The 114,213-nt window shown below is 62.0% G+C and carries 101 protein-coding genes and 1 pseudogene (2 of these 102 running past the window's edge); 46 read left to right on the top strand and 56 right to left on the bottom strand.

From position 1 onward, the window contains the following. The 9 genes from CHEJ32_RS26215 to CHEJ32_RS27700 form a co-directional block, all read right to left on the bottom strand. On the bottom strand, window positions 1-634 hold the 5' portion of the coding sequence (locus CHEJ32_RS26215; protein ID WP_051469601.1) for a tripartite tricarboxylate transporter substrate binding protein. The gene continues 332 nt to the left of window position 1, outside the view; the window shows 634 of its 966 coding nt (coding positions 1-634); its start codon is at window positions 632-634; the stop codon falls past the left edge of the window. A gap of 68 nt (window positions 635-702) precedes the next feature. Next, window positions 703-1,800 (bottom strand): dipeptidase, encoded by a 1,098-nt coding sequence (locus CHEJ32_RS0111020; RefSeq protein ID WP_028033935.1) that lies wholly within the window; start codon window positions 1,798-1,800, stop codon window positions 703-705. A gap of 130 nt (window positions 1,801-1,930) precedes the next feature. After that, window positions 1,931-2,875: a LysR family transcriptional regulator gene (locus CHEJ32_RS0111015; protein ID WP_011581183.1), complete on the bottom strand. Its 945-nt coding sequence runs from the start codon at window positions 2,873-2,875 to the stop codon at window positions 1,931-1,933. A gap of 191 nt (window positions 2,876-3,066) precedes the next feature. Next, the gene (locus CHEJ32_RS0111005) at window positions 3,067-4,152 is read right to left on the bottom strand and encodes a DUF917 domain-containing protein (protein WP_028033934.1); all 1,086 of its coding nucleotides are present in this window, start codon (window positions 4,150-4,152) and stop codon (window positions 3,067-3,069) included. Continuing rightward, the gene (locus CHEJ32_RS0111000) at window positions 4,149-5,267 is read right to left on the bottom strand and encodes a DUF917 domain-containing protein (protein WP_028033933.1); all 1,119 of its coding nucleotides are present in this window, start codon (window positions 5,265-5,267) and stop codon (window positions 4,149-4,151) included. The genes CHEJ32_RS0111005 and CHEJ32_RS0111000 overlap by 4 nt, the downstream gene beginning before the upstream one ends. Next, window positions 5,260-6,816, bottom strand: a complete 1,557-nt coding sequence (locus CHEJ32_RS0110995) for a hydantoinase/oxoprolinase N-terminal domain-containing protein (RefSeq protein ID WP_028033932.1) — start codon at window positions 6,814-6,816, stop codon at window positions 5,260-5,262. The genes CHEJ32_RS0111000 and CHEJ32_RS0110995 overlap by 8 nt, the downstream gene beginning before the upstream one ends. Before the next feature lie 23 nt (window positions 6,817-6,839). Continuing rightward, window positions 6,840-7,412: an FMN reductase gene (gene msuE, locus CHEJ32_RS0110990; protein ID WP_028033931.1), complete on the bottom strand. Its 573-nt coding sequence runs from the start codon at window positions 7,410-7,412 to the stop codon at window positions 6,840-6,842. An 84-nt stretch (window positions 7,413-7,496) separates the two neighbouring features. Further along, complete coding sequence (locus tag CHEJ32_RS0110985) at window positions 7,497-8,867, bottom strand: LLM class flavin-dependent oxidoreductase (protein WP_028033930.1); 1,371 nt, start codon at window positions 8,865-8,867, stop codon at window positions 7,497-7,499. A 96-nt stretch (window positions 8,868-8,963) separates the two neighbouring features. Further along, window positions 8,964-9,896: an AroM family protein gene (locus CHEJ32_RS27700; RefSeq protein ID WP_028033929.1), complete on the bottom strand. Its 933-nt coding sequence runs from the start codon at window positions 9,894-9,896 to the stop codon at window positions 8,964-8,966. Between the two features lie 304 nt (window positions 9,897-10,200). On the opposite strand from CHEJ32_RS27700, the gene CHEJ32_RS24445 reads away from it, so the two are divergent. The 7 genes from CHEJ32_RS24445 to CHEJ32_RS0110945 all read left to right on the top strand — a co-directional run bounded on the left by CHEJ32_RS24445 (window position 10,201) and on the right by CHEJ32_RS0110945 (window position 17,929). Continuing rightward, complete coding sequence (locus tag CHEJ32_RS24445; protein ID WP_051469600.1) at window positions 10,201-11,823, top strand: ABC transporter substrate-binding protein; 1,623 nt, start codon at window positions 10,201-10,203, stop codon at window positions 11,821-11,823. 110 nt (window positions 11,824-11,933) lie between these two features. Further along, window positions 11,934-12,944, top strand: a complete 1,011-nt coding sequence (locus CHEJ32_RS0110970; RefSeq protein ID WP_028033928.1) for an ABC transporter permease — start codon at window positions 11,934-11,936, stop codon at window positions 12,942-12,944. Continuing rightward, window positions 12,944-13,792 carry an ABC transporter permease gene (locus CHEJ32_RS0110965; RefSeq protein ID WP_028033927.1) on the top strand — a complete coding sequence of 283 codons (849 nt, stop codon included), beginning with the start codon at window positions 12,944-12,946 and terminating at the stop codon, window positions 13,790-13,792. Before CHEJ32_RS0110970 ends, CHEJ32_RS0110965 begins: the two co-directional genes overlap by 1 nt. 2 nt (window positions 13,793-13,794) lie before the next feature. Further along, window positions 13,795-14,760: an ABC transporter ATP-binding protein gene (locus tag CHEJ32_RS0110960; protein WP_028033926.1), complete on the top strand. Its 966-nt coding sequence runs from the start codon at window positions 13,795-13,797 to the stop codon at window positions 14,758-14,760. Beyond that, window positions 14,757-15,743, top strand: coding sequence for an ABC transporter ATP-binding protein (locus tag CHEJ32_RS24440; protein WP_084032765.1), 987 nt, complete (start codon window positions 14,757-14,759; stop codon window positions 15,741-15,743). Before CHEJ32_RS0110960 ends, CHEJ32_RS24440 begins: the two co-directional genes overlap by 4 nt. Next, a complete protein-coding gene (locus tag CHEJ32_RS0110950; RefSeq protein WP_028033925.1) occupies window positions 15,740-16,558 on the top strand; it encodes a creatininase family protein in 819 nt (272 codons plus the stop codon). The genes CHEJ32_RS24440 and CHEJ32_RS0110950 overlap by 4 nt, the downstream gene beginning before the upstream one ends. Before the next feature lie 153 nt (window positions 16,559-16,711). Beyond that, window positions 16,712-17,929, top strand: coding sequence for an ROK family transcriptional regulator (locus tag CHEJ32_RS0110945; protein ID WP_028033924.1), 1,218 nt, complete (start codon window positions 16,712-16,714; stop codon window positions 17,927-17,929). A 6-nt stretch (window positions 17,930-17,935) separates the two neighbouring features. Here CHEJ32_RS0110945 and CHEJ32_RS0110940 read toward each other — a convergent pair whose 3' ends face one another. Both CHEJ32_RS0110940 and CHEJ32_RS0110935 read right to left on the bottom strand, forming a co-directional pair. Next, window positions 17,936-18,862, bottom strand: coding sequence for an ROK family protein (locus tag CHEJ32_RS0110940; protein WP_028033923.1), 927 nt, complete (start codon window positions 18,860-18,862; stop codon window positions 17,936-17,938). 15 nt (window positions 18,863-18,877) lie between these two features. Beyond that, window positions 18,878-19,894 (bottom strand): SIS domain-containing protein, encoded by a 1,017-nt coding sequence (locus CHEJ32_RS0110935; RefSeq protein WP_028033922.1) that lies wholly within the window; start codon window positions 19,892-19,894, stop codon window positions 18,878-18,880. A 279-nt stretch (window positions 19,895-20,173) separates the two neighbouring features. Here CHEJ32_RS0110935 and CHEJ32_RS0110930 point away from each other — a divergent pair, with 279 nt between their 5' ends. From CHEJ32_RS0110930 to CHEJ32_RS0110910, 5 genes are all read left to right on the top strand, one after another. Next, the gene (locus CHEJ32_RS0110930) at window positions 20,174-21,223 is read left to right on the top strand and encodes an ABC transporter substrate-binding protein (protein WP_028033921.1); all 1,050 of its coding nucleotides are present in this window, start codon (window positions 20,174-20,176) and stop codon (window positions 21,221-21,223) included. 23 nt (window positions 21,224-21,246) lie between these two features. Then, the gene (locus tag CHEJ32_RS0110925; protein ID WP_051469599.1) at window positions 21,247-22,359 is read left to right on the top strand and encodes an ABC transporter ATP-binding protein; all 1,113 of its coding nucleotides are present in this window, start codon (window positions 21,247-21,249) and stop codon (window positions 22,357-22,359) included. A 21-nt stretch (window positions 22,360-22,380) separates the two neighbouring features. Beyond that, window positions 22,381-23,259, top strand: coding sequence for an ABC transporter permease (locus CHEJ32_RS24435; protein ID WP_051469598.1), 879 nt, complete (start codon window positions 22,381-22,383; stop codon window positions 23,257-23,259). Between the two features lie 11 nt (window positions 23,260-23,270). Further along, window positions 23,271-24,056 (top strand): ABC transporter permease, encoded by a 786-nt coding sequence (locus CHEJ32_RS0110915; RefSeq protein ID WP_034658205.1) that lies wholly within the window; start codon window positions 23,271-23,273, stop codon window positions 24,054-24,056. A 69-nt stretch (window positions 24,057-24,125) separates the two neighbouring features. Beyond that, complete coding sequence (locus CHEJ32_RS0110910; protein WP_028033918.1) at window positions 24,126-26,456, top strand: FAD-dependent oxidoreductase; 2,331 nt, start codon at window positions 24,126-24,128, stop codon at window positions 26,454-26,456. Between the two features lie 161 nt (window positions 26,457-26,617). Here CHEJ32_RS0110910 and CHEJ32_RS0110905 read toward each other — a convergent pair whose 3' ends face one another. The 3 genes from CHEJ32_RS0110905 to CHEJ32_RS0110895 all read right to left on the bottom strand — a co-directional run bounded on the left by CHEJ32_RS0110905 (window position 26,618) and on the right by CHEJ32_RS0110895 (window position 29,351). Next, window positions 26,618-26,890 carry a hypothetical protein gene (locus CHEJ32_RS0110905; protein ID WP_028033917.1) on the bottom strand — a complete coding sequence of 91 codons (273 nt, stop codon included), beginning with the start codon at window positions 26,888-26,890 and terminating at the stop codon, window positions 26,618-26,620. Window positions 26,891-27,131: 241 nt separating this feature from the next. Further along, window positions 27,132-27,506, bottom strand: coding sequence for an IS3 family transposase (locus tag CHEJ32_RS26715; RefSeq protein WP_198023850.1), 375 nt, complete (start codon window positions 27,504-27,506; stop codon window positions 27,132-27,134). A gap of 372 nt (window positions 27,507-27,878) precedes the next feature. Then, the gene (locus CHEJ32_RS0110895; protein WP_084032774.1) at window positions 27,879-29,351 is read right to left on the bottom strand and encodes a glycosyl transferase family protein; all 1,473 of its coding nucleotides are present in this window, start codon (window positions 29,349-29,351) and stop codon (window positions 27,879-27,881) included. Between the two features lie 142 nt (window positions 29,352-29,493). On the opposite strand from CHEJ32_RS0110895, the gene CHEJ32_RS0110890 reads away from it, so the two are divergent. From CHEJ32_RS0110890 to CHEJ32_RS0110865, 6 genes are all read left to right on the top strand, one after another. After that, window positions 29,494-31,596, top strand: a complete 2,103-nt coding sequence (locus tag CHEJ32_RS0110890) for a TonB-dependent receptor domain-containing protein (protein WP_084032762.1) — start codon at window positions 29,494-29,496, stop codon at window positions 31,594-31,596. A 26-nt stretch (window positions 31,597-31,622) separates the two neighbouring features. Next, a complete protein-coding gene (locus CHEJ32_RS0110885; protein ID WP_034658203.1) occupies window positions 31,623-32,366 on the top strand; it encodes a siderophore-interacting protein in 744 nt (247 codons plus the stop codon). A 36-nt stretch (window positions 32,367-32,402) separates the two neighbouring features. Continuing rightward, window positions 32,403-33,317 carry a siderophore ABC transporter substrate-binding protein gene (locus tag CHEJ32_RS0110880; protein ID WP_028033912.1) on the top strand — a complete coding sequence of 305 codons (915 nt, stop codon included), beginning with the start codon at window positions 32,403-32,405 and terminating at the stop codon, window positions 33,315-33,317. 106 nt (window positions 33,318-33,423) lie between these two features. Further along, window positions 33,424-34,374 (top strand): ABC transporter permease, encoded by a 951-nt coding sequence (locus CHEJ32_RS0110875; protein WP_028033911.1) that lies wholly within the window; start codon window positions 33,424-33,426, stop codon window positions 34,372-34,374. A gap of 28 nt (window positions 34,375-34,402) precedes the next feature. Further along, the gene (locus CHEJ32_RS0110870) at window positions 34,403-35,332 is read left to right on the top strand and encodes an iron chelate uptake ABC transporter family permease subunit (RefSeq protein ID WP_051469597.1); all 930 of its coding nucleotides are present in this window, start codon (window positions 34,403-34,405) and stop codon (window positions 35,330-35,332) included. Then, window positions 35,329-36,081, top strand: a complete 753-nt coding sequence (locus CHEJ32_RS0110865) for an ABC transporter ATP-binding protein (RefSeq protein ID WP_028033909.1) — start codon at window positions 35,329-35,331, stop codon at window positions 36,079-36,081. The genes CHEJ32_RS0110870 and CHEJ32_RS0110865 overlap by 4 nt, the downstream gene beginning before the upstream one ends. Window positions 36,082-36,144: 63 nt before the next feature. Here CHEJ32_RS0110865 and CHEJ32_RS24430 read toward each other — a convergent pair. The 5 genes and pseudogenes from CHEJ32_RS24430 to CHEJ32_RS0110850 all read right to left on the bottom strand — a co-directional run bounded on the left by CHEJ32_RS24430 (window position 36,145) and on the right by CHEJ32_RS0110850 (window position 40,999). After that, a pseudogene (locus CHEJ32_RS24430) lies at window positions 36,145-36,634 on the bottom strand (DUF6065 family protein). Continuing rightward, complete coding sequence (locus tag CHEJ32_RS27910) at window positions 36,631-36,879, bottom strand: DUF6065 family protein (RefSeq protein ID WP_256375668.1); 249 nt, start codon at window positions 36,877-36,879, stop codon at window positions 36,631-36,633. Before CHEJ32_RS27910 ends, CHEJ32_RS24430 begins: the two are co-directional and overlap by 4 nt. Window positions 36,880-36,886: 7 nt before the next feature. Beyond that, entirely contained in the window at window positions 36,887-37,399 is a 513-nt protein-coding gene (locus CHEJ32_RS26210; protein WP_051469596.1) for an autotransporter domain-containing protein, read from the bottom strand. Next, window positions 37,360-39,606 carry a hypothetical protein gene (locus CHEJ32_RS27115; RefSeq protein WP_051469595.1) on the bottom strand — a complete coding sequence of 749 codons (2,247 nt, stop codon included), beginning with the start codon at window positions 39,604-39,606 and terminating at the stop codon, window positions 37,360-37,362. Before CHEJ32_RS27115 ends, CHEJ32_RS26210 begins: the two co-directional genes overlap by 40 nt. A 748-nt stretch (window positions 39,607-40,354) precedes the next feature. Next, window positions 40,355-40,999 (bottom strand): TetR family transcriptional regulator, encoded by a 645-nt coding sequence (locus CHEJ32_RS0110850; protein WP_028033908.1) that lies wholly within the window; start codon window positions 40,997-40,999, stop codon window positions 40,355-40,357. Between the two features lie 242 nt (window positions 41,000-41,241). On the opposite strand from CHEJ32_RS0110850, the gene CHEJ32_RS0110845 reads away from it, so the two are divergent. Both CHEJ32_RS0110845 and CHEJ32_RS24420 read left to right on the top strand, forming a co-directional pair. Next, complete coding sequence (locus CHEJ32_RS0110845; protein WP_034658202.1) at window positions 41,242-42,468, top strand: efflux RND transporter periplasmic adaptor subunit; 1,227 nt, start codon at window positions 41,242-41,244, stop codon at window positions 42,466-42,468. A 13-nt stretch (window positions 42,469-42,481) separates the two neighbouring features. Next, the gene (locus CHEJ32_RS24420) at window positions 42,482-45,646 is read left to right on the top strand and encodes an efflux RND transporter permease subunit (RefSeq protein ID WP_051469594.1); all 3,165 of its coding nucleotides are present in this window, start codon (window positions 42,482-42,484) and stop codon (window positions 45,644-45,646) included. 588 nt (window positions 45,647-46,234) lie between these two features. Here the strand turns inward: CHEJ32_RS24420 and CHEJ32_RS24415 are convergent. Continuing rightward, window positions 46,235-47,269 carry a prolyl oligopeptidase family serine peptidase gene (locus CHEJ32_RS24415; protein WP_156936669.1) on the bottom strand — a complete coding sequence of 345 codons (1,035 nt, stop codon included), beginning with the start codon at window positions 47,267-47,269 and terminating at the stop codon, window positions 46,235-46,237. 567 nt (window positions 47,270-47,836) lie between these two features. Here CHEJ32_RS24415 and CHEJ32_RS0110825 point away from each other — a divergent pair. Genes CHEJ32_RS0110825 through CHEJ32_RS0110815 form a run of 3 tightly spaced genes read left to right on the top strand, consistent with a single transcriptional unit; the run spans window position 47,837 to window position 51,126 of the window. Then, window positions 47,837-48,400: a TRAP transporter small permease subunit gene (locus CHEJ32_RS0110825; RefSeq protein ID WP_028033905.1), complete on the top strand. Its 564-nt coding sequence runs from the start codon at window positions 47,837-47,839 to the stop codon at window positions 48,398-48,400. Then, window positions 48,397-49,956, top strand: coding sequence for a TRAP transporter large permease subunit (locus CHEJ32_RS0110820; RefSeq protein ID WP_028033904.1), 1,560 nt, complete (start codon window positions 48,397-48,399; stop codon window positions 49,954-49,956). Before CHEJ32_RS0110825 ends, CHEJ32_RS0110820 begins: the two co-directional genes overlap by 4 nt. Window positions 49,957-50,010: 54 nt before the next feature. Beyond that, complete coding sequence (locus CHEJ32_RS0110815; protein ID WP_028033903.1) at window positions 50,011-51,126, top strand: TRAP transporter substrate-binding protein; 1,116 nt, start codon at window positions 50,011-50,013, stop codon at window positions 51,124-51,126. A 361-nt stretch (window positions 51,127-51,487) separates the two neighbouring features. Here the strand turns inward: CHEJ32_RS0110815 and CHEJ32_RS24410 are convergent, their stop codons facing one another. Beyond that, a complete protein-coding gene (locus CHEJ32_RS24410; RefSeq protein ID WP_245261068.1) occupies window positions 51,488-52,537 on the bottom strand; it encodes a LysR family transcriptional regulator in 1,050 nt (349 codons plus the stop codon). 72 nt (window positions 52,538-52,609) lie between these two features. Between CHEJ32_RS24410 and CHEJ32_RS0110800 the strand changes: the two genes are divergently transcribed. The 3 genes from CHEJ32_RS0110800 to CHEJ32_RS24405 all read left to right on the top strand — a co-directional run bounded on the left by CHEJ32_RS0110800 (window position 52,610) and on the right by CHEJ32_RS24405 (window position 55,744). After that, window positions 52,610-53,239 carry an N-acetyltransferase family protein gene (locus tag CHEJ32_RS0110800; protein ID WP_371179798.1) on the top strand — a complete coding sequence of 210 codons (630 nt, stop codon included), beginning with the start codon at window positions 52,610-52,612 and terminating at the stop codon, window positions 53,237-53,239. After that, window positions 53,236-54,414, top strand: coding sequence for an MFS transporter (locus CHEJ32_RS0110795; RefSeq protein WP_028033900.1), 1,179 nt, complete (start codon window positions 53,236-53,238; stop codon window positions 54,412-54,414). The genes CHEJ32_RS0110800 and CHEJ32_RS0110795 overlap by 4 nt, the downstream gene beginning before the upstream one ends. A 73-nt stretch (window positions 54,415-54,487) precedes the next feature. After that, the gene (locus CHEJ32_RS24405) at window positions 54,488-55,744 is read left to right on the top strand and encodes an MFS transporter (RefSeq protein ID WP_051469592.1); all 1,257 of its coding nucleotides are present in this window, start codon (window positions 54,488-54,490) and stop codon (window positions 55,742-55,744) included. 57 nt (window positions 55,745-55,801) lie between these two features. Here CHEJ32_RS24405 and CHEJ32_RS0110785 read toward each other — a convergent pair whose 3' ends face one another. Further along, window positions 55,802-57,154 carry a PLP-dependent aminotransferase family protein gene (locus tag CHEJ32_RS0110785; RefSeq protein ID WP_028033899.1) on the bottom strand — a complete coding sequence of 451 codons (1,353 nt, stop codon included), beginning with the start codon at window positions 57,152-57,154 and terminating at the stop codon, window positions 55,802-55,804. A 445-nt stretch (window positions 57,155-57,599) separates the two neighbouring features. Here CHEJ32_RS0110785 and CHEJ32_RS0110775 point away from each other — a divergent pair, with 445 nt between their 5' ends. Continuing rightward, window positions 57,600-58,406, top strand: a complete 807-nt coding sequence (locus CHEJ32_RS0110775; RefSeq protein WP_051469591.1) for a methyltransferase, TIGR04325 family — start codon at window positions 57,600-57,602, stop codon at window positions 58,404-58,406. Between the two features lie 48 nt (window positions 58,407-58,454). Here CHEJ32_RS0110775 and CHEJ32_RS24400 read toward each other — a convergent pair whose 3' ends face one another. Genes CHEJ32_RS24400 through doeA form a run of 3 tightly spaced genes read right to left on the bottom strand, consistent with a single transcriptional unit; the run spans window position 58,455 to window position 61,567 of the window. After that, window positions 58,455-59,195, bottom strand: a complete 741-nt coding sequence (locus CHEJ32_RS24400; RefSeq protein ID WP_245261066.1) for a GntR family transcriptional regulator — start codon at window positions 59,193-59,195, stop codon at window positions 58,455-58,457. A 16-nt stretch (window positions 59,196-59,211) separates the two neighbouring features. Next, window positions 59,212-60,372 carry an acetylornithine deacetylase gene (gene argE, locus CHEJ32_RS0110765; protein ID WP_028033896.1) on the bottom strand — a complete coding sequence of 387 codons (1,161 nt, stop codon included), beginning with the start codon at window positions 60,370-60,372 and terminating at the stop codon, window positions 59,212-59,214. A 10-nt stretch (window positions 60,373-60,382) separates the two neighbouring features. After that, complete coding sequence (gene doeA / locus CHEJ32_RS0110760; RefSeq protein WP_028033895.1) at window positions 60,383-61,567, bottom strand: ectoine hydrolase DoeA; 1,185 nt, start codon at window positions 61,565-61,567, stop codon at window positions 60,383-60,385. A gap of 180 nt (window positions 61,568-61,747) precedes the next feature. On the opposite strand from doeA, the gene ehuB reads away from it, so the two are divergent. The 11 genes from ehuB (at window position 61,748) to CHEJ32_RS0110705 (ending at window position 73,664) form a co-directional block, all read left to right on the top strand. After that, the gene (ehuB, locus tag CHEJ32_RS0110755) at window positions 61,748-62,602 is read left to right on the top strand and encodes an ectoine/hydroxyectoine ABC transporter substrate-binding protein EhuB (RefSeq protein WP_028033894.1); all 855 of its coding nucleotides are present in this window, start codon (window positions 61,748-61,750) and stop codon (window positions 62,600-62,602) included. 99 nt (window positions 62,603-62,701) lie between these two features. Next, window positions 62,702-63,367: an ectoine/hydroxyectoine ABC transporter permease subunit EhuC gene (gene ehuC, locus CHEJ32_RS0110750; RefSeq protein ID WP_028033893.1), complete on the top strand. Its 666-nt coding sequence runs from the start codon at window positions 62,702-62,704 to the stop codon at window positions 63,365-63,367. A gap of 2 nt (window positions 63,368-63,369) precedes the next feature. Then, the gene (gene ehuD, locus CHEJ32_RS0110745; RefSeq protein ID WP_028033892.1) at window positions 63,370-64,038 is read left to right on the top strand and encodes an ectoine/hydroxyectoine ABC transporter permease subunit EhuD; all 669 of its coding nucleotides are present in this window, start codon (window positions 63,370-63,372) and stop codon (window positions 64,036-64,038) included. Further along, the gene (ehuA, locus tag CHEJ32_RS0110740) at window positions 64,038-64,859 is read left to right on the top strand and encodes an ectoine/hydroxyectoine ABC transporter ATP-binding protein EhuA (RefSeq protein ID WP_034658198.1); all 822 of its coding nucleotides are present in this window, start codon (window positions 64,038-64,040) and stop codon (window positions 64,857-64,859) included. Before ehuD ends, ehuA begins: the two co-directional genes overlap by 1 nt. Continuing rightward, entirely contained in the window at window positions 64,856-65,863 is a 1,008-nt protein-coding gene (gene eutB, locus CHEJ32_RS0110735; protein WP_028033890.1) for a hydroxyectoine utilization dehydratase EutB, read from the top strand. Before ehuA ends, eutB begins: the two co-directional genes overlap by 4 nt. After that, window positions 65,853-66,845 (top strand): cyclodeaminase, encoded by a 993-nt coding sequence (locus CHEJ32_RS0110730; protein ID WP_028033889.1) that lies wholly within the window; start codon window positions 65,853-65,855, stop codon window positions 66,843-66,845. Before eutB ends, CHEJ32_RS0110730 begins: the two co-directional genes overlap by 11 nt. Before the next feature lie 109 nt (window positions 66,846-66,954). After that, on the top strand, window positions 66,955-67,443 hold the full coding sequence (locus CHEJ32_RS0110725; protein WP_028033888.1) for an Lrp/AsnC family transcriptional regulator: 489 nt from the start codon (window positions 66,955-66,957) through the stop codon (window positions 67,441-67,443). Window positions 67,444-67,571: 128 nt separating this feature from the next. Next, window positions 67,572-69,056, top strand: a complete 1,485-nt coding sequence (locus tag CHEJ32_RS0110720) for an NAD-dependent succinate-semialdehyde dehydrogenase (RefSeq protein WP_028033887.1) — start codon at window positions 67,572-67,574, stop codon at window positions 69,054-69,056. Between the two features lie 30 nt (window positions 69,057-69,086). Then, window positions 69,087-70,457 carry an aspartate aminotransferase family protein gene (locus tag CHEJ32_RS0110715; RefSeq protein ID WP_028033886.1) on the top strand — a complete coding sequence of 457 codons (1,371 nt, stop codon included), beginning with the start codon at window positions 69,087-69,089 and terminating at the stop codon, window positions 70,455-70,457. Between the two features lie 771 nt (window positions 70,458-71,228). Then, window positions 71,229-72,383: an ABC transporter substrate-binding protein gene (locus CHEJ32_RS0110710; protein ID WP_028033885.1), complete on the top strand. Its 1,155-nt coding sequence runs from the start codon at window positions 71,229-71,231 to the stop codon at window positions 72,381-72,383. An 87-nt stretch (window positions 72,384-72,470) separates the two neighbouring features. After that, on the top strand, window positions 72,471-73,664 hold the full coding sequence (locus CHEJ32_RS0110705) for a diaminopropionate ammonia-lyase (RefSeq protein ID WP_028033884.1): 1,194 nt from the start codon (window positions 72,471-72,473) through the stop codon (window positions 73,662-73,664). 34 nt (window positions 73,665-73,698) lie between these two features. On the opposite strand, the gene CHEJ32_RS0110700 is transcribed toward CHEJ32_RS0110705, so the two are convergent. From CHEJ32_RS0110700 to CHEJ32_RS0110595, 22 genes are all read right to left on the bottom strand, one after another. Beyond that, window positions 73,699-74,451, bottom strand: coding sequence for a GntR family transcriptional regulator (locus CHEJ32_RS0110700; RefSeq protein ID WP_028033883.1), 753 nt, complete (start codon window positions 74,449-74,451; stop codon window positions 73,699-73,701). Window positions 74,452-74,617: 166 nt separating this feature from the next. Then, entirely contained in the window at window positions 74,618-75,829 is a 1,212-nt protein-coding gene (locus tag CHEJ32_RS0110695; RefSeq protein WP_028033882.1) for a 2Fe-2S iron-sulfur cluster-binding protein, read from the bottom strand. Continuing rightward, entirely contained in the window at window positions 75,826-76,659 is an 834-nt protein-coding gene (locus CHEJ32_RS0110690; RefSeq protein ID WP_028033881.1) for a xanthine dehydrogenase family protein subunit M, read from the bottom strand. The genes CHEJ32_RS0110695 and CHEJ32_RS0110690 overlap by 4 nt, the downstream gene beginning before the upstream one ends. Continuing rightward, on the bottom strand, window positions 76,656-79,049 hold the full coding sequence (locus tag CHEJ32_RS24395; RefSeq protein ID WP_051469589.1) for a xanthine dehydrogenase family protein molybdopterin-binding subunit: 2,394 nt from the start codon (window positions 79,047-79,049) through the stop codon (window positions 76,656-76,658). The genes CHEJ32_RS0110690 and CHEJ32_RS24395 overlap by 4 nt, the downstream gene beginning before the upstream one ends. A gap of 141 nt (window positions 79,050-79,190) precedes the next feature. Beyond that, window positions 79,191-80,576 carry an NAD(P)(+) transhydrogenase (Re/Si-specific) subunit beta gene (locus tag CHEJ32_RS0110680; protein WP_028033880.1) on the bottom strand — a complete coding sequence of 462 codons (1,386 nt, stop codon included), beginning with the start codon at window positions 80,574-80,576 and terminating at the stop codon, window positions 79,191-79,193. After that, the gene (locus CHEJ32_RS0110675; protein WP_028033879.1) at window positions 80,573-80,884 is read right to left on the bottom strand and encodes an NAD(P) transhydrogenase subunit alpha; all 312 of its coding nucleotides are present in this window, start codon (window positions 80,882-80,884) and stop codon (window positions 80,573-80,575) included. The genes CHEJ32_RS0110680 and CHEJ32_RS0110675 overlap by 4 nt, the downstream gene beginning before the upstream one ends. Before the next feature lie 59 nt (window positions 80,885-80,943). Then, window positions 80,944-82,077 carry an NAD(P) transhydrogenase subunit alpha gene (locus CHEJ32_RS0110670; protein ID WP_028033878.1) on the bottom strand — a complete coding sequence of 378 codons (1,134 nt, stop codon included), beginning with the start codon at window positions 82,075-82,077 and terminating at the stop codon, window positions 80,944-80,946. Between the two features lie 173 nt (window positions 82,078-82,250). Beyond that, on the bottom strand, window positions 82,251-83,534 hold the full coding sequence (locus tag CHEJ32_RS0110665; protein WP_028033877.1) for an ArgE/DapE family deacylase: 1,284 nt from the start codon (window positions 83,532-83,534) through the stop codon (window positions 82,251-82,253). Between the two features lie 37 nt (window positions 83,535-83,571). Then, complete coding sequence (locus tag CHEJ32_RS0110660; protein WP_028033876.1) at window positions 83,572-84,528, bottom strand: LLM class flavin-dependent oxidoreductase; 957 nt, start codon at window positions 84,526-84,528, stop codon at window positions 83,572-83,574. A 19-nt stretch (window positions 84,529-84,547) separates the two neighbouring features. Next, entirely contained in the window at window positions 84,548-85,315 is a 768-nt protein-coding gene (locus tag CHEJ32_RS0110655) for a 3-oxoadipate--succinyl-CoA transferase (protein WP_028033875.1), read from the bottom strand. Further along, on the bottom strand, window positions 85,308-86,273 hold the full coding sequence (locus tag CHEJ32_RS0110650) for a CoA transferase subunit A (protein ID WP_028033874.1): 966 nt from the start codon (window positions 86,271-86,273) through the stop codon (window positions 85,308-85,310). The genes CHEJ32_RS0110655 and CHEJ32_RS0110650 overlap by 8 nt, the downstream gene beginning before the upstream one ends. Before the next feature lie 36 nt (window positions 86,274-86,309). Beyond that, entirely contained in the window at window positions 86,310-87,806 is a 1,497-nt protein-coding gene (locus tag CHEJ32_RS0110645) for a pyridoxal-phosphate dependent enzyme (protein WP_028033873.1), read from the bottom strand. A 98-nt stretch (window positions 87,807-87,904) separates the two neighbouring features. Continuing rightward, window positions 87,905-90,310 (bottom strand): 5-amino-6-(D-ribitylamino)uracil--L-tyrosine 4-hydroxyphenyl transferase CofH, encoded by a 2,406-nt coding sequence (gene cofH / locus CHEJ32_RS0110640; protein ID WP_028033872.1) that lies wholly within the window; start codon window positions 90,308-90,310, stop codon window positions 87,905-87,907. Between the two features lies 1 nt (window position 90,311). After that, on the bottom strand, window positions 90,312-90,986 hold the full coding sequence (cofC, locus tag CHEJ32_RS0110635; protein WP_028033871.1) for a 2-phospho-L-lactate guanylyltransferase: 675 nt from the start codon (window positions 90,984-90,986) through the stop codon (window positions 90,312-90,314). Continuing rightward, window positions 90,983-91,975, bottom strand: coding sequence for a 2-phospho-L-lactate transferase (cofD, locus tag CHEJ32_RS0110630; protein ID WP_028033870.1), 993 nt, complete (start codon window positions 91,973-91,975; stop codon window positions 90,983-90,985). The genes cofC and cofD overlap by 4 nt, the downstream gene beginning before the upstream one ends. Further along, the gene (gene cofE / locus CHEJ32_RS0110625) at window positions 91,972-92,742 is read right to left on the bottom strand and encodes a coenzyme F420-0:L-glutamate ligase (protein ID WP_028033869.1); all 771 of its coding nucleotides are present in this window, start codon (window positions 92,740-92,742) and stop codon (window positions 91,972-91,974) included. The genes cofD and cofE overlap by 4 nt, the downstream gene beginning before the upstream one ends. A 3-nt stretch (window positions 92,743-92,745) precedes the next feature. After that, on the bottom strand, window positions 92,746-93,411 hold the full coding sequence (gene npdG, locus CHEJ32_RS0110620; protein WP_028033868.1) for an NADPH-dependent F420 reductase: 666 nt from the start codon (window positions 93,409-93,411) through the stop codon (window positions 92,746-92,748). Window positions 93,412-93,549: 138 nt separating this feature from the next. Continuing rightward, complete coding sequence (locus tag CHEJ32_RS0110615; RefSeq protein WP_028033867.1) at window positions 93,550-94,266, bottom strand: ABC transporter ATP-binding protein; 717 nt, start codon at window positions 94,264-94,266, stop codon at window positions 93,550-93,552. Further along, window positions 94,259-95,053 carry an ABC transporter ATP-binding protein gene (locus tag CHEJ32_RS0110610; RefSeq protein WP_028033866.1) on the bottom strand — a complete coding sequence of 265 codons (795 nt, stop codon included), beginning with the start codon at window positions 95,051-95,053 and terminating at the stop codon, window positions 94,259-94,261. The genes CHEJ32_RS0110615 and CHEJ32_RS0110610 overlap by 8 nt, the downstream gene beginning before the upstream one ends. Then, entirely contained in the window at window positions 95,053-96,114 is a 1,062-nt protein-coding gene (locus CHEJ32_RS0110605) for a branched-chain amino acid ABC transporter permease (protein ID WP_028033865.1), read from the bottom strand. The genes CHEJ32_RS0110610 and CHEJ32_RS0110605 overlap by 1 nt, the downstream gene beginning before the upstream one ends. Next, window positions 96,111-96,983, bottom strand: a complete 873-nt coding sequence (locus CHEJ32_RS0110600) for a branched-chain amino acid ABC transporter permease (RefSeq protein ID WP_028033864.1) — start codon at window positions 96,981-96,983, stop codon at window positions 96,111-96,113. The genes CHEJ32_RS0110605 and CHEJ32_RS0110600 overlap by 4 nt, the downstream gene beginning before the upstream one ends. Window positions 96,984-97,517: 534 nt before the next feature. Further along, window positions 97,518-98,111 carry a TetR/AcrR family transcriptional regulator gene (locus CHEJ32_RS0110595; RefSeq protein ID WP_028033863.1) on the bottom strand — a complete coding sequence of 198 codons (594 nt, stop codon included), beginning with the start codon at window positions 98,109-98,111 and terminating at the stop codon, window positions 97,518-97,520. An 83-nt stretch (window positions 98,112-98,194) separates the two neighbouring features. On the opposite strand from CHEJ32_RS0110595, the gene CHEJ32_RS0110590 reads away from it, so the two are divergent. The 7 genes from CHEJ32_RS0110590 (at window position 98,195) to CHEJ32_RS0110560 (ending at window position 105,032) form a co-directional block, all read left to right on the top strand. Beyond that, window positions 98,195-98,980 carry a crotonase/enoyl-CoA hydratase family protein gene (locus CHEJ32_RS0110590; RefSeq protein WP_034658196.1) on the top strand — a complete coding sequence of 262 codons (786 nt, stop codon included), beginning with the start codon at window positions 98,195-98,197 and terminating at the stop codon, window positions 98,978-98,980. Window positions 98,981-99,182: 202 nt separating this feature from the next. Then, the gene (locus CHEJ32_RS0110585; protein ID WP_028033861.1) at window positions 99,183-100,868 is read left to right on the top strand and encodes a sulfatase-like hydrolase/transferase; all 1,686 of its coding nucleotides are present in this window, start codon (window positions 99,183-99,185) and stop codon (window positions 100,866-100,868) included. Window positions 100,869-100,876: 8 nt separating this feature from the next. Next, complete coding sequence (locus tag CHEJ32_RS24390; RefSeq protein ID WP_034658195.1) at window positions 100,877-101,749, top strand: RibD family protein; 873 nt, start codon at window positions 100,877-100,879, stop codon at window positions 101,747-101,749. Beyond that, window positions 101,734-102,714 carry a zinc-binding alcohol dehydrogenase gene (locus tag CHEJ32_RS0110575; protein ID WP_034658194.1) on the top strand — a complete coding sequence of 327 codons (981 nt, stop codon included), beginning with the start codon at window positions 101,734-101,736 and terminating at the stop codon, window positions 102,712-102,714. The genes CHEJ32_RS24390 and CHEJ32_RS0110575 overlap by 16 nt, the downstream gene beginning before the upstream one ends. Window positions 102,715-102,733: 19 nt before the next feature. Next, the gene (locus CHEJ32_RS0110570) at window positions 102,734-103,138 is read left to right on the top strand and encodes a 6-carboxytetrahydropterin synthase (protein ID WP_028033859.1); all 405 of its coding nucleotides are present in this window, start codon (window positions 102,734-102,736) and stop codon (window positions 103,136-103,138) included. Next, window positions 103,135-104,172 (top strand): glycosyltransferase family 4 protein, encoded by a 1,038-nt coding sequence (locus CHEJ32_RS0110565; RefSeq protein WP_028033858.1) that lies wholly within the window; start codon window positions 103,135-103,137, stop codon window positions 104,170-104,172. The genes CHEJ32_RS0110570 and CHEJ32_RS0110565 overlap by 4 nt, the downstream gene beginning before the upstream one ends. Next, window positions 104,169-105,032 carry a hypothetical protein gene (locus tag CHEJ32_RS0110560; RefSeq protein ID WP_028033857.1) on the top strand — a complete coding sequence of 288 codons (864 nt, stop codon included), beginning with the start codon at window positions 104,169-104,171 and terminating at the stop codon, window positions 105,030-105,032. The genes CHEJ32_RS0110565 and CHEJ32_RS0110560 overlap by 4 nt, the downstream gene beginning before the upstream one ends. Here CHEJ32_RS0110560 and CHEJ32_RS0110555 read toward each other — a convergent pair. The 4 genes from CHEJ32_RS0110555 to CHEJ32_RS0110540 form a co-directional block, all read right to left on the bottom strand. After that, a complete protein-coding gene (locus CHEJ32_RS0110555; RefSeq protein ID WP_028033856.1) occupies window positions 105,005-105,763 on the bottom strand; it encodes an FkbM family methyltransferase in 759 nt (252 codons plus the stop codon). The two genes, CHEJ32_RS0110560 and CHEJ32_RS0110555, sit on opposite strands and share 28 nt — an antisense overlap. After that, window positions 105,750-106,478 carry a bifunctional 2-polyprenyl-6-hydroxyphenol methylase/3-demethylubiquinol 3-O-methyltransferase UbiG gene (locus tag CHEJ32_RS26205; RefSeq protein WP_198023849.1) on the bottom strand — a complete coding sequence of 243 codons (729 nt, stop codon included), beginning with the start codon at window positions 106,476-106,478 and terminating at the stop codon, window positions 105,750-105,752. Before CHEJ32_RS26205 ends, CHEJ32_RS0110555 begins: the two co-directional genes overlap by 14 nt. Then, window positions 106,465-107,238, bottom strand: coding sequence for a CDP-alcohol phosphatidyltransferase family protein (locus CHEJ32_RS0110545; RefSeq protein WP_028033855.1), 774 nt, complete (start codon window positions 107,236-107,238; stop codon window positions 106,465-106,467). Before CHEJ32_RS0110545 ends, CHEJ32_RS26205 begins: the two co-directional genes overlap by 14 nt. A 192-nt stretch (window positions 107,239-107,430) precedes the next feature. Then, window positions 107,431-108,537, bottom strand: a complete 1,107-nt coding sequence (locus CHEJ32_RS0110540) for an RHE_PE00001 family protein (RefSeq protein ID WP_028033854.1) — start codon at window positions 108,535-108,537, stop codon at window positions 107,431-107,433. A gap of 241 nt (window positions 108,538-108,778) precedes the next feature. Between CHEJ32_RS0110540 and CHEJ32_RS0110535 the strand changes: the two genes are divergently transcribed. Then, entirely contained in the window at window positions 108,779-109,945 is a 1,167-nt protein-coding gene (locus tag CHEJ32_RS0110535; RefSeq protein ID WP_028033853.1) for a site-specific integrase, read from the top strand. 18 nt (window positions 109,946-109,963) lie between these two features. On the opposite strand, the gene CHEJ32_RS0110530 is transcribed toward CHEJ32_RS0110535, so the two are convergent. From CHEJ32_RS0110530 to repA, 5 genes are all read right to left on the bottom strand, one after another. After that, the gene (locus CHEJ32_RS0110530) at window positions 109,964-110,482 is read right to left on the bottom strand and encodes an RES family NAD+ phosphorylase (RefSeq protein WP_028033852.1); all 519 of its coding nucleotides are present in this window, start codon (window positions 110,480-110,482) and stop codon (window positions 109,964-109,966) included. Continuing rightward, window positions 110,479-110,844: an antitoxin Xre/MbcA/ParS toxin-binding domain-containing protein gene (locus CHEJ32_RS0110525; RefSeq protein WP_028033851.1), complete on the bottom strand. Its 366-nt coding sequence runs from the start codon at window positions 110,842-110,844 to the stop codon at window positions 110,479-110,481. The genes CHEJ32_RS0110530 and CHEJ32_RS0110525 overlap by 4 nt, the downstream gene beginning before the upstream one ends. 125 nt (window positions 110,845-110,969) lie before the next feature. Further along, window positions 110,970-112,175, bottom strand: a complete 1,206-nt coding sequence (gene repC, locus CHEJ32_RS0110520) for a plasmid replication protein RepC (RefSeq protein ID WP_028033850.1) — start codon at window positions 112,173-112,175, stop codon at window positions 110,970-110,972. Window positions 112,176-112,332: 157 nt separating this feature from the next. After that, window positions 112,333-113,295 (bottom strand): plasmid partitioning protein RepB, encoded by a 963-nt coding sequence (repB, locus tag CHEJ32_RS0110515; protein ID WP_028033849.1) that lies wholly within the window; start codon window positions 113,293-113,295, stop codon window positions 112,333-112,335. Window positions 113,296-113,374: 79 nt separating this feature from the next. Further along, window positions 113,375-114,213, bottom strand: the 3' portion of a protein-coding gene (gene repA, locus CHEJ32_RS0110510) for a plasmid partitioning protein RepA (RefSeq protein ID WP_028033848.1). Its footprint extends 364 nt past the window's final position; only the last 839 of its 1,203 coding nucleotides appear in the window; its start codon lies off the right edge, out of view; its stop codon occupies window positions 113,375-113,377.

Here is a 114,213-nt window from a genome sequence, read left to right as displayed (position 1 = left end):
CGCCGGACATCATCACGTGACCGCCCGCGACCGCAATGTTGCCGGGACCATTCCCGCTGTAGTCGACCGGCTTCACCGTCTGGGGATCGATGCCCGCCACGGAGAAAAGTCCTTGGGTTACGAGATCGGAATAGGTGGATCCACCAAGCCGGACATAAGTGAAGCTTCCGGGATTGTTCTTGATGAAGTCGACCATGTCGCTGACGCTGTTCCAGGGGGAATCGCCCTTGACCATGATGAGCGCGCCCTGGGCGGCCATGAGAGGGCCATAGGTGCGCGCCTCCAGATCGACCGGGTTGTCGGGTATGGTCGCCTTGATCGAGCTCGTCGCGGGTGTTTCCAGAAGAAGAGTATAGCCGTCGGGCGCTGCCCGCATCACCGCCTCGATCCCCGGCAGCTGGTTGCCGCCCGGCATGTTGACGACGTTCACCGGCACGCCCAGTTCGCGCGACATGATGCGCGCGGCGATGCGCGCGATCGCGTCCGACCCGCCGCCCGGAGCGTAGGCGACGATGATTTCGATCGCGCGCTCCGGCCAGGCCGCTTGGGCCGGCAACACGGAAAGGCCGGCCAGCGCCGATATGAACAACAGCGAAAAGCAGCGCCGCAGCCGGTTGAGAATGGATGTGTTCATCGCATTGTTCTCCTCACGAATTCCCCTTGTCGGTTTTTGTGACGGTCAGGTTAACCCTGCCTTCCCCTCTAGTCCTTCCACACTGCGCTGTAGACGCGCATCCAGTTTCCCCCGAGTATCTTTATGATATCGCCTTCGGCATAGCCGCGTTTGTGGAGCCCGCGGCTGAGGTTCAGCATTTTGGCATGGCTGTCCAAACCCGCCGGATAAGGATCGTAGCGATCGGTAGGCCCGACGCCGAACACCTCCGGATGACGCAGTCGCGTGGTGCGCAGCACCGAGTCGCGCGTAAGCTCCAGGGTACGCGCCAGATGGGAGGACATGTCGGAAGCAATTCCCACATGGTCTATGCCCATGATCTCGACGGCGTGGTCGATATGGTCGATGACGTCCTCGACGGTGGAGGGCTGCACGACATGCGTCTCCGGATCTCTCTTCACGAGGCAGGGGAAGAAGGGAATGCCTGCCAGTCCACCCGTGTCAGCCACCGCCTTTAACATGTCGTCGGGTTTATTGCGCCCGAAGGCGCGCGCAAGGGCATATGCACCCGAATGGCTGGCGACCACGGGCGCCTTGGAAAACTTCAGCGTGTCCCAGGATGTCGCCGGCCCGCAATGGGAGATGTCTAGCAGAATGCCGAGCTCGTTGCATTTGCTCACCACCTCGATGCCAAAATTGCTCAGCCCCGGATCGTTGCGCTCGCAACAGCCGGCGCCGATGAAGCCCAGATTGTTGTATGTCATCTGGAATACGCGCAGGCCCAGCTCGTAGAAAATCTCCAGATCGGCCAGCCGGTCTGCAATCGGCTTGGGATTTTGGAAGAAGGGAACCATGCCAATCTTGCCGTCCCGCTTGCAACGCTCGATATCGGCCGCACGCGTGCAAAGGGCCATCCGATCGCTATTGCGCGAAATGAGAGCCTTCAGGTTGCGGAAATTCGCGATCGCGCCGGAGAAATCGGTTTCGTCGGAAGAGAGCGTCGCGTTCCCGCCTGTCACGCCGCCCTTAAGGAAAGCGTCGATTTCCTCCTCGGGCGCCTTGTAGAAGCCGAGCATCGGGAAGGCACCGTCGAACACGATCGCCTTTTCATGCAGTCTAAGGATGTTCAAATCCTCATCGGCGGACAATTCGTAGTACGACATCACTCCCTCTTGCGGCTGCTGCATCTCGAATTCCGACCGGAACCCATATTGGAGTTCACTCCAAGCTGGAGCATTTCGCCAATGCATTGAGGCACGGGGTTATGCCTGAAGTGTATAGCCATCCTCCATTAGCGCAGCAAAAGTGCCCTCTGACCTATTCGGCAGCCGCCTTCTGAACGTTGACGCCGAGTTCGGTAATATATCGGCGGGTTTCCCGGAACAGCTCGCGGGCGGAAGGAGAGAGCGTATGCCCGCGCCTGAAATAGGCGCTGAACGAGCGGTGGATGAAGTTCCAAGGGCCGCGCAGCGCTACAAGCTCGCCGCTGAGCAGTTCGTCCCTTACGACCACGGATGGAATCGCGGAGATCCGGTCGGTGCTCTTCACCAGAGCGACGATCGCTGTAAAGAGCGTCGTTTCGACCGGGAACGCCGGCACGTCGTGTCCTTCGTTACGGAAGAAATTCTCCAGGCGGCTGCGCAGGTCGAGCCCCTCCGTAGGCAGGATCCATTTGCACTGGACGATATCGCGCACGGACAGGGACGAAAGCTTGGTAAGAGGATGGCCCGGGCGGGCAATGACCACGAGCGTGTCGGTGAAAAGTTCCTGCTGCAGGATGTCCCGCGCCTGCTCCTCGGGGCTCATGAGGGCCATGACGAAATCGTATTTGCCGCTCCGCAATCCCTCGAGCAGGGCGGGTTTGCGGTCCTCGACGAATTCGATGGTCAGATGCGGCCAGCGCGGGACAAACCGGGCAAGCACCTGCGGGACGATCTTGTTTGCCACCATGGCCGTCGAGCCGATGCAGATCTTGCCCGCGCCGGCTCCGGTGGCAGCCTCAATTTCCGCCAAGGCTTTCCTGAAGTCGCTCTCGATGCTCTGGAGGAAAGGGAGCATCGCTTTGGTGTATTCGGATGGCGTCACGCCATGTGCGGTTCGTTGAAGCAGAGGCACCCTCAGCCGGTCCTCCAGCCTTTTGATGCTTCTGGTCAGCGTGGGCTGGGTGGTGTTCAGCTCCTGAGCGGCCCGATTGATGCTGCCACACCGGACCACCGCCAGCAACTCCAAGAGCTGCGCCACGGGGATGCTTCTGAGGTTCATTGGCTCGCCTCCTCATGCTGGCAAGGAAACCAATGAAACCACAATTTCGCGCGGAGCGCGCCTTTCATCAGCAGGCCTCCCAGGCGCACCTTGATCGGGGTGGCGTTCACAGCCAGGAAGATCATCGTCAGGCCGCCATTATGATCGGGCGGATCAAGCACGTCGTCGGCGCCGATCCGGCGCCTCGGACATCAGGACAGGCTGTGTAACGGCGCGTATTCGTGATTGTAGCCGAAATAGGCGGGACCGACGAGATCGAGCCCGGCCGGCGTCCGCCACTGCTCGTCGCAGGGCAGGCCAATCATCGTCACGGCCAGGCCATAGCGGAGCTGCTCCGTGGTCACCGGAAGGCCTCCGTCGGCGTCGAGCGCACAGATCAGGTCGGGCGTTATCGCCATCGGGGCGCCATCGTCGCCTCGGCAAATCAGGAATTCGTTCTGGAAATCGACGCGGAAGCTCTTCCCCTCGTCCGCTTCCATCCCCTTGAATAGCGCCTGCCCGCGCGCAAATCCGCCTACGGTCCGCCGGTCTATATCGGCGACCCGGCCGGAAAACAGGCGCTTGCCGCCAAGACGCCTGATCAGCGCCTCTGCGGGATTGCGGTGTGCATTCCGCTCCGCCGATATCGTCTCGCCGATCTCCTTGATAAGCGACAGGGTGTGGCGAAGGATGCCGCGCTTCACCTCTGCCCCGCTCATCGGGTAGAGCGCCACCAGGGCCGCTCCCCCCATTTCCACGGTCTGGCATCGGGCGAGACGCTCCGTCCAGCGGTTGGAGATCGCGTTGATGATGGAGCTGTTGCCCTTGTCGTCGGCCAGCACCATGGGCGTTGCCGAAACGCTGTGCATGGTGAAGGACACCATTTGCAGTTCCGGGAAGGCCCGGCCCATCCCGTCGCCGTCGATCAGCGGCAGGCCGGTGGCGGAGGCGACGGCGAAGGGAATTGTCGAGTTGAGCCCGCCGGCCTCGATGCAGATCAGCGCGTCGGCCCTGCGCCCGAGAAAGGCCTCGAGCTGCGCCAGGGCGGAACCGGCCTCCGATCCGTTGGGTAGCTTCTCCACCATTACGGTCGGCGCGCCCATCATGCACACTGGCAGGCAAAGCCAGTCGTCCTCGACGTCGTCGGGCGAAATCACCGTCACCGGCCCCTTCTCCGCCATCACGGACTGCGCCATCAGCTTGCCGATATACGGGTCTCCACCGCCGCCCGTGCCTAGAAACGCACCGCCCGTCGCGATCGCTTCCATGTCCTGCGGCATCACCTGGAATGATGTCATCGAGCCACCCTCTCCCGTTCCTGCTCGCACATTGGCCTGTAATCGATCCCTTCAAGGCCGAATCCCTTGGGGCCGACCACCTCCAGCGCCGCTTCGGAGCGGAGCAACGGGTGGCATGGAAGGGCGAGAACGGCCACCCGCTGGCCATAGCGAAGCATCTCGGTGGTGATGGCCTCGCCGCTGTCCACGTCGAGAATCACGATGAGGTCGGGAACGACCACTTCGACCGCGCCATTGCGCAGGAACACGAGGTTTTCGTTCTGGATGAGAACCGAGCCCTCGTCTCCCTCGTACTGATCGAAGCCGGTAAGGTGCACCTTGCCTCTCACGAAGCCGCCGGCGATCGTACGGCTGACATCGGCGATCTTCCCCCGGAAGACCATTCTCCCATTTTCGCTCTCGCATATGGCGCAGATCGGATCAGCATGCGCGCGCCGCGCCGTCAGGACGGCTTCGCCGAGTGCCATGGCCCGGCTGTAAGAGCCGGGGATGGCGAACTGCTTCAGGAATTTTCCCGACATTGGCGCGCTTGCAAGCGTCGACGCGCCGCCCTGCGCCACGACGCAGGCCCGCGCCATGGTCTCGTGCCATTTTTCCGAGGCCGCGTGCTCGAAGATCACCACATTCCCATGCAGGTCGCACATCACGCTGGGCGTCGACCGATGGCCGTATATGGAGTAGGTCGTCATCTGCATCTCGGGGAAGGCGCGGCCCATCCCGTCGCAGTCGACGACGGGGAGCCCGGCCGCGGAAGCGGTGATCAGCGGCTCCATCGCGTTCTGCCCGCCGATCTCCTCGCAGGCGACCGCATCGACGGAAATGCCGAGCCGCTCTTCCAGCGCCCGGATGCATCTCAGTCCTTCCTTCCCCTCCTTGATCCGCTCATGCGAGACGAGCGGCGCGCCGATGCCGCCCAGGGAAACGACGACGGCATCGTCGGGAAGCGTCTCGAGCGGCACGATCCGCATCTTGAAGCCCTGCCGCAGCGCCTCGCGGGCGCGCAGCTTGCCGATATAGGGATTGCCACCGCCGCCGGTCCCGAGGATCGCGGCGCCGATCTCAAGCGCATCGATCTTCCGCTCGTCGAGAAGAAAGCCGCTCGTCCGTTCAAGCATGTACGCCATCCATCTCGCCGACCACCTTCACATGGATGCGGGTGGCATTGCCGGGAAGATACGCGAGCGGCACGTCCTCGCGTTCGATGACGGTGATGGTCGCCGGCGCGGCGCCGGAGCGCATCGCCTTCTCGCGCGCTTCCTCCTCCGCCTGTTTCAGGCAGGTCTCGCGGGTGAGCCCGTTGGCGAGCGAGAAGATGCGGTCCACCTCGCCGCTCACCTGCGCGATCGCAGCCCCCACCGCGTTGGCGACGGCGAAGTTCTCCGGACGGATTACGCGCAGGTCGCCGAGCCTCTCCGGCATGAGGATGGAGCCGCCGCCCACCGCGATCACCGGTATCGGCTCAGGCGAGATGCGGCTGCGCTCCACGCCCCGTTCCAGCATCTGAACGATCTCGGCCAGAGCCTCGCCGACGAGTTCGCCGGAAAGCGAGGCGACCGCTGCGGGATTGCCGATCGATGCGCGGCCGGCTGCGACGGCGATATCGGTCGCCGTCAGCGTTCCGCCGCCGAACACCAGCGCCTCCTTCGTGATGCGATAGCCCACGGATTGCGGCCCGACGCTTGTCGCTCCGCCTGTCCCGCGGACGAGCGAGCCACCGCCCAACCCGATGGAGAAGACGTCAGGCATGCGGAAATTAGTGCGTACACCGCCTATATCGACCACCGTCGATGCCTGGCGCGGGAAGCCGCGCTGGATAGCCCCTATGTCCGTGGTCGTACCGCCGATATCGACCACGATGGCATCGCTTTCCCCTGTGAGGAAGGCTGCCCCGCGCATCGAATTGGTGGGTCCGGATGCGAAGGTGAGGACCGGGAATTCCCGCACCATTTCGGCGCCCATCAGCGTGCCGTCGTTCTGGGTGATGAAGAAGGGGCAGCTGAGCCCTGCCGCCTGGAGCGCCCTTCCGAAGGCATCGACCGTGCGGCCGCTGAGCTCGAGCAGGCTGGCATTCATGATCGCCGCGCTCTCGCGTTCGAGCAAGCCGATGCGGCCGATATCGCTGGAGACGACCACTCGCAGGCCGGGGCAGCGCTTCATGAGGTGGTCGCGAGCCGCCGTCTCCATGGCCGCGTTGATCGGGCTGAAGACGGAGGTAATCGCTGCGGCCTTCAGTTCCTTGGCGCTTATGTCCGCGGCGATCCGGTCAAGCTCATCGATGTCGAGCGGAGCGATCTCGCGGCCGTCGAATTCATAGCCGCCGCGCACCAGGTAGCGATGCCCGCCGACGGTCTGGCGCAGATCCTCCGGCCAGTCCACCATCGGCGGCAGGCAGGCGGTGGCCGGCAGGCAGAGACGGATCGCCGCCACCGGATTGACGTGCTTGCGCTCGATCACGGCATTGGTGAAATGCGTGGTGCCGATCATCACATGCGTGATCTTCGAGCGCTCCACGGCGGCCTTGGAGATGGCCGCCTCCATCGCCTCGATCACGCCGCTCGTGACATCCTCGGTGGTCGCGGCTTTCACACCGGCAAGGACGGACCGGCCGGCCATGATGACCGCATCCGTGTTCGTCCCTCCGACATCGATTCCCAATCGGTACATCTGTCCTGGTCCCAGTTGCCGCCCTACGCCCAGCGCTTCTCAGCCGGGTCTGTCTCAAAGGGGATGCGATGCTTGATAAGGTTCGAGAGCTGCCGGCACGCCATCACGCATCTCTGCTTCGTCTGCTCGTCCATCAGTTCGCCGTCCTTGAAGTCCGTATCCGACGCATAGACGGCGAGCGGCACGCTGGAGGCGCCGAAAAACCCGAAGAGCGGCCGCATCTGATGCTCCACCATCAGCGCATGGCGCTGGCCGCCGCCTGTGGCGGCGATCAGGACCGGCCTTTCCATAAGGCTGTTGGGGTCGAGAAGGTCGATCAGGTGCTTGAAGAGGCCACCATAGGAGCCTTTATAGACCGGGCTGGCGACGACCAGCCCGTCGGCGGACTCGATATCCTGCAGTATCCGCTGGAGTTTCGGCGATGCATCCGAGCGGAAGAGGCAGGTGCCGAGATCCGGCATGAGATCGAGCACGTCGTAGACGGCGTTTGCGCCGCCGCATTGACGCGCCGTTTCGGCGACAAGGCTGGTTACGAGCGCCCGTGTCTTGGAAGGCCGGCGTATGTTTCCCGCCAGACCGATGATCTTTCTTGTCAAACCGCTTTTCCTTCAAACTCTTGGGAGACGCGTTTGGCGTGATGGAGAATCCATCACCCGAGGAGAATGCGTCGGGTCCCCGCCCTATTCTGCCGCATCGGGCTTTGCGTTTCGGCCATCGCGGGCGAGCGCGTGGCGCGTATGCGGCCACGACAAGCCCAGATGCTCACGCAGCGTGCTGCCTTCGTACTCCCTGCGGAAAAGACCCCGCCGCTGAAGTTCGGGAATGACGAGATCGACGAAATCGGAGAGGCTGCCCGGCAGCGCCTGCGGCATGATATTGAAGCCGTCGGCAGCTTCGGAGGTGAACCATTCCTCCATCTGGTCGGCGATCTCCTTCGCCGTGCCGATGACGAGATTGTGCCCGCGCGTCCCGGCGATCCGCGTATAGAGCTGGCGGATCGTCATGTTCTCTCGCGCGGCCGTGTCCTTCAGCACCTTCAGCCGGCCCTTGCCGGTGTTGTTGTCCGGCAGGTCCGGGAAGGGGCCGTCGACCGGATACCCGGAAAGGTCGTGGCCGGCCATGGACGACAGGAGGCCGAGGCCGACAACAGGATCGATGAGATCCTGCAGTTCCTGGAACTTCGCCTGCGCTTCTTCCCGCGTGCGGCCGACGACCGGGGAAAGGCCGGGCATGATCTTCAGATCGTCGGGCGAGCGGCCCACCTTCCGCACGCGCTCCTTCAGCTCTTTGTAAAAGGCGATTCCGTCGGAGAGAGCCGGCTGCGCGGTGAAGACCACGTCGGCGCACCAGGCGGCGAGATCCATGCCCGCTTCGGAGGAGCCCGCCTGCACGATGATGGGGCGGCCCTGCGGCGTGCGCGGCACGTTGAGCGGCCCGCGGACGGTGAACCGTTCGCCCTTATGGTTGAGCATATGGAGCTTTTGCGGGTCGAAGAAGCGCCCTCCCTCCTTGTCGAGGATCAGCGCGTCATCTTCCCAGCTGTCCCACAGGCCGATGACGATCTCGGCAAATTCGCGCGCCCGCGCATAGCGGTCGGCATGCGCCAGGTGGACGTCGAAGCCGAAATTGTAGGCCTCGGCCTCGTTGGCCGAGGTGACGAGATTCCAGCCCGCCCTGCCCCCGCTCAGATGGTCGAGGGAAGCATATTTCCGCGCCACGTTGTAAGGCTCGTTGAAGGTCGCAGTGGCCGTCGCCACCAGCCCGATCCGCTCCGTGACCGCCGCGAGCGCCGAAAGCAGCGTGATCGGCTCGAAATAGGCGGCGCGTGACGAGCGCCCGTCGGACTCAAGCTCCCGGTCCCAGATACCCGCATTGTCGGCGAGGAACATCATGTCGAACTTGCCGCGCTCGGCGATCTTCACCACCCGGATGTATTCCTGGAGGTCGATGCCGGCGTCCGCCTTCACGTCGGGATGACGCCAGGCGGCGATATGCTGGCCGGTCGCGGTCAGGAACGCCCCAAGCTTGATCTGTGCGCCCGCTTTCCTCATGACACCTCCCTGGGTGGACCTTTCGAAGCTGCCGAAGCGTAGATGAAAGCCACCTGCCGCAAAATACGTGCCGGCACGTAGGAGGCGAAGAACAAGCTAGCCCGGGTTCTCGATCATGGCGCGGCGGATGAGCTGCATCGCCGTCGTCGCGTTGTACTTGGCCATGGCGCGGGAACGGTGGATCTCGACAGTGCGGTGGCTGATGCCGAGCTGCTTGGCGATTTCCTTGTTGGAACGGCCTTCCAGCACGAGCGAAAGCACTTCCTGTTCGCGGCCGGTGAGCGGCTCTTCCGGCCGCGGCAGGCGCTTCACCAGGTCGAGCTCGCTCGCCTGTGCAAAGCCGTGATGGGCGGTGCTTCCCATCTCCATGAGCCGAAGGTGGAACGCCCCGGCGATGACGCGCCGGGCCGTGACCACCGGCTTGTGCGATTCGCGCGCCAGTTGCTGGGCCATCTCCTTCGTGTAGCCGACCGAATGCATAAGGATGAAATCGACGTCCTTGAGCAGGAGCGCGGTCTCGTCGATGCGGTTTGCCTCGCCGGAATAGGCCACGGTCTGGTAGTTCTGGATGAGGATGCCGTAGTCATGGAGCGTCACCGGATCGGAGGCCTGTTTCCGCAGGGGAAAAACGATGCCGAGCTGCGCCGTGCCGAGGATGAAGGAGGCAATCCACTCATCCACCGCCAACTGGCCGTGAATGAGCGGCGTGACTGTCTCGAACTTGCGGAAGATGCCGCTGGCGAGCAGCACGAGCAGATCGTGCCCCAGCCGGTCGACCTGCGCGATCACGATATCCAGCCGCCTGTGGATGAAATCCGATGAGACGACGACCTGTTCGCCGCCGGTAAGCCGCGTCACCAGTGGCGTGTCGCGCGGCGAACGCGGCGGCTCGATTTCATCCTCGGCAAGGCCGTCCAGCGCCCCGATTTCCGTGTAGTCGATTGGTTCGCGGATATGCTCCAGCACTTCCGAAATGAGCTCCGGACGCGGTGACTGGCCGAGCGTTATGAAGCAAACCCGCTTTTTCATACCAGGCAATCACACGACATCTTGGACCGGACGCTCCATTTAGCCTCTTTTGGCATCATTGTTTTCGGCCGAGTATAGACATTGCCTGGGCCCCGTCCATCGTGCCAACGAATGCCGGTTGTAAGTGCTGCCACGTATTCTTCGACCCGCACCGGCTTGATAAGTTTGCAGGATCGAGGCACGTGCCCTGGAGAACGGTCGCGCCCGACAAAGCCATAAAGGGCAGCCGGATGCGGTGCCTCTCGTTGAGGCGAGACTTGCTTCCGTTCATGCTGGCGATTTGAGCTTGAGAAGGGGAACAGGAATGTCAAATTTCACGCTTACGCGCAGACATCTTCTGGCGACCACCGCCTCGGCCGGCTTGGCGCTTGGCCTGGGACCGATCATGCCAGCCGCCGCGGCGGCGGAAAAGCGCACGCTGCGGCTTGCCGACGGCAATATCGGCCAAGCGGACCCGCATAAGCCCGTCGATTTTCCCGGCTCCATCCTCATGTTCAATCTCTACGACTTCCTCGTGCGGCCGCTGCCGCGCGGTGAGCTGGAACCCTCGGTCGCGCAATCGTGGGAGATCTCAGAGGACGGCAAGACCTATACCTTCACCATTCGCGACGGCATCAAATTCCACGACGGCTCGACGCTGACGGCGGAGGATGTCGTCTTCTCCGCCAACCGCATGATCACGATGAAACGCGGCTATGCATTCCTGTTCTCGGCAGTGGAATCGGTCGAGCAGGAGGGCAACAAGGCTGTCTTCAAGCTCAAGGAGCCGTTCTCGCCTTTCCTCGCCGCCCTGGTGCGCCTTGCCATCGTCAATAAGAAACTCGTCATGGCCAATCTGAAGGATGGCGAGTTCGGCGAATTCAAGGACTATGGCGGGGCGTTCCTGAGCAGCGCCGACGCCGGCAGCGGCCCCTACAGGATCGTCACGCACGACTCGCAGAGCGAGACCGTGATGGAGATTTATCCTGACTATTTCGCGGGCTTCGCTTCCAATCCGCCGGAGGTTATCCGCTCGAAATTCAGCGTCGAGGCGGTTGCCGTGCGGCAGCTCATGCCGCGCCGCGAGATCGACCTCACACGCCTTCCGCTGCCGCCCGAGATCGTGCTGGCGCTGTCGAAGTCCGAGGGAATATCCATCGGCCAGGACCGCAAGCCCAGCATCTTCCATTTCAAGATGAACACCCGCAAGGCGCCGCTGGACGACGTCAATGTCCGCAAGGCGATCGCGCTCGCCTTCGACTACGAGCAGCTCTACGGTCTTCTTCAGGTAGCCGGTCAGCAGCAGGGCATTCCGATCCGCGGCCCCATCCCGGCCGACGTGCCGGGCTACGACCCGGACGTACCTCTCTTGAAGCGCGACATCGAGGCCGCCAAGGCCGCCCTTGCGCAGTCCAAATATGCGGGACAGCAGCACGAGTTCGATCTCGTTTGGTTCAAGGGCATGGCGCTGCAGGAAAAGTTCGCGCTGCTTCTGCAGGCCAATTTGGCGGAGCTTGGTATCAAGGTGAACATCACCTCCGCTCCCTGGCCTCAGATCGTCGAGATGGCCACCAGCCCGGAGGCATCGCCCCACCTCGCCTGCGTGGCAACGTCGCTCTCTACCACGGATGTCGATTCCATGCTCTGGGGCGAGTATCACAGCTCGTCAGCCGGCACCTATCTTTCGATGCACTGGCTGCACATGCCGGAGATCGACGCCGCGCTCGAGAAGGGCCGCCAGATCACGGACGCGGCGGAACGGCATGAGCTCTACAAGGAGCTTGCCAAGACCATCGCGGACCAATACCCCTCGGTCTTCATGTATCAGGGAACGGATCTCGTCGCGTTCCAGAACTACCTGAAGGCGCCCGGCTTCGTCGATCCGGCCGCGTCGATCCCGATCATGGCCGGCAATTACCGGTACGACAAGATGACAATGGACGTTTAACGGGTACGGCGTGGGCGCGGCTTCTCCTGCCCACGCCGCCGCGAGTCCACCGATGGGCGGGCCGCCACCTGGAATGGAAGATTGGCCAGACAGTTGAGCATATGCATGGCATGACGAAATTCCTGCTCGGCCGGCTCGTGAGCGGCGTGATCGTCATAGTCGGCGTTTCGATCTTCATGTTCTTTCTAGCCCGCGTCATCCCCGGCGATCCTGCCCGGCTGGCGCTCGGTCCCGAGGCGAGCGCCGCGCAGGTCGAGGCCATGCGCCAGCAGATGGGCTTCCATGAACCTTACGTCGAGCAATATCTGCGCTTTGTCGGCGGCGCGGTGAATTTCGATTTCGGGCGTTCGCTCTATACGGACAATCCGGTCTCGCAGGACATTGCCGCCACCTTTCCGGCCACGCTGGAGCTGGTGATCTTCGCCGGCCTCGCCATGACGCTCATAGGCGGCGCCATGGGCATCGCCAGCGCCCACTTCAAGGACCGCTGGCCCGACAATTCGGCGCGCATCCTCTCGCTGCTCGCGGTCGCCATGCCCAATTTTGTGTGGGCGCTGTTCCTGATGCTGATCCTGTCCTTCTGGCTCGGCGTCCTGCCGCTTACCGGGCGGCTGTCCGAAAGCCTGGCCGCTCCCCCCGCCTTCACCGGCCTCTATACGGTCGACGCCCTCATCGCCGGCGAGTGGCAGGTATTCCTCGATGCGCTCGCGCATATCGTTCTGCCCGCCGTGGCGCTGTCCCTTCCCGGGCTCGCCCAGATATCGCGCCTGACCCGGACCAACATGGTGGACAGCTACGACCGGCCCTTCGTGGAGTTCGCCCGCGCCTACGGCTTTCCCGAGCGCTCCATCGCGCTCAAATGGGCGCTGCGCCCGGCCATCATCCCGACGCTGATGATTCTCGGCATGCAGATCGTCGCCCTGCTCGGCAACGCCTTCATCGTCGAGACGATCTTCCACTGGCCGGGCATGGCGAAATACGGCGTCAACGCCATCGTTCGCAAGGACCTCAACGCCATGGTGGCGGTCGTCATGTTCATTTCGGTCTTCTTCGTCCTGATCAACATGCTCATCGACACCCTTGTCTCCTTCATCGACCCGAAGATCAGGTTGAAGGCGTGATGCAGCCAAATCCGAAATGGCGCGCGTGGCGCCGCTTTGCCCGCAACCGCCTGTCGGTCCTCGGCATGGTGCTGATCCTCCTCGTCATCTTCAGCGCCGTCTTCGCGCCTTTCATCGCGCCTTACCCGGAGCATGCGGGCGTAGTGGTGAATTTCGCCGACGCCAACAAGCCGCCGAGCGCCCAATACTGGCTCGGCACCGACAGTGTGGGCAGGGACGTGCTGAGCCGCATCATCTTCGGCTTCCGCAATTCGCTGATTCTGGGCCTGGCTGTCGTCTCATTGGCGATCTCCGTCGGGACCATCGTCGGAATCACCGCCGTCTATCTCGGCGGCAAGGTGGAAATCGTGCTGATGCGCATCACCGACGTTTTCCTCGCCATTCCCTCGCTCGTTCTCGCTATGGCCATCCTCGGCATTGCAAGGCCCTCGCAGATGCTCGCCATGATCGCCATGGCCGTCGCCTGGTGGCCGTGGCATGCGCGGCTCGTCTACGGCATCGTCCGCTCGCTCAAGCACGAGGGGTTCGTCACCGCCGCGGAAGTCGTCGGCGCCTCGCGCATAAGGGTCATGTTCGGCGAGCTTCTGCCCAATTGCGCGCCCAACCTGCTCACCAAGGCGAGCCTCGACATGGGCTTCGTCATTCTGCTCGGCGCGAGCCTGAGCTTCCTCGGCATGGGGGCTCCGCCGCCCACGCCGGACCTCGGCACGATGGTCTCGGAAGGGTCCCAGTATCTCCCGGACATTTGGTGGCTCTCGGTGACGGCGGGGCTTGCGATCTTCATCGTCGTCCTCGGCTTCAATCTCGTCGCCGACGGCTTGCGCGACCTCTTCGATATTGTTGGGTAGGCATGCACGAACTTCTTCACATCAGCAACCTAAACCTGACCTTCGAGACCCATGACGGGCCAGTCCATGTGTTGCATGGCGTCGATCTTTCGGTGGGCGCGGGCGAGCGCGTGGCGTTGGTGGGGGAATCGGGTAGCGGCAAGTCCGTGACGGCACGTGCGATCATGGGGCTCCTGCCCGACCGGCGCGTGCGAATCGCGGGCCGCATCGGCTTCGAGGGCGCCGATATCCTGCGCGAGCCCCCTGCCCGCACCAAGGCGCGGCGCGGCCGCGACATCACCATGATTTTCCAGGACCCGATGGCCGCCCTCAACCCGGTTTTCAAGATAAGACAGCAATTTACGGCGGTGCTGGATCGTGTCGACCGGCGCCTGACGGGGCAGGAGGCGGAGGAGCACATGCGCGCCGCGCTGCGCGACGTCTCGATCGTCGACCCCGGGCGCGTGCTCGACAGCTACAGCTTTCAACTGAGCGGCGGCCTCAATCAGCGCGTCATGATCGCGATGGCCCTGGCGAGCCGGCCGAAGCTGCTCATCGCCGACGAGCCGGGCACCGCGCTCGATGTCACGGTGCAGCAGCAGACCCTGAACATCATGGGCAACCTGTCGCAAGCCTACGGCACGGCGATCTTGTTCATCTCCCACAATCTCGGCGTCGTTCGCAAATTCGCCGACCGCGTCTGCGTAATGTATGCGGGGCGGATCGTCGAGAGCGCGCCGACGGATGCGCTTTTCGCCGATCCGCGCCATCCCTATACACGCGCCCTGCTCGCCTCGGTGCCGCGGCTTTCCTCGGACCGGTTGCCGGAGCCGATCGAAGGCTCGGTGCCGGACCTCAGCAAGCTTGCCGAAGGCTGCCCCTTCCGTCCGAGATGCCAGCTCTCTCGGCCCGAATGCGACGCTCCGGTGCCGATGCGGCGGGATGCCGGCCGCAGCGTCGCCTGCATCCACGAGGCGAGCGCGGCATGACCGAGCCGCTGCTTGAGATACGCGGAGCCGCGAAGACCTTTCACGTCGGCAGCGCCGAAGTGAAGGCTCTGAAGGGCGTCGATCTCTCAGTCGGCAAGGGCGAGACGGTCGCCATCGTCGGCGAATCCGGATCGGGCAAGACAACGCTCGCCAATCTCGTCCTCGGCATCGAAAAGCCGTCCGCCGGCGAGATCGTCCTGGCGGGCAGGCCATTATCAGGCCGGCGCTCGAAGGCGGACCGCCGGCAGATCGGCCTCGTGCAGCAGAACCCTTATTCCACGCTCAACCCACGCAAATCCATCGGCCAGGCGATCGGATTGCCGCTCTCGGTCCACAATCTCTGCCGCCGCTCCGAACGGCGCCGGCGGATCGGCGAACTTCTGGAGAAGGTGGGCCTACATCCCGACCTGCAGGACCGTCGGCCGCTTGCGCTTTCGGGCGGGCAACGGCAGCGTGTGGCCATCGCCCGCGCTCTCGCCACGGATCCGGAGCTGTTGGTGCTCGACGAGCCCACCTCCTCGCTCGACGTCTCCGTGCAGGCGCATATCCTGCGGCTTCTGAAGGAGCTGCAGGAGGAGCTCGGCCTCACCTATCTCTTCATCACCCACGATCTCAGCGTCGTGCGCGTGCTCGCCAGCCGGGTGATCGTGATGTATCGCGGCCTCGTGGTGGAAGAAGGCGCCGTGGCGGAGGTGTTTTCGCAGCCGCGCCACCGCTATACCCAGCAGCTCCTGGCCTCCATCCCCACCATTTCGGCGGAGGACGACCGCCTGAAGCCCGACTGGCCGTGGGAGGCCGACGTGGACAGCATGGAAATCGTGGAGGCCGGCTGCCCGTTCCGCCCGCGCTGCCCGTTCGCGCTTCCCGCCTGCGCCGACGGGACACCGGTCCTGGCTGGTCCCGCGCATCACCTCCACGCCTGCCTAAACCCAAACGGCGCCAAAACACGCAAATCGAGCCTGGAGCTAATGGCCGGCCAATGAAGAAGCATCTGCTAAAAGATATGAGTTTCGTGGAATTCCGCGAGCGCATGGCGGAGGATCCGGTCATTCTCATTCCCCTCGGCAGCCAGGAGGAACAGGGGCCGCACGCGCCCATGGGCGACTTCATGCTGTCGGAGCGCCTTGCGGCCGCGGTCGCCGAACGCTCCGGAGCGATTGCCGCCCCCACCATTCCCTTCGGCTATGCCGATGTCTTCCGCGGCATGGCCGGCGGCATCCAGCTCCGGCCATCGACCTTCTGCGCGCTCCTCGAGGACACGATCAGCGCCTTCCTTGACCATGGCCTGCGGCGCATCGTTCTGTTCAACGGCCATACGGGCAATGCCGGCCTGATCGACCAGACCGTGCGCGAACTGAAGATCCGCACCGGCCTGATCGTGCCCTCCATCAACATCTGGAAGGCCATACCGCACGAGCTCTGGACGCGGCTGCACGGCGATCTTGCCGAGCGCGCCGGCGGCCACGGCGCCGACCCGATCACCTCGGTCTACTGGCATTATTTTCCCGAGCTGATGCGGCCCGATCTTCAACAGACGAGCGAAGCCATGAAAGCGTTCGGCCAGGAGACGGTCGGCCTGTCGGCGATATCCTTCCAGGAGTGCGAGGTGGCCGTTCCGCTCGATGCTCTGGATGTCAATCCGCACGGCCTGATTGGCGGCAACTCGCGGCTGTCCAATGCCGAGATCGGAGCGGCCTTTGCAGAGCACATCATCTCCTTCGCCGCGGATTTCATAAAATATTTCCGCAGCTGCGATCCTGCCGATCTTCGTTCTGCCCCCAGCGTTTTGCCCGACTGAGGGCGTCAGCCGCCCGCACTCCCTCCTAACAGGATTTCCCGACGCAGCGAAAGTAGCGCTGCCTGGATGGCCGTGCATCCGAGTCGGGCGGCGTGTGTTGAGCGTCCTTCGTTCGGACTATGCTCCAGGCGATGGATTTAGTATCAGAGCGTAATGAATGTATTCGGAACCAATGTCGATCACGGCCAGCGCTTCAACCGGCGCCTCGTGCTCGATATCATTCGGCTCCACGGTCCCCTGTCTCGGGCGGAGATCGCCCGGCGGACGGGTCTTGCACCACAGACGATCTCGAACATCGTCGACATGCTGCTCGATTCAGGTCTTGTGATGGCCCAGGGGCGGCGGACGGGTGGCCGGGGCCAGCCGCCTGTCGATCTCGTGATCAACCCGGAAGGCGGCTTCACGGTCGGCGTTTCCTTCGACCATCGTGATCTCGTAGCAGTGATCGTCGATCTTTCCGGGCGGATCAAAGGGCAGATGCAGGCCAAATTGAGCTCGGCTCCGCCGGAGGTCGTGCTGCCGACGATCGAGGCTACCGTGCGTAGCCTGATCTTCGCGAGCCGGATCAGCAGCGACCGGGTTTGGGGCGTGGGCGTGGTGACACCTTCGGTGTTCGTGAACGGCACCCTCGTCCCCCTAGGCCCAACAGTGGTTTCGGCATGGGAGAATTTTCCGTTGCGGCAGCGGCTGGAGTCGCGCCTGGAACTTGCTGTCCATGTGGACAATGACGCAACGGCGGCGGCCGTCGGCGAGAAGCTTTATGGCGTCGGCCGCAGCCTCAGCGACTTCTTCTACATCTTCATCGGCGCGGGCATCGGCTCCGGCATCATCGCTGGGGGCCGTCCAATGCGTGGCGGCCATGGCAATGCCGGCGAAATCGGCCATGTGGTAACGACCACCGGCGGCCGCCCCTGCTCCTGCGGCAATCAGGGCTGCCTTGAGCGCTATGTTGCGCTCACATCGGCCCAGAGCGCCATTACCGGACGACCGGAGGGAAGCGAGGAGGTCGACGTTCCGCTGCTGCTGCAGGCGCTCGAACGCGGCGACCCGAAGCTCAAGGCCTGGCTCCAGGAGGCGGCGAGCCAGCTGCGCACGGCGATCGTAACTGTCGAAAACCTGCTCGACCCACAGGCTGTCGTGATCGGGGGCAGCGTTCCCGAACCGCTGCTCAATGCGCTCATCGAGCTCACCATGCCGCTTCCACGGACACTCACCAGCAGGCACGGCGAGCAGCAGCCGCGCCTGATCAAGGCGCAATCCGGCTTCGAAGCTCCAGCTCTCGGCGCCGCCGCGCTCGCAGCATTCGAGAACATCGCCCCGGATTTCTCGATCCTCTTCAAACGCGACCAGTTGACGGGCACGAACGCGTGACGATGTTCAGCGCTGGGCGGTAGCCGCTGCTCGATTGAACCCGGCAGCGTGCGCCGCGGCCCCAATCATCCCGGCGCGATTGCCGAAATCAGCGCGGCAGACCACCAGCCCCTCGAGAAGCAGCGGCCATGTGAAGACGGGCAGGTGCCGCCGCACGGGCTCGAGCAGCATTTCGCCCGCGGCTGATACGCCGCCGCCAATGATACACGCCTCAAGATTCACCGCATTTGCGATAAGACCGATCGCCTGGGCGAGCCGCAGCGCGACCGCGTCGACGGCGCGGCGGGCAATCTCGTCCTCCGGCAACCGCTCGAACAAGCTTCGCACGTGGTGGATATGACGATCCCCTCCGAGGGCGCGGTAGATACGGATGAACGATGGAGCGGCGGCGAAGGATTCCAGCGTTCCGGGCAGGCCACGCCCATTCCTAGGACCGTCCTTGTCGAGCACCATCGCACCGAACTCAGGCGGCTCACCGTTAGGGCCGAGCTTCGGGCGTCCATCCACCACAACGCAGCCGCCGATCCCCGTACCGATCGTGATCACAGCGAAGGTTTTGCGGCCTCTGCCGGCGCCGAATTGCAGTTCCGCCATCGCCGCCGCGACGCCGTCGTTCATCACCGTGACCGGAAGATCGAGGCGCTCGCGCAGGGAGGTGACGATCCCGCGCCCGGCAAACAGCGGGATGTTCCCGCCGCCATCGCGCAAAGATCCGGTCCGCGGATCGGGAAAACCTGGCATGGCAAGCCCTACGGCCAACGGCCGGCCGGATTCACCGGCGATCTCCTTGATCGCAGCGCAAACCGCATGGCAGAGCATTTCGTAATCGGGGAGGCTCTTCATGACGACCGCGCGCTCGGCAAGAACGTGGTCGCGGCCGTCCGTTGCGCCGATCTTGATGGAACTGCCGCCGATATCGATGCCGATGAACACGGAATGCTCCCGAACCTAGTTGAGCTTGATCGCAAGCGCCCTGGAAAGGTCGGGATAGCGCATCGTGTCCGGCGACATGCCGCGCCTTGTCGCGAGCTCAAAGGCGAGCCATTGCGCCGGGGCGATCGCGTAGACCGGCTGCAGATCGGCCGGACAAGTGATGATCCCTTCCGGCCAGTCGAACGGTGAAGGCTCCCGCCCTAGATTGACGAGCAGGGCGCGCACGCCGCGCTCCCGCATCACCTCGGCCGCGTGGCGCGCTGTCCGCCCCTCCGCCTCGCCTGCGACAATGAAGATCGCGAGGCTCAGGGGTCCCAACCCATGCAACCGGCCGTGCAATGTTTCCTCTATAGGAAAGGCAGCCGTCGGGAGCCCGGCCACTTCTGCGACCTTCAGCGATGATTCGAGCGCTGTCGCGTAATGAGCGCCGCTGCCCGCAAAAAGCAGGAAATCGAGGCCATCCGCCTCCTCCGCGAGCCTTGCCGCAGCGTTCCGGGAGCGCGCCAGGAATTCCCGGTAATCCTCCGGCCGGAACGCCTGCATGGCGGCGCGGCGCGGTGAAAGCCCCAGCAAGGCAGCGACTGAGCCCGCATAGCCCTTGGTTTTCGGCCCGATGGTCTCGCCCGCCGCGGGGATGAAAAGCGTGGGAAGGCTGAGACGGGCAATGGGACTCTCCCTTTCTGCCGTTAGAACCAACACGTCGAGCCCGCTTTCTGCGGCGCGTCGCGCAGCCACCACGCTTGTCGCACTGGTCCCGATTTGGGAGAGCACGATCGCTGCACTACCCTCCGGCAGCCCGCGGGACAGTCGCTCGATGAACTCGGTGGGGCCGATCACATGGGGCATAGTCGATGCGCTCTCGAAACGGCCTTGCACGGCCAGCAACGCGTGGCGGGAGCTGCCGGAACCCACCAGGAAGAGATGCACCGCCGAACGTTCCTTCCAGGGCGGCCGGCAATCAAGGCCCGCCTGCAATGCCTCCGAGACCACCTGCGGCTGCTCGGCAATGAAGGCTTCCATTTTGGTCGGCATCGCCATTCCTATAAACTTATCTGATGGAATTAATCTTTCGCGCGTTGCGCTCGCCATCCGGCGCCTATGGCTGGAACGATGATATTTCAACGCATAAGAGCCAGATTATTCATTTCCAGACCGCCATTCTCTTGCAAGACGACATATCCCATGATTTAATCCATTGACAAGAATTAAATCGCAGGCCGGACGGCACGGACGGCAGCGATCATCGAGCGCTTGGGCTCGGCGTTCGACACGAGCTCTCCCCGTGCGCTTGAGCTTCATAGGAGGGGAATCATGAAGCACCTTCTCGCAACCGCCGCATTGACCAGCATTCTGGCGCTTGCTTCCTTCGGCTCCTGGGCGCAGGGCGAGCCGCCCAAGCCGGAATATCTTGTCGTCAACCATTCCGGTGGCGTGGAGGGCGAAATCCTTCGCAAGGCCTTCTTCAACACCTTCGAGGATGAAACCGGCATCAAGATCCGCGACGTGAACCAGGAAGGGTTCGGCAAGCTGCAGGCGATGATCGAAACCGGCAATATCGAATATGACGTGACGAGCTTCGGCATCTACGATGCGCTGCGGGCCTGCGAACTCGGCTTTCTGGAGCCGATCGCCCCCGAGATCGTCGACCGAACCGATTTCGTCGACCACGCCAAGCTGCCCTGCGTCTTCTCCTATACAGTGGCGACCACCGCCAAGGCCTATCTCGAAGAAACCTTTCCCAATGGCGGGCCCAAGACCTGGGCAGATTTCTGGGACGTGGAAAAATTCCCTGGGCCGCGCGGCATGCTGAACGAGCCTTTCGACAATCTGGAATTCGCACTTATGGCGGACGGAGTGTCTCCCGACCAGCTATACCCCCTCGACCTCGACCGCGCCTTCCGCAAGCTCGACGAGATCTATCCGAATGTCGGCGTATGGTGGAGCTCTGGCGCGCAATCGGCGCAGATCCTGATCGACAAGGAGGTTGCGGTCTCGACCGGTTGGAACGGCCGCTTCTATGCAGCGATCCAGAAGGGGGCACCGCTCAAGATCGAGTTCACGCAGGCCATGATCAACGGCGGCGCGTGGGGCATTCCCAAAGGAGCCAATAACGCGTATTGGGCCCAGCATCTGCTTGCCGTGATGGCGAGGCCGCAGAACCAAGCGATCATGTCCGAGGCCTTCGGTTACTCGGGAACGAACAAGAAGTCGATCGACCATGTGCGCGACGACATCAAGCCGCTCCTGCCGGGCCATCCGAACAATTCCGCCACCCTCGTGCAGACCAATCTCGAATGGTGGCGCGACCACAGCGAGGAAGTCGTCGAGCGCTGGAATGCCTGGATGCTGAGCAAGCAATAATAACGGAGAGGGGCGGAGCCGGCATGACCGTAGCTATCGAAGGCCTCGCTGCCAGCAGTGCGCGTGACACATCCTTGCGCATTCTGGACGTCTCCAAGAGCTTTGGCTCCGCCTTGGTTCTCGAGGATATCTCGCTCGACGTCGCGTCTGGCGAGTTCCTCACCATCCTCGGCGCGAGCGGCTCAGGCAAGACGACGCTTCTCAAGATCATCGCCGGCTTCGAGGATGTCGACCGGGGCCGCGTGCTCGTGAGCGGGGTGGATATAACCGATCTGGCGCCCGCCCGGCGCAACATCGGCATGGTTTTCCAGAACTATGCACTGTTTCCGCATATGACGGTGGCCGAGAACATCGCGTTTCCCCTGGAAATGCGAAAGCGCGGGCGGGACGAGATCAGCCAGCGTGTCGCCGAGGTGCTGCGGCTGGTGGAGCTCGAGGAATTTTCCACGAGGCGCCCAAGGCAGCTTTCGGGCGGTCAGCAGCAACGCGTGGCTCTCGCCCGCGCCATCGTCTTCAATCCCGATATCCTGCTCCTAGACGAGCCGTTCGGCGCTCTCGACCGAAAGCTGCGCGAGACCATGCAGCTCGAAGTGCGCCGCCTGCAGCAGAAGCTGAAGCTCACCACGATCTTCATCACCCATGATCAGGAGGAGGCGCTGATCATGTCCGACCGCATCGCCGTGTTCGGCAAGGGCACGGTGGAGCAGGTGGGCACGCCGCGGGAGATCTACGATCGGCCAACGAACGCCGCCGTCGCCGATTTCATCGGAGAATCCAACCTTCTAGACTGCCGTATCGAGACGAGCGGCAGCCGGCATTGGCTGAAGCTACCCTTTGACCACGCCATTCCGGTCGACGGAGGAAAGGCTGGTGGGGAATTCGGGCCGGGCGCCGTGAAGGTCTTGATCCGCCCGGAAAACCTGCGCCTCGTTGCGCCCGGAGAGGCTGGGACGCCCGCCGGGCGGGTGGACGAGATCGTCTATCTCGGCATGTCCACCAAATACCGAATCGTGCTGCCCGATGGCACATCGCTCCTTGCACGCGCGAGCGACCGGTCCCGCGCCTGGGACCGCGGCGAGACGGTGGGCATCGAGATTTCCATCGACGATTGCCGCCTCGTGCCGGTTCGCGGCTGAACTCAGGGAAAGGCGGGCGAGGTGGCAAGCGAGATTTCCGGTGCCGCAGGGACCTTCGTGGGGAATGCCCGCCGCTTCCGCCCGCGCCGCTTCGCCGGCCTGCTGCTCGCCGCTCCCGCGATCGCCTATCTCGCGCTCTTCTTCGTCCTGCCGATGGCAGAGGTGATCGGCCGCAGCCTCGCCGGCTCTCCCCTCACCTCCTACGAGAAGGTGCTGACGAACGGACTCTACCGCGGCGTCTTCATCCAGTCGGCCTCGATCGCCCTGCAGGTCACGGTAATCGACCTTATCATCGCCTACCCGCTCGCCTTCTACGTCACGACACTATCGCGGCGGGCGCGGCTCGTGGCGTTCTTCTTCATACTCCTCCCCTTCTGGTCGAGCCAACTCGTCAGGACCTATGCCTGGACGATCATTCTCGGCCGCAACGGCCTCATCAATCAGCTCGTGCTCGCGCTGGGCCTCGTCGAGGAGCCGCTTACCCTGCTCAACACGCGCTTTGCCGTACTCCTCGGCTCAGCGCATGTGATGCTGCCTTTCATGGTGCTGCCGCTCTATGCGAGCATGGCCAAGATAGACGGTGACCTTCTCAAGGCCGCCTCCCTCTTCGGCGCCAATGGCTGGAACATCTTCCGGCGGGTGCACTTGCCGCTCTGCCGCAGCGGCATCGCGGCGGGCGCCACGCTCGTCTTCATCCTCACGCTTGGTTCCTTTACCACGGCCGCCGTGCTGGGCGGCGGACGCGTGATGATGATCGCGCTCCTGATCGAGCAGCAGGTGCGCACCGTGGTGAACTGGACGATGGCGAGCGCACTCGCAACCGTGCTACTCGCCGTTACGATCATGCTCTACTGGGCCTGCGACCGCGTGCTGCGCGGACGCGCCGTGGACGAAAGCTGAAGGAGGCCTATATGCGCCGCCGCTTCTCCCCCGGCCGGATCGCCCTGACGCTCTGGGCCTATGCCAGCTTCTTCTTCCTGGTGGCGCCGATGCTCGTCATCGTGCCGCTCTCCTTCACCGACGCCAATTATCTTACCTTTCCGTCGCCCGGCTATTCGTTCAGGTGGTACGAGAAATTCTTCACCGACGGCGCCTGGATCGATGCGACGTTGCTCAGCCTCCGCATCGGGCTGATGGCGACCGCCGCCTCCCTCTTCCTCGGAACGGCTCTCGCCCTGGCGATCGTGCGCGAGAAGGTGCCGGGCGCGGCGCTCATGCAAAAAGCCTTCACCGCCCCGATGATCGTGCCCGTCATCGTCTATTCCGTAGGGATATACTATCTGTTCGCCGGCTGGCGCTTCACCGGCAACGCGACTGCGATCGCGGCCGCCCACACCATCCTCGCGCTCCCCTATGTGGTGATCATCGTCACGGCGGGTCTGCGCGAATTCGACAGCACGCAGGAACTCGCCGCCTACGGCCTCGGCGCGGGGCGATGGGCGACGATCACCCGCATCGTACTGCCGCAGATAGCGCCCAGCATGCTCTCAGCCGCGCTCTTCGCCTTCATCACATCATTCGACGATCTCGTCGTGGCGCTCTTCCTTTCAGGCTTCCAGCCGACCCTGCCGCAGAAAATGTTCGAGAACATCAAGATCGACGTGGATCCCACAATCTCCGCGGTCTCCGTCCTGCAGATCGCGTTTATCGTGCTGATCGGCATCATGGTGCTGTTTTGGAACAGGCGCGTGCCTTAGCCCCTTGCCCTCGGTTGCAAGGGCCGATATTTAAATCTATTCAGTGGATTAATTTTGGAGCAGAGAGCCATGAAGGACACGGCGCGGGTTGTGGTTATCGGCGGCGGCGTGATCGGGTGCAGCGTACTTTACTACCTCACCCGCATGGGCTGGACCGATGTGGTTCTCCTGGAGAAAAACGAGCTCACGGCCGGGGCCACTTGGCATGCGGCCGCGAACACACTGCTTTCGGACGATTCGCCAGCGCTCAACCGCATCAACATGCTGAGCCAGAAGCTCTATCGCGCGTTCGAGCAGGAAGAAGACGAGTCCGTGGGCTTTCATAAGGCGGGCTGCCTCAGGGTCGCCCGCACACCGCAGATGCTGGAGAGGCTGAAGGCCAAGCAGCGGATCGCCCATTATACCGGCATCGATTACGAGATCCTCGGCCGCGAGGGGCTCGGCGAGAGGAATCCGCTTCTCAACCTCGACAAATATATCGGCGCCTCCTGGGCACCTGATGAAGGCTACATGGACCCGAGCCTCGCCACGCACGCGTTCGCGCGGGCCGCCCGCGCAAGGGGGGCGCAGATCTTTCGCCATACTAAGGTCGAGAGCCTAGCACAGCGGCCGAGCGGGGAATGGCTGCTCATCACCGACAAGGGCGAGATCGCCGCCGAGCACGTGATCATCTGCACGGGAATGTGGGCGCCGGAGCTTACCCGCTCTTTCGGCTACGAGTTGCCGATGGTAACCATCGAGCGGCAATATCTCGTGATGGAGGACCTGCCGGAGGAGTACCAGAACCTTGGCTTCGAGATTCCGCTCACCCACGATTTCGCGGCACCCTTCTACGTCCGGCAGTTCGGGCGGGGGCTGGTCGTCGGCGTCCATGACCAGCATACGGTCTATTGCTTCGAGAACGGCATTCCGCCCACCTTCGGCCAGGAGCTATTTCCGATCGACCTCGACCGCGTGTCGATCAGCCTCAACGAGGCGCTGTCGAGCGTGCCGGTGCTGGAGCGGATGGGCGTGCGCAGCGAGGTTTGCGGCCCGACGAGCCGTACGCCGGACTTGAATGGCATGCTGGGCCCCCTCGCCGGCTTCCGCAATCTCCACGTGGCCGTTGCCTGGGCGAGCGGCATCACCCAGGGCGCGGCCATCGGCTTCCTCGCCGCGGAATGGATCGTCGAGGGGGAGCCCAGCCTCGACACGTCCCCCATCGACGTGAGCCGCTTCGGGCCCTATGCCAACAAGCGCTATGTGCGCGCGGTTCTGGAGAAAGGCCACAATTTCGGCACGACCGACACCAACACGGCGGCCGAGCGCCAGGCGGGCCGCCCGGGCCGCGTCGGGCCGCTCTACCATGCCCACAAGGCGAAAGGCGCCCACTTCGGCGTGCGCCTTGGCTGGGAGGTACCGCTATGGTTTCCGGACAACGCCGACGCCGGTGCGGAGGGCGACGCGCAGGAATGGAGCGCGATCGCCAATGAGGCGCGCCGGCTGCTTGGCGGCGTGGGGCTTTGCGACCTCACGGGGTCAGCAAAATTTGAGGTCGCGGGTCCGGGCGCAGCCGCGTGGCTTGAGCGGCTCTCCAGCGGCGGGTTGCCGGAAACCGGCGCCGCTGCGACAGCAGCTTTCCTCAACCATCGCGGCGCCATCGCGGCGGTGGTCACGATCGGCCGGATCGCCAGGGACTCGTTCTTCCTGACCGCGCCGGGCCGAATGGAGCGGCGCTGCCATGCCTGGCTGAGCCAGGCGCTTCCCCCCGGCGGCTCGGTTGAGCTGCGAAACGTGTCCGCCTCCAGCGCCGCCCTGCTCGTGGCGGGTGCAAAGGCTCTTGAACTTGCCGCCACCCTTTCCGGAAGCGACTTCTCCACACCCGACCGCATCGTCGAGACGGAGGTTGCCTTCACGGCAGCGCGCGTGCTTGTGCGTGAAACCTACGGCTTCCCGATGCTCGAAGTCCACATGCCGGCCGAATATTTGGTCGGCATCCACGAGCGCTTTCATGCATTCGGTCGTGAACTCGACGTGTTCGATTTCGGCCTTGCCGCACTCGATGTTCACCGCCTGCAAGCGGGTCTGCCCGAATGGGGCACGGATTTTGGACCGGCATCCCTGCCGGAAGAGGCGGGCCTCGCGCCCCGTGCCTCGGGGCAAGCGGCGAACGAGCTCATCGCAGCGCCGGAGGAACTCGGATTCTTCTGCGGCGCGCCGGGCTCGGTATCGGCCCGGGCGGGGGATTTCCTCTACAGCGGCGGCCGACCGGTGGCTATTGTCCGCAGCACCGGCCCAAACCTTTCGGACGGCCGCCCAATGGCATTTGCCTCCGTGCTGAAAAGCGCGCCCGCGTCGGGACAAGGCTTCGCCTGGGTGACACGAGCTGGCACGATAACTGCCGAGCGAATGGTGATTTAAGCTGGTTCGAGACGGCCCGGACGCCTATACGGAGGTGGCGGCGACGTGGACCCTGCCACGTTTATGCCCGGCAAACATCGTGATCTGCCGCTGCCACCCGTCAGAAAAACTCCCTTTACTGTGAGCCTACGCGCTGAGCGCGGCCAGTACACGCGCCGGCGTCAACAGGTATCGCCGAATCCTTCCGCCGCATCGAAGAACGCGTTGCCGATCGCCGCAACGACTGCCGGCGTGACATCTTCGCCTGCCCTGGTGCTCTGTTCGTTCAGCTGCTGCACGACGATCGGCGTGACAGCCGGATATTCGGCGTGGCGCAGCGTTTGATATAAAGCCCAATCGAAACTCGTGACGTTCGTCTGGTTGAACTTCACTTCCTCGCAGAGCGCAAGGCTTGCTCCGTGACACGTGCCGAGCGCGATGCCGCGGCCGGTCACGACGTCCGCATTCGAGAGTTGGGACGCGGCAACACGCGGCGTCCACTTCGCCGCGTATTGCCGCCTTGAGCACGTCGAGCCAGCGCGAATGCGAAATGTTGCGTTTGCGGAACTCGTACGGATCCACCTAGGCCGCGTAGGCCAGCTCGTCCATGGTCTTCGAACGCGAAGTAGGTCGACGGATTCATCGGCGCGCGCAGCGGACCGGTGCGGATGTAGCCGTAGCCCTCCACACGACGGTTCACGAGCCGCAAACTCGGTATCTCGAACATCTCGATCTGTGACGTATGAACGGAAAAAAGTCCGGCTCTGTTTGGGTTTGAGCCCGGATGAACTCCCTTGGGGAGCGCATCCTGAGGACTGAGTGAGAATGAATCTCGTTGTAGTCATCGATCCATCCGGCGATCTGCCGTAGCACCGTGGTGGCGTCCGGCAAAGGGTTGCCGTCATGGACGCGGCCCTCGCACCGGCCGGTATGGTGTTCCAGCACGAGCGTCGCCTGCTGCATGATCCTGTGCACCCGCTTGCGGTTGACGGCAGGCAGTTCCTCTACCGCCAGTTCGCGGTTCACCAGCGCGGTAATGCGGCGATAGCCATAGGTCGGCCGCTCGTCCACGAAGCGGCGAATGAGCGGCAGTAGCTTCTCGTCCTCGGTCTTGGTGTAGGAACCGCGGGCTTTCCTCCGTCCGCTTGTTCCTGTCGATCAGGTTGGAGCGGGAGACCTGGAGTGCTTCGGCTACCCGCTTCATCGGGAACTCCCCTCGGCGGCAACAGCGGCCGCAAGCCAGCGCCTCATGGAGCACGGTCTTGCCGCGCAGGCGCTCCAACTCGAGCAACTCGACGACATCGTAGAAGGCGGATGTCGCCGCGAACATGGCAATTGCCGTCTCCCGGCATCTCAACCTGACGACGTTTCCAGCCTCCTAAGCCAATCAAGCGCAGAGATGCGTCTTAGCGTTGGACCTGATGAAAGTCGCGGGTCGCGATTTCATGTCCTCTCGCTCCAGAGCCTTTTCGCCAGCGCGTAAGCATCGTCCCACGCCATCCCTTTCCCTTCCAGCAAGCAGAGCGCGATGGCCGTCGTCGTCACCACAACATCAACGGCATGTTCGTCCCGCGCAGCCCCCTCCCAAACGGCGCTCCAGAACTCCATGGTGTTCATGCCTGTTCTGGCGCGGTGCGGCTCCTGCCGTGCCGCAGACTTGACGATGCTCTCCTCCGGTTCCCCATCAAAAAGGTGGACCAAGGGCATCGCACGGGGCGGCATGGCCTGCGCGACGTCACGGCTGTTGGAGATGATTGTCAGATCCTGCCAGCCGAGAAGCGCGGCGGCGTCCCGCATGATCTCCCGATAGGAGTGGCCCGGGACGCCCAACAGGCTCGCCGACGCTCCCAGAGGATTGAGGAGATGGACGAGAAGGTTCAGCGGGGAACGCATCTCGAACAGCGCATAGAGTTGCATAAGCGCCCGCAACTGCACGGAAATGGAGCCAAGTGGCAGGAACGCGATCCGGTCGGTCTCAAGGCGGGACCGGGCCTCGCCAACCGAGCCGCAGACCCTGATCCCGAGATATGCCAAGGCCGTATCGAGATAGGCTTCCCGGCCATCCAGGCCGTGCAGCAGGACCCTCTTGCCTGCATTCGCCAGGAGCTTGGCGGAGAACAGGAACCAAGGGGCGCTGCCGCGCCGCGGCGACAGATAGGCCGGCCAGTCTAGGTCAGCAGCCGCCGATCCGGGCGGCTGGAGCCCTGCCATTTGCCGTGCGGCGCGCACCAGCCCCGCGAGCTCCGGAGCGACGATCCCGCGATATTGCAGGGCGACGAAGAGCGCGCCGATCTGGATCGGATCCGCCTCGCCCGCAAGGACGATCGACATGGCCTCCTCGGCTTCCTCCATCGTCAGCGGGCGGGAGTGGCCGGGACCGGTGCCGATCGTGGCGATGTGCTTTGCCAGTCGCCGCTGCGGTTCGGCGTCCTGTGCAATCTCGTTCAGCCTTAGGGCAAGCTGTTCCGGAGTGGGCTCGCCCTCCAGGGTAACAGTCTGGCGCATCGCGAGAGGCGGCGCCTTTAGGAGAGGCCTCGGCAAACTCGTGCGCGCCGGAGCAGTTGCAACGGGTTCCATGCGGCCGCTCGCATTGAGCAGCGCCTCGGCTTCGGTCGCAAGGGCCCGCAGCCTCTGCCGCAGCTGTTCTGCAAAGGGCGTCGGGACCATGGTTCGGCCCCGGCGCAGAAAGATGGGGTCACCATAGATCTCCCGGATCTGCCCCAGCAAACGGCTCATGGCAGGCGTGCCAATACCCAGCCTTTCTGCCGCCCTGCTCACGCTGCCCTCCACCAGAAGGGCATCGAGCGCGATGAGAAACCGCAACCGGCTCATCTTGCCGGCAGCCGCCTCAATGTCCGCCTCTCGTTCGTCGGCCACTGCCGTACGCGCGGCACCGCTTCTCACCACGGAATTCATGGCCGACACCCGCAGGCAGCCTGCCGCTCGCATTGTTGCGCTGCAGCGAATTTAGAATCGTTCTCAAAGATCATCGTTGACCCGATTTCAGACGAACTTAATAGGAGTGAAACTCTCATGTTTTAACAGCGCAGGCAACATCATGACTGGCCGCAACATTGCACGCACCAGAGACGCCTTGGTTTACAGGCATATCCGCAGCTGTGGCCTGAATGCAGCAATTTTCGTGATCGCCCTGACGCCTGCCGTTGCGCAGGCGGAAGAGACGACGCGGCTTGAACGCCTCGTCGTCACGGCGGCCGGTTTCGAGCAAAACGTCGCCGACGCACCCGCAAGCATCTCCGTCATCACGCGCGAGGATCTCGAAAACGGCGCCTTCCGCGATCTGACCGACGCTTTGAAGGAAGTACAGGGCGTGGCCGTTACAGGCGTCGCGAACGAGAAGGACATCTATATCCGTGGGCTGCCTGGCGCGTATACGCTCATCCTGGTGGACGGCAAGCGCCAGAGCACACGTGACTCCCGCCCTAATGGGAGCGCCGGATACGAGCAGAGCTTCGTCCCGCCAATCAGCGCAATCGAACGGATCGAGATCGTGCGCGGTCCGATGTCCTCGCTCTACGGTTCCGATGCGATGGGTGGCGTCATCAACATCATCACGCGCAAGGTCTCCGACGTGTGGTCCGGCAGCGTGACGGTCGAGGGCACACTGCAGCAGCACGCGCGCTACGGCAATTCCGGCCAGACCTCCTTTTATGCGAGCGGTCCGGTCATCAACGATTATCTCGGTCTGCAGGTCTGGGGCAGAGGCCTGCTTCGCGACGAGGATTCCTTTGACGGTGGTGTTTCGGAAGCACGAGAGGGCGACATCAACGGACGTCTCACCTTCACACCTAACGAAAACCACGACATCTATCTCGAAGGCGGCTTCACCCGTGCGCGCCGCCTGTCCCATGCCGGCGAGTCCATAGCCGCAAACCAGAGTGACAGCTATCGCGACCACGACCGGGCTCACTGGTCGGCGACGCATGTGGGGCGCTGGGGACAAACCACCTCCGAATTCTCGCTGCAGCAGGAATGGGGCGAACGCACCACCTACACCCACACGCCTGCCCAAGGAAGGTTCGTCGAGAACCCGCGTTCGCCGGAAATCCTAAACACCGTGCTCGACGGCAAATTCACGACCCCCTTCGCGGCCCTTGGGGACCACACGCTTGTTACCGGCGGGCAGGTGTTTCATACCCACCTGACAGACCAGAATCCCGGCCGCCGCACGGGTGTGGACGAGGTTTTCGAGGCGACGCAATGGGCGCTGTTCGTGGAGGACGAGTGGCGCATCCATGATCGCTTCAGCCTCACCGGCGGCCTCAGAATGGATCACCACGAAGCCTACGGGTCCCACTTCAGTCCGCGGCTCTATGGTGTCTGGCACGCCACGGACAACCTTACCATCAAAGGCGGCGTATCGACCGGCTTCCGCGCGCCGGAGATCCGGCAAATCGCGCCGGGTTATGCCTACACGACCGGCGGGGCGGGCTGCAGCTACGGGCCTAACGGCACCTGCGGCGTGATCATCGGCGATCCGGACCTCGAGGCGGAAAAGAGCACCAGCTATGAAATCGGCGTGCTCTGGGATTCCTATGCGGGGCTCTCGGCCGGTGCGACCTTCTTCTACACGGATTTCCGCGACAAGATCGCCAATGCACTGGTAGTCGACGCAAACGGGGTGCCCGTCCGCTGGAGCGAGGATCCGAACTATCGGCTCTGGTATCACTACAATGTGGACGATGCCACGATCCGGGGCGTGGAGTTGGCTGCTACCTGGGAGGCAACGCCAACGCTCACCTTCCGCGGCAGCTACACCTACACGGATTCCGAGCAGAAGACGGGCGACTATGCCGGATTCCCGCTTGCCCGCACGCCGAAGCACCAGGCGAGCCTCAGAGGCGACTGGATGGCCACCCAGAGGCTCAATCTCTGGGCGAATGCGACCTATCACGGGTCTGAAATCGCCGCCGGTGCACGCATCGGCACCAACGGCACGCCCGTGACCATCAATGGCGCGCCCGGCCGCAAATACAAGCCTTACATGCTGGTCGACATCGGTGCTTCCTTCGATTTCAACGACAGCGTGACCCTGAAGGGCGCCGTTTACAATCTCTTCGACAAGAAGATCGAAGCGACGGACTTCAATACGGAGGTCGAGGGGCGACGCCTGTGGGTGGGCCTCACCACAACTTTCTAGCGGCTGCCGCCGCCTGGGATATGACCATGACGCAAGCAACAAACACGCCCGCCAGACCACAACTCCCCGCCTATACGCTCACCGTGGTCGAGAGTTTCGACACCGAGCCCAATATGCGCCGCGTAAGATTGAGGCTGCCAACGCACAGCGCGTTCGAGTATCTGCCTGGCCAGGCTATCGTGATGATGATCCCCACCGGGAACGGCGAATTCGGGCGGCGGGACTACACGATACGGTCCATGGACCGGCAAGCAGGAACCATCGCAGTCGATTTCCTGAAGCACGGGGAGACGCCGGGACCGCGCTGGGCGCTCTCAGCCCGGCCCGGGGACACGATCGAGATCCGCGGTCCGCGAGGCCGTACCGTCTTTCAACCCGATGCAGACTGGCACCTTTTTACCGGCGATGAAACCTGCATCCCGGCGATCGCTCATATCCTGGAAACCGCGCCCGCCGGCGCCAGGGCCTTCGTCTTCATCGAAGTTGCGGGACCTTCCGGCGAAATAGCGCTTCCAAGTGCGGCTGACGTTCAGATTCGATGGGTCCACCGCGGCGTACAAGAGCCCGGGCCGAGCGAACTCATGGCGGATGCGGTCGCCGGCTTCACGCTGCCGGCCGGCCGCGGGCAGGCCTACATTATCGGCGAGACCTGCAATGTACGCCGCCAGCGGCGGGACCTGATCGCGCGAGGACTTACCCGCGAACAGATCCTTTCCGAAGGCTATTGGCGTCCCGGCCGCATCGGCGGGCACGATCATGTGGACGACTGATTGACCATTCCCCAGGAGCAGGCAGAGAAAAAGACAATGATGAAGCACACCATGGTTCTTGCCGGGCTGGCGTTTGCGCTGGCATCGGCGTTAAGCTCGGCCAAGGCCGAAGATATCGTCGTCCAGCATGCACAGGGCGAAACGACGGTCACCGCTAACCCGGAGAAGGTCCTCGTCTTCGATCTGGCGTCGCTCGATACGCTGGACGCGCTCGGCGTAGAGGTGGACGGCGTGCCCACCGGGACCAAGCCGGAACATTTGGCTAAGTACAATTCCGATGAGTTTGCCAAGATTGGCACGCTCTTCGAGCCGGATTACGAAGCCGTCAACGCCGCCGAGCCAGACCTCATCATCGTTGGCGGGCGTTCCGCAGCCAAATATTCCGAGCTTGCCAAGCTTGCACCGACGATCGACCTCACCATCGACCAGAAGAATTATCTCGGAAGCATGCGCAAGAACGTCGAAACGCTCGCCCGCATCTTCGGCAAGGAAGCGGAAGCCGAGAAGCAGCTTAAGGAGCTGGACGATGCGATCGGCGACCTGAAGCAGGCGAGCAAGGATGCGGGGCGGGTTCTTGTCGTGCTGACCACCGGCGGCCGTATGAGCGCTCACGGGCCGGGAGGCCGCTTCGGCATCATTTACGGCGAATTCGGCTTCACGCCCGCCCGAGAGGGCTTGGAGACCAGCACGCACGGACAGGCAATCTCCAATGAATTCATCATGGAGACCAATCCGAACTGGCTCTTCGTGCTCGACAGGGACGCGGCAATCGGCCAGGAGGGCCAATCGGCGGCGCAGCTGCTCGACAACGAACTTGTCGGACAGACAACGGCGTGGCAGAAGGAACAGGTTCTATATCTGAATGCGCCCAACTGGTATCTCGTGGGCGGCGGTCTCACCGCAATGCAGATGAATGTAGAGCAGATCTCCAAAGCCATATCGGGCAAATAACCGTCCGGCAGAACGCCTGCGGCCGGCCTGAGCGCCGGCCGTTTCTCTTTTCTTTTCGAACTTCTCTGATGAGAGTGCCGTGAACCCCACTTCGCCAGCCAGCCTCGTGCCAGCCAGCCTCCTTGTCCTCGCACTGGCGGGCGCCAGCCTCTTCGTCGGCGTTTCAAGCGTGTCGCTCCAGGGGCTGATCGATGGAGGTAGCGCGGGAAAGGCAGCGCAGGTGCTTCTCATCAGCCGCCTTCCGCGCACGCTCGCGCTCATCCTGGCAGGGATGGGAATGGCGGTGGCTGGCATGATCATGCAGATGCTGGCACGCAATCGCTTCGTTGAACCGTCAACCGTTGGCACGGTGGAGTCGGCCACCTTCGGCACGCTGCTAGTCACCTTCTTTGCGCCAAACGCGCCGGTGGCAGTCAAGATGCTCGTCGCGGCAGGCTGTGCGCTCGCCGGAACCGCGCTCTTCCTGCGCATCCTGAGGGCGATCCCCCTGCGGTCCGTCCTCATGGTGCCACTGGTGGGCATCATGCTCGGAGGCGTGATCGGCGCCACCACGGCTTTCTTCGCCTATCGGTTCGATCTTCTTCAATCCATCGGCGCCTGGACGACGGGGGACTTCTCCATCGTCCTACGCGGGCGCTACGAACTGCTTTGGGGCGCCGCAGCCCTCACCCTCCTCGCCTATATCGCAGCAGACCGGTTCACGGTCGCCGGAATGGGGCAGGAGTTCACGACCAATCTCGGCCTCAATCACCGCCGGGTCGTCACGCTCGGATTGGTGATCGTCGCCACCGTGACGGCAGCGGTGGTGGTCACAGTGGGCGTCGTGCCCTTTCTCGGCCTGATCGTGCCCAATGTGGTCAGCATGCTGATGGGGGACAATATGCGCCGCTCCCTGCCCTGGGTGGCTCTTCTGGGTGCCGGTTTTGTGCTTGCCTGCGATATCCTGGGGCGGCTGATCATCCACCCTTATGAAATTCCCATCGGTACCGTGATGGGCGTGATCGGCGCCATCTTCTTCCTGTACCTGCTCTTGCGGAGGAACGCCCGTGTCGCCTGATGCTAGGCGGCTCCGCACGAGGGCGGTCATGCTTGTGCTTGTCCTTCTGGCACTCGCCGCTGCGCTCGCCTTCATGACGCTCGGCGCGCGAGGCCGATGGGACTTCATCCTCCCGTTCCGCGGCGCCAAGCTGGCCGGGCTGGTGCTCGTCGCCTATTCGATCGCCGTCTCGACAGTCCTGTTCCAGACGGTTACGGGCAACCGGATCCTCACACCTTCCATCATGGGATTCGACTCCCTCTATGTCCTGATCCAGACGGCGCTTGTCTTCTTCCTCGGCGCGGGCCGTGTCTCGGCCACGAATCCGCAACTGCTTTTTGTCTTCGAGGTTGCCGCGCTGGTTCTGTTCGCCGGGCTGCTCTTTCGCTGGCTCTTCTCCGGCAGCGCCCGCAGCCTTCATTTCCTGATGCTGGTCGGCATCATCTTCGGCATCCTGTTCCGCAGCATCGCGAGCTTTCTCCAGCGGGTGATCGATCCGAGCGAGTTCCTGATCCTGCAGGACCGCCTGTTCGCCAGCTTCAACACGATCGACACCACTCTGCTCGCTATTTCGGGCGCAGCGGTCGCCATGGTCAGCATCATGGCCTGGCGCATGCTGCCGGTGTTCGACATCCTGGCGCTCGGCCGGGAAAATGCCATCGTGCTGGGCGTGGACCACCGTCGGACCGTCACCTTCGTCCTTGCCATGGTGACGGTGCTCGTAGCCGTCTCGACGGCGCTGGTCGGCCCGGTCACCTTCTTCGGCCTGCTCGTGGCCAATCTCGCCTATCTGCTGCTGCCCACGGCCCGGCATGCCGTCCTTCTTCCTGCCGCCGCGCTCATCGCGGTCGTATCCCTCGTCGGCGGTCAGGTAATCCTGGAGCGGGTTTTCGCCTTCGACACCGCGCTTTCAATCATCATCGAATTCGCCGGCGGGATCTTCTTCATCCTGCTGGTCGTCAGAGGAGTGGCTCGATGATCGAGATCGAGACTGTCAGCAAGGCCTATGGCCACACACTTGTTGTGGACGGCGTTTCTCTCACGCTCGCGGCGGGAGGGGTAACGTCCATCATCGGCCCGAATGGCGCCGGCAAGTCGACGCTCTTGTCGATGATCGGCCGCCTGCTGCCGGCAGACAAGGGCGCGATCCGCGTCGACGGGCTCGATGTCGCCAGCACGCCCAGTGACAAGCTGGCCCGGCGCCTTTCCCTGCTCAAACAGGACAACCACCTGGTGGCGCGGCTCACCGTACGTGATCTCGTCACCTTCGGCCGCTATCCCTACTCCAAGGGGCGTTACACGGTCGAAGACGAGCGGCACGTGCGCGAGGCGATCGGCTTTCTGGGCCTCGAGGCCTTTGCCGACCGCTTCCTTGACGAGCTCTCCGGCGGCCAGCGGCAGCGCGCCTTCGTGGCGATGGTCCTGTGCCAGGATACCGACTACGTGCTGCTGGACGAGCCGCTCAACAATCTGGATATCAAGCACGCGGTGGAGATCATGCGGCTGATCCGCCGCACAGCCAGGGAATTCGGCAAGGCCATCATCGTTGTCTTGCATGATATCAACATGGCGTCCGCTTATTCCGATTACATCGTCGCCATGAAGAACGGCCGCATCGTCGCCAACGGCACCGCAGAGGAGATCATCGAGCAGCAGTTGCTGAGCGATATGTACGAAACGGAGATCAGGGTGGAGTCGCTGGGCGACCGGCGGATCGCCGTTTACTGAGCAGGACGCGGAGTGACCTTGATCGGATCGCCGAGACGGAAGAGCGAGGCACCACGGCCTCGGTTATACTGGTTTAAACGGCTGCAGGCGCAGCCGACTGCGATGACCTTCAGGGGCTGGCGTGCCTGAGGGATTCATTCCCTTGAAATATCCCTTCTGCCACTTGTCCTGAGCCGCCTTGGAGGTGGGATTTCCTAAATCGACATTGAAGACGTTGCGGCTTTCCGACCAATTTCTGAACTCCTGTTCGAGATCGCTATCATCGGAGAGCTTGCGGACCATCGGCGTCACGCTTGCAAGACTGCCTCTTTGAAGGGGAAAGAGGTGGCAAAAGGGCTCATCCACCTCGAAATGCACGCGCTGGTTTGGACGCGTGAACTTCCAGTTCATGGTGAGGGTATACGGAGACCAATCTGTCTCTACGATGCCTGAGAGTGCTGCTATCCCGTTTCGGCCTGTTGAGCGGCCCGGTCACGAAGAGATCGATCCCAGGCTCGGTCCGGAAAAGACACGGGACGTGGAAGGTCAGGATCCTGTTCCCGAAATGGCTCATGGCTGGGGACGTTTCGCCGAGTGGCTTGACTTGAGACGTATGGCATCAATGCTCGGGCGGCCGTCCCAGATGGCTGAGAAGGCGGTCGTGCATAAAAGTTCCCAGCCATGCGCATTGGCGATGTTAAGCGGCAGGCAGCGGTAGGCAAACCGCTGGTCGGTGTTGTCCATCCATTCCCGCTCGAGCGGCGCCGGCCTGATCCGCACATCGTGCCCATCGACGACATACGCGGTAAGCTCTTTCACGGTGAAACTACCATTTGATGTGCAGGCCTATATTGCCGCCATATGCTTGATGGTCGTTGCCGTCGAGGTCGGTGCTGAAATGCAGGGCGCCGTAGGCACCGACGTTTTGCGATATCTGAGCTGAAAGCCCGGCACGAAGTTCCACAGATGTGCCTTCCAGATGTGTCGTGACCGAGCGGTCATTGAATTCCACGGCGTAGCTGGATGAGAAGTTATGCCAGAGATTGACACCGACGAATGGCTGCACCGGCATGCCGTTCAGTCTCGTGTCCCCTTCCAGTCGCAAGCCGAGCCGTCCGGTCCATGTTTCGAATGCTTCGTAATCGATGCTGGAAAACCTGTCCCGCGTGTCGTCCAGGTCGATTCGCTGCCATATGAGCTGAGCTTGCGGCTCGAGCGTCCAGCCGCTCCCGAGCGCGAAGGGATAGCCGCCTTCAAGCGAGGCCAAGAAGGCGTTGCCGGAAAGATCCGTTCTGAGGCCTAGATCCGATACTGTATCGCCATCGAGCCATGCAGCCATTGCCACGGCATCCAAATACCAGCCCGAGCGCCAATATGGGTCCAGTAGGCTCCCAGGGCATTTTCCTCGAACTCGAGGGTGCCGGATCGGGTAGCGGACAGGGCCAGCGTGTTGCCGTTCACATCGCCACTCGCCTCGGTATGTAGGTAGAACAGACCGAGTCGATCCTGGCTGCCATCGTCATGTTCCCAGCCTAACAGATCCAGGCCCGCTTGCAGGCCCCAGATGCTGCCATCGAACTGCGGATCGAGCTGGTATCCCAGACCTCCGACGCTCGCGGACAACCCTTGCTCAGATGTTTCGCCGAAGACCCGTGCCCAAGCGCCGGGCACGGTCCCGTAATTGTCCAGCAAAGACTGATCGCCCCGCCGCTCGTGAAAGGTGCCGAGCGCAGCGATGCCCATTCTCTGGGCGACTGCCGGCGCAATGGTATAGCCAGGGATTTCGGGGCGGATCAGCGGGATTTCGGGCGACTCTGCTGGCGGCGGGGGCGATGGCGGCTGCGGCACCGGCGGCGGGGGCGCAGGTGGTGGAGGCGCCGGCGGAGGCGGTGGCGCGGGCGGATCGATAGGCGGTGGCGACGGAGGAGGCGGCGCCGGGGGTGGTAGAGGCGCCGGGGGTGGTGGCGCTGGCGGCAGCGTTGGTATAGGCGCCGGCTCTACCGATGGCGGCGGCGGTGGGGGCGGAGGAGGCGGAGGCAGTGGTGGCGCCGGTGCCGGGAGCAATATTGGCGGCGTAACCGGCGGTGGTGGTGGCGGTGGTGCCGGAGGAGGAGGCGAAGGCGGAAGCGAAATCACGCTGGAGCGCAGGAACCAATCGTCGTCATTCGCGGGGTTCGGCGTCAGGCCGCCGCGAAACAACTGATACTCGAACACACCTGCGGCAACGCGTTGGCCGAGCGTGAAAGCCCCTGCCGTCGTCGTTGCGCCGTCAACGGCGTCCACAACCCTGATGCCGTCGCTCGTTGTCATGGCGCCGGGACCATTCAGGTTCGACACGCCGATGGCAGTCAGGCCAGATGCCGTCGGGCCGGAAGCCGCGGACGAATTGCGCTGAATGACGAGTTGGTCGGACGGAGAATCGTCGCCGGCTAGAACGGTCTGCAGGTTGAGGCGGCCGTTCTGGCCGACATAGTCGCCAAAGATCGTGAACCTATCGGTGGCCGTCGCCTGGCCGTTTGTGAGGTCGATGAGGCCGGCATTTGTGACTCTGGCGAGAGCGCTCGGACTCCAAGGTCTTACGACGTGAGTTCCATTGCCGGCGAGTACGGAGCTGCGGCTGTCGATCGAGAGCGAACCCGTCCCGGTTGCAGGATCACCCAATGTCAGCGTGCTGTAGTTCCTAAACGTAAGCTGGGAATCGAGATAGAGCTCGACGCTCTCCCAGTAGGTCATTTGGGCGACATCGACGCCTGGGCCGTTTTCGGTGTCGTACCAGAGCAGTCGGTCGTAGCCCGTGCCACCGTCGATCGCCAGCCCGGAGGTCAGGTTGGTTGCATCCAGGCCCGAAAATACCGCCCGATCATCCCCCTCGCCCATCCTGATGCCGGCGACGATCCGGCCGCCTGTCCAACCAAGGAAATCGCTTCCTCCGCCTCCCTGCAAATCCGAGCTGATCACCCCGCCGAAAACAAATGCATTGTCATTGCCCTCGCCGAGATTCACCGTGCAGCAGATGGTGCCGCTCACCTGAGCGAAGAGATCCGCGCCCTCTCCCAGATTGACCGAACCGTTGGTTTGAGCGCGGTTGACGAAGGCGTCGCTGCCACCGCCAAGATTGACAGGTCCGTTGATCGTGCCGGAATTGTCGACATCGTCATGGGCGGTGCCGGTGCTGTTGAGACCATTGATAACACCGTTCGCCCTGTTCGTTATGTTGTTGTCGACTTGGCTCGAAGCGGTATGGTTGTTGCTGAAAATCAGGCCCTGGTTGAACAGCCCATCATTGTCGATGGTGTTCGAAGGCCCAAAAAGATTGAGCTGATTGATCGCAGCGCCGGTCCGGTTGATAATGGTGTTGGAGATCGTGGCGTTCAAAGTCACCACGTTATTGAGAACGCCGAAATTTTCGATCTCGTTTCGCGCACCCGACATGGTGGCGGTGTCGACGGAACGATAGGCCCTGACAAGCAAGCTGTTCAGTCCGGAGCCGGTTACCGAGAGTACGCTACCACCGAAAGTGCCGTTCTGGTCGAACGAAGTCGCCATTGTTGGTGACTGTGACGTTCCCGTTTATCTGTCCATTGTTATTGAAGATAAGAGATGAAAGACCGTCGATAAAAGACGGCCCATTCACAGTTGCGCTTGGCTCCACCTCCACCACGACGGTCGGGCCGGGAGGTGGAGGCGGGACGATTGTAAATCCGTCCGCATCAAAGCCGGAGCAGGTCACGGTGTCGCCGTTTAAGACGCAATCGGCCTACGCCGGCGCCTCACCCAGGCAAAGAAGCGCTATCGACGCAACCGACTGGAGGAGCAGATGGCGCAGGATCGAGCGATTTCGTCGAGTTCGGTAAAGGACGTCGGTGTGCGGATGACAGAGTGCCCGAGCGACAAGCGAGGCAGCCTCGCAATCGCCAATCGGATTTTCTATGGCGTCATTGGAAACGCACCGCAACTGAGTCCCCCAATGCGAAGCTATCCGCTGGCTGGAATAATGCGGTTGATATCTGCTGGCTGTCAATCACCCGATCCAATCGCAATAGATTAGAAACCAGTGACGGTTCTTATCCAGCAGTCTCGTTTTAATTCGCCTCCGACGATCACGAAAGCCGCACCAATATCCGGCGCGACTTGAACTCGAACTGCCCTGGCCTCCGTACAGGCACAGGTCAATTCATCTCAAGATTGCCGGCAAATATCAATGTGTGCTTGAACGACTGAAGATAAATAAACGGCCAGCACTCGGAAGGTCGCGCTGACGGCCGCTCTGTCCGGACGATGCCGTGGGCCAGCTTCAATTAGGTGAGGAGGCATTCTCGGCGCGGTTGCGCCCACGGAAGCAAGTCATCAATTCGCCGATGAGTTTGCCACCAACCTCGGTCAGGCTGAATTCGCGATTGTTGCGGAGCCATTCGTGTATCAGGCCCGTCATCGTGCATTGAAGCGCGCGGGCGGCGATTTCAGGCTGCCACTCGGATCGGAGCGAGCCGTTTTGCGAAGCCATCTGCACGAGCCGGCGGATATGGTTCAGCATCTGTTGGTTCGCTTCCCCGATCCTGGCGATAAAGCCCGCCATTTCGCCCACATATTCGCAGCGTTGCGATAGAATCGCCATGATGCGCTGCTGCCGCTCATCCTCCTCGAAAAGCTGCAAAGCCGAAAGACACCCACTCTCCACGACGGTCAGCGGATCCTCATGCCCGTGTTCCGCGGCGTGAACGATCAAATCTTCTTGAGGCAGCCGAATGCTGTCCTGAAGCGCCTTGAAGATCTCGACCTTGTCCTTGAAATGCCAATAGATGGCACCTCTGGTCACGCCGGCGCGAACGGCAATTTGCTCGAGAGTGGAACGGCTTACCCCATTCTCGAAGAAAACGTCGACGGCCGCATCGAGGATGCTTTCGCGAGTCTGTTCGGCCTCTGCCTTGGTTCTTCGCATTCAGAAAATTCCTCTTCCTCTCCCGCTGCCGCTCTCTTTACAAACAATCATGAACGTATATATAGGGCGGCACAAGCGAAATCCTTTCTTATCCATGATCTGCCCTCCGAGCCCGCATCGGGAAAGAGAATGTAGCGAACCTTCTCGATCCTGCAGGCGCAGGCATGTTTGGTTCCCAAGTCAGGCGGAGCGCTTCCCACGCTCCGTCTTTTCCTCTCAACGTTCATCTCGGCAGTCGTATCATGCTTACCTCAAAAAACGCATTCCGTGCCGTTTCAGCCATTTTCGTTTCACTCGCCCTTGCGGCCTGCAGCGATGCCGATAGTGCGCAGGAGAGGAGCACACCTCCCCCACCCAAAGTTTCGGTTGTCCAGGTGGATCGCGAGCGGATCCCTGTTCTGAACGAATTACCGGGGCGCATCGCTCCAACCCGGATCGCAGAGGTTAGGCCGCAGGTATCCGGCGTCATTCTCGAGCGCGTCTTCACCCAGGGAAGCCTGGTGGAGAAGGGAGACGTCCTTTACCGCATAGATCCGCGCCCTTTCGAGGTGCAAGTGCAGAGCGCCGAGGCGACCCTGCAGCGCGCCAAGGCGGTTCAGAAGCAAGCGCAACAGGATGCGGACCGGCAGCGCTCGCTCGCCGAGCGCGGCGTAAATTCCCGCCAGCAGCTGGATAGCTCGCTCGCCGCGCTCGCTCAAGCTAACGCGGAGGTGGCGATCGCTGAAGCCGGCCTCGCTTCAGCCCAGCTCAACCTACAATATTCGGAAGTGACCGCGCCGATTTCAGGAAAGATCGGCCGCGCCAATGTCACGGAAGGCGCGCTGGTCAGCTCTACCATGCAGCAGGCGCTCACGACAATCCGGCAGCTCGATCCCGTCTACGCCGATTTCACGCAGTCGGCCAACGAACTTTTGGCGCTGCGACGCGCCTTGGAGGCCGGCGAGCTGTCCACGGTCGCCTCCGGCGAGGCGCGCCTGCGTCTCCTCTATGACGACGGCACGCCCTATCCCCAGCACGGCCGCCTGCTCTTCGAAGAAGCAACCGTGGACGAGAGCACCGGGCAGATCACGCTCCGGGGAGAGTTCCCCAATCCCGACGGAAACCTGCTGCCGGGCATGTATGTCCGCGTTCAGATCGAGCAGGGCGTCCAGGAGAAGGCGATCGCGGTTCCGCAGCAGGCGGTGCAGCGCAATGCTTCCGGCACGGCGCAGGTCTATGTCGTGAATGGCGAGAATGTCGTCGAGCTTAGGCCGGTGCAGGTCGCCCGCGCATTCGAGGACCGTTGGGTCATCGGCGAAGGGCTTGAAGAGGGCGACCGTGTGATCGTCGAAGGCTTCCAGAAGATTGCGCCCGGCGCGACGGTCGTGCCCGAGCCCTGGTCTCTGGCCTCGGCTAAGGACGACGCTACGGATTCTCACGGGAAGGGCGATACGGCACTCGCTAAGTCTTCCGACAGAGCGGCCGACTGAGGAGAAACAGCAAATGGCTCAGTTCTTCATTGGCCGCCCGGTTTTTGCTTGGGTCGTCGCAATCTTCATCCTGCTTGCGGGCTTGCTTGCCATTCCACAACTGCCCGTAGCGCAGTATCCCAGCGTCGCGCCACCACAGATCACGGTCTACACCATCTATCCTGGCGCCGCCCCGGAAGACATATATCAGAGCGTCACTCGCCCGATCGAGAATGAGCTGAATAGTGTCGAAGGTCTGATATATTTCGAGTCCACCTCCGACTCCTCCGGCATGATGCAGATCAATGCCACCTTCGAACCGGGCACGGATTCCAGCAAGGCCGCCATCGACGTTCAGAATGCCATCCGGCGGGTGGAGGCGCGTCTTCCCGATATCGTGAGGCGCACGGGCGTCCAGGTCATGGAGGCCGGATCATCCTTCCTGATGATGGTCGGCCTGATCTCGAATGACGGCTCCCGCGACGCGGTCGAGCTTGGCGACTACATCAACCGCAATATCCTTGGCGAGATCCAGCGCATCGACGGCGTGGGCCGAGCACAGGTCTTTGCCAGCCAGCAGTCCATGCGTATCTGGCTCGACCCCGACAAGATGGTGGGTCTCAACCTTACGCCGGCCGATGTGTCGGCGGCAATCACGGCTCAGAACGCCCAGGTGGCGGCCGGAAGCATCGGCACACAACCGAGCGAGATTTCCCGCTCGACTGCCATTGTCCGCGTCGATGGACAGCTCAGCACGCCGGAGGAGTTCGGCTCGATCGTCCTGCGAGCCAATGAAGATGGTTCAACCGTGCGCCTGCGCGACGTCGCGCGCGTGGAGGTGGGTGCCGAAAGCTATAATTTCTCCACCCGTATCAATGGCCAGCCGGCGGCTGGTATCGGCGTGCAGCTTTCGCCCTCCGGCAATGCGATGGCTACAGCCGAGGCCGTGCGCGCGAAAATGGATGAGCTTGCGCGGTTTTTCCCCGAGGGGATCGAGTATGTCATTCCTTATGACACCTCGCCCTTCGTCGCTGTTTCGATCGAGAAGGTCGTCCATACGCTGCTCGAGGCCATGGTGCTCGTCTTCGCCGTGATGTTCCTCTTCCTGCAGAACTTCCGGTACACGATCATCCCGATGCTCGTGGTTCCGGTAGCTCTCATGGGTACGTTCGCGGTCATGTGGGCTACCGGTTTCTCCATCAACGTACTGACCATGTTTGCCATGGTGCTTGCCATCGGCATCCTCGTCGATGACGCGATCGTCGTGGTCGAGAATGTCGAGCGCATCATGGCCGAGGAGGGGCTTTCGCCAGTCCAGGCGACGCGCAAGGCAATGGGACAGATCAGCGGCGCGATTATCGGCATCACGATGGTGCTTGCGGCTGTGTTCATTCCAATGGCCTTCTTCCCGGGTTCGGTCGGAGTGATATACCAGCAGTTCTCGCTGACGATGGTCGTCTCCATCGCCTTCTCCGGGCTGCTGGCGCTTTCCTTCACGCCTGCATTGTGCGCAACCTTCCTGAAGCCGATCAAAGGGCATGGGCAGGAGAAGAAGGGCTTTTTCGGTTGGTTCAACCGGGGGTTCGCACGCACGACCAGCTCCTATACGAGCGGCGTTCGCTGGCTGCTCGGCCGCGTCGGCCGGGTTATGGTGATCTATCTCGTGCTCATCGCCGCGCTCGGCTGGGGCTTCCTGCGCCTGCCTTCATCCTTCCTGCCGAACGAGGATCAGGGCTTCATCCTTGTCGATATGCAGGCTCCTGCCGGTGCCAGCACAAACCGCACCGATGCGGTCCAGCATCAGGTGGAAGGTATCTTCAAGGAAGAAGAAGCGGTCGATCAAACCGCTTTCGTTCGCGGCTTCAGCTTCAGCGGGGCGGGCGAGAATGCCGGCCTTGCGTTCATCACCCTCACCGACTGGGCGGAGCGCGGTCCGGAGAATTCCGCCGAGGCATTGGCTGCGCGCGCCAATATGAAGCTGATGCAGATCAAGGACGCAATTGCTTTTGCCCTGTCGCCGCCCCCGATTGCGGGCCTGGGCACGACGGGTGGCTTCGCCTTCCGCCTGCAGGATCGTGCGGGTCTCGGCCAGGAGGCACTGAGCGCGGCCGGCGCCCAGCTCATTGCTGCGGCCAATGAGAGTTCGATCGTGACCGGCCTGCGCATCGAGGGAATGCCCGACATCCCGGAGGTCGGTCTGCTGATCGACCGCCAGAAGGCGGAGGCCTTCGGCGTAAGTTTTTCGGCCATCAACAACACGATCTCGTCGAATCTCGGATCGGCCTACGTAAACGATTTCCCCAATGCAGGACGTATGCAGAGGGTTACTATCCAGGCGGACTCCGAACATCGCCTCCAGCCCGACAACATCCTGAACCTCAATGTGCGTAACAGCCATGGCGGGATGGTGCCGATCCGTTCCTTCGCGACCATCGAATGGAGCAAAGGGCCGGCGCAGGTGGTTGGGTATAACGGCTATCCGGCTCTGCGCATCAGCGGCAACGCCATGCCTGGCTATTCCTCGGGCGCAGCCATCGAGGAGATGGAGCGGCTCGTCGGCGAGCTGCCGGAAGGTTTCGGCTATGAGTGGTCGGGTCAGTCGCTGCAGGAGATCCAGTCCGGCAATCAGATGCCGATGCTCCTTTCGCTGACGGTGGTTTTCATCTTCCTGCTGCTCGCCGCCCTCTATGAGAGCTGGTCGATTCCGCTTTCCGTGATCCTGGTCGTTCCGCTCGGCGTGATCGGCGCCGTCATCGCCGTCACGCTGCGGGACATGCCGAACGACGTCTACTTCAAGGTGGGCCTGATCACGATCATCGGCCTGTCGGCGAAGAACGCGATTTTGATCGTGGAATTCGCGAAGGATCTGCTGGCGGAGGGCAAATCCCTCTTCGAGGCGACCGTCGAAGCCGCGCAACTGCGTTTTCGGCCGATCCTGATGACGTCACTCGCCTTCACCCTCGGCGTGGTGCCGCTTGCCATCGCTTCGGGTGCCAGTGCGGCGAGCCAGAACGCGATCGGTACGGGCGTGCTGGGAGGGATGATTACGGCGACTATCCTGTCGGTCCTCTTCGTGCCTGTGTTCTTCCTGGCGGTCATGCGTCTCCTTGGCCAGCGCCGGTTGTCCGATGAGGCTGGTCAGGCGCCAACCCGCCCAGGAACTGCACATCGGCAGGAAGTTGAAGAACATGCCAGCTGATCTGTGGCTCATGCGATCAACCGTCCGGATGCAACGATCCGTTGCCGTGACATTGAGCGCGAGGAACATTCGATGACGAGGATCGCGACCGTATAGAGATGAGCCGGAATAATTCTCTCGATGCGTCCAGGCTCATCACTCCCGCACAATGCCGGATGGCGAGAGCCGGACTGCGGGTCAGTGTGCGCGAATTGGCGCGGCTGACCGGCGTGTCCGGCCTTACCGTCACACGGTTTGAAAACGGCAACGCGTCTTGCCCGGACGAAACCGTACTGATCTTCAGGCGCATACTTGAGGAGATGGGCGCGGAGTTTACGCAAGCACCGCAGGGAAAGCTGGGTGTCACTATCGCGAAGCCAACGTCTTGAGCGTCGATACGGCGGAGTTCATCCGAAGGGTTGCTGCAACCATCAGCTCAAAACCAACTTGGATTCATCCAAGACAGGCGACCTCATGGTCGGACCCTTCTCTCAGGAGCGTCTACATCGATACTGGTCGTAGGAGCGGGAGTCCGCCTCTCCGTCATTTTCAGCCCGCAAGAATGAGAACCCTGCAGTTCTGACGATTTGTTCTAGAGTCCATAAGAACTCATGGTTTCTGCTCGTCCATCTGGCTTGATCCGCCGTCTCGGAAGGCATGTTGGAAGAACGAAAGCGCCAGGGCGTTCAGGAGGGCATGCTCGCGGACGCGGTCAACGAGCGGCGGATCAGTACAGAGTTCTCTTTCCACTGCCTTCAGCCGGTCGCTGCACGGCGCCAAAAAAACCGAGTGCCCTGCAAGGGGGATGACATCGAGGACCACGAGATTGGAAAGGCCCTCGACCAGCGGTTCGACGTGTTGCTCCAACGGGACTTCCTGATCCGAACCCGCCGCTACAATGCCGACGGGAATCGTGACAGGAAGGTTCTTCGACGGGAAGACGGCCCCGATCGGCGCCAGCAAGAAGACCGCACCAATCCGCCTGTCCGGCAAGACTTGCAAGGGCGCTGAACCGGGAATGCGCCGCCCACCCGCCTCACAAAGCGCGGTCCGGCGACTCATCCCTGCACAGTAATCAATGAGGGCTTCGAAGACAGGTGTGGCGCCAGCCAGCATAAGCGCGGTCGTCGCACCGGCAGAATAGCCGACGACCCCTATTCGACCAGCGTCAATCATCCGGCGGAGCGGACCTTCAAGCAAAGCGTCGATCGCAGCCGACACTTCCTTCACGCGGTTCGATGCATTCTCCAGTCTTCCTAGCCCACTTCGATCCTTGTAATTGTCGCCGGTGTGCTCGACGGCGGCGACGACGAAACCGCTATGGGCGAGGTAACTGGCCAAGTCATGATGACTGAGCATGCTCGCAAGCGATCCATGCGAAATCACGACCAGAGGAAATGAACCTGTAGATGCGGGGGCGTCGATTTCTGCCCGGACATCATAGGGGCCGATTGCGGTGATCTCTGTTCCTTCATCAGTGGGATAGAACACTGCGACCTCGAACGGCTCTCCGCCGCTCAGACGCACATCGATCCTTATGACCCCTACCCCGGCCCCCGCTTCCATAACCGCGATCAGGAGGAAAGCCAGCGCAAGCAGGAGCATCGCGGCGGTTGCGCCACTGTCGTCGCGCGGCGGAGGCACAGCTCGTCCGCTTCGAGAAACTCTAGAGAAAGCTGGTCGAACCCCGTGCAGATATCTTTGCTCGGTCCCCTCGGACGCATCCCGCTCGAAGAGCGCATGGCTCAGAAGCAGACCATTCCAAAACGCATTGCCCTGGCTTAGCACCCGACCCTCCGAATGATACAATTAAGTCTCCCAATGTATCGGATAATGAACAGTCCGTTTCACTTATCCGGAGCATAAGAGAAACTTTGGCGGATAAGCAGCTAGATGCGAGTGGGCTTGCCTGCCCTTAACGACCATGCAATCGCGCGGAATTTCGGCCATCCCACTGCAGCGCAACAAGTCGAACCTCTTATTGCCTCAATGCAGGCTCGTTCACATGTCGGCCATTGACAGGCGCGTAACCTTCTGCAAATCGTATTAATCGTATCACAAGCATCATACTTATATCGCCTTCTATAGCGATACGATTCCATCGGGGATGTGGAATTTGAGATCCGCTTTCAAGGATGGCTGTTTGCAGGCGCGTCGGCGGCCACCCGTGTCCGGCGTGCCAATTGGCGGAATTCGAGGGGGGAGAATGAGATGAGCCGATTGTTGTATGCGGCGAGGATCATCGACACGATCAATGCCCGTGTCGGACGTGCAGTATCCTGGCTCGTTTTGGCGGCTGTCCTTGTAAGCGCAACCAACGCCACAACGCGCAAGCTCTTCAATCTGAGCTCAAATGCCTGGCTCGAGGCGCAATGGTATCTCTTCTCGGCAGTAATCCTGATGTGCGCCGCCTGGACGCTGCTCAGCAGCGAGCACGTAAAAGTGGACCTCATCTACGGTCAGCTGCCGCGAAAAGCCCAGATCTGGATCGACATTCTCGGGACGATTTTCTTCCTCTTTCCCTTCTGCCTGATCACCATCTACCTGTCCTGGCCCGTCTTCCTCGCCAAACTGGAAAGCGGCGAGGTTTCCAACAACACTGGAGGTCTTTTGCTCTGGCCAGTTTGGCTGCTTATTCCCGTCGGTTTTTCGCTCCTTCTGCTCCAAGGCGTTTCTGAGCTGATTAAGCGGATTGCCATCCTAAGAGGCCTCATTCCCGACCCTGTGCACGCCGACGCGGCGACAGAGGCTGCCCTTCAGGTGCACGGTTCATGACCGCCTTCATCGCACAAAATCTCGCCCCGATCATGTTTCTATCGCTGATCGTGGTGCTCCTGATCGGCTACCCGGTGGCGTTCGCCCTCGCCTTTGTCGGGTTTCTGTTCGGCTTCATAGGTATCGAGCTTGGGCTGCTCCCCATCAACCTCTTTGGCACAATACCCGACCGCATATTCGGTCAGATGTCGAACGAGACATTGCTGGCGATCCCGTTCTTCACCTTTATGGGGCTGATCCTCGAACGCAGCGGCATGGCCGAAGAACTGCTGGACACGATCGGCCAGCTTTTTGGACCCATTCGTGGCGGCCTTGCCTTCGCCGTTGTCTTTGTCGGAGCGATCCTCGCCGCCACGACCGGCGTGGTTGCAGCTTCGGTCATTTCGATGGGGCTGATCTCGCTGCCGATCATGCTGCGTTACGGCTATGACCGGAAGGTGGCTTCCGGAACCATCGCTGCATCCGGCACCCTGGCTCAGATTATTCCGCCCAGTCTTGTCCTGATCGTCCTGGCCGACCAGTTGGGACGCTCGGTTGGAGACATGTACAAGGGTGCGCTGATCCCCGGCCTGCTTCTGGTGGCAGCCTATTCTGCCTACATCGTCGCGACGTCGCTGCTATTCCCCAAGAGCGTTCCAGCCCTGCCCGCAGAAGCGCGTACGCTGCGTGGCTGGCGGCTGGCCGGCAAGGTCGTGACCTCGCTCGTCCCTCCGCTCGTCCTCATATTCCTGGTGCTTGGCACAATCTTCATAGGACTCGCGACACCAACGGAGGGTGGTGCGATGGGCGCCGTCGGCGCTCTGGCACTTGCAATCATCAACCGCAGGCTTGACCTCGATATGCTCAAGTCAGCGCTCTATTCAACGGCAAAACTGTCTTCATTCGTCATCTTCATCCTATTGGGCGCGCGAATCTTCTCGCTCACCTTCTACGGTATTGACGGCCATCTCTGGGTCGAACACCTGATGACCGCCACGCCGGGCGGACAGATCGGGTTTCTGATCGTCGCAAACCTGCTCGTTTTCTTCCTTGCCTTCTTCCTCGACTATTTCGAGCTGGCGTTCATCATCATTCCCTTGTTGGCTCCCGTCGCGGACTCGCTAGGCATTGATCTCATCTGGTTCGGGGTCATGCTGGCGGTGAACATGCAGACCGCATTCATCCACCCGCCCTTCGGCTTTTCTCTTTTCTATCTGCGGTCCGTTGCGCCGGCGCGCGCGTACAAGGATCGTGTCACGGGAGCGACGATCCAGCCCGTGACATCCGGGCAAATCTATATGGGAGCGATGCCATTTCTCCTCATGCAGCTGGCCATGGTCGGCGTGTTGATCGCTTTCCCGCAACTGGTCACGCACTACCGGTCGGGCCAGGTGACGATAGACCCGTCCACCATACAGATCGACGTTCCGATGCCCGGGGTCAGTCCCTACGATACGCCTGGCACACCACCCTTCGGAGGGCCCTCGTCGGGTTTTGATGCGCCACCGGCTTTCGGCGCTCAACCAGCTCTCACTTCACCGGCCCAGGGCCGGCAAGGCGATGCAGTTTCACCGTGAGCAAGCAGTGGTGCGAATGCGATGGGCGCAGAAGCATCGAAAGAGGAGGAATCAATGACCAAGAATATCAGCCGACGTAGCTTCCTCTCAAAGGGGGCAGTCGCAAGCGTCGCTGCGACGGCAGGGGGTGCCATAGCGGCACCTGCGATCGCACAGGAACTGCCGAACATTCGCTGGCGGCTTACCTCCGGGTTTCCGAACAGCCTGGACACGATTTATGGCGGGGCCGTCGTCATGGCCGAAGCGCTGTCGGCCATCACAGACGGCAAGTTTCAGATTCAGGTTTTCCAGGCAGGAGAACTCGTTCCCGGCCCCCAAGCCATTGATGCTGTGCAGGCCAATAGTGTCGAGATCGCACATACATGCGGTTACTACTTCACCGGGAAAGATCCGACCTTCGCCATCGGTTCCACCATTCCGTTCGGCCTTAATGCTCGCCAGCAAAACGCATGGCTCTATCACGGCGGCGGCAACGAATTATACAACGCCTTTCTCGAACAATATGGGATCGTCGCCATTCCGGGCGGTGCGACCGGTGCCCAGATGGGCGGCTGGTTTCGAAAGGAAATCAAAAGCCTGGCCGATCTCAACGGCGTAAAAATGCGGATCGCCGGTGTTGCGGGCGAGGTGATGGCGCGGCTCGGCGTGGTTCCCCAGCAATTGCCCGGCGGTGATATCTACCCCGCGCTGGAGCGCGGGACGATCGACGCGGCCGAGTGGATTGGGCCCTATGATGACGAACGCCTCGGCTTCCATCAGATCGCGCCCTATTACTACTACCCCGCCTATTGGGAAGGTGGCCTGACGATCCACTTCTTCATCAATAAGGCCCAGTATGATGGCCTGCCGGACCATTACAAGGCGGCGCTGGACACCGCATGCAAGGCGGCCAACCTGAACATGCAGGCTCTTTACGATGTCAAGAACACGGCCGCGATCCGTTCTCTGGTAGGGAAGGGCGTGCAACTCCGGCCGCTCCCTCGCGATGTGCTCGATTCCGCCTATGACGTGACATTCAAGCTTTATGACGAGTACAGCGCCAGCAATCCTGCATGGGCGAAAATCTACCCCGGCTGGAAGAAGTTTCGCGATGAATCCTACGAGTGGTTCCGCGTAGCCGAGTATTCATACGACAGCTACGGCTACGCCGCGCAGGCATCCCGGCGCTGAGGAAGGAGCGGCCCGGACAGCCGGGCCGCCACTTATATTCCACCCTCGATTGGCAGTGGGATGCACAGGCGATGCTTCTCTTAGGCAAGGATCCGCGGAGAGGGAAAGGATCGGAACCGGCCGAAGACGAAGAAGACATTCGCCTTCTCGAGCAGATCAGGGCGTTGGGAGTTTCCGGAGCCAGCTTTGCTGAGATCGAGCCCTTGATTAGGCTCTATCGTGCCCGCCGCACGAAGCGACTGGTCGTGCAAGCTCTGCGCAATCTATGTTCTCGGAAGCGGGGGCTCTGAGAGGGCAATCGGCGGTCTCGGGCCGGGATTCATCCTGTGGGATAGCGCAGCTGCCGGATCATGGCCTTTGCTTATTTCTCCACATCGTCGCGGCCGAAGTTGCTCGTCTCCCGCGGAACCGCCAGGCATTTCAGAGCCTGGATGGTTTCGCGCAGCCCACGGTGAAGCTTCTTGTCCTTTCGGACGATTATGGCCAGCGTGCGATGCAGTCGCGGTTGCAGCGAACGGACGGTCAACGCGACGCCCTGTCTTGCATGATCTACGGCCAGTTTTGGAAGGATTGCGCATCCTAACCCGGCGCCCACCAATTCCTTGATCGCCTCCACGTTTCCAAGCGCCATGATCGGCTTTGGCGCAGCCGCCCGCTGCGATAGCCACTCGTCTGCGATACGCCGCGTGCTGCCGCCCGGCTCGAACAATATCAGCGGATAGCGTGCCAGCGTCTCGCGATCGACGACCTCCGGGAAGTCCAGATCGGGTGGACCGATCGCGACGAACTCGTCATCCAGGACGGGGATGACCTCCAACGCTCGGCTTGTGACGGGCAATGTCACCAGTCCAACATCTATCGTGTTCGCCTCCACAGCTTTCACAAACTCGTTCGTATTGCCCGTCGTTACGGTGACTTCGAGCGAAGGGAACCGCTGCTTCAACTGCCGCAGGACGGTCGGCAAGAGGTAGATGCAAGCGGTTGCTCCAGTTCCGATGCGGACTCTGCCCATTTGACCCGTGGCGTACCGAGCCATTTCCTCCGCGGCGGCCGCGCTCAAATGGGTCAACTGCCTGGCATAATCCATGAAGGCAGCGCCCGCCGGCGTTGGCTGTGCACGTCTACCGACGCGTTCGATGAGCGCCACTTTGAGCTGCCGCTCGAGCTCACGGATCTGAAGACTAATCGCTGGTTGCGTGAGGCTCGCTCGTTCCGCAGCGGCCGAAAAGCTTCCCAGCTCTACGACATCGAGGAATGCCTGTACTTGGTTCAGATTGAGCCCGCGCATGGCAAAGACATTCTCATGCTTCGCATAAAAAGACAAAGCTTTCTTTATTCGAAGGCCCCCAATACCATGCGCTAGCGATTGATGACCGAAGCCGATGCCTCCCGCCGACGCGCGCTCTTTCATCGGGGAGATTCTCCTACCTGCCCGGGATCACTCGTCGGGGATCAACAATCATTCCTGCCGGGAAAGACGCCAGTGGCGGCCCAGAAGGTCAACGGGTTTGGTGGCAAACAAGGGCTGACCGGAATGGACGGCAATTACCAAAAAGCTACAGAGACGGTTGCCGTCCGCCATTGCTCCAATGCGGATATCAAGCAGATTCAGGCGATCTACGCCCATCATGTCGCGAATGGCCTGGCGAGCTTCGAGACGACACCTCCAAGCGTCGAGGAGCTATTGGAGCGCCACCGAGCTTGCTTGCGGCTGAACCTTCCGTTCCTCGTCGCGGAGACGGAGAAGGGTGTCGTCGGCTATTCCTATGCGGGTCCTTATCGGCCGCGACCGGCTTATCGCTATACGATCGAGGATTCGGTTTATATAGCACCGGCCTTCGTCGGGCGTGGTATTGGAACGGTGCTGCTGGCCGCGCTCATTCGAGAATGCGAGTCCGGTCCGTGGCGGCAGATGGTGGCGGTCATTGGAGATAGCGCCAATTTCGGCTCGATATCCCTCCACAGAAAACTCGGCTTCAACATGATCGGCACAATCCGCTCCGCCGGCTTCAAGTTCGGCCGGTGGGTGGATACCGTCCTGATGCAACGCCCCGTCGGCAGGGGTGATGCAGATCTTCCCGATGGCGATGAGCCTCGGGTGGATGCTCCGTGATTCCGCGCTCCGCCATCCTGTGCTTAGGGCTCTCGCAGCTCGTTTCCTGGGGGATTTCGTACTATCTCATCGGTGTGTTCGGCGAACTCATCGCCGCCGATCTCGGCTGGTCGCGCGAGGCCGTATATGGCGGCTTCTCGCTAGCTCTCGTGGTGATGGGCTTATGTTCCCCTTTTGCTGGAACTCTCGTGGACAAGCGCGGGGGCAAATCGGCGATGGTCGCGGGAGCTCTCCTCAACGCCGGGGGCTGTCTCCTGATGGCGACATCGCGGGACCACCTGACCTACCTGGCCGCCTGGGCGATATTAGGCGCGGGCATGCGGCTCTCGCTCTATGACGCAGCGTTCGCCGCTCTGGCCCGGGCAGGCGGTCCCCAAGCACGTCTGCCCATGGCGCAGATCACGCTTTTGGGGGGGCTTGCCTCGACTGTGTACTGGCCTTTCGGCAGCTACCTGGCAGACTGCCTCGGCTGGAGAGGCGCGTTGTATATCTACGCCGTGATCGCTCTGCTCGTCGTGCCGCTGCATCTGACCCTGCCCACCGCGCGATATTCCGGACAGGCGGCCGCAAACACCGCGCCGGCGGCAACCCGACCCCCGAGAGAAAGGCAACGTTTGATAGCCGCGCTGCTCTACGCTGCTATTGTTGCGATCACGAATTTCCTGAACTCCGGCATGTCGGCGCACATGATCGCCATACTATCGGGGCTCGGGCTGGGCGCAGCCGCTGCGGTCAATACGGCAACGCTTCGCGGTATTGGCCAGTCGCTGGCACGGCTCTGCGATGTTCTTTTCGGCAAGACGCTCCACCCGCTGACGCTGAATCTTGCATCCACGGCAGTGCTCCCGCTGGCCTTCATGACGGCTTATCTGGCCAGTGGGAGTTGGATCGCCGCAGGCGCCTTCGCCTTCTTCTACGGCGCAGGGAACGGTCTGGTGACGATCACCCGCGGGACCCTGCCGCTGGTGCTCTTTGATCATCGCACCTATGGCAGTTTCGTAGGACGGCTGATCGCACCAAGCTTCCTGTTTTCCGCCGCTGCCCCTTTGGTCTACGCGAAGGTGATCTCCACGACAGGAGAAGAGGGAGCGCTCCTCTTGTCCGTTGTCCTCGCGACGGTAACGGTACTCGCAGCGGCGGCGCTGAAACTATCGTTCGGTTGGAGGACATCATAGGTCGAACGATTCATTTTTGACTGATACGATCGATACATTTCTTAGTTGCGTGAGCACAAGGTTCCAACTGGGCATGAGCGCGTCTCTCCTCCTCCTGACCGTCAGCCGTTTTTCCGCCAGCATGGCAATGATGATATATGCGGGAAGCTTGCCATTCCTGCTCGACGAATGGCGGATGTCCGGCGCCGAGGCGGGCGCAATACAGTCGGTCTTCAACATAACCTACGCCGTGTCGCTCCTGGTGACGTCATGGCTGTCGGACCATTTGGGTGCGAAGCGGGTGTTCCTGGCTTCGAATGCCTGCTCGGTATTTGCCTTCCTCGCCTTCGCTCTTGCAGCCCACTCGCACGAAAGTGCACTCATCTTGTACGGGCTCGTCGGCCTTTCGCTGGGTGGCTCCTACACCCCAGCATTGATGCTGGTAGCCGAACAGGTGCCGCCCCACGCCCGCGGCAGGGCGATGGGATTGATCCTGGCCGGCTCTTCCCTCGGATATTGCGCGGCAATCGCCCTGGCCGCGGCAAGCATCCCGAAGATCGGCTATCAATCGACGTGGTTGATCGTTGCGTCCGTCCTGGCGGCAGGTTTGGCTGCCTCCATCGCAGCGCTCTCACGAGAACCGAACCGAATCCACCGCCGGGATGCGTCGGTGGCCCCGGCTCCCAAATTCAGCGACAGCCTCCTGTCACGACAGTCGATCCTGCTTACCGCAGGCTACACTGCCCACTGCTGGGAGTTGCTGGGCATGTGGGCTTGGGCGCCCGCTTTCCTTACAATTGCGCTTACCACACAAATCGGATGGCCTGCAGTAACGCTCGGGGTCGTCGTCGCCTGCGTCCTTCATCTATCTGGGGCCGTTTCCACACTGCTGAGCGGCAGCCTGTCGGACCGGATCGGCCGCAGATCGGTCCTGGTGGGGATGGCTCTCGCGGGGGCGGCGCTCTCCTTCGTGTTCGGGTGGGGCGCCAGCTGGGGTCCTGCGGTGTTATTGTTGCTGGCCGCCCTCTATGGATTTGCCACGATCGCCGACTCCGGGGTGCTCACGGCGGCAATGACGGAATCGGTCGCACCGCGGCATCTAGGAAGTATGCTCGCGCTGCGCTCAATTCTCGGTTTTGGAGCAGGAGCGGTGGCGCCTCTGGTCTTCGGATTGGTCCTGGATCTAACGAATCCCGGGCAAGGGGCGCCTCAGAACTGGGGCTGGGCATTTGCGGTCTTGGGTGTTGGAGGGGCACTCGCCACGCTCTTCGCGTTGCTTCTGCCGAAGGCCGACACGATCGTACTGAAGCATCCAGGCCTCCGCCAGTCCGTGGACGATCCGTCCAGGTGACGGGCTATCGCGAAGGTAGGAAATTCGGGTCGAGCCTTAAAGCACGTACCAAGCGTCTTAAACCACTTCAACGGCGGGGTTCTGGCTAAGGTCTGAGAGAATACCGAGCGCGCGTTCGAGACTCGCTCTGCGCGGCGGCGCCATCAGGCAGAGCCGCACACCGCCCGATTTTTCGTTTGCCACCGCTGTCGCGTCCGGCGGGGTGACGCGCACCCCGTGCTCAAGCGCACGCCGCGCCAGCTTTTCCGCGTCAGCTGTCGGCATGGCAAGCCATATGTGCGGCGCTCCATCCGGCATAGGCACCTCCTTCACGCCGAGAAGCCTCCTCGCCAAAGCGATTCTCTGCTTTGCCTCGGCAACCAGGGTGTCCCTGGCCTTCAAGTGGACCCCGGCTTCGATGAGAGCACGGGCAACCTCGACATCAAGTGGAGAGGCGCCCCAGATTTCGGCGCGGATGCGCGCGGCGAGCCGCGCACGTCGCTCACGCGGCGGTACCAACACCCCAACCCGCGTGAGTGGCGTCAGGCACTTTGAAAGTCCGTTGATGTAGTAAACCCTGTTCGGGTCCGTTTCGTAAAAGGTCTTCGCTTTCGATTGCGAATAGATGCTGTAGATGTCGTCCTCGATTATGTAAGCTCCGTTTCCGCGGCAAACCTCCAGAATGTTTTGCCGTCTGCCGGCATTCATCTCGAAGCCGAAGGGGTTCTGGCACACCGGGGTTAGGTACACGGCCTTGCAGCCCGTTTGCTTGAGCACCCGGTCAAGATCGGTGGGGATCATGCCCTGGTCGTCATGCTCGACCGGCACCAGCGAAAGCCCCAGAGTCCTTGCTGCAGCGATGGCACCGGAAAATGTGGCAGCCTCGGTCGCGATCAGTTCCGTGGTGTCGCGCAGGTCTGCCATCGCCAGATGAATGGCATGCTGACCACCGACGCAGATGAGCAAATCGTCCGGATCGACCTCCAGCCTCGTCTCCGCAAGCCATGCAGCCAAGGCCTGCCGTTGGCTGCGGCCTCCGCCCGGCTCGGGATAGCCGCCGTTGGGGATGCTGCCCAATCTTGCCGCTGCAAGGGTGGATGCCAAGCGGAAGCTGGCTTCATCGACGACCGGTAGGGGCGCGTTGAAGTTGAGGTCGACCAACTCGTCATCACGGTCGACGGGCAAGCTGACGAACGTACCGCGGCCTGTCTCCCCTCGAACCACGCCCCTTCGTTCAAGAAGATCGATCGCCTTTGTGACAGTGCCGATTGCCACATTTGCGCTGCGTGCGATCTCACGGTGGGTCGGGAGGCGATCGCCGCGATCGTATCGGCCGGCAGCGATCAATTGCTCGACCGCATCCGCCAGCCGTTCATGGAGCGGGCCCTTTCCATCGGGCATCGACAGTTCAATCATGTCCGGCTTGGCCACTCCCCAAACTCCCGTGAACAGCGTGCGATTGTATCACGAATAAGGTGATGTCCTCTCCCTGTCGAGAGACGCCCGGCTGGCGACAACCGGAATGCCTTGAGTAAGCGACGCCATGGGTTTGAGCCGGTGAAGATGCCTGGAATTCCAGCCCGTCGCCATCGCCGCCGGTTCGAACCTCATGAGGTGATAAAAGAGTGCGACCACGACACTAAGCAAGCATGCGTAGTGTTTTTCTCCCACCTTCCTCCTTTCGAGCAGAGGCGTCCAACATTTACGCGCCTGCTCCAACATTGCGCTAAAGAACCTGCCGCCCTTGGACAGTTGACGGTGCGGAACATGGACGCAATCGTTCTCTCCAGCCATTTGCCGGGCAGAGGCGGTTGCGCTCTGAGCGGCGGAAAACATGCGAGCGGTCGACTTGTCCGCATCAGCCGGGGTCAAAGCCATGAGAACTCTGCTGCACTTCGACGCTTCCAGGATCAAGAGACTTGGCCGCCCCCTCCATTCTGCAGTGGCCAAGCTCCACCTCGTGGCCCGTCGGGCAGAACTCACGGGGGCATACTCCGACTACAAGAGTGCGCTTGAAGCAGTCCCACGCTGGGCGGTTGCCGGCTACGACAATGACGAAGTCGTCCCGGTGGGAGTGGAGAAGATGATCAAGGTCATCGACTGGGACTACCCCATCATTTTTTGGCTGGAACGAGAACTGCGGAAGCGCCGGGGCCGCTGGACGAACCTGCTTGATGCCGGGGGGCACGTCGGGACGAAATATCGGGCCTTTCGCCGCTTGATCGACCTCTCGAAGGTCAGGTGGGAGGTCTACGATCTCCCTCCAATGGTAAAGGCAGGCGCCGAAATGGCGAGGCGAGATGGGCTGGAGGAAAATCTTTCATTTTGCAGCGATGTGTCGGAAGCAAGAAAGGCGGAAATACTTCTTTGCTCCGGCCTCCTTCAGTATCTGGATGAACCATTTCCCGAGTTCGTTTCCCGCCTTGCCGCGCGGCCCGAGGTCATACTCTTGAACAAGGTGGCCCTTCGAGATGGCCCCACCATCTTTTCATTGCAGCGAGGCGGGCCGGCCTACTTTCCGTATCAAGTCCGTGAAAAGCGGACATTCATGAACGAGCTTCAGGCTATCGGCTATGAGATCGTTGATAGCTGGCAGATACAGTACCTCTCCCACGCCATTGCGAGCCATCCCGAATTGGGATCCAGCCAGAGCTGGGGCTTCGTGCTGAGGAGATCGGATTAGACAATTGCCAGCATCGCGTTCGGAGCGGGGAGCGATGCTGAGCACGCTTCAGCCGTCGCTATGCGGCGTCGGCGAGAGGGCACCCCCGGCGGAATCCGCCGCCCGCCTGATCCTGCTGAAGCTCATGGCGATATGGGCACGTCTGAGATGGCCTGCCGCTGCCAGATCCCCGTTCTCCACCGCCTCCGTGATGTCCACCACCTCACGCTGGAAGATGATGAACTCGTTGAGAAGCAACGCCTCGTAGCCCCTGAGGCGGGAGGCCGTCTTCAGCCAAATTCGCGTGGTCTGGTAGTAGAGGCGCTCGCTGAACTCGCGTAGCGGCACGTTGTTGGTCAGGCTGTTGTACAGGTGGAAGAATTCCATATTGATGCGCGCGAACTCTCGTGGATCGGCCTTGCGCACCATCTGGTCGCAACGGTTTCGGATGTCCCGGAACCGCTTCACCAGGGCATCATCGATCGGGACGGACGAAAGCTTGCCTACCAGCTCCGCCAGTTCCACGCGCAGCTCATAGACCTGTGCCAGCTCTTCGACCTCGATATCGGTGACGATGGTGCCGACGCCGTGGACGGAGCGGAGCAGCCCTTCTGCCTCGAGCTTGACGAGGACTCGGCGGATCGGCGTTCGTGACACGCCGAATTCCTCGGCGAGATCCTCTTCGCGCAGCCGTTCGCCGGGCGCGTAATCGAGCAGGCAGATACGCATCCGCAGCGTCTGGTAGATCCGATCGAACCGGCCCCTTGCGCCTTCGTCGGCCGGCACCATCCGTTCTGTCCTGTCCGGCATCGTGAGCATCTCCCGGCTATCGCGCAAGCTTCAGCCTCAGCTTGTCCAGCATTTCAAGGCAGGAGGCCAATTGGTCGATGGCGATGAACTCGTCGGGCTTGTGGGCCTGGGCGATCGATCCCGGGCCGCAGATGATCGAGGAGATGCCTGCAGACTGGAACAAGCCAGCCTCTGTGCCGAAGGGAACGACATCTGCATGGTCGCAGCCGGTCAATTTGCAGACGATTTCCCGCGCCTTTGATTCCGCTACAACCTGAAGTCCCTCGACCTCGCCGATCACATGAGTGACGATCCCGCAGTCGGGCGAGACGGCACGCATGGCCGGCAACAGAACCGTGTCGACATAGTCGTCGAGGTCCCTCTTGACGAAGCTCGCGTCATCGGCCGTCACCGGGCGCATCTCCCATTCGACAGTGCAAGCGCCGGCGATGACGTTGCGCGCCGTGCCGCCTACCATCCGGCCGACCTGCACCGTCGTCCAGGGAGGGTCGAAGCGGCTTCCGGCGGGAGCACGGGCTTTCAGCCGTTCGCCGAGGTCGAGCAGCCGCGAAACATAACGCGTGGCATACTCCACGGCATTGACCCCCTTGCCCGGCTGGGAGCCGTGTCCTTCGAGCCCGATGAACTCCGTCGTGTATTCGTAGCAGCCCTTATGGCCCTCGATTACGCCCATGCCCGTAGGCTCGCCGATGATGGCGACCGAGGGGCGGATGCCGGCATTGGCAATCTCGCCAACGAGCGCCCGCGCGCCGAAACAACCGATCTCCTCGTCATAGGTCAAGGCGAAGTGGAGCGGACGGGCGAGGTCGAGCTCAGCGAACCGGGGCGCCATCGCCAGGGCGGCGGCGATGAACCCCTTCATGTCGCAGGTGCCCCGGCCGTAAAGTCTGCCGCCGCGCTCCGTCAGAGTGAAGGGATCGCTCGTCCACTCGGACGGATCTGCGGGCACGACATCGGTGTGTCCGGAGAGCACGATGCCGCCATTCCCCGCCGGCCCCAGCGTCGCAAACAGATTGGCCTTCGTGCCGCTGTCGTCGCGGGAAAGCAAGAGCGTGGCGCCCGCGTCGGAGAGAAGATCGGCAGCATAGGCGATCAGTTCGAGATTGCTGTCCGAGGAAACCGTCGGAAAGGCGACAAGCTTGCCCAGGATTTCGCGCGTGCGGGCGAGCATATCCATTTAAGGTCTCTCAGTCCTTCACGAACAACTTGCGGGGCCGGTCGCAGAAGCATTCCGCCGCTCCGCTCTCGCGGATGAGAATGCTTTCCGTGATCTCCAGGCCCCAGTCGTCCATCCACAGGCCAGGCATGAAGTGGAAGGTCATGCCGGCTTCAAGAACCGTCTCGTCGTCGGTACGGAAGGAGATTGTGCGCTCACCCCAGTCGGGAGGATAGGAGATGCCGATGGAATAGCCGCAACGGCTATCCTTCTTGATGCCGGCACGCTCCAGCGAACCGAACAGCGCGCGGGCGACCGCGCCTGCCGTATTGCCGGACCGGGCCGCTTCTAGGCCTGCCTCCAGTCCTTCGGCGAGCGCCTTCTCCGCGTCGAGAATGTGTTGCGGTGGCTTGCCGAGGAAAACGGTGCGGCAGAAGGGCGTGTGATAGCGCCGGTAACACCCTGCGATCTCGAAGAAGGTGGCTTCGCCCTTCACGAAAGGCCGATTGTCCCAGGTGAGGTGCGGCGCGGCGGCGTCTGTGCCGGAGGGCAGCAGCGGCACGATTGCCGCATAATCGCCCCAGGCATCGCCGACGCCGCGGACGGCGTCGCCCAAGATCTCGGCCACGACTTCGTTTTTCGGGCGGCCCGGTTCGACGCGCTCGACAATGCCGTCAACGATCTTCTCCGCGATGCGGCCAGCCCGGCGCATGAAGGCGATCTCTTCGTCGGACTTCACCGCCCGCTGCCAGTTGACGAGCGCGGTTGCATCCACGAGCTCCGCCTGCGGCAGCTCCTCCTTCAGCACGAGGAAGGCCTTGGCCGAGAAGTAATAGTTTTCGAGCTCGAGGCCGATGCGCTTTCCGGCATAGCCGCGGTCGCGGAGCAGCGCAGCCAAATCCTGCATTGGATGGCGAACGGGCGACTGCACGTAATGGTCGGCGTAGCCGGCAACGTGAGCGTCTGCCATCCACACCGTGCGCACTGCACCGTTTACGTCCTGCGCGCGCCCCCACCAGATGGGATCGGCGTCATGGAAGACGACGACGCCCTGGTGAACATAGAACGACCATCCATCGTAGCCGGTGATCCACGCCATGTTCGATGGGTCCTCGACGAACAGGACGTCGATGTCCCGCTCTTCCATGGCCCTGCGCACCTTGGCGAGGCGCCGGTCATATTCTTTGCGGGAGAAGGGTAGCTCCGCCGCTGGCATAGTTTCCTCCTGATGCACATGAGACCGCCAAGCGATCAATGTGTACATCTATGGCCAGTTGAGGCACACGAACAAGAGATATTTCGTCACTGCTCTGCGAAAAACCAATTGACACGATACAAAGGTCGCGGGATGTTGTGCACAACATAGAACTATAAAGGTGGAACAGGAGTAAACCCTATGAAAGCAGCTATCTTAAAGGGTATGGCCGTTCTCGGCATGGCGGCCCTGGCGCTGGGAGCGAACGCCGCCTTCGCCAATGCGCAATCCCTGCTGGAGAGGGCCGACCAGGGCGAGCCGATCCGTATCGGTTTTGCAAACGAGATACCGTTTGCCTATCCGGGCGAGGACGGCAGCCCCAAGGGTTTCGTCAACGTTTTCACGATCGCGGTGCTGAACAAGATGGGCTATGAAAACATCGAGCCCGTTCAGACCGAATGGGGCGGTCTCATCCCGGGTCTCAACGCCAACAGGTTTGACATCGTCACGGGTGGCATGAACATCCTGGCGAGTCGCTGTGAGAATATCGCCTTCTCCGAGCCCATTGCGACTGTCGGTGACGGCTTCATCGTCGCCCCCGGCAACCCGAAAGGCATCAGCAACTATGAGAGCCTTGCCAAGAGCGGTGCCATCATGGTGACGGGGGCAGGCTATTCGAATGTCGAGCAGGCGAAGGCAGCAGGCGTTCCCGAGTCGAACATCATGCAAGTTCCCGGACCGACGGAAATCCTGGCCGCGGTGAGGGCTGGCCGCGCCGACGCGGGTGCAGGCACCTACTTCACCATGAAGCAGCTTGCCGATTCATCCGGCGGGGCGGTCGAGGTGACCGACCCGAACGCGATGCCGGAGAGCTCGTTGAACTGGGCCGGCATCGGTTTCCGTAAGTCGGATCAGGATTTTCTCGACAAGTTCAACGCGGCCATGAAGGAATATATCGGCTCCGAAGAGATGCTGGCCGCTGTTGCCGAATATGGTTATGGCGAGGCGTCGTTACCCGGCGACCGGACGACCGAATGGGTCTGCGCCAACCGCTGACATGACGATGCGTGGGCGGCCCGATCCGGCCCGCGCTCGCCTTCGGGCAATGATGCCCGCCTCCCGCCTTCATGGCCCCGACGGGAAGCTCCGAGCAGCATGTCCTATTTCGAATTTCTAGGCCAATACGGGGACCGCATCCTGAGCGGTACGCTGGTCACCGTCGTACTGACCGTGCTCGCAGCGCTGCTTGCGATCGTCATCGCTCTTGCAGCGGGTATGATGCGGATGGCCCCCAATCCGCTGGTCCGCGGCGTGGCCACCGTTTATATCGAGATCTTCCGGGGTACGTCGCTCCTGGTACAGCTTTATTGGATTTTCTTCGTGCTGCCGCTCTTCGGCATCACGTTCGAGAAATTCACGGCTGGCTTCGTCGCCGTCGGCATGAATCTCGGCGCCTATGGGGCGGAGCTGGTGCGCGGCGCGATCCTATCGGTTCCGCGAGGTCAGTGGGAGGCAGCGCTCGCGCTCAACATGTCGCCCGCCAAACGCATGTGGCGCGTGATCCTGCCCCAGGCCGTGCTGATCATGTTGCCGCCTTGGGGCAATCTGCTCATCGAGCTGTTGAAGGGTACGGCGCTCGTAGCGCTCATCGCCGTGGCCGACCTGATGTTCCAGGTTAAGCAGATCAACGGCACGACCTTCCTCTCGGCCGAGTCCTTCGGCACCGCGCTGATCATCTACTATATTCTCGCCCGCTTCATGCTGACGCCGTTCATGCGCTGGGTGGAGCGCATCATGCAGCGAAAACTGGGGAGGGCCTAGAGATGTTCGACTGGCGCTGGGACTTTACCTGGGAGATCCTGCCTCGCCTGTTGGCGGCGACCGGCAACACGCTCCTGGCCGCCGGCCTGGGCTATGCGATCGCGGTGGTGCTCGGTCTTGCCTTCGCACTCGCCCAGCGCACGCCCTACCGCTCCGTCACCGTCGTCGTACGAGAGGCGATCGAGTTCATCCGCTCGACACCGCTGGTGCTGCAGATCTTCTTCGTCTTCTATGTGGGACCGCAGTTCGGCATCAGGCTCTCGCCCTGGACGGCCGGTATGATCGCCATCGGCCTGCACTATGCCGCCTATCTTTCGGAGGTCTATCGCGGCGGCTTGGAGAGCGTGCCGAAAGGACAATGGGAAGCCGCGACCTCGCTCAACCTCTCGACGGCGCGCACCTACTTTCGCGTGATCATTCCGCAGGCCCTGCCCCCCTCACTTGCCGGCATGGGCAACTACCTGGTCGGAATCTTCAAGGATACCCCCATGCTCTCGGTCATCGGCGTCGCCGAACTCATGCATACGGCCAACGCCATCGGCTCCGAGACCTATCGTTTCCTGGAACCCTACACCCTTGTCGGAGTCATCTTCCTCCTCATATCGCTGCCCACCGCCGCCGGCATCCGCCTGTTTGAAACCTGGGTGCGCCGCAAGCTCGGAATGGTCTGATGAACGCACAATACCTATCCGGATTTCCGCTCAAGCTTGAGGGCGACCCCGTCCCGATGGTGAGCTTCAAGAAGGTCACCAAAAGCTATGGCAGCCTCGTGGTGCTCGACTCGCTGGATCTCGACATCGCCGAAGGCGAAATGGTGACGATCATCGGACCTTCCGGCTCGGGCAAGACGACCGTGCTCCGCATGCTGATGACGCTCGAGACCATCAATGGCGGCGTCATCTATGTCGACGGCGAGCCGCTGACGCACATGCCGAGCGGCAACGAGCTGGTTCCAGCCAACAATCGTCATCTGCGCCGCATGCGGTCGAAGATCGGCATGTGTTTCCAGCACTTCAATCTATTCCCACACATGACCGCCCTGGAGAACTGCATGGAAGGCCCGGTGCATGTGCTCGGCCTTTCGAAAAAGGAGGCGCGCGAGCGCGCCGAGGAGCTGCTGGCGATGGTCGGCATGGCGGATAAGCGCGACCAGCATCCGTCTCGCCTGTCGGGCGGTCAGCAGCAACGCGTCGCGATCGCCAGGGCCATGGCCATGCGGCCAAAGGTGATGCTCTTTGACGAAGTGACCTCGGCGCTCGATCCTGAAGTGATCGGCGAAGTCACCAATGTGATCCGCAAGCTCGTCGCAGAGCACCATTTGACCATGCTGATGGTCACGCATCAGATGGGTTTTGCCAAGGACATTTCCGACCGCGTCTGCTTCTTCTATGGAGGGCGGATCGAGGAACAGGGAACCCCGGAGGAGCTGTTCGGGAATCCCAAGCGGGAACGCACCCAGCAATTCCTGAGCGCAGTGAAGGAGGCGATTTGAGCCTGTCGTTAGCAGACATCCTGGCCGCTCGTCGCACGATCGCCGGCGTTGCAGTGCGCACGCCGCTCGTCCCCTCGCCACATATGAGTGGGATCGTCGGCCACGACGTTCTTTTGAAACTGGAGACGACCCAGCCGGTCGGGGCATTCAAGCTGCGGGGCGCGGTCAATGCGGTGTCAGCCCTTGCCGGCGATGCTAACGGCGTCGTCTGCTGCTCGACGGGCAATCATGGCCGCGCCATCGCTTATGCAGCGCGGGCGCGCGGGCTGAGGGCCGTGGTCTGCATGTCGTCATTGGTGCCGAAAGCGAAGGTGGACGGCATACGCACTCTCGGCGCGGAAGTGCGCATCGTCGGCCGAAGCCAGGACGACGCGCTCGCCGAAAGCCGCAGACTCTCTCGGGAAGAGGGATTGATGGAGATCTCGCCCTTCGACGATCCGCTGGTGATCGCTGGCCAGGGGACGATCGGGCTGGAATTGGTCGAGGACCGGCCGGACCTGGCGGCGATCCTCGTTCCCCTCTCCGGCGGCGGCCTTGCGGCAGGTGTGGCACTGGCCGCCAAGGCCATCAAACCATCGATCAAGGTCATCGGCATCAGCATGGACCGAGGCGCGGCAATGCACGATTCGGTGCGTGCCGGCAGGCCCGTCGAGGTGGAGGAAGTGCCGAGCCTCGCCGATTCGCTTGGCGGGGGCATCGGCCTCGATAACCGCCTCTCTTTCCCGCTCTGCCGCGACCTGCTCGACGACTGCGTGCTCGTCACGGAGGAACAGATCTATGACGCGATGCAGACGGTCTATTTCGAGGACCGTATGGTGGCCGAAGGCGCGAGCGTTGTCGGCATTGCAGCAATGAAGGCCGGCAGGCTGCCGCCGCCGGGCGGCCCGATCGCGACGATCCTGACCGGCCGCAATGTCGACATGACCAGCTTCACCGACATCATCTCGGGACGAAGCGTTCAGCTCGGCGACACCGAAGTGAAAGGGCGAACCTATGGCGCGTGAGGTCACGATCCTGACCGAAACCGATCTGCGGAAGCTGATCAAGCTCGACCTCCCGGCGATCGACGTTGTGGAGCGTGCCTTTGCGGCACTCGCCTCGGGTAAGGTGGTAATGCCGCCGATCCTGTCCATGGCCCTCCCGGAGGCCAATGGCGAAGTGGACGTGAAGACCGCCTGGATTCCAGGCTTCGAAGGTTTCGCCATCAAGGTCAGCCCAGGCTTTTTCAACAATCCGAAGATCGGGCTTCCGAGCCTCAACGGGCTGATGATCCTGTTCTCCGCCAAGACCGGGCTGGTCGAGGCGCTGCTGCTCGACAACGGCTACCTCACTGATTTGCGTACCGCCGCCGCTGGCGCGGTCGCCGCCCGCCACCTTGCGCCCTCGCGCGTGGAAACTGCCGGCGTCATCGGCACAGGAGTGCAGGCACGGCTGCAGCTCCAGGCGGCCCATCTGGTCCGCCCGTTCAACCGGGTTCTGGTCTGGGGACGCGACCCCGAGAAGGCGGAGGCCTGTGCGCGCGATATCGCAACCAACCTGCCCGTCATTGCGACCTACGAGCCTGATCCGGCCCGGCTCGTCGCTGCGAGCCAGCTCGTCGTGACAACCACGCCCGCCGAACATCCGGTGCTGCAGGCCGAGTGGCTTCACCCCGGTCTCCACATCACCGCCATGGGCTCCGACCAGGCGGGCAAGAACGAGATCGATCCCGCCGCGATTGCGGCTGCCGACCTCTATATCTGCGACAGGGTCAGCCAATGCGAGCTTCTGGGCGAACTGCGCAGCGCCAAGGCTGCCGGTCTCTGGAACCGTGGCACGCCTCCGGAACTTGGCGAGATCGTCGTCGGCACGAAGGAGGCCCGCATCTCCGACGAGCAGGTCACCATTTGCGATCTCACTGGTACCGGCGCTCAGGATACTGCCATTGCGACCTTCGCCCTGGAACTGGCGCGGAAGGCCGGGGTGGGATCCGTGATCTCGACGTGAGATGGTTCCGTGTTCTTGCGCCGTTCTGCAACGCCATCCTTCTTTGGCGTATGCCGGGGATCAGCCGGGGCGATGACCGAAACTTTCCGTTACCGAAATGGTGCGGCCGATGCTGAAGCTCGATGACCGCGACCTGAAGATCCTGGCCATCCTCAGCCGCGAGGGTCGCATTTCCAAGGCCGAGCTTGCAAAGCGGGTGAACCTCTCAGCCGCGCCCGCATGGGAAAGGATGAAGCGGCTGGAGGAGGCGGGCCTCATCACCGGCTATCGGGCCGAGATCGCGCTGAAGAAGATCGCGCCTCACATAACAGTGTTCATGGCGGCCGAACTCGAAAGCCACCGCGCTCAGGATTTCCACCAGTTCGAGCGCGCGCTGTCGCCTCTGGACGAGGTTGTCGCGTGTTGGGCTGTCGGCGGCGGCTTCGATTATATCCTGCAGATCGTCACGCGCGACATAGACGCCTACCAGCGCCTGGTGGATGAACTGCTTGAGGCGAAAGTCGGCCTCTCGCGCTACTTCACCTATGTCGTGACGAAATCGGTTAAGCTCAGGCCGCCGCCCCTAGTGCAGCTGCTTGGCATGCAGGCGCAGGACTAACTGGCGAAAAAACCTCTGCTCCCGGCTCTCACTTCCGACGAAGCTTTGGCCGTCACCGGGCTCTTCAAAATCATCGTCGGCGCCTGTCAGCGCACAATGTGGGGCACTTGCCAACGAGAGGCCCCGCCATGACCTCGATCGCCTACCTGCAGAAGACCACCCTGACGTCGCTTGCAGACCCGCGCCTGTTCCGGGAGTTCGCCTATGTCGACGGCGCCTGGACTGCGGGCTCGCGCGGGCGGATGATCGACGTCACCGACCCAGCCGACGGTTCGCGTATCGGCTCCGTGCCCGCACTGACGGCGGATGACGCGGCACAAGCGGTCGAAGCCGCCCACAGGGCATTTCGCCCTTGGTCCGGCGAGTTGCCCCTGACGCGCGCACAGATCCTCCGCCGCTGGCACGATCTCATCGTCGCCGCACGCGAGGATCTTGTCCGCCTCATGGTCCAGGAACAAGGCAAGCCGGTTTCCGAAGCGCTCGGAGAGATCGATTACGCCGCTTCCTACGTCGAGTTCTATGCGGAGGAGGCGAAGCGATTGAATGTGGAGAGCGTCACGTCGCATTTGGCGGACGCCGATATGCGCGTGCTGCGCCAACCGGTCGGGGTCGCTGCGCTCGTGACACCGTGGAATTTTCCTTCCGCGATGCTGACGCGCAAGGCCGCTGCCGCGCTCGCCGCCGGCTGCACCGTCGTTTGCCACCCGTCCTCCGAGACACCCTTCTCTGCGCTGGCGCTTGCCGAATTGGCCGAGCGTGCCGGCTTTCCCGCCGGCGTCTTCAACGTTGTCACCGGCGACGCGCCCGAAGTGGTCGGCGCCTTCACGGCATCGCCCAAGGTGCGCATCCTCTCCTTCACCGGATCCACAGAGACCGGCCGTCTGATCTACGCCCAGTCGGCGCCGACCATCAAGCGGCTGGTCATGGAGCTTGGCGGACACGCGCCGTTCATCGCCTTTGCGGACTGCGACTTCGAGCGGGCGGTGGAGCGGGCACTCGCGGCCAAGTTTGCGACATCAGGGCAGGACTGCCTCGCGGCCAATCGCTTCTACATAGAGCGGTCCATCTATGAACGCTTCGTCGCCGCCTTTACCACACGCGTGGAGACGATGCGGGTCGGCCCTGGTGCCAGCGATCCCGACATCGGCCCGCTGATCAACATTCGCGCCGTCGCGAAGCAGGAACAGCACATCGCCGACGCTCTGGCGCGCGGCGCGCGCCTTGTCACCGGCGGAAATGTTGATCCCGCCGGGCCGCTATTCTTCCAGCCCACAGTCCTTGCGGACGTGCCGGAGGATGCGGCGATCTTCCGCGAGGAGACCTTCGGCCCGGTTGCGGCCTTTGCTCCCTTCGACCGCGAGGAGGAAGTGCTGGAAAGGGCGAACCGCACGGAGACCGGGCTTGTTGCCTACCTTCACACCGCGGACAGCGCCCGCATCGCGCGCATGAGCAGCGCGCTCGAATTCGGCATGGTGGCGGTCAATCGCACCAAGATCACCGGCGCTGCCATCCCCTTCGGCGGCATGAAGCAGGCCGGGCTGGGACGCGAAGGCTCCCGCCATGGCATGGAAGCCTATACCGATCTCAAATACGTCTGCTGCGACGTGTCATGAGCATTCAGAAAGACCGCACGGAGAACAACGATGCTGACAAATGACGTCCTCGACCGCTGGGACCGGGAGAATTTCTTCCACCCCTCGACCCATCTCGCCCAACACGCACGTGGCGAGACGCCGAACCGCATCGTGACCGGCGGCAAGGGCGTCTTCATTGAGGACCGCGACGGCAACCGGCTGCTCGATGCCTTCGCCGGATTATACTGTGTCAATGTCGGCTATGGTCGTTCTGAGATTGCCGAGGCGATCGCGGCGCAGGCGAAGGAACTCGCCTATTACCATGCCTATGTCGGCCATGGCACCGAAGCCTCGATCACCCTGGCAAAGATGGTGCTCGAGCGGGCGCCGAAGAACATGTCGAAGGTCTATTTTGGCCTCGGCGGATCGGACGCCAACGAAACCAACGTCAAACTCGTCTGGTATTACAACAATATACTCGGCCGGCCTCGGAAAAAGAAGATCATCTCCCGCTGGCGCGGCTATCATGGCTCCGGCCTCGTCACCGGTTCGCTGACCGGGCTTGCGACCTTCCACAACAAGTTCGACCTGCCGCTTTCGCAGGTGATCCACACGGAGGCGCCCTATTACTACCGGAGGCCGGAGCTCGGGATGAGCGAGGCCGACTTCGTAGCCTTCTGCGCCGACGAGTTGGAGAAGCTGATCGCCCGCGAAGGTGCCGACACGATCGCAGCCTTCATAGGCGAACCGGTGCTCGGCACCGGCGGTATCGTCCCGCCACCTTCCGGTTACTGGGCTGCGATCCAGAAGGTTCTGAAGGAGCACGACATCCTGCTGATCGCAGACGAGGTGGTCACAGGCTTCGGCCGGCTGGGCTCCATGTTCGGATCGGACCATTACGGCATCGAGCCCGATATTATCACGATCGCCAAGGGCCTGACCTCGGCCTATGCGCCGCTATCGGGCTCCATTGTCGGCGATAAGGTATGGAAGGTCCTCGAACAGGGGACGGACGAGAACGGTCCGATCGGCCACGGCTGGACATATTCGGCCCATCCTATCGGTGCGGCCGCGGGCGTCGCCAACCTGAAACTGATCGACGAGCTTGGGCTGGTGGAAAATGCCAGGGAAACCGGCGCCTACTTCAACCATGCTATGAAGGATGCGCTGGGAGGCCATGCCCATGTCGGCGAAATTCGTGGAGAAGGCCTTCTCTGCGCGGTGGAGTTCGTCCAGGAACGCGGCACGCGCACCTTCTTCGAGTCGGACCGGAAGGTCGGCCCGAGCGTTGCGGCAGCCCTGGCCCGGCGAGGGGTGATCGGTCGCGCCATGCCGCAGGGCGACATACTCGGTTTCGCTCCGCCGCTCTGCCTGACACGGGCGGAAGCGGACGAAGTGGTCGGCAAAACCGTCGAAGCAGTTGTGGAGGTCCTCGGGTAAGATCACCGCTGCCGATGTGGACATAACGGTCAAGGCCCTCCCCTTCTGGGAGGGTCTTGTCGTCCGTCCGCGAGGGCCGTGTGGGAGGACAGCTCCGTCTCACGTTGAGCGAGGCGCGATTTACTTCCAAAACGATTTCGTGCATGACCCTGCCAGGAGCGCCTAAACAGGCCTCCAGGATCAGGTAGGATCATGAAGTCTGATCATTCTCGTATGGTGATCTCTCACTGGGTGCCGATGAGCACTCAGGTACATCTATGCTTATTCCACTCAGCGGATCGAAGAAATAGACGCTAATCTGCCCTCAGTACCGGTAAGAAGCTCCTTAGCTGCTGGCCATTTCGGGAACCGGTCAGAGATGTTCCGCTGGACCACCTGCCACTGCGCACAGGGCTCGAAAGAGTATACACCGCGCAAGTTGTTGCGCGTCGAGAACACATAGGCACCCTCGGCGATATTTAGTGGCGCTTTCTTACCGGCGGCCCGCACCACCCATAGTGACATGCAGTTCTTGAGCTGTTTGCGGAGGCCAGATGCTGCCGGCGCCTCAATTCATGCTGTCGGACAGCAGTTGCCGCGCCTGCACTAGAAACTCCGCCAAGTGTCCGATAGAGCCTTCCACTGCCCCAAAACACAGGGACGAAGCCGCCCCTGTGGAGGGCTGGTATCCTCCATATCGGCAATTTGCCTATTATACTATTATTGGTATAATAGTAGGATTGCTTGGGCCAGGTGCCAAGCAATTGATGCGTATAACCGGAGGAGAAGACATTGATTGAGCGCTTGCACTTGTATGCGATTACCGCCTCGCTGATCCTGGCAGGGGCCGGTATCTCGCAAGCCGATCCGATCAAAATCGGCGTCAACCAGCCATTGACCGGGCCCTTTGCGGCGTCCGGCACTTACATCGTCGACGGCGCCAAGCTCGCAGTGGAGGAGATCAACGCCAATGGCGGGGTTCTTGGCGAGAAGCTCCAGCTCGTCATCGAGGACAACAAGAGCAATCCTACCGAAGCTGCTGCCGTTGCCGAAAAACTTATCGTCAGCGACAAAGTGCCCGTCCTCCTCGGCGCCTGGGGGTCCAGCCTTACCCTCGCCGCGATGCCGAAGCTGATGCAGTACCAGGTACCGATGCTGGTCGAGACATCCTCGTCGTCGAAGATCACCCAGCAAGGCAATCCCTACGTATTCCGCATTTCGCCGCCCTCCTGGGTCGAAGCGGAACTATTCAAGAAGCACCTGCCGGAACTCAACATAAAGAAGGTCGATTTCCTGGCCATCAACAATGACTGGGGAATCGGCACCATAAACGATTTCACCAAGGCTCTTGGAGAAGAAGGAATCGAGGTCGGACTGTCCGAGATAATGGATCAGGGCGCGCAGGATCTGAGTGCGCAACTGTCCAAGATCAAGGCGTCGGACTCCGACACCATCATCGTGACGACCGCGGTCGAGCAACTCACACTGCTCCTCAAGCAGGCTGCTGCGCTCGGTATAACGAAGCAGATCATCACGACCGGCGGATCGCAAAATCCCGACCAGCTGATACAGCAGGCCGGCTCCGCAGCCAACAACAGCATCCACATGGTCTTCTTCGCACCGTGGTTCCCGGAAAGGGCCGAACATCCCGACAGGGCTAAAGCCTTCGTCGCGGCCTGGGAAAAGGCCGGGCACGACAAAGCGGGCATGACCGAGAGCTACCGCGGCTACGACGGCATTCAGGTCATCAAGGCAGCGATCGAAATGGCCGGCAAGGCTGAACCGGAAGCGATCAAAGAGGCATTCTGGAACATTGAAGCTCCGGCGCTCAACGGAACGGTCACCTTCGTCAAGGACGGTCCCGAAGGCCGGGAGAGCGGTCAATATATGGCGAATGGCACGCTGGTACGGATCGTTGACGGCAAGATCGAGCTTGTCGGCTCCTGATCTGATCATCCGATGTAAACTGGCCCGCCGCACCGGCGGGCTTCTTTCATGCGCGACTTTTCGCAGATGCAACATGGAGCTTTCGCGTTGCTTATCCTCAACTCTCATCCCGACCACGGCACACCGCTCGATTCCAGAGACGCCGACATCCTCAGCCTCGCGTCGGCCGAAGCGGTAGCGCGCTTCCTTTCCTACCGCCCGAACCATAAGCCAACCCCGCTCCATGCACTTGCCGGCCTGGCCCGCCTGACTGGCGTCGAAGCCGTCTACGTCAAGGACGAAAGTCAAAGGCTGGACCTCAACAGCTTCAAGGCTCTCGGCGGTTCCTATGCCGTTATCCGTCTCGTCCTGGAGCAGGCGGGCCGCAAGCTCGGCCTTCCAGTGGACATAGCAGAGCTGCATTCGCCGGCCGTCCGCGAGGTCGCCGCCGGCATGACCTTCGGCTGCGCGACGGACGGCAATCACGGCAAGTCGGTGGCCGCCGGCGCCCAACTTGTCGGCGCGAAAGCTGCGATCTTCGTTCATTCAGGAGTGTCGGACGAACGTGTGGCCGCGATTGCCGCGTTCGGGGCCCAGATTATCCGCGTCGATGGCACATATGACGATTCAGTCGCAGAGGCCGAACGCAAGTGCAAGGAGATGGGATGGACCGTCGTCTCAGATACCTCCTGGCCGGGATACGAACGAATTCCCGGTCTTGTCATGCAAGGCTATACAGCGATGCTCAAGGAGGCGGCAGATGCCCTGGCGGCCGCGCCGACACACGTCTTCGTTCAGGCAGGCGTAGGAGGCCTTGCCGCGGCTGTTGCCGGTCACTTCGACGTCCGTTACGGGGACAAGCGCCCGCGCCTGATTGTCGTCGAACCGAGCAGGGCGGCATGCCTGTTCGAAAGTGCGCAGGCCGGTCACCCCCTCAAGGTTGCACATGGCGAACCCACCATCATGGCCATGCTGGAATGCTACGAGCCGTCATTGGTGGCCTGGCGCATTCTTTCGCGCAAAGCGGACGCCTACATGACCATCGACGAGGATGACGCGGCCGAGACCATGCGCCGCCTCGCCCGCCCGGTCGCCGGCGATCCGCCGATCGTCTCAGGCGAAAGCGGCGCTGCCGGCCTGGCCGGCTTTCTCAAGGCGGCTGCCGACGCAAAGACGCGGTCGGCACTCGGCATTGATGCGCATTCACGCGTGCTCCTCATCAATACGGAGGGAGCCACCGATGAGGCGCGTTACCGGGCGATTGTCGGCTGCACGCCGGCCGACCTGTTCGCGCCGGCGTAATGGGCCCGCGCGCCGTGGGTAAACCGCGGCGCGCCTACGCTTCCACCTTGCCCTTGTTCAAGAGATCGACCCGTAACGCGAAGCAATCCTTGAGATAGTGGATGTTCGCTACGTAGATAGCCGTGTTCGCATCGTCTATCAGGACCAGGCGGCAATCAGCGGTGGGCTCGCCAAGACCGATCTTCAGCAGATTGGCCGTCTCCGGGTCGGCAACGCCGATCGTCAGCGTCTGGTATGCATGAAGGATGCGGACATCCTGCATCTCCACGATGCTCGGCAACGCCGCGGAATGGGAGAAGCGTTTCCGATCGCGAGCAAAGAGGTTCTGGGCCAGGTAAAGGTTCACGACCGAGAATGGCTCGCCGTTGTTATACTGGACGCTGCGAAGAAACGTGTATTTCTCGGCTGGCTTTCCTTCCCGCTCATCGAGATCGGGCGGCGCGACATTCTCTTCGATATGAACACGCTCGATCACATTGTCCTTCACCAGCGCGAGCATGGTGTCGAAGTCGTTGGCGAGATTTAACCAGCGGTTGTGACGCGGCCTTCCGGAAACGAAGGTGCCCCGGCCCTGCTGTGCATCGAGCAGGCCCTCGTTGCGGAGCAGTTCAATGGCTTGGCGGATGGTCACGCGCGCGACGGCGAACTCAGCCTCAAGCTCTTCGAGGGTCGAGATCTTGTCACCTTCGGCCCAATGGCCGCTCTCGATCCGCTGCCGCATCACTGATGCGACTTGGATGTAGAGCGGGACACGGCTGCGATCGTAAAGAGAAGCAAGTTTTTTCATGATCTTTATGTACGACAAATAGGATGAAAGCGCCATAGCACACTGGGTTTGGCAGAATCGCATGAATTGACGGAATCGGCCTCGTCCCGCAACCCGCCGCAACAAGGATGGGCTGCGCTTCGAAAGAAGGCACGGAGCTCATCGAAAGGGCCGCTGGACGTTTGCGTTAATTGCGCCGGAAGAACCGCCCCACCAAGCGCTTCAGTTGGCCCAGGAAAACCGAGGACAGGAACGAACCCGCATCGAACTCTCCCGCCGCAGGCGGTGGCCCCGCGTCGCCTCGCATCTGGTGCGCCAGGCGTGCTTCCAGATTTTGGACGAATACGGCAATCAACCTGTTGGCGACGTCCTGCACGAGGCCTGACCGGCTGAACTGCGCGAGCATGCCCGACAGGGTGAAGCCGACGGTCAGGTCGACGCGGGTCTCACCCGGTGTCTCTGCCTGCCGGACGGCATAGCGGATTTGCCCCCGTGTGGTCGAATTGCTGCGCCTGTCTTTACCAACCCCGTCAATGACACCGGTGCGGGTGGCCTCGTCCCGGGTGATATCGGCCGCTCCATGGAACTCGGCAGAGATCGGCCCCACCTTGACCTTGATCTGCCCCTCCACATGCCCATCCCGGGCTGGGCCGTTGAGAGAGGCACCAGGGAGGCAGGCGGCAACCTCTTCTACCCGACCGAAGAAGCCCCAAACCACATCCACAGGATGGGCGACCGTAAAGCTCTGCTCGAAGGTTGTCTGGGGCTTCCAATTTTCCGCCTGGGCAACCGAGGCCGGGCGCGCTGCTGAAGCGGAGATCGCCCCGTTCATCGTGGTGGCTGGGGCCGGTGCGGCTCCCCGTTCCGCCGCATTGCCCGAACCGGCGGGACCAAGCCGGGTCCGGCCTCCATCGGGTATCGGCTGGATGCCGCGCGCCCGTCGATCGGCAACCACTGCCTGGACAGCTTTGACGATGCCCACATATCCCGTGCAGCGGCACAAATTGCCGCTCATCGCGACGCGGATGTCTTGCTCTGTTGGTGCCTCCATGCGCAGCACAACGTCCCGCGCGGAGACAAGCATGCCGGGCGTGCAGTAGCCGCACTGCAATGCGTGTTCGCGCGAAAAGGCGACGCGCAGTTCGGCCGTGATCTCGTCCTCATCCAGCCCTTCCACAGTGGTCACCGAGGCTCCCTCACAGGCGGCGGCAAAGGTAATGCAAGACCGCGCCGGCACCCCGTCAATGAGCACCGTGCACGCACCGCACACGCCGTGTTCACAGCCGATATGCGTTCCTGTCAGATCGTGGGTCTCACGAATGAAGTCCGCAAGATGCGTGCGGGGTTCGCAGGGGGCGCTGGTCGCCCGGCCATTGATGGTGAGGTTGATCGTATTCATGCCGCACCTGCCTGCTCGACGGCGCGCCGCAACGCGGCCACGTGGATTTGTCGGTCGATCGGGTCGGCCATGCCGCCGGCCTCCACCAGTTCGTCGGCGAGCCGGCTATCGAATCCTGCGCTCGGGGCAGAGCTGTCGCCAAGCAGCCTGCGCGCATCGGCTACGACGATCGGCCGGCTCTCAGTGGCACCGAAAACCGCACGACACACATCCCGCTCGGGATCGATAAGGAAAGCGCCGATGGCATGCGCAAATTCACCCGTTTTGCGGCAGCTCTTGTAATAGCCCCAGCGGGCCGCCGCGCTGAGCCGCGGGACCGTGACGGAAACAAGCATCTCGCCCGGCCGAAGATCGGCCTCGAGCGCTCCCATGATATAATTCTCGATGGGAATGCTGCGGCTGCCTTCCGGCCCGCGCAGCGTCACCGTCGCTCCAAGCGCTGCCAGGATGGATATCCAGTCGGCCGAAGGATCAGCGTGGGTGATGCTGCCGCCGATCGTGCCGCGGTTGCGCACAGCCCGATAGGCGATGCCGCGCGCCACAGTGCGCAACGCGCCCCGTGTAACGTCCGGGGCCCTGCCATCCTCGATGTCAGCATGCGTGATGCACGCGCCGAACACAACCGTGTCGTTCTTCTCTTCCACTTGGCGGAGTTCTTCGATGCCGGTGATGTCGACAATGAGGTCCGGCTGCACCAGTCGCATATTGAGCATCGGCCCTAGCGATTGGCCGCCTGCCATGATCTTCACCGCACGCTCGTCATTGGCGATGAACCGGAGCGCGCCTTCGACGTCCCTCGGCCGCACATAGTCGAAGTTGACGGGCTTCATGCGAATTCTCCGCGCATGTTCTCCATCGCCTCGGGCCCGCGATCCTCGCGGACAGGGGCATTACGGATCGCTTCCAGAACCCGACGTGGCGTCATCGGCGTGTGCAAAAGCTCGACGCCGTAACGCTTCAGCGCATCGTTGACCGCGTTGCCGATGACCGCAGGAGGCGCGATCGCTCCGCCCTCTCCTATCCCCTTGACGCCGAATTCCGTGTAGGGGGCCAGAGTCTCCATATGCTCCAGCCGAGGCGCGGGTATCTCCGTCGGGCCCGGCAGAAGATAATCGGCAAAGGTAGAGGCAAGCGGCTGGCCGGAGGCGTCGAAATTCATCTCCTCATAAAGCGCGGTACCGATGCCCTGCGCCAGCCCGCCGAAGATCTGCCCGTCGACCACCATCGGGTTGATGAGCTTGCCGCCATCTTCGACGATGACATAGTCGAGGATTTCGATGTCTCCGAGTTCCGGATCGACGGCCACAACAGCGGCGTGCGCCGCATAGCTGAATGTGCCGCTGTCGCGGACCGGCTTGTGGCCGATCGTCACTTCCAGGCCGCGCGGATCGACGCCGTCCGGCAGGTTTTGGGGGCGACGGTACCAGGTCCGCGCGATCTCTTCGAGCGTGACACTGCCGGATGGCCCTACCACGGCGCCGCCGACCAGTTCCACCTGATCTATCTTTGCCTGCAGAAGATGTGCGCCGATGCCCTCGGCGAGCTTGGCTATCTCGCGCGAGGCGGTCGCCACAGCGCCGCCTGCCATCACGGCGCAGCGCGATCCCCAGCTTCCCGTAGAATAGGGTGTGTATTCCGTGTCTCCGTGCACCAGCTTGATCTTGGCGACATCGATGCCAAGAATTTCGTGCGCGATCTGCGGCAGCGTCGTCTCCATGCTCTGGCCGTGCGAGTGCACACCGACACGCAATTCCAAACCCCCGTCGGGCGTCATGCGCGCCGTCGCCTGTTCGTGCCCCGGCACCATAGGGATGCCCCAACCGGCATAGACGGAGGTGCCGTGTGCGCCCTGCTCGCAGTAGATCGCATGACCCACACCGATCAGCCTGCCATCCGGCTCGGGACGCGCCTGGCGTGCGCGTATCGCTGGCACGTCGATCGCGGCGATGGCACGGCGCAGTGCTTCCGGATAATCACCGCTGTCAAAATGCTTTCGAGTGATGTTGTCGAAGGGCATTTGCTCCGGGCGCACGAGATTCTTCAGCCGCACCTCGTGCGGCTCCATGCCAACTTCGCGGGCAATCGCATCGATGACCAGCTCCATCGCGTAGCAAACGCCGGTGCGTGCCACCCCGCGATAAGGCAGGATGGGACATTTGTTGGTGGCGACCGACCAGGTGCGGCAGCGATAGGACGGGAAATCGTACGGACCGGGCAGGATGCTTGCGACCTGCGCCGCCTCAAGGCAAGCAGAGAACGGATAGGAGGAATAGGCTCCAGAATCCACCGTGGCTTCGCAATCGATTCCAAGAAGCCTTCCATCTCGATCGGCATAGCCGGTGATACGATAGTGGTGCTCGCGGCAATTGGCGCCGGCGGTCAGATGTTCGCGCCGATCCTCGATCCAACGGACCGGATGGCCGCAACGCATCGCGAACCAGCCGAGGCAGACATCCTCCGGCAGAAGGATGCCCTTGTAGCCGAAGCCGCCGCCCACATCCGGCGATATGATGCGAACCTGGTGGTGATCGAGCCCGAGGCACTCGGCGAGGCCGGTCCGCACGATGTGCGGCATCTGGCAGCCGGTGTAAAGGACGAGCTGGCCCATGCGGTTGTCCCAATAGGCAACCGTGCCTCGCCCCTCCATTGGCGCCATGCTTTGTCGCGCGGTCGAAATCTCCCGCGTCACCTTGATCGGCGCATCGAGCGCCGCCTCCATATTGACGTCGACAAAGGTCTCAAGAAAAATATTGTCCCCCCACTGCTCATGGAGCAGCGGTGCCCCCGGCTGACGCGCGGCGAGCATATCGTGCACTGCCGGGAGTTCCTCGAGATCCAGCTCCACAAGTGCGGCTAGATCCTCCGCGTGCGCGCGCGTGTCGGCTATGCACATGGCGATCAGTTCGCCTACCTGCCGCACCTTCTCATAAGCCAGGATCGGCTGATCCGACGGTTTGAAGCCTTGAAGGCCCGAAACGGCCTGGATCGGTTTCACGCCCTCGAGATCGGCAGCCACGACGACCCTGTCGCGCAGCTCTTCTGGAACATGCACCCCCCGTACCCGGCCATGGGCAATCGGCGAGCGCACGAAAGCGACATCTTTCATGCCGGCGAGCCGGATGTCGGCCACGAACTGGCCTCTGCCGCGCAACAGCCTGTCGTCTTCCTTGCGCTGAAGCGAAGCCCCCACGCCCTGCCCGCTGCTAACCTGTGCAGCCATGGTGCAATTCCTCCCTCTCCTGAATCAGCCGCAACCCTGATACGGTGAGATCACATCTCAGACTATATTTAGTAAGATAGCAAGATGCGGCTCAACTCTCCTCACGGTGAGGCGGCAAAGTCCTTCTGCCGCCTTTCCTCCTCATGCCTGCTTAACCTCGTTGGCAAGCTGTGCCAGCGATTGTTTGGCGTCGCCGAACAGCATGTTTGTCTTTGGCGAGACGAAGAGGTCGTTCTCCACTCCTGAGAAGCCTTTGCCGCGCCCGCGCTTCAAGACAATGATGCTCTTGGCGTCCTGAACATTGAGGATCGGCATGCCATAAATCGGTGAACTCCGGTTTGTGCGCGCGGCAGGATTGACCACGTCGTTGGCGCCGATGACAAGAGCGACATCCGCATCGGAAAAGCGCTCGTTGATGTCTTCCATGTCGAACAGCTTGTCGTAAGAAATCCCGGCCTCCGCAAGGAGCACATTCATATGGCCTGGCATCCGGCCCGCGACGGGATGGATAGCGAAGCGCACATCCACGTCGCGCTTTTCCAGAAGGTCCGCAAGCTCCCGCACCTGGTGCTGTGCTTGTGCAACCGCGAGCCCATAACCGGGAACGATGATGACGCGCCTGGCGAATGCGAGCCGCAGGGCGGCATCCTCCGGCTCGATCGCCACCATCTCGCCAACCGCTCCCTGGGAGGCCTCCGACATGCCGGCCTCCGTCCCGAAGGCGCCAAAGAGCACATTGGTGAAGGAGCGGTTCATTGCCTTGCTCATGGCCATCGACAGGATGAAACCGCTGGCCCCATCGAGCGCGCCGACGACGATCAGGATGTTGTTGTCGAGCGCGAAGCCCGTCGCCACGGCAGCAAGACCCGCATAGGAGTTGAGCAGCGACACGACGACCGGCATGTCGGCCCCACCGATCGGCATCACCATCAGGATACCGATGACCAGGCCGATCGCCAGGATCGCCACAAAAAGTGGAACGCTGTAAGGCGAGACGATAAGCCATACGAGGCAGGCCAAGCCTACTGCGAAGAGCGACAGGTTGAAGAGATTTTGTCCGCGGAACGTAATCGGCGCTCCCGGCAGCAGTTCCTGCAGCTTGCCGAACGCCATCAGGCTCCCCGTCACCGTCAGCGCACCGAGAAACACCTCAAAGCCCAGCGCGATGGTCTTACCGTGCGTCAGAGTTTCCTCGTCGAAACCGTGCAGATACTCGCCGACGCCGACCAGAGTTGCCGCGAGTGCGCCGAACGCATGACTGAATGCAATGCGCTGGGGCATCGCCGTCATCGGGACCCACATCCCCAGCGGATATCCGATGAGGCCGCCGGCAATGAGCCCAACGGTCAGCCACTCGTAGCTAAGGATACGTTGGTCGACAAGCGTCGCGCAGACGGCAACGAGCATGCCGAAGGCAGCCATCTGCATGCCGCGGCGGGCCGTCGTCGGCTGGCCGAGCGAGCGCAGCGCCATCACGAAGAGCGCTGCGGCGGAAAGATAGGCGAGTTGGATACCGGTGGTGATCATGAGTTGAGGGACTCCTTGGCCTCAAGCCTCTGCGGCTTGAACATAGCCAGCATGCGGTCCGTGATGAGGAAGCCGCCCACCACATTCGCCGTGGCGCAACCAACGGCGATCGTACCGAGCACGGTGCTGAGCAGACCCTGGTTGGTGCCTGCCAGCACGAGCGAAGCAACCAGAGAGATACCGGAAATGGCATTGGTGGCAGCCATCAACGGCGTGTGCAGAAGCGGCGGGATGCGCGTTATGGTCTGAAAGCCGACGAACCCGGCAAGCAGAAAGACAAAAAGCTGAATCACGGCGGTGGACGTCATGTAATTTTCTCCACGAGTTGCGCCACTCGGCATCAATACGAGCGGCGCGATCCTACCTGTCAGTTGGGCCGCGTACCGGCGAAGGCCGGATGGACGATCTTCCCGTCACGCGTCAGAATGGTGCTTTTCACCAGCTCGTCCTCCCAGTTGATGGCAAGGGCAGGCTTGTCGCGGTCGATCAGCATCGAAACGAAGCTGTAAAGGTTGCGCGCATAGAGGCTCGAAGCCGTGGTGCTGATCCGCGCAATGCTGGAATTGCCGATAATCTTGATGCCGCGTGCGTCGGTGACGATTTCGCCAGCCTTCGAGCCTTCGACATTGCCGCCTTGCTCGGCGGCCAGGTCAACCAGCACCGAGCCGGGCCGCATCGTTTCGATCATCTGACGGGTGACAAGGCGAGGTGCTTGCCGCCCCGGAATGAGAGCGGTGGTGATGACGATGTCCTGTTTGGCGATATGGCTTGCGATCAGTTCGGCTTGCTTCGCCAGATAAGCTTGCGACATCTCCTTGGCGTAGCCGCCGGCCGTTTCGGCCGCCCGAAACTCCTCGTCCTCGATTGCGATGAATTTGGCACCGAGAGAGGCCACCTGCTCCTTCGTCGCCGGCCGCACATCGGTGGCCGAGACGGAGGCCCCAAGGCGGCGCGCCGTCGCGATCGCCTGCAGCCCGGCAACGCCGGCTCCCATGACGAAAACCTGCGCGGCTGGAACGGTCCCGGCGGCGGTCATCATCATCGGCAGCAGCCGGGAAAACTCACCAGCCGCATCGATAACGGCGCGGTAGCCGGCCAGGCTCGCCTGGCTCGACAAAACGTCCATCGACTGGGCGCGGGTGATGCGGGGCATGAATTCCATCGCGAAGGCATTCACGCCGGCCTCAGCCATCACCTCAAGCGCCCCATTGGCGCGAAACGGATCCATGGTAGCAAATACGGCCGCGCCCGGCTTGCAGGCGCGGATTACCGCTTCCTCCGGCCGGCGAACTGCAAGCACGATGTCGGCTTCCCCGACCGCAGTGGCAGCGTCTTGGACGATGTCTGCCCCGGCCGTTTCGAAGTCCTGGTCGAGGATGCCGGCCCCGATCCCGGCGCCGCCCTGCACGCGGATCTTGCCGCCAAGCGCCCCATATTTGCGAACCGTCTCCGGCGTGACCGCCACCCGCGTGTCCTCATCGCTCAAAACCGCGATCTGCATGGCCCCCTTCTCCTTGATTGCCCGGAGGAGAACCCCTCCGACGCATTCAATGTGACTCCGATCAGAGTCCAAGTCAATCTATTTATAGTAAGATAGTATGTTATACAAAGTCCGCCAAAGAAGAAGGGGCGCCTCAAAGGTGCGCCCCTCCTCTTTGTTCGCTCGCGAATCGATCAGGATTTGGTCTGGGCTTCCCCGTTGCACCAATCATAGATGCTGAGCGCCATCACCTTGATGGCCGTGAGATAATCTTCGATCGAGACATATTCGTCATTGGCGTGCATCACGGCGGTTGAGCCGGGGCCGAAAATGACGGTGGGCGTATCGCCATAGCTGTTGAGGAACCGCGTATCCGCCGCGCCCTGGCGGCCGCTGATCACGGGCTGCTTGCCAGTGATTTCCGTATAGGCCCGCGACACGGTCTCCACGATGGGGTGACCGCGCGGGATCTCCGAGGCTTCCGCATCATAGCCCACGAACCGGACGATCGGCGGATGATCTTTCATCCACTCGTCCCGTGCGGCGACTTCGGCAATCTTCTTTACGAGACTTTGCTTTACACCCTCATGGTCCTCACCCGGCACCGTGCCGATAGAACCCTTCAGAAGCGCCGAGGCGGGGAAGGCACTGGGATAGTTGCCCGCTTGAAAGCTGCCGATGATGCAGGGAAGCGAGTCTATCGCGCTTGGGTAGAGCGGGTGGCGCACGGTCGCCACGCGATGATCCTCCAGTTCCTGCACCGCCTTGACGATCTTATAGCCGAGCTCAATGGCACTGACGCCGAGGTAGCGCTGCTGGATTCCCGCGGGCTTGCCCTGGATCTCGATCTCGAACCAGATGCGCCCGATGCAGGCCGGCTGCACCGCGAGATCGCTCGTTTCGCCGGAGATGCCGGCATCGGCTCTGTAGCCTCGCGCAACGGTGTCGAGCGTGCCATGGCCGGAGACCTCCTCATCGATGACGACGTTGATCATCACGTCACCCTTTGGGGTGAGGCCGAGCTCCTTCAGGAACTTCACCGCCAAGACGTGGCTCGCCACACCGCTCTTCATGTCGCACGAGCCCCGGCCGTAAATACGGCCGTTTTCAATCTTGGCCGACCACGGATCGTCGCTCCAGCCTTCCCCATTGCCGACCGGTATGACGTCTGTGTGCCCGTTGAGCAGCAGGGAGCGCCCCCCGCCGGTGCCTTTCAGCGTAGCGACGATGTTCGGGCGGCCCTCATATCCGCGATCGACGGGGCGGTAACCAGGATGCTTTTTCAGCTCCTCCCAGTCGGTTTCCCAGATATCGACCTCGAGCCCGATGCCGCGCATATAGTCGGCCATGAACTTCTGGATCGCCGCCTCGTCGCCGGTAACGCTCGGGATTTTCACCATGTCACGCAACAGCGCTATCGCTTCTTCCCTTGAAGCGTCGACCTTGTCGAGAATCTTCTGACGGTTCGCGTCGGACATTCAAAACTCCGGATAGATTGTTCGCTGAGTGATCGGTTCATCCCTGCCGCAGGCGTGGGATGATCTCCTTGGCGATGATCTCGACCTGGTCCATCTGGTACTTGTACGGAACGAAAATGATCTTCTGCACACCGACCTTGATGTGCTCGCGCAGCTGCTCCACGCACTCGTCTACCGTGCCCATGATGGCGCTCTCGCGCGAGCAATCGCTGTGGGATGGGAAGTCCCACTCCTTGTTGAGCCAGTCCATCATGTCGTCATGCACGGCGGCCTTAGACTTGCCGACGCAGATGGGGAGCTGGGAAGCATTCAGCAGCGTGTCGGGATCCTTGCCGGCCTCCGCCGCGAAACCCCGCATCTTGTCCCAGGAGCGCTTGAAGTCCTCGGGCTTGTAGAAATAGGTGAGCCAGCCGTCGCCCTTCACCGCCGCGCGCTTCAGCACCACATCCACATAGCCCCCCAGAAGGATTGGCATGCGGGGCTGCTGGTACGGCTTCGGATACATGACCGCGGCAGAGAGCTTGTGGTTCATATATTCCCCGTCGACCAGGTGCTCGGTCCACAAGCGGGTCATGATCTCGAGATTCTCGTCCATCAGCTTGCCCCGCTTGTCGAAGGGGATGCCGACGGCGTCGAACTCGCGTTTATACCAGCCGGCCGCCATGCCCATCACAAGGCGCCCCTGGGAGAGCTGGTCCATGCTGGCGAGTTGCTTGGCGAGCGCCACGGGATTGCGAAGCGGCAGCACCAGAATGCCCGTACCCATCTTGATGCGCTTCGTGCGCGCGGCAATACCCGTGAGCACCGTCAGTGAATCGATGATCGGGAAATTCGGATCGACGCCGAGCAGCATGTGATCCCAGACCCAGACGGAATCGTAGCCCAATTCCTCGACGCGCACACCGTAATCGACCAGCGCGCCCGCATCGGGCATTTCCGGGTAAGCCATGAAATTACGTGCGGCGATGCCGAACGTATTGGAAAGAATGGTCATCAATACTCCTCCAGATAAATCAGCCGATGAACAGACGCTCGGGATCGAGCATCCTAAGCATGCTCAATTCCTGCTCCGTCGGCGGTTTGGTGATGGCAGTCTTCTCGTCAAAGACGAGCGTGAAGCCGGTGTTGTCCTGCACTTGTTCGCGGGTAACTCCGGGATTGAGCGCAAGCACCTTCATGCGCCGGCTCGCCTCGTCAAAGCCGAAGACGGCAAGCTCGGTAACGACGCGGAACATTCCGCCCATCGGCAGCCCGCTTTCTGCGCGGGTGCGGCCGCCCCGGATGAATCCGGGGCTGGTGATGAAATCCACCTGCTCCACGAAGCGCCGCTTTTCATGCTTCATGGCGACAATCATGTTCGTGAGGCTCGAAATGTCGTTGCCGCCGCCAGTGCCCGGCAGCCTCGTACGTGGGTCCCCTGGATCGCCAATGAAGGACGAATTCAGATTGCCGTATTGGTCGATCTGTGCACCGCCCATGAAGCCGATATCCACATAGCCGCGCTGCAGGAGCAGCAGCACGTCGGCGCTGCCCAGCACCATGTTGGCGCGCTTGGTGCAACGCTGATCATTGGTGGAAGGGGGCAGCTTGCCCGGTTCGACAAAAGCGCCCACCACACCGCCCTCGAACAGGATGGTAAGACCCGACGCGCCCAGGCGCTGGGCGAGCGTTGCCGCAAGCAGCGGAATTCCGATGCCGGCGAACACCACCTGACCATCGGAGAGGTGCCGTGCCGCCAGGACGGTCAGGATTTCGGCCGCAGTGTAACGAGCCTCAGTCATTGTAGATGCTCCTCCCAGAACGAGCGGCCTCCAGAACCTCCTCCAAGCCGATCAGCGCCAGATAGTCGTTCCATGATTTCGGCTCGTAGACATACTTTTCCAGATAGGCTTGCATGCCTTCGACCGGATCGCCGTTCACCTGTGCCACATAGGCGTTCATGTGCTTCATCATCGGCTCGTAGAGGCCGTAGCATTCGTGCGGAGCCGAGCCATATGGCACCTCCACAACGGCATCGACGCAGAAGAAGGGGATCTTCGTCTGGTCCGGAGCACGGCGGATCTGGTCGTTGGAGACGATCCGCTCGGTGGTCAGGATGACGCTGTTGGCAGCCATCGCCAGATCGATATCCATGAATTGGAGGCCATCGATCTGGGCATTGCCATAGGCGTCGCAGCGCTGCACATGGATGAGCGCCACGTCCGGGTTGAGCGCCGGGACCAGGAGCAGCTTTTCTCCAGTGAAGGGACAGTCGATCGCCTTAGCCTCCGGCCGAAGACGCAGCACGTCCGAACCAAGCATCGAGCGTATCGGGAGAAACGGCAGGCCCATGGCGCCGGCGCGGAACCGCATGCCGATTGCCATATGGCTCCATTCGTCATAGCGCTTGCCGCCCTTCTCGATATGGTGCCGCATGACCTTGGAGAGGCCCCAGAGGATCCCTTGAGCGAACCAGCTCGTGACGATGTGGTCTGAAACGCCGGAGCCGATGAGCAGGTCACCGTCGGTGGAAACGATGCAGCGTGAGCAGGAAAGCCGCTGCTTGCGCTGGCGGATCAACTCCCAGATCATCGCCATGGGCGTACGCGACATAGTCGAGCCGCCGATGCCGACCTTCATACCGTCCTGCACCAGAGAAGCCGCCTCCTCAAGCGACATCACCTTCTCCCGAAGGCTGCGATCCCTGTTGGCCAGATTGTCCCTGAGCCTGCCGTACGGCTCCAATTGCCCCTCAAGCACGCTGTTCTCCTCTCTTCGGCGGCCCGCCGCCACGCATCAGTTCAAGCCGGCTTCAGCATTGAAGTCGGTGATCAATTCGTCCCAGACAGGCACGGACGCCGCGACTTCCCGCCAGAAGGACTGGTTCGAGCGACGATCGAAATCCTCGATCGCCACCCCCTGCTGCTCCACCCAGGTGTAGTAGCCGAGATTGAAGATGCGCCGCCGCTCGCGCTGGTCGAGCTCCAGCACATGATCATCGGAAATGCCGGCCAGGCAGGATGCGAACACCCGCTCCGCGTCCGCCACACCGAAGCGCTCCGGGAAGAATTTGGCAGCAGCCGCTTCCATTTCGGTGCCATAAAGGCGAGCGCTGTCGGTCGCGACAGTCACGATCACATCGTCCGGACCGTAATTCATGCGTCGCGCGAGCTTGATCGAGGCAACGATATTGGCGAGGCCGGAAATGCCGATTTCGGAGAAGGCTGCCAGCAAGTCCGGGTCAAGATCACTGCGGCTGGCGAGATAATCCTTACCGGCCGCCGAATTGAACAGGAGGTTCAATCGATCCGGGAAGCTGTCCGAGACGGCGATAACGGCATCCATGTTCATCACATTGTGGATGAGAGGGATGTGCTTGTCGCCGATGCCCTGGATATTGTGCTCGCCGTATCCGTTCTCCAACATGGTCGGACATTCGAGCGCCTCGACAGCGGCGATCTTGGTGCCGTAGATCGATTTCAGCCTGTCACCCGCCGCGATCGTGCCCGCTGATCCTGTAGCGGAAACGAAAGCGACTGCCCGCGCGGAGTGATTGCTGCGGCGATAACTCTCGAACACCCTTTCGCAGGCCGAACCCGTGCAGGCGAAATGCGCCATATAGTTTGAGAAGGCGGAGAACTGGTTGAGGATGACATTCTCCTCGTTTGCCGCCAACTCGTTACACTTGTCGTAGATTTCCTTGACATTGCTCTCGGTACCGTAGGTGCGCACGATATGAGAAGGATGCGAGACCCAGCGCTCAAGCCAGTCATAGCGTTCGCGGCTCATGCCCTCTGGCAGCACAGCCACGCTATCGCAGCCCAGTATGCGAGATATCGCCACGCCGCCACGGCAATAGTTGCCGGTTGACGGCCATATGGCGCGATGCCGCTCCGGATCGAAGCTGCCTGACACGAGCCGAGTGACCAGCCCCGCGTACGCGGGCAGCACCTTGTGCGCGCCGATCATAGGGAAATACGAACCGAGCAGGACCAGGATCGGCGCATCAACTCCGGTGAGGGCCTTTGGCAGCACGAGATGAGCGGGAACCTCCACGCGCTCTCGACGATCCGCCGCGTTGAACCAGTGAACCCGGAAGAGATTCGGTGCCTCGGGTGCATCCGGATCGACGCTTCTCAGTCGCGCCTCCGTTCCCGCTGGCATGGGTGCGTCACCGGCAAGCTGCGTGAAAGTGGGCAGCCGGATTCCCCTTTTCCGGGCGCGCTCCATTGCCGATTGGCGGACTCTCCGATCAAAAATTTCCGGCGCAAGGATCATTTCACCAGCGGACATCAGCATCTCCAGCCTGCTGGCCTCGTCCTCCAGCAGTTTCACACTATCGTACTAATGTTAGTAAGATAATGCAACCTCGATGACGGTTTCCAAGAAAATCAAAGCTGCCTGCGGAGCGGAGTTGCCGAAGCGTGTTCGATGGCGGCCGCAAAGGAACGCTCGCGCAGAGCGGCAGGCGGGTTGCCATAAAGGGTGGTCCGCTGGCGAGGTAGCCTTCCCGCCGCAAGAATCAGTGCTTCCATCCGCTGCGGAACCATCTCCTGGCCGTGACTGGCTCCTGCGGCGCGTGAAATGCTCTCATCCATCAGCGTGCCGCCAAGATCGTTGACGCCCGCATCAAGGCAGTGGGCCACGCCATCGGGTCCGAGCTTCACCCAAGACGCCTGGATATTGGTTATATGCGGGTTGAGGACCAGCCGCGCGACCGCATGCATCAGGATCGTCTCGCGGAACGTCGGTCCCGGCCGCGACCTGCCCTTGAGGTAAATCGGCGCTTCCATGTGCACGAAGGGCAAAGGGACGAATTCCGTGAAGCCGCCGGTTTCCGCCTGCAGGTCACGGATTCGGACCAGATGCCGCGCCCAATGCTCGTAACGATCGATATGTCCGAACATGATGGTGGCGGTCGAGCGGAAGCCCAGTTGGTGCGCGGTACGCATCACCTCCAGCCATTCGTCCGTGCGGATCTTATCCGCACAGAGCAGTTCGCGTACCTCGTCATCCAGTATTTCGGCAGCCGTTCCAGGCAGCGTGCCAAGCCCCGCGTCCTTCAGCCGAGCAAGGAAATCGCGAACGGATACGCCGAGCGTCTTTGCCCCCTGCCAAACCTCCAGCGGAGAGAAGGCATGGATGTGCATTTCCGGCACGGCTTCCTTCACGGTCCGGCAAATCTGCAGATATTTGTCGCCGGTATAGGAGGGATGAATGCCGCCCTGCATGCAAACTTCCGAGGCGCCACGCTGCCAGGCATCCTTCACCCGCTGCGCCACCTCCGCCATCTCCAGGTCATAGGGGCGCCCGCGGAGGTTCTCGCTGAGTTTCCCCTTGGAAAAGGCGCAGAACTGACATTTGAAGTAGCAGATATTGGTGTAGTTGATGTTGCGGGTCACGACATAACTGACGATGTCGCCATTGACCCGTCGGCGCAGATCGTCAGCGGCCGCACAAACGGCTGAAAACTCCGCATCTCGCGCCCGAAACAGGCGGACGATCTCCGCTTCGGCGAGCGGCTCGGCATCCAGGGCCTTGTTCAGAATTCTTTCGATTGGACCGCTGGCATGTGCTCTTCTGCCGATCAGAGCCACGTCCCGGGGCGGCGGAACGTCCGAACGTCCAGGACACCAGCTGTCCTCGCGCGGCCACCCGTCCGCGTCGATGTGGTCATAGAGGGCAGTGCGCAGTTTTGGATCGACCCATTTCAAGGCGTGGCGCGCATGGGAGGGGTAGATCGCCAGTCTCTCCGTCAGCCGCTTGCCGGCGCGTTCGGTCGCTTCCGCAAGCCTGACAAGATGCGGCCACGGCGCCTCGGGGTTCACGTGATCGGGTGTGACCGGTGAGACGCCTCCCCAGTCGTTGATGCCCGCTTGAACGAGCGCCTCCAGATCCCCCGGGCTCAAATTGGGCGGCGCCTGGATGTTCATTTCGGGCTCGAAGATCAGCCGCGCAACCGCGATTGTCCACAAATGATCTTCCAGCGGCGGCGCCTGCCAGCCAGCCATGCGCGTGCCGGGCTTCGGCCGGAAATTCTGGACGATGATTTCCTGGATGTGCCCGTAGCGATCGTTCAGATCACGCAGGGCCAGCAACGAATCGATGCGCTCCTCACGCGTCTCGCCGATGCCGATGAGGATGCCCGAGGTGAAAGGTATCGCGTGCTCGCCTGCGCGCCGGATCGTATCGAGCCGCGCAGCAGGCTGCTTGTCCGGCGAGCCGTAATGGGCACCGCCTTTCGCGCATAGACGCTCCGAAACGCTTTCGAGCATGATGCCCTGCGAAAGCGAGACGCCACGAAGGGCGGCAAGATCGGCGTCCTCCAGCAGGCCGGGATTGGCATGCGGAAACAAGCCGGTCTCCCGAAAGACGAGTTCCGCCATTGCCACCAGATAGGATATCGTGGTCTCATACCCGAGAGCGGCAAGCTCCTCGCGGGCGGCGCGATACCGCAGCTCCGGCTTGTCGCCCAGTGTGAAGAGCGCTTCCTTGCAGCCCGCTTTCCGGCCCGCTTCGGCAATGCGCAAGACCTCTTCAGGGCTGAGAAACGCGCGTTCGCCTTTGCGCGGCGGATGGGCGAATGTGCAGTAATGACAAACGTCCCGGCATAGCTGCGTCAGCGGAATGAATACTTTCCGCGAATAGGAGATTGCGTCAGCGTGCACCACGTCGCGCCGACGCGAGGCAGCGGCAAGAAGCGGCGCGATATCGGAAAGCTCCGAGAGACTGAGCGCCTCTTCGCGCGAGAGCCGCTGGTAAAGGGGAAAATGGTTCAGCATAGCGACCGCGCTCATGTCAGTTTGCCCCATGAAGAGGACGGGCATGCGGCAGGCGCTGAAGCAGCGCCTGGGTATGCCTGCCGGTTCCGTTTTGCGGATCGAAGGAAAGGTCTGTGGGAACGTCGATGTCGTGAGACGCGCCGGTAAGCTGCAGCACCTCAGCCGTGATACCAAGTGCGGCGGCCGCGCGGAGATGCCGCGCGAAACTGTCATGCCCGAAATTCGGCGCGATCAGGTCAGGGCGGGCCAAGGCGAGCATGTTTGTGCCGCCGTCCCGAGACGCAGGAACGAGAGCCAGAGAGTTGCGCCCCAACGCCCCCAGCACGGCGGCAAGCTCGTGGCTTGCGAGGAAGGGGATATCCGCCTGAACCACGACACACCGCTCCGCTCCCACCATTTTCAGGTGGTCCAGTCCCCGCTGCACGGCAGCGTTCGTTCCGGCTTCCATCGGCTCCATGAGTGTTGCGACACCATAATCGGCAGCCATACGGGCTACGTCCGCGTCGCCACTCACGAGCAGAATGCCGCCCAGTACAGGTGAATGGGCGAGCACCCCCAGCACGTCGCGCAACATGGCGCTGGCCAGTTCTGCCCGCTCATGAGGCTGCAGCAGTGGTGCCAGTCGCGTCTTCGCTCGCGCAAAACCCTTCGCTGGAACGATCGCCCACGGTCCTTTCCCCACGTCTCTCATGAGGAAGCCGCCTTCTGCCGTGCAGGGATGGAGGCAAGCATGGCGGCAAAATCCAAGACTTCGCCTGCAAGCCGAACCCGGTCTTCATCGCTCGACATCAGTGTCGGTACGGCATGAACGGGGATCGGAAGCTTCTCCCCCTCGCCGGAATCCGCGCTATCGATGACGAGCCCATCGATCAGGTCTGCGTAATGGGCGGCGATGGCGGCAGAGGTGACCTCCACGCCGAGCTCATCCATGATCTTCGTGGTCGGCCCTTTGATCGCCTTTCCTTGGATGATGGGTGACACCGCGACGACCGGCACGGCGGCCGCCTGAACCAGAGCCTGCAGCCCGGGCACCGCCAGCAGCGGATCGACGCTGAGATAAGGATTGGACGGGCAGATCACGATCGCCCCCAAATCTGCAGATTGCAGCGCGTCCGTGACTGATTGCGATGGGCGCGCGGCTTCCGCACCTTGGAAGGAAATCTTCTTCACCTTCGGCGCACAGCGGCGCTCCACGAAATAGCGCTGGAACGGGAGAATACCCTCCGATGTGTCGAGAACAGTGCGGACCGGATCGTCGCACATGGGGAGGATACGGCTGGAGATGCCAAAGCGCTGCGCTGTTTCGGCCACGAATTCGGTGAGCGGCACACCGGCCTTCAGAGCGCGCGTACGCTCGACATGGAGGGCCAAGTCGCGATCGCCCAGCTGAAACCAGGTCTCGCCACCGAGCTGCGCCAGCGCCTCCATGAAATTCCAGCTCTCGTCCGCCCGTCCCCATCCCTGGACACGGTTTGCGAGACCGCTCAACGTGTAGAGCACGGTATCGATATCGGGACAGATGGTGAGGCCAAGATGTTCGAAATCGTCGCCCGTATTGACGATGACGGTCAGATTTTCTCCAAGCTTCTGCGCCAGCCCGAATGCGAGCTTCGCCCCGCCGACGCCGCCACAGAGCGCAACGACGCGGCGTTCATGAAAATGTGCGTGCGCCTCGCTCATCGGAACATATCCCTCGATCGATCGCGCAGAAGGCTTGCGGCGGGCGCAGCCGGCGCTTCCATGCGCAAACCCCGCACCAGCACCGCGGGAATGCCTTCCGCGCCCTGCCCCATGAGAAGCGAGGCGGCAGAGGCGATCTCATCCCCCGTGGCGACTTCGGTGACCTTCAGCTTGCGGCCGAACAGGTCCTGCTCTCCGATGCGGTTGACCAGCGCCGGGACGCCCGCGGCTCCCAACGCTACCCCCACCACTCCGTTGCGCCACGGACGCCCGAAGCTGTCATTGATGAGCACCCCACAGGACACGCCGAACATCGCGTCGAGCTCACACTTTAGCGCCGCTGCGGACCCGTCCGGATCACGCGGAAGGAGAAGGACCCGGCCTGCGCCCTCACCGTGTTCTATATTGGATTCGTCCACGCCCGCATTCGCCATCACGAAGCCCAATCGATGGGTCACGATGATCAGCTGCGGGCCGACCTTCACCACCTCTTCGGTTTCAGAGAGCACCACCTCTACATGGCGCGGATCCTTGCCCGTGCGCTCCGCGAGTTCGCGGGCCCGCTCCGACGGCTGGACACTGTCGAGGTCCACATAGCGTCCTTCGACTTTGGAGACGATCTTCTGTGCCACAACCAGCACGTCGCCGTTCTGCATGCCAAGCCCGCTTGAACGCAAAGCATGGCCGATGATCGCCGCGAGATCGTCACCGGGCTCGAAGAGCGGCAGTCCGAAAAGAGGATGTAGCGAGATCGGGTTTGCCGGCATTGATCAGGCTCGGGCCGCTGCGTCCAGGCCTGTGATGCGCACGCCGGCGCCGGGAACCTTGTACTGGCGGTTGATCCAGATCAGCACTGAGGTCATCGCTTCGGCAGCGGCGGAATTTGCAAGGGATCCCCCACCCACTCCGCGCGTAGCGACCACGTCGGCAAGCGCAATCACCTGATCGCGCGCCTCCTTGTCATCGGAGAACACGAGCACGTCGCAATCGGCCTTGCCGCCCTGGTGCAGCTTGGAAGCCCCCACATTGTGGAAAGCAGAGACGACGCGGACGCCCTCTCCCAGCAGCTGCTGTGCTATCTGCGCTGCCGATCCCTGCTCCGGCAATTGCACGAGGGAAACCTTCGGAGGCACCAGAGGAACGGCGGCATCGACCACGATCTTGCCTTGTGCCTCTGCCTTGATCTCCTCAATCGTCGCGTTGTGGCTGCCGAAGGGCACGGCGAGCACGATGATGTCGGCCCGTCGGGCAGCTCCCGCATTGTCCTCCCCGCGGACGCCCCGCCCGAGCTCGGCTGCCTTGGCCTCGGCCTTCTCCCGTGAGCGGGAGCCTATCACCACCGGATATCCCGCCGCGGACCAGCCTTTCGCAAGGCCGGATCCCAGGTCCCCGGTTCCGCCAAGAATACCGATAACGGGCTTCGAGCTTTCAGCCATGCGATTCGCCTCTCTCCCTTGGGGCGGAGGCCTGAGGAATTGATCGCATCGCGATCTCCGTCCGGCTTCCGCTATAGTTACTATCTTTAGTAAGATAGATTTTTTGAGAGGTCAAGAGGCTGGTTGATGGTCAAGGTTTCAGGCGTGTGCCGTCACGCCGAGATAAGCCTCCCGCACATGCGGATTGCTGATCAACTCCTTCCCGTCTCCTTCCAGCACCATGCTGCCGGCCTCGAGCAGGTAGGCATAGTCGCACATGTCGAGGGCGGCGAAGGCGTTCTGCTCCACCATCATGACGGTGGTGCCCGCTTCCCGGATGCCCTGGATGATGGAGAAGGTCTGCTCGACGATGTTCGGCGCGAGCCCCAGCGAGGGCTCGTCAAACATGATCAGCTTCGGCCGCGACATCATCGAACGGCCGATGGCAAGCATCTGCTGCTCGCCGCCTGAAAGGGTCCCCGCCACCTGCCTGCGCCGTTCGGCAAGCCGCGGGAAAAGGCTCAGCACCCGATCCCTGTCGGCGGCTATTTCCCTGGTATCTTTCCGAAGATAAGCGCCGATCTCGAGATTCTCGAGCACGGTCATCTGGCCGAAGACCCGACGGCCTTCCGGACAATGCGCAATCCCCTTAGCCAGGATGGAGCTTGCACTCATCCCGGTGATGTCTTCACCATTGAAGATCACCTGGCCCGAGGCGGCCGGCACGAGGCCGGATATGGCCCTGAGCGTCGTGCTCTTTCCGGCACCATTGGCACCGACCAGGACCACGAGCTTCTTCTCCGGCACCGTCAGGGATATTCCATCCAACGCCGTCACCTTGCCGTAGCGGCAGACAAGACCTCTGATCTCAAGCATGCTTCACCCCTCCCCCGAGATAGGCGGCGATCACGTCCGGATCGTTCTGGATCATAGAGGGAGATCCGTTCGCGATGATGCGTCCGTAATTGAGCACCACGATCCGGTCCGAGATGCCCATCACCATCGGCATGTCATGCTCGACGAGCAATATGGTGATCCCCTTGGCGCGCAGCCGGTTCAGCAGTTCGACGAAACGTGCCGTCTCGGAGGCATTCATGCCGGAAACCGGCTCGTCGAGAAGCAGTGCCTGCGGTTCGGCAGCGAGGGCCAAGGCGACGCCGAGCAGGCGCTGGTCGCCATAGGGTAGGCTGCCTCCCGGCTCGTCGGCCTCATGCGCGATGCCGACGAGGCGCAGGATCTCCCATGCCTGTTCGCGCAGCTCCTCCTCCGCTTTCCGCTCGCGCGGCAGGCCGAGGAGCGTCCCGAGCAAACTCGGCGCCGTCCGCCGGTGCAATCCGATCAAGACATTCTCGAACACCGAGATCTTATCGAAGACGCTGGTGCGCTGGAACGTGCGTACCAGACCCAGTCCAGCCACTTCATGCGGCTTCAGCCCGCTAAGGGCATTGCCGCGAAACAGGACCCGCCCCTTGGTTGGTTTCTGGAAGCCGGTAATCACGTTGAAAGCCGTCGTTTTTCCGGCACCGTTGGGACCAATCAGACTGACAAGCTCTCCCTCCCGCACTTCGAAAGACATGTCCGATATGGCGATCAGACCGCCGAAATGGACCGCGACGTGCTCAACCGCGAGGATTGGCGCGGATACTTGTACTTGCGCATTCATCAGTGGTTCGCCCTTCCCGATCTTGCCAGGGCGAGCACGGAGCTGCCCTCCTGCCCAGCCGCATCATTTCTGCGATCCGGCTTGGCACGGTTGAACCAGCGCTCGATCTCCGGGACGATGCCCTGCGGCAGGATAAAGACGATCAAGATCATCAGGCAGCCATAGAGGATCCACTGTACCTCCGGGCCGACATAGTTGCGCAGGAATACCGGAGCGAGACCGAAGATCAGGCCCCCAACCACCGGGCCGGCCAAGGTGCCTTTGCCGCCGGTAATGACGATGATCACCATGGTTACAGTATTGAGGAACATGAAGATCATCGGATCGATGATCTGGATGTAATGGGCGTAGAGGCCTCCGGCGAGGCCGGCCACTGCACCCGATACGACGGCCGCCAGCACGAGATATTTGGTAACACTGACGCCCACCGAGACCGCCAGCGTTTCGTTTTCGCGCAGGGCGATCATCGCCCGCCCGTAGGGCGATTGCACCAGCCGCTTCATCAGGAGATAGGCTAGGGCGATGAAGACGAGGACCACATAGTAGTTCTCCGCCTTTCCCCAGAGCGTGACATAGCCGGTCCACTCGAAACCGAGCGTGAGCGGTGGTATGCCCGGTAACGCCAGAGGCCCGTTGGTAAGGTCCACCCAGTTCAGTGCGACCAGACGCACCACTTCGGCAAAGCTGATCGTGACGATGACGAAATAGGCGCCGCGCACACGGAACGCGAGCTTGCCGATAAGGTAGCCGCAGAGCCCGGCTGTCGCCATTCCAAGCAGCAGCCCCAAGAAGGGCGGCCATGGCTCGACGCTGATTTGCCGCCCGAACACCGTCACGTCGAAGCCGAGGGAAGTCAGGGCGCTGACATAGGCGCCGATGCCGAAAAAGGCGACGTGGCCGAGGCTGAGCTGGCCGGTATAACCGAGCAGCAGGTTGAGGCTCATGGCCGCGAGCATGAAGATTCCTGCCACCACCAAGGTATGCAGATAATATTGATCCTGCAGCCAGAGAGGCACGGCAGCGAAAAAGACCAGTGCGACAAGGGGGAAATAGCGGTTCATCCGACTCGCTCCGCGCGGGCAAACAGGCCCGTTGGCCTGAACAGAAGAACAATGATGATGATGACGAAGCCCATCGCATCGCGGTACCCGGATGAGATGTAGCCGGCACCGATCTCTTCAGCGAGCGCCAGGATAAAGCCTCCGATGGCAGCACCGGTGATGTTGCCCAACCCGCCCAGGATCACGATCGCGAATGCTTTCAGCGACGCCAGATCCCCCATCGTCGGTGTGACGACGAAAACGGGGCCCAGCAAAGCGCCGGCCGCCGCAGCAAGTGCCGAGCCGAAGCCGAAGGTCAGCGTGTAAATGGCGTTGACATTGATGCCCATCAACGCGGCGGTGCTGCTGTCCTGGAAGGTGGCGCGCATCGCCTTCCCGAGTTTGGTGAGGTTTATCACGCTGTAGGTGGCCGCGATCAGCAACAGTGCGATGACGAGCACCATCAGGCGGAGCCACGAGATCGATATCGGCCCGATTACCAGCGGAGTTTCAGGCAGCGGAGAGGGTATCGACTTGGCTATACCGCCCCAGGTCAGGTGCTCCAGGTTCTGCATGATGATCCAGGCGCCGATCATGATCAGCATGGTCGTATCGATGTCAGCACCCCGCTTGGGACGCAGCAGCGAGAACTCGAGAAGCATGCCAAGAAGCATTCCGGCAGCAATCGCGAAGGCGATCGCAACAAAGAAGTTCATGCCGATGATCGTCGCGAAAAAGTACATCATATACGCGCCGAAGGCGTACAGCTCCCCATGCGTGAAGTTGACGATCCGCATGATGCCGAAGATCAGGGTAAGGCCGATGCCCAAGAGGGCATACGTCCCGCCCATGATGATCGTGTTGGCGAAGTGCTGCAGAAGCTGGTCCAATACCTCTCCTCCCTAGGTTCTCGCCTTAAGCAATCCGTCTGCGGCTCAGGACGGGCAAAAAGCCACGCGCCGCTTAATCCTCCTGGTGCCGGCAAAGCGGCGCCATCGCGGACATCCTCGATCTGCTCCCTGTCGCATGCACAGGCATAGGCCTGGCAAGCAGCCTCCCACTTGGACACCGTCCCAACGTCCAAGTCATGCTATCTTCATATCATACTTATATTAGTATCATCTAGGACTGCACATTGCAACAAGGGTGCTGCTGGGCCGATGAGACCAAATGCCGCCCGGCGTTTCCGCTCACGGGAAGGCGCGCTTTGCAGGACAGGGCCGGAGTTAGAGACTCCGGAAGCTTTGCGCCTGCCCAGCTTAACAGCAATCGGTAAGGAACGAAGGCCGGCGATCTACTTGTCCACGAAGATGGGTGAGCCATTGCTTCGCATGCATGTGCCCCCTGCCGGCAGCGAGCACAGATTTTATGAAGATCCGCCGCCCGATAGGGCCATTGGACATCGCAGACCCGGTATGGATGGCCTAACGCACTGCGCTCATGCGCTTTGCTTCGGCAGTCCGCACCAATGCCGCTGCAGCCATACCCGCCGCTTCCAGATAGGCCGGATCGCGGTGCATCAGCACGGTTGCAAAACCACCGTCGAGCAAGATCATCAGCTGCCGTGCAAGATCCTTCGGCATTGTGCATCCGGCGGCAGCGCATTCCTCGGCTAGCCAGGCTTCGACGCGCTTCTTGTGCGCTCTCGCTGCCTGCATCGCCGGATGACCGGGCATGTTGGCGAGCTCGGCCGATGTCCGCAGAAAGCCACAACCGTTCCATTTGCGGTTTGATGCAGCCTTGGCAAGCTGCTGGAATACGGCCTGAAGCCGGTCACCGAGATCGCCATCGGCGTTGCGAAACCACCTGCGGAAGCGGGCGAGATTGGGTTGATCCCGTTCCTGCAGATAGGCGGCGACCAGGTCATCCTTGCTGGCGAAGTGATAGTAGAGCGTGCGCTTCGTCACCCCTGCCCGAGCCGCGATCGCATCCATGCTGACCGCGCGAATGCCTTCGCCGTAAAACAAATCGGCGGCGGCAGAGACGATGTGCTCGCGGGTGCTGGGCGGCCTGTCCATAACGAAAAAGTATACCGGGTAGTGAGTATACTCAAGAGGCATAGTCGCGCAGGTTCGAACGGGAAATCGTAGGAGGTAATGCGATGAATTTCATCCTGTTCGACCAGCGCGGGGATATGGCGACCCTGACACTCAACCGCCCGGAAAAGCTCAATGCGCTTTCCTATGCCTTGATAGATGAGCTTCTGGCGGCACTGGACCGGATCGAGACTGATCGCACCATACGGGCCGTGATCCTGACCGGAGCGGGTCGGGCTTTTTCTGCCGGCGGCGACATCCCGGAATTTGCCGACAGTGTAGCAAAGGGCGCCGAAGAAGCGCTGCAAAACTTTGTCGCCCGGGGGCAACGCCTGACCTCCCGGATCGAAGCTTTTCCCAAGCCGCTGATCGTCGCGGTCAACGGCTTGGCCTATGGTGGCGGCTGCGAGATCACGGAGGCCGCACCTTTGTCCATCGCAGCGGAATCGGCGGTCTTTGCCAAGCCCGAAATCCTCCTCGGCATGCCGCCAACCTTCGGCGGAACGCAGCGCCTGCCTCGCCTTGCTGGGCGCAAGCGCGCGATGGAGCTTTTGCTGACCGGCGCCCCCTTCCCCGCCTCGCGGGCGCTGGAACTGGGTTTGGTGAATGCGGTCGTACCCGACGCGGATCTGCAGGAAGCAGCCGCGGATCTGGCCGGCCAAATCCTGCGGCACTCGTCAATGGCAATCGCTGCGGTCATGAGCGCGGTGACCCGCGGGCTGAACCAGACCATCGCCGAAGGCCTGCTGGTTGAAGCATCGCAATTCGCGCGCATGGTCCCAAGCCGCGACCTGCGCGAAGGCCTATCGGCTTGGCGAGAAAGACGACGCCCGGAATGGCGCGGCGAATAATCTCGCCGCCCTTCCTGACGGCAGCGATGAGATCGATCTTCGTCGCCGCCTGGGAGGGGCAGCATACTCCGCCTACAATCGGAAGGCGCAGCCAGTACCGGATCCAGCGCCTTCTGTGATATAGGACAGGTCTGGCCGTGGCTGCAGATCGCCATGGAGGGTGCGATAAGACGCATCCCCTGATCTGAGGGAGGAGGTCGGAGTGGCGACAGAACCTGCCCAGAGCAGCCTCCGGTCCCGCGGGGACGGGGGTGCGGCATGGTTTGGAAGGCAGGCGCTCGTCCTGACGTTGCTGCTGTTTGTCCTGATCGGCTTCAACGCTCTTTTCACCTTCACGAATGTTCCCGCAACGCTCTGGGTCCGCCTCGCGCCAACTCTATCGGTCGAATTCGGTATCCTGCTCCTGGCCATAGGGCTGTGCCGGGCAGCGGGGTTGCGGATGGGCGGCGGCGTCAGGCTGGCTCTGGCCATATTCGTGTTCCTTGCCGCACTTCTGCGCTACGCGGATGTTACCGCGCCTGCCATTTTCGGACGCGAACTTAACTTCTACTGGGATCTTCGGCATGCTCCGGACCTGGTGGTGATGTACTGGCAGTCGGCGGGCGTCTTCAACGTGCTGGCCTTTTCTCTCGCCATGGCTCTGATTCTCGCCGCCCTCATCGCGTTTATCGTCTTTGGCCTGAAACTCATCGAGAACGCCACGGCTCGTCCCTGGTATCGGGCCGGGCTGATCGCCATCGGAGCGGCGATGATCGCATTGTTCGGTTTGGACCGCGCCGGCTATTCCATGGACACGAAGCTGAGTTTTGCCAGGCCGGTTTCTGTTGCCGCAGCAAACCACCTCGCCCTTCTCGCGGAGACATGGCGGTTGCGACATGGCGGCATCGCCAGCTTGGAGGAGACCTTCGGGACCGGGATCTCAGTCCTGAGCAATCGCGGCCAACCCGACGGCAGCGACGTATTCGTTATCTTCATCGAGTCCTATGGCGCCACGGTTATAGACGAACAGGACCATTTCGCCCGCATGAAGCCGCGTTATGAACATATGCAGGCGAGCCTGGATGCGGCGGGCTGGCACGCGGTTTCCAATCGCATCGAGGCACCAACCTTCGGTGGCGGTTCCTGGCGCTCGCATGGCACTTTCCTAAGCGGATTACGCCTCAGCGACGAAAACCTCTACAACCTGCTCCTGTCGACTGATCACGAGTCGCTTGTGAGCCATTTCAATGACGCGGGCTACCGTACCGTAGCGGTCATGCCGGGCATCAAACGCGCTTGGCCCGAAGGTACCTTCTACGGCTTTGATCGCATCTACGACGATAAGGCTTTGCAATATCCCGGCCCCGATTTCGGGTTCTGGCGCATTCCGGACCAATATACGCTCTATCGTACTTACGAGGCCGAGATTGCAGCCGCAATGCAACCACTTTTCGCGATGTTTGTTCTGATCAACAGCCACACACCGTTTCGCGCATTGCCGCCCTATGTCGAGGATTGGTCGCTCTTTGCCGCAGGCGACGCGTATAAAACCGGCTGGAGCTCATCAGACGACGAGCAAAGGGACCAGAACCGCCGCTACATGGATGCTATCCTTTACGAATTCGACATTGTCGAGGACTTCATAATCGGCTTTCTCCCCGAAGATGCGCTGCTTATCGTCCTTGGAGACCATCAGCCGCCGGGGATCGCCGAACCGGACGCAGGCTGGGGCGTGCCGATCCATGTATTCAGCCGGGATCCGCAACGCCTCGCGCCCTTCAGGAACGCTGGCTTTGAAGACGGCCTCCTCCCCGAGCACCCAACCTTCCAGGGGATGGAAAACATGCCGGGCCTCCTGCTCGAGGCCGCCAGTTCAAGGCGCTTCTCCGCTGTTAACCGTCAACCTTGAGATTGTAGATGAGCGACGGTCCGCCTTTCATCGACGCTGCAGCTGCTTGGGAGCTTGTGTGCCGCGTGAGCGACGCAAGACGCGCTTCGCCCCACGAACCGGTACGGATAAGCCTGCGCCGTTCCTTGAACGGTTCTGACCCGGCTCTTGTCGTCGATAGCGACGGGGGATGGCGTGCCGATGCGATGGTCGTCGCTGAAGCCGCCGAAATCCTTGACCTTTATCTTCCGCTCTGCCGCCGCTCCATAGCGATAGCTCACCTCGCGCAGAGCCTGGACGGAAGGATCGCCACCAGTTCCGGGGACTCTCTCTATGTGACGGGCCCCCACAATCTCGACCATATGCACCGCATGCGCGCATTGGTGGACGCTGTTCTGGTCGGTGCCGGCACGGTTCGTCACGATGATCCGCAGATGACGGTGCGGCGGGTCCAGGGGCCAAATCCGGTGCGCGTCGTCATCGATACCGAACGGCGGCTCGGCTCCGCCTTTCGTGTCTTCCAGGATGGACAGGCGCCCACCCTTCTTGTCTGTGCCGAAGATCGGGTGGGTTCCGGGGATGGGTTCAGCCAGCGACCCGGGACGGAAATCATCGGCGTGCCGCGCCACGAAGATGGGCTGAACATGGCGGCAGTCGTCAGCGCCCTTGCTGCCCGAGGGCTGCACCGCCTCCTCGTTGAGGGCGGCGGCATAACCGTTTCGCGATGGCTTCGCCAAGGCTGCCTCCACAGGCTGCAGATCACCGTCGCACCGGTGCTCATCGGCTCCGGCCGCCCGTCGATCATCCTGCCAGAGATCGCCAGATTGGCCGACGCCATGCGCCCGGCGACGCGCCGTTTCATTCAGGGCGAGGATGTGATGTTCGAATGCCGACTGACCTGACTGCGCGCGCCTTCTGGATCACCGGGCGCTGCCAGGGCGTGCTGCGTGAGCAGACACTGCCCAATCGCGGGCCCGGCGAGGTGCTCGTGCGAGCGCTCGTCGGGGCCGTAAGCCGCGGCACGGAAAGCCTGGTTTTCCACGGCCGCGTGCCGCCGGAGGAATGGACGCGCATGCGCGCTCCCTTTCAGGAAGGGTCCTTCCCTTGGCCCGTGAAATATGGCTACAGCGTTGTCGGAATTGTCGAAGAGGGGCCGACCGAACTGCTTGGCCGCCGCATCTTCGCGCTTCATCCTCACCAGGATCGTTTTGTCCTTCCCCTGAACGCCGTTCATCACGTTCCCGACTCCGTGCCGGACGACCGTGCAGCACTTGCGGCGAGCATGGAGACGGCCGTCAACGCGCTATGGGACGCCACGCCCCGGCTCGGTGATCGGATCGTGGTTATCGGAGCCGGCGTTATCGGATCTTGCGTAGCAAGGCTGGCTCAATCGCTTGCCGGTGTCCAGGTCACGCTTGTAGACCGCAATCCCGACCGTGCGGGGCTTGCCGATGCTTTCGGCGTTTCCTTCGCGCTGCCCGAAGCTGCGCCTGAAGATGCCGATCTCGTGATCCATGCCAGCGGCCATCCGGAAGGCCTGTCGCTCGCTCTACGGATTGCCGGGTTCGAAGCGACCATCGTGGAGCTGAGCTGGTACGGCACGACGATGGTGCCTCTGAGGCTCGGAGACGCCTTTCATTCGCGCCGCCTCGTCCTCAGATCCTCTCAGGTCAGCACGCTGTCGGCAAGCCAGCGCGCGCGCTGGACCCATAGCCGCCGGCTCGCCCTGGCGCTCGAACTCCTGCGCGACCCGGCCTTCGATCAACTGATTACCGGCCGCAGCCATTTCCGCGATCTGCCGAGCATAATGGCCGAGGTGACGGCACCTACCAGCCCGACCATCGTTCAGCTCGTCGACTACTCATGAGAGACTCGAGGATGCTCCAATGTACAGCCTGACCGTCAGCGATCACGTAATGATCGCCCATAGCCTGCGCGGCGAGGTCTTCGGACCCGCTCAACAGGTCCATGGCGCGACCTTCGTCGTTGAAGTGGAGTTCCGCCGTTCCTCGCTGGATGAATTCGGTCTCGTTGTCGATATCGGGCTGGCGAGCGATGCGCTGCGTTCCATCCTTGCCCGATTCGACTATCGTAACCTTGATGAGCTGCCGGATTTCGCGGGAAAAAACACGACCACGGAATTCATGGCGGGCTTTATATTCCACGCCATGAGAGAGAAGATCGTGGCCGGCGAGCTTGGGCCCGATATGGCAGAGGCACTTGCCTCTCTGAAGGTGACGCTACGCGAGACACCGCGCGCCTGGGCAAGTTTCGAAGGTGAGATAAGGTGACGCTGCATTTCGTCGTCTCCGGCGCGCTCGACCAGATCACAGGCGGCTATCTTTACGACAGCCGAATTGTCGAAGGGCTGCGATCACGCGGCCGTTCCGTGCGGGTGCACGAGCTTGATGGCCGGTTTCCGGATGTGGATGCCACCGCCCATGCCTCAGCGGCGGTCATGGCCGGCACCGTCCAAGAGGGAGAGACTGTCGTAATCGACGGGCTCGCGTTGCCGGCCTTCCGCGAGATATTGCCGGCTCTGGTGGGTAAGGCCGTAGTGGTCGCCCTGGTCCACCACCCTTTGGCTGACGAGACGGGCCTTTCGGCGGAGGAACGATCCCGGCTCGAGGCCTCTGACGAGGCCTGCCTGCCCCAGATGCGGCACATCATCGTGACCAGCCCGGCGACGGCCAAGGAGCTCGCTCGCTATGGGATCTCGCCGGAACGTATTTCCATTGTCATTCCCGGCACGGACCCGGCGCATCGTGCCTTGGGCTCACACGACGGCAAGGTGCGCCTCCTCTCGGTGGGCTCACTGATACCGCGCAAAGGTCACGACGTACTGATCCGCGCGATGGCGGAGTTGCCGGAACTTTCCTGGTCGTTGAAATGCATCGGCAGCGAAAGCCGCGATCCCGCGACGGCGGCGCGCCTTCGCGCCTTGTGTCGGGATACCGGCTTGGCCGGTCGAATAGGTTTTTCGGGCGAACTCGTCGGCGCGGAGCTGGAGGCGGCCTATGCCGCGGCAGACGTTTTCGTGCTGGCGTCGCATCACGAAGGATATGGGATGGTTTTTGCCGAGGCTCTGGCGCATGGTCTTCCCATTGTCGCGACCGAGGCGGGGGCAATCCCTTCTACCGTCCCCACCGGATGCGGCATCCTTGTTCCTCCGGGAGATCACGCGGCACTGGCCCAGGCGCTGCGTCGTCTTATCTCTGATGCCCCGCTGCGGCGGGAAATTGCGCAGAATGCCTATCGTGCGGGAAAGGCCTTGCCCACCTGGTCCGAGGCTGCGGCAGCCTTCGATGCCGCTTTGGCCCTATGAGCGGCTTCAGTCCCGACTGGCTGCGGCTTCGCGCGCCGCTCGACGCGGCTGCAAGATCGAAACCCCTCCTGCAACGCTTTGCACGAAGCTTGCCGCGGCCCGCGCGGCTCATCGATCTCGGCGCCGGGACAGGCGCGACCTTAAGGGCTGTGGCCCCAGCAATCGGCGGTGAACAGACTTGGACTCTGATCGACAATGATCCCGCTCTCCTCGGCGCTGTGGAACGGGAGATGTCCTCTTGCGGCTGGGGCGCCCTGCGCACCAGCGATGGAATGGAATTCTCGAGCACGCAGTGTCATGTCCAGGCAAAGCTCTATGAGGCCAATCTGGCGAGGTCGATCGAAGATCTCACCCTGACGCAAGCCGATGCCATCGTTGCGTCGGCGCTGCTGGATCTCGTGTCGGAAGCCTGGAGCTGGCGGCTTGCCCAGCATTGCGCCGCCTTTCGCCGACCGCTTTATCTTGCCCTGAGTTTCGACGGCCGCCTTTCTTGGACGCCTGACGATCCACGCGACGATCTCGTGCGTTGCGCGCTCCTCGAGCATCAGCGACGCGACAAGGGTTTCGGTTCCGCCTTGGGGCCTGACGCCGCGCGCGTCATGGGGGAGCACCTCGATCGGCTTGGATTCGATGTCGCAGGCGCGGAGAGCGATTGGCATATAAGACCGCAGGACGGTGAAATGCAGCACGCCTTTCTGGCGGGGATTCACGCTGCAGCTTGCGAACAGGCGCCTCAATTCGTGGACGATATCGAAGCGTGGGCCGCCTTACGCCGACGGCAGATCGAAAAGGGCGTGCTGAACGTGACCGTTGGTCACCAAGATCTGCTGGCTTATCCCCCACCCTTCAGTCGCGCATAGATATCGCCTGAACGCCCATCTGGTCTTTCGCCGGCGAGGAGGCGCTGCGCGTCGCCAGCGTCAACCCACGCATCGAGCACAAATCTAAAATCCTCACCGCGAGCAAAATTGAACTCGTAATCCCCGAGCGCTGTCAGACGATCTATGCAGGAGACTGCGATCTCGACCACAGCGGGAATATATTCGAACGACAGAGACGGTAGGGCGTGGGAGAGGCCGCGCAACACCTCCTCCTCGTAGCCCTCTACGTCGATCTTGCAGAAGACCGGCCGGCCATGCGTTTCGATCAGGGCATCGAGCGTGGTGACGGATACAGAAATACTCTTGTCCCAGTGCACGTGGTGGAAGCCCTTTGTCCCGCTCACCTTCTCCAACCAGGGCGCTGACAACGTGCTCACGGTCGGCGTGCGTTCGCTGAGATGCAGTGCTCGCCGGCCGATTTCGGCACCGACTGCCTGCTCGATCAGCACCACATTCGCTCTTCGGCCGTAGAACGATCGCAGTACCTCCATGCACAGGGGCTGTGGCTCCACCGCCACGATTTGGGCGCCCAGTTGCGACCAGGTGCGGATGCGGTCGCCCACATGGGCTCCGATGTCGAAACACAGATCGCGGGGACGGATGAAGTTGCCGTAGAAGATGCGTCGAGCGCGGGCGCGAAACGGGTTGCCGTAATAGGTGGCCAGCGAGCGGGCGAGACCCCAATGCGCCCCGATGCTAGCGCCTTTCATGTTTCAGACTCGCTCCGAAGGCGCCCCGCAGGAAAGCACCTGCCCCCGCCAGTCGGCCGGCGAACAACCGCTTGCCATAGGTACCGAAGGGACGCAGGAGATCGCTCCCATGTGGCAGGGCCGCTGCCTGATCAAGCCGAAGCCCCTCCTCCGCAGCGATGGCGCAAAGCGCGCGCAGCGATAGATGGCGAGCCGGCACCCGGTCCGCTCGCCGGTTCATCCAATGGGTGGGATTGAGCCAATGGGGCATGATGATCACGATGCGCCCTTCCGACCGCAGAATGCGGCGTGCGCCACGAAGCACAGCTGCTGGTGACGGCATATGCTCCAGCACACCGATGAACAGCACGAGATCGAACGTGCCGAAGTATTTGGGCGTCAGCTCTTCTGCGCTCATCTCGACGAATTGGAGTGTCTCCAATCCGCAAGCCCGTGCATTTGCCGCCGCTCGTTCGATCATGCGCGGCGAGAGATCGATGCCGATCCCCTCTCCTATCCACGGATGCAAGCGGACCAGGTGTTGCCCTGTGGCACAACCGATGTCGAGCACGCGCGGCTGGTCGACACGCGCACAATGCGTTTTCAGATAATCGATATGCGCCTCAAAGGCAGCTGCGCGCGCGGAGGCCGGTCCATGCTCGCAATCCCACCGCTCAGCCAAGTGGTCAAACATTGCCGCGGTGCACTGGAAAGAAGCGGTTTCACCGCTCGGCATGCCAACCCACCCTCGCATTGCGGTTCAACCAGGCTATGTCGACAATAAAGGAATAGCAGAGGGCAACCAGTGCGCCCCCAGCGATTACAGACCCCGGGACGTGGCCGACGACGGGCAGCAGACAGATGATCAGGGCTAACCCTTGCACGACGCAGACGGCTTTGCGTCGATTACTTTCCGGCATTTCTGCGGACAGATGCGGCCATAGAAGCCAGGCCATCACGAATAGGTAACGCAATCCTCCGATCGCGAGCACCCAGGCACCAACTTTTCCCATATCGTATACAAGGAGGGACAGGATAACGAGGAAGAGCGCATCGAGCTCCCAGTCGAAACGTGCCCCGAAAGGCGAGCTGGATCCTGTCCGTCGGGCAACCCACCCATCGGCACCATCAAGGAGCAATATGCTGACGGCCGCTGCAAAGAGGACCCAGCCGTCAAAGCTGGACGCGTCGACCAGTCCGATGGCTCCACCGATGAGCGCCACCAGCACTCCACGGAGAAGCGTTACCCGATTGGCCGGTCCAAATCGCGTTCGCGGGAGATGGTGCCGCAGATTGAAGATTATGACCACCGCGACCGCGATCCCCCAGGCTGCGCTAGCATAGACGTAGCCCGACCCAAGGCCCGCCTCCCGCGCAACTTCATACGCGCTCACGATGAGCACCATTCCGGCAAGTGCCAGATGCACGCCCACGCTGACGGCGAGCCGCTGGGCCCCACGGTCCTGCGCCGCATCGCGAAAGCTTATCGCCGGCATGAGGGTCCTCCAGACACTTATTCTGTCCCGAGTTCGGTTTGAGCGCAAGTCGCCCGATTTTGTCGTGTCCACGCGCGTGGCTAACGCCGCCCTCTCGAGGCGATCGTTAGAAGGCGCCGAGCTCGATGAAGGCGAGAGGTCGCCAGCACCGGGCTCGTCTCGCGAGTTTGCCGCCGCCGAGAGCAGCCGGGGCTACAGAATTCCCCATGCGCGAAACCGTCCCCTTCCCGTCATTTCACGCAGGTTGAGCTCCCCGATAAGGTTGAGTGCACCCTGTTTCGAGACCTTGAGCCGCTCCTGGATCATGGGGGTGGATACCAGCGGGCGGGCGAGCACAAGCTCGATTACCTGCGGCAGCTTCGAGCTGGCACGCCGGTCCCGCAGCCGCCGTTCCATCTGTCGTTTCGCCAGGGTGAGACGGTCGTGCTCCGCAAGCCCGGTGAGTGCCATCTGATGGATTGCTTCGAGAAAGGCGAGTAAACGCTCGTTGCGATCGCGAGCACGCCGGCGCTCGCGCGGTATCTTCTGCGCCCCAAGATGAAGGCACGGAAGATGGGCAGTAGCCAAGCCTTCCTGCCGCAACAGGGCGGCGATCAACAGCGGCCCGAGCCAGACAGCATGCTGCAGCACCTCGATCTCGGCCCAAGCGTCAAGCAAGAGGGCCGCTCTGAGGACGGGGGGCAGATCGCGGGTTTGAGCAAGCACGTCCTGCCACTCGTCAAGACGGGCTTCCTCGTTCCAATCCAGATCATAAACCAAAGATGGTCGATCAGGCGTCGGCAGCGCAGGGACCCGGACTGGCACGTCCGCCCCGTTAAGAAGGCTTGCAGTGCGTTCAAGCACCGCATCGATCGCTGCAAAGGCCGCCGTCAGGCTCTCATCCGGCAACCGCTCGGTCAAAGCGTCGGGCTCCGGTTCCGCCCTCCCCTCCCCTTTGTTTTGCGTTGTGGGAACACCACGACCGGTAAGATGCCGTAGACCCGGCTGACTCAATGCCCAATCGGCTGGTTGTGCCAGAATCTGTCGTCGGGCACGCAAGACCGCATGCGCGCGGGTCAGCTCGTGTGTCGGAGCGCGGATATCCATGTGCGCATCATGCAAAACGAGATCCTCAAGATGGACAAGCTCACCCAACAGCCAAAGTGCGGCGGCCGCGTCCTGGAAATGGGAGCGCTCGATCCACCCCTCCCGCACCGGTGATTGCGCCAGCCGCTCGTCCAATCGCGATAGAGCTGCCGTCGCGCGGGCTACGGGCCCGATGAGGTCCTGGAGAGCAAAGCGACCGATATGGTAAATCATTGGTTTAACATTTGTTATCCGGCGATGGTAAAGCTATCATGATTCTCGGTTGACTTACATTGGTGTTACTTGCGTCGAACATAACGCTAGCGATAACTCATACTTATCGATAGCGATTGATCTCATGCAGCAAATCGGCCATCGTCGCCCTTTCTCCCGCCCGCGCAGAAGGCAAACGCGCCTGCCAACATGCGTTCCGGCCCCGAGAGCGGTCGTCATCCCCGATTGCGGAAAACACGCCATGCCTTCGCACCTTCCCTCCCCTACTCCCGATCCGAAGCTTCGCCGCGCGGAAGCACTTGACGCTCTGGATTCGGTACTGCCATTCGACCGGCGCGAGTTCCTGGCCGGGCTTTTGACCGACGACGATGTCGAGACGCTGAGGCATCTCGCGAAGGAAGGTCTCGGCGAGAACTCGATGCGCGCGCTCACCTCCGACCTTGGCTATCTCGAGGCCTGGTGCCTGGCAGCGACGGGCGCGCCCCTACCCTGGCCGGCGCCGGAAGCATTGCTGATCAAATTCGTGGCGCATCATCTATGGGACCCCGCGAAACGCGAGACCGATGCCGCGCATGGAATGCCGATAGACGTCACGTCCGCACTGAAAGACATGGGCCTCCTGCGCGCTGATGGCCCGCACGCGCCATCGACCGTGCGCCGGCGCCTCTCCAGCTGGTCCACGCTGACGAAATGGCGCGGCCTGAAGGGGAATTTCAATGCGCCGGGCCTGCAAAGCGCCGTGAAGCTTGCCGTTCGTGCCAACGCCCGGCCACTTGTCCGCAAGAGCAGGAATGCGGTGACCGGCGACATTCTGCGCCGGCTGCTTCAGGCCTGTGCCGGTGAGAGGCTGGTCGACTTGCGCGACCGGGCGCTTCTCCTCACCGCCTTCGCGTCCGGAGGCCGCCGCCGCAGTGAGGTGGCGCGCCTCAGGGTGGAGCAGCTGCGGGACCAGGAGCCGGTGCCCGCCGATCCCAAGGATAACGGGGAAAAACTGCCCTGCCTCTCGCTGCAACTCGGCCGCACCAAAACCACCGAGGCAGATAGCGGTGCCTATGTGTTGCTCATAGGTGCCCCAGTGCTCGCGCTAAAGACATGGCTTGAGCGCGCCGGGATTTCCGACGGCGCCGTTTTCCGGGCCATCGACCGCTGGGGCAACCTAGAACGGCGGGCGCTCACGCCACAGGCGGTCAACTGGATCCTGAAGCGGCGCGTCGCTGAAGCAGGACTAGACCCGCGCCTGTTTTCCGCACACGGCTTGAGGGCGGGCTATCTCACCGAAGCCGCCCGACAAAATGTCCCGCTGGTCGAAGCCATGCAGCAATCGCAACATCGCTCGCTGCAGCAAGCCGCCAGCTATTACAACGAGGCCGAACGAAAGCTCGGCCGCGCGGCACGCATCATCGTCTAAACCGGCCTGGTCCGGAGTTCAGCGCCAAGAGAGCTGATTGCGCGGCAGCCGACCGCTGGGATCGATGACACAGACCTTATGCGGCGGTTCTTCTCCCCAGCTCCAAAGCACGAGGTTTTGATCAGCCTCTTCGGCGCCGGGTGCGAAGCTCGGAACAAGGATACCTGAAGCCCCTTCTCCTGCCAGCCTATCGTAGATCGACCATGATGGCGGGCGTTCACCTTCGGCCAGAAAATTCATCCACGCACAGGCCATATCTTCGTAACGAATGCCAGCCGCATCGCGCGCCTCGGCCGTTCGAAGATCAACGATGTGATCACAATCGACGTCATAGGAACAGAGCACACAGGGATCGATCCGGTAGGCGAGCCCCTGGTTTATCTCCTTCACGGCGGTCATGATGCTGAGTGCCAGATAGAGGGCCGGTATGCCTTTGGGATTGAAACGCGCACCGCGAATGGCAGCGCCATCACCCGAAATCGGCTTGAACGACCAGCGCGGATCATGCGCTCGATAGCACGTTCCGACAAATCTCACGCAAAACCGCCGACGGCGAGATGATCGAGATAATCCCGAACGGCGCCAGCCTTGCCTTCCTTGACCAGCGCTTCCGCCGTGCGGCCGCCAAAGGCCGGGATCGGCTGCGCCCGGTACCAGGCCATCGCCTGCTCCTTCCCTCCAGCCCATTCCGTCACGCGGCTGATGATTTCGAGCATCTCCCTGATCCGCATCTGGGTCTTGGGCGTGCGGTTGCGGGCCGCTTTGTAAAGCGCCTCTCGCCCCAGGCCAACCGTCTCGGCAAGCTGTGTCTTCGACATACCGAAGCTATCGGCGACGCGCTCGACGGCAATGGCGCCGGACCGGTCCATGAAGGTCAGGATGAGCGCCTTGTCACCCATGCGGCCAGCGGGATCCGCCTTCTCAACTTTCTTCGTCAAAGGTCCCATTGCCTCACCTTGTGCCCTATCCATAGGGCGAAATGTAGGACATTAGCGGACGACAAACAAGCTTGACTGCAACCTTGCTACCCTGCCCTGGCCATTGCCGGGCTGTTCGCCTTGACGAGCGCCATAAGCATCGGCCCGACAGAAAACTGGCCCGCCCGTGCTTTTTCCGTCAATGAGCGCAGATAACCTCCGGCCGAATTGATATACTGCGCCCGCTGCAGGATACAGGCGATAACGACCGCGGTGTTCTCCTGCCCGAATATATCGAGCGCATCCGCATAGGCTGACGGACTGACCCCAAGATATCCCCGCACTTGGGCGGCAGTCGCCATCAAGTCGCGCCAATTGTCGATTCCGTTCGGGGCATAGTCCACGATGTCCGGACAGGCTCTCAACACAAGCCCCAATGGGTAGGTTTTCGGCGGCTCAGCACTATATGGTTTTGGCTCGGCCGCCGCCCCGCTCTTTTCTGGAGCGAGTTCAAATTCAAAAGTAGAGTCGGTATTTGAATTAGAATGCTGCCGCTCGTTATGAGATTCATTGCCGCTCGGATTCGTAGAATCCATATGCTTTTTCAAGAGGCTATCCACTTCCTCATGCAGCCCTGCCAGTTCGATGACGATCGGCTCGAGGTCTCGGGCCGACGCGCGGCGCGGAATTGCAGCGACAACAGCACGGAACCGCATCCATAAGCTCCCCCAATCGCCAGGCACATTCTCCTCGACGGCCGCTTCGATCAGCTTCTGGATATCTCTACGGTGCAGCGTGATGCGCTCGCGCATGAGCCGGAGCGCTCTGTTGTCACCCCGCACGCGTTCGGCAGCTGCCTCGAACTCCTCGGCCCGGGCAAGCAGCGGCGCCAGAGAAAACCCGAACGCTTCCTCTATGTCCCCTCCCCTCCCCTTCCGGGCATAACGCTTGCCGTTCGGACTATCCCTGCGGATGATCAACCCACAGCTCACGAGGGAAGCCAAATGCCGCCGCAACGTCGCATCGGCCATGCCGTGAGCCCGCAACGACAGCTGCGCATTGGAGGGAAACACAACGAGCCCGTTTTCCTCGCTCAGCTCGCTGTCGGGATAGAACGAGAGCAAAGCGTTCAAGACTGCCAGGGCGCGATCGCCGATGCCGACGATGCTCCTTCCCTCGCAAAGATTGCGGTAGACCTGCCACTTGTCGACGGCCTTACCCTCGGGAATTTCATGTGACTCGTTCTGCGCTGCCACTAAGGCAAGCGTCATCGGCCGCCGCCCAAAGGGCGTCGTTGCGATGTTCCTTTCCATTTTTCCTTCGCCTTCTAATCAGGCAAAAGAAACCTGCACGCCGAAACGACGCCATGACTCTTGACAGCGATTCGCGGATTTGCGATTCTCAGCTTTGCTAGAGACTTGAGAAGGGCTTCCGCGACGGTGACGTTCGGGGGCCTTTTTCTTTTGCGGTTCAGTCTCCTTTGGTTGCGTTTTCCTGTTCCTGGAAATCCTGGAAAAGCTTCTCCAGGTTTTCAGAAAGGAAGCTACCGAAACGGGATGCTTTCTTGGATTTCAGGACCAAGGTGAAAGATCGCCCGGTGTCCGTCATCTGTGCGGTCACCGATTTGTCGCTGGGCGCCCAGCTGCGCGTCTTGGATTCAGTCTTCTTCCGCGCTGGCTTGTCCAAGCGGCTCAACTCGTCGAAGAGCAGATTGAAGCGTGCGTCGCTGTCTGCGGCCAGGAAGCTCTCCGCCGCCGACAATTGGCTCGCCCGCTCGCTGCTCCCGGGTTTCTGCATCAACTTCGAAAGCTGCCACCACCGATCGCGGCCCGTTCCCTTCGCGGGACCAATGGCCTGAATGATCGATGCAGGGACATTCGCTGTAACCGAACGCATTTTGGAAAGCGTAGTGTCGTCGAGAGCCAAGGCAGCCTTGACCGTATCGTTGCTATGCCCCTGCCCCAGAATGCGATCGGCAAACAGCGTTTTCTCGATGAACGACAGATTGGCCCGAGCCGCATTCTCCTGGCCCTGAGCGATGATGTGGTCGCGATCGTCGAGGGTCTTGACCACGGCGCGGACCGCTCGGCCGAGATGCCGCGCGACCTTCAGGCGCCGATGGCCAAAGACCGTCTGATATCGCCCAGGCGCCGCCGGATGCGGCCGAACCAGGATCGGAGTGTCCTGACCCCGCTCGCGGATGGCAGACAGCAGCTCCTGATATTCCTCGTCCGTGTCGTCCAGCCGATCGGTCACGAACGAGCCGTCGATCAAATCGGGATCGAGCTCGACGATCGAGCCCTTGGACAATTCTTCAAAGGACTGCATGATCGAACGCGAAGCACCGCGAACAGCATAGCCGGCAATGTCTCTCGCCTCGGTCTTTGGGGCAGCATTCGTCATGATGCTGCCGAACACGTCCTTGCGCGCCATCTTCAGCGCCCCCTAAATTCCAATTCTTTGATTCTACGCGACAAATTGCCGGTTTTTACGGCAGTAAAAGCGGAAACGCTCATAACCTGCCCCATGCTCGATGGATGAGCGCAGTGATTTCGGAATTCACGGCATCGAGCGCTTCCAGCGCCCGGTCGTAGGTTGACCGGGTGAAACCAGAACGCTCGACCTCGTAAAGAGTCTGCTTCGTCAAAGCGGCATCGGATATCGCCGTGGATTTCAGCATCGGATTCTCGAGGATCTGGCCCGCAAGCATCGACTGCATGAAGCCGACCATCTGAGCCTGGGGAATATCTGTCGGCTCGTATCGGGTGATCAGATACCGCAGCCAATCCAGCTTGATTTCAGCGCCCGCCCCTTCGATCGATTTCAGAATGCCGCCAAGCATCAGCAGGAACTGACTCATGGACATGAGGTCGAGCATCTGCGGATGAACCGTAATCAGTACCGAGGTCGCCGCCGACATCGCCGTTAGTGTGAGATAGCCGAGCTGTGGCGGGCAATCGATGACGACGACATCATACCGGCTGTCCACCTCGGTCAGCGCCCTGGCGAGCCGCAGGAAGAACTGCTTGCCTTCATTGGACGAGCGGTCCTGAAGCGCAAGCGGAGTGTCGTATTCGTATTCCTGAAGCTCGAGATTGGCCGGGATTATGTCCAGCCCCGGAAAGTTCGTGGGCAGTATGACATCGGCAATCGGCTTTCGTTCCGCATCATACCGGATCGCGTCATAAAGGGAGAGGTTCCTGTCCAGCTCCGGCTGGAAGCCATGCAGCGCCGAAAGCGACGCTTGAGGATCCAGATCAATCGCCAGAACCCGATGGCCGGTCAGAGCAAGATGCTGCGCCAAATGCGCGGCGGTCGTGGTCTTCCCGCTCCCCCCCTTGAAGTTGACGA

This window comes from Chelativorans sp. J32 (assembly GCF_000518985.1).
GTDB lineage: Bacteria > Pseudomonadota > Alphaproteobacteria > Rhizobiales > Rhizobiaceae > Chelativorans.
This window is presented reverse-complemented; position numbering and strand designations above follow the sequence as displayed.

What these genes read in the sequence shown, in the direction of transcription:
- CHEJ32_RS0111020 (WP_028033935.1), bottom strand. Translation starts at nt 1,800, where the DNA reads ATGCAGCAGCCGCAAGAGGGAGTGATGTCGTACTACGAATTGTCCGCC.
- CHEJ32_RS0111015 (WP_011581183.1), bottom strand. Translation starts at nt 2,875, where the DNA reads ATGAACCTCAGAAGCATCCCCGTGGCGCAGCTCTTGGAGTTGCTGGCG.
- CHEJ32_RS0111005 (WP_028033934.1), bottom strand. Translation starts at nt 4,152, where the DNA reads ATGACATCATTCCAGGTGATGCCGCAGGACATGGAAGCGATCGCGACG.
- CHEJ32_RS0111000 (WP_028033933.1), bottom strand. Translation starts at nt 5,267, where the DNA reads ATGCTTGAACGGACGAGCGGCTTTCTTCTCGACGAGCGGAAGATCGAT.
- CHEJ32_RS0110995 (WP_028033932.1), bottom strand. Translation starts at nt 6,816, where the DNA reads ATGTACCGATTGGGAATCGATGTCGGAGGGACGAACACGGATGCGGTC.
- CHEJ32_RS0110985 (WP_028033930.1), bottom strand. Translation starts at nt 8,867, where the DNA reads ATGAGGAAAGCGGGCGCACAGATCAAGCTTGGGGCGTTCCTGACCGCG.
- CHEJ32_RS27700 (WP_028033929.1), bottom strand. Translation starts at nt 9,896, where the DNA reads ATGAAAAAGCGGGTTTGCTTCATAACGCTCGGCCAGTCACCGCGTCCG.
- CHEJ32_RS24445 (WP_051469600.1), top strand. Translation starts at nt 10,201, where the DNA reads ATGTCAAATTTCACGCTTACGCGCAGACATCTTCTGGCGACCACCGCC.
- CHEJ32_RS0110970 (WP_028033928.1), top strand. Translation starts at nt 11,934, where the DNA reads ATGACGAAATTCCTGCTCGGCCGGCTCGTGAGCGGCGTGATCGTCATA.
- CHEJ32_RS0110965 (WP_028033927.1), top strand. Translation starts at nt 12,944, where the DNA reads ATGCAGCCAAATCCGAAATGGCGCGCGTGGCGCCGCTTTGCCCGCAAC.
- CHEJ32_RS0110960 (WP_028033926.1), top strand. Translation starts at nt 13,795, where the DNA reads ATGCACGAACTTCTTCACATCAGCAACCTAAACCTGACCTTCGAGACC.
- CHEJ32_RS24440 (WP_084032765.1), top strand. Translation starts at nt 14,757, where the DNA reads ATGACCGAGCCGCTGCTTGAGATACGCGGAGCCGCGAAGACCTTTCAC.
- CHEJ32_RS0110950 (WP_028033925.1), top strand. Translation starts at nt 15,740, where the DNA reads ATGAAGAAGCATCTGCTAAAAGATATGAGTTTCGTGGAATTCCGCGAG.
- CHEJ32_RS0110945 (WP_028033924.1), top strand. Translation starts at nt 16,712, where the DNA reads ATGAATGTATTCGGAACCAATGTCGATCACGGCCAGCGCTTCAACCGG.
- CHEJ32_RS0110935 (WP_028033922.1), bottom strand. Translation starts at nt 19,894, where the DNA reads ATGCCGACCAAAATGGAAGCCTTCATTGCCGAGCAGCCGCAGGTGGTC.
- CHEJ32_RS0110930 (WP_028033921.1), top strand. Translation starts at nt 20,174, where the DNA reads ATGAAGCACCTTCTCGCAACCGCCGCATTGACCAGCATTCTGGCGCTT.
- CHEJ32_RS0110925 (WP_051469599.1), top strand. Translation starts at nt 21,247, where the DNA reads ATGACCGTAGCTATCGAAGGCCTCGCTGCCAGCAGTGCGCGTGACACA.
- CHEJ32_RS0110915 (WP_034658205.1), top strand. Translation starts at nt 23,271, where the DNA reads ATGCGCCGCCGCTTCTCCCCCGGCCGGATCGCCCTGACGCTCTGGGCC.
- CHEJ32_RS0110910 (WP_028033918.1), top strand. Translation starts at nt 24,126, where the DNA reads ATGAAGGACACGGCGCGGGTTGTGGTTATCGGCGGCGGCGTGATCGGG.
- CHEJ32_RS0110895 (WP_084032774.1), bottom strand. Translation starts at nt 29,351, where the DNA reads ATGAATTCCGTGGTGAGAAGCGGTGCCGCGCGTACGGCAGTGGCCGAC.
- CHEJ32_RS0110890 (WP_084032762.1), top strand. Translation starts at nt 29,494, where the DNA reads ATGACTGGCCGCAACATTGCACGCACCAGAGACGCCTTGGTTTACAGG.
- CHEJ32_RS0110885 (WP_034658203.1), top strand. Translation starts at nt 31,623, where the DNA reads ATGACGCAAGCAACAAACACGCCCGCCAGACCACAACTCCCCGCCTAT.
- CHEJ32_RS0110880 (WP_028033912.1), top strand. Translation starts at nt 32,403, where the DNA reads ATGATGAAGCACACCATGGTTCTTGCCGGGCTGGCGTTTGCGCTGGCA.
- CHEJ32_RS0110870 (WP_051469597.1), top strand. Translation starts at nt 34,403, where the DNA reads ATGCTTGTGCTTGTCCTTCTGGCACTCGCCGCTGCGCTCGCCTTCATG.
- CHEJ32_RS0110865 (WP_028033909.1), top strand. Translation starts at nt 35,329, where the DNA reads ATGATCGAGATCGAGACTGTCAGCAAGGCCTATGGCCACACACTTGTT.
- CHEJ32_RS26210 (WP_051469596.1), bottom strand. Translation starts at nt 37,399, where the DNA reads ATGGCTGCATGGCTCGATGGCGATACAGTATCGGATCTAGGCCTCAGA.
- CHEJ32_RS27115 (WP_051469595.1), bottom strand. Translation starts at nt 39,606, where the DNA reads ATGGCGACTTCGTTCGACCAGAACGGCACTTTCGGTGGTAGCGTACTC.
- CHEJ32_RS0110850 (WP_028033908.1), bottom strand. Translation starts at nt 40,999, where the DNA reads ATGCGAAGAACCAAGGCAGAGGCCGAACAGACTCGCGAAAGCATCCTC.
- CHEJ32_RS0110845 (WP_034658202.1), top strand. Translation starts at nt 41,242, where the DNA reads ATGCTTACCTCAAAAAACGCATTCCGTGCCGTTTCAGCCATTTTCGTT.
- CHEJ32_RS24420 (WP_051469594.1), top strand. Translation starts at nt 42,482, where the DNA reads ATGGCTCAGTTCTTCATTGGCCGCCCGGTTTTTGCTTGGGTCGTCGCA.
- CHEJ32_RS0110825 (WP_028033905.1), top strand. Translation starts at nt 47,837, where the DNA reads ATGAGCCGATTGTTGTATGCGGCGAGGATCATCGACACGATCAATGCC.
- CHEJ32_RS0110820 (WP_028033904.1), top strand. Translation starts at nt 48,397, where the DNA reads ATGACCGCCTTCATCGCACAAAATCTCGCCCCGATCATGTTTCTATCG.
- CHEJ32_RS0110815 (WP_028033903.1), top strand. Translation starts at nt 50,011, where the DNA reads ATGACCAAGAATATCAGCCGACGTAGCTTCCTCTCAAAGGGGGCAGTC.
- CHEJ32_RS24410 (WP_245261068.1), bottom strand. Translation starts at nt 52,537, where the DNA reads ATGAAAGAGCGCGCGTCGGCGGGAGGCATCGGCTTCGGTCATCAATCG.
- CHEJ32_RS24405 (WP_051469592.1), top strand. Translation starts at nt 54,488, where the DNA reads ATGAGCGCGTCTCTCCTCCTCCTGACCGTCAGCCGTTTTTCCGCCAGC.
- CHEJ32_RS0110775 (WP_051469591.1), top strand. Translation starts at nt 57,600, where the DNA reads ATGAGAACTCTGCTGCACTTCGACGCTTCCAGGATCAAGAGACTTGGC.
- CHEJ32_RS24400 (WP_245261066.1), bottom strand. Translation starts at nt 59,195, where the DNA reads ATGCCGGACAGGACAGAACGGATGGTGCCGGCCGACGAAGGCGCAAGG.
- argE (WP_028033896.1), bottom strand. Translation starts at nt 60,372, where the DNA reads ATGGATATGCTCGCCCGCACGCGCGAAATCCTGGGCAAGCTTGTCGCC.
- doeA (WP_028033895.1), bottom strand. Translation starts at nt 61,567, where the DNA reads ATGCCAGCGGCGGAGCTACCCTTCTCCCGCAAAGAATATGACCGGCGC.
- ehuB (WP_028033894.1), top strand. Translation starts at nt 61,748, where the DNA reads ATGAAAGCAGCTATCTTAAAGGGTATGGCCGTTCTCGGCATGGCGGCC.
- ehuC (WP_028033893.1), top strand. Translation starts at nt 62,702, where the DNA reads ATGTCCTATTTCGAATTTCTAGGCCAATACGGGGACCGCATCCTGAGC.
- ehuD (WP_028033892.1), top strand. Translation starts at nt 63,370, where the DNA reads ATGTTCGACTGGCGCTGGGACTTTACCTGGGAGATCCTGCCTCGCCTG.
- ehuA (WP_034658198.1), top strand. Translation starts at nt 64,038, where the DNA reads ATGAACGCACAATACCTATCCGGATTTCCGCTCAAGCTTGAGGGCGAC.
- CHEJ32_RS0110730 (WP_028033889.1), top strand. Translation starts at nt 65,853, where the DNA reads ATGGCGCGTGAGGTCACGATCCTGACCGAAACCGATCTGCGGAAGCTG.
- CHEJ32_RS0110725 (WP_028033888.1), top strand. Translation starts at nt 66,955, where the DNA reads ATGCTGAAGCTCGATGACCGCGACCTGAAGATCCTGGCCATCCTCAGC.
- CHEJ32_RS0110720 (WP_028033887.1), top strand. Translation starts at nt 67,572, where the DNA reads ATGACCTCGATCGCCTACCTGCAGAAGACCACCCTGACGTCGCTTGCA.
- CHEJ32_RS0110715 (WP_028033886.1), top strand. Translation starts at nt 69,087, where the DNA reads ATGCTGACAAATGACGTCCTCGACCGCTGGGACCGGGAGAATTTCTTC.
- CHEJ32_RS0110700 (WP_028033883.1), bottom strand. Translation starts at nt 74,451, where the DNA reads ATGAAAAAACTTGCTTCTCTTTACGATCGCAGCCGTGTCCCGCTCTAC.
- CHEJ32_RS0110695 (WP_028033882.1), bottom strand. Translation starts at nt 75,829, where the DNA reads ATGAATACGATCAACCTCACCATCAATGGCCGGGCGACCAGCGCCCCC.
- CHEJ32_RS0110690 (WP_028033881.1), bottom strand. Translation starts at nt 76,659, where the DNA reads ATGAAGCCCGTCAACTTCGACTATGTGCGGCCGAGGGACGTCGAAGGC.
- CHEJ32_RS24395 (WP_051469589.1), bottom strand. Translation starts at nt 79,049, where the DNA reads ATGGCTGCACAGGTTAGCAGCGGGCAGGGCGTGGGGGCTTCGCTTCAG.
- CHEJ32_RS0110680 (WP_028033880.1), bottom strand. Translation starts at nt 80,576, where the DNA reads ATGATCACCACCGGTATCCAACTCGCCTATCTTTCCGCCGCAGCGCTC.
- CHEJ32_RS0110675 (WP_028033879.1), bottom strand. Translation starts at nt 80,884, where the DNA reads ATGACGTCCACCGCCGTGATTCAGCTTTTTGTCTTTCTGCTTGCCGGG.
- CHEJ32_RS0110670 (WP_028033878.1), bottom strand. Translation starts at nt 82,077, where the DNA reads ATGCAGATCGCGGTTTTGAGCGATGAGGACACGCGGGTGGCGGTCACG.
- CHEJ32_RS0110665 (WP_028033877.1), bottom strand. Translation starts at nt 83,534, where the DNA reads ATGTCCGACGCGAACCGTCAGAAGATTCTCGACAAGGTCGACGCTTCA.
- CHEJ32_RS0110660 (WP_028033876.1), bottom strand. Translation starts at nt 84,528, where the DNA reads ATGACCATTCTTTCCAATACGTTCGGCATCGCCGCACGTAATTTCATG.
- CHEJ32_RS0110655 (WP_028033875.1), bottom strand. Translation starts at nt 85,315, where the DNA reads ATGACTGAGGCTCGTTACACTGCGGCCGAAATCCTGACCGTCCTGGCG.
- CHEJ32_RS0110645 (WP_028033873.1), bottom strand. Translation starts at nt 87,806, where the DNA reads ATGTCCGCTGGTGAAATGATCCTTGCGCCGGAAATTTTTGATCGGAGA.
- cofH (WP_028033872.1), bottom strand. Translation starts at nt 90,310, where the DNA reads ATGAGCGCGGTCGCTATGCTGAACCATTTTCCCCTTTACCAGCGGCTC.
- cofC (WP_028033871.1), bottom strand. Translation starts at nt 90,986, where the DNA reads ATGAGAGACGTGGGGAAAGGACCGTGGGCGATCGTTCCAGCGAAGGGT.
- cofD (WP_028033870.1), bottom strand. Translation starts at nt 91,975, where the DNA reads ATGAGCGAGGCGCACGCACATTTTCATGAACGCCGCGTCGTTGCGCTC.
- cofE (WP_028033869.1), bottom strand. Translation starts at nt 92,742, where the DNA reads ATGCCGGCAAACCCGATCTCGCTACATCCTCTTTTCGGACTGCCGCTC.
- npdG (WP_028033868.1), bottom strand. Translation starts at nt 93,411, where the DNA reads ATGGCTGAAAGCTCGAAGCCCGTTATCGGTATTCTTGGCGGAACCGGG.
- CHEJ32_RS0110615 (WP_028033867.1), bottom strand. Translation starts at nt 94,266, where the DNA reads ATGCTTGAGATCAGAGGTCTTGTCTGCCGCTACGGCAAGGTGACGGCG.
- CHEJ32_RS0110610 (WP_028033866.1), bottom strand. Translation starts at nt 95,053, where the DNA reads ATGAATGCGCAAGTACAAGTATCCGCGCCAATCCTCGCGGTTGAGCAC.
- CHEJ32_RS0110605 (WP_028033865.1), bottom strand. Translation starts at nt 96,114, where the DNA reads ATGAACCGCTATTTCCCCCTTGTCGCACTGGTCTTTTTCGCTGCCGTG.
- CHEJ32_RS0110595 (WP_028033863.1), bottom strand. Translation starts at nt 98,111, where the DNA reads ATGGACAGGCCGCCCAGCACCCGCGAGCACATCGTCTCTGCCGCCGCC.
- CHEJ32_RS0110590 (WP_034658196.1), top strand. Translation starts at nt 98,195, where the DNA reads ATGAATTTCATCCTGTTCGACCAGCGCGGGGATATGGCGACCCTGACA.
- CHEJ32_RS24390 (WP_034658195.1), top strand. Translation starts at nt 100,877, where the DNA reads ATGAGCGACGGTCCGCCTTTCATCGACGCTGCAGCTGCTTGGGAGCTT.
- CHEJ32_RS0110575 (WP_034658194.1), top strand. Translation starts at nt 101,734, where the DNA reads ATGCCGACTGACCTGACTGCGCGCGCCTTCTGGATCACCGGGCGCTGC.
- CHEJ32_RS0110570 (WP_028033859.1), top strand. Translation starts at nt 102,734, where the DNA reads ATGTACAGCCTGACCGTCAGCGATCACGTAATGATCGCCCATAGCCTG.
- CHEJ32_RS0110560 (WP_028033857.1), top strand. Translation starts at nt 104,169, where the DNA reads ATGAGCGGCTTCAGTCCCGACTGGCTGCGGCTTCGCGCGCCGCTCGAC.
- CHEJ32_RS0110555 (WP_028033856.1), bottom strand. Translation starts at nt 105,763, where the DNA reads ATGAAAGGCGCTAGCATCGGGGCGCATTGGGGTCTCGCCCGCTCGCTG.
- CHEJ32_RS26205 (WP_198023849.1), bottom strand. Translation starts at nt 106,478, where the DNA reads ATGCCGAGCGGTGAAACCGCTTCTTTCCAGTGCACCGCGGCAATGTTT.
- CHEJ32_RS0110545 (WP_028033855.1), bottom strand. Translation starts at nt 107,238, where the DNA reads ATGCCGGCGATAAGCTTTCGCGATGCGGCGCAGGACCGTGGGGCCCAG.
- CHEJ32_RS0110540 (WP_028033854.1), bottom strand. Translation starts at nt 108,537, where the DNA reads ATGATTTACCATATCGGTCGCTTTGCTCTCCAGGACCTCATCGGGCCC.
- CHEJ32_RS0110535 (WP_028033853.1), top strand. Translation starts at nt 108,779, where the DNA reads ATGCCTTCGCACCTTCCCTCCCCTACTCCCGATCCGAAGCTTCGCCGC.
- CHEJ32_RS0110525 (WP_028033851.1), bottom strand. Translation starts at nt 110,844, where the DNA reads ATGGGTGACAAGGCGCTCATCCTGACCTTCATGGACCGGTCCGGCGCC.
- repC (WP_028033850.1), bottom strand. Translation starts at nt 112,175, where the DNA reads ATGGAAAGGAACATCGCAACGACGCCCTTTGGGCGGCGGCCGATGACG.
- repB (WP_028033849.1), bottom strand. Translation starts at nt 113,295, where the DNA reads ATGGCGCGCAAGGACGTGTTCGGCAGCATCATGACGAATGCTGCCCCA.